A 114963-nucleotide genomic window follows, 5' to 3' on the forward strand; every position below is an offset into this window, starting at 1 on the left:
GGCGACCTCGTGGGTGACGCGTTCTGGGTCGGCAGGCACGAGATGCTGCTGGTCGAGCGGGACAACTGGGACGGCGCCGCGGCGGTCGTCAAGCGCGTCTACCGCGTCGACCTGCGCCGCACCGACCGGGAGGGGTTCCTGGAGAAGGAGCTCGTGCTCGACGCGCTCGCGATCGCGAACCCGCACGGCATCGGCGCGGGCGACGGCTACGGCACCGGCGACCCGTTCGCCCTGCCCGTGCAGTCGTTCGAGACGGTCGTGCGGCTCGCGGACGGCCGCCTGCTCATCGGCAACGACAACAACTACCCGGGCAACGCGGCGCGTGTGCCGGGGACGCCGGACGACACCGAGCTGGCCGTGGTCGAGCTGCGGCGCGAGCGGGTGACGCCCGGCGACGTCGACGTGATCGCGCACCGCGGCGCGAGCGGGTACCGGCCGGAGCACACGCTCGCCGCCTACGCGCTCGCCATCCGGCAGTGCGCCGACTGGATCGAGCCCGACGTCGTGTCGACCAAGGACGGCGTGCTGGTCGCGCGGCACGAGAACGAGATCAGCGGGACGACGGACGTCGCGACCCGCCCCGAGCTCGCGGACCGGCGCACGACGAAGACGGTGGACGGCCAGGAGGTCACGGGCTGGTTCACCGAGGACCTCACGCTCGCCGAGCTGCGCACCCTGCGCGCGAGGGAGCGCATCCCGGCGCTGCGGCCGGGGAACGTCGCCTTCGACGGCCTCTACGAGGTGCCGACGCTCGCCGAGGTGCTCGACCTCGCGCGGCACTCCGTGACGTGCGACGGCGCGCCCGTCGGCGTGTACCCGGAGACGAAGCACCCCTCGTACTTCGACTCGGTCGGGCTCTCGCTCGAGGAGCCGCTCGTCGCGGCGCTGCGTGCGGCCGGCCTGGACGACCGCCGGGCGCCCGTCGTGATCCAGAGCTTCGAGACCGGCAACCTGCGCGAGCTCGACCGGCTCACGCGCGTCCCGCTCGCGCAGCTCGTCAACTGCACGGGGGCGCCCTGGGACCTCGTCGCGGCGGGTGACCCGCGCACGTACGCCGACCTGGTGACGCGGCCCGGTCTCCGGGACGTCGCGCGCTACGCCGACGCCGTGGGGCTGTGCAAGGACGTCGTGATCCCGCGCGAGGCGGACGCGACACTGGGGTCGCCCACCCGCGTCGTGCGGGACGCGCACCGCGCCGGCCTCGAGGTCCACGCCTGGACGTTCCGCGCCGAGAACCAGTTCCTGCCCGCGGAGCTGCGCAGCGGTGCCGACCCCGCCGCGCACGGCGACCTGCCCGCCGAGATCCGCACGTTCGTCGACGCCGGGGTCGACGCGGTCTTCGCCGACCACCCGGACGTCGCGGTGGCGACGGTCGGCTGACGACTGCCGGCGGCGGCCCGCGCGGGGAGGGGCGGGGGCCGCCGCCGGTGCGGGCCACGGGGACGCGCCGGGGTCGGCGCGTCCCCGTACGAGCGGGTGAGGTGCGCCGCCGAGTGATCGGGTCGAACACATGTTCGATACGATGGGTGCCATGCCCGACCGTCCCGCCCCGCTCGCACCACCTCCGCCCGGCCGCCGGGAGGTGGCCAACAGCGAGGTGCCGGAGGGGATCCCGACCCGTCCGCAGGGTGACGTGCCCGTCATCGTGCGGGTCGTGTGGACGGACGGCACGGAGGAGTGGCGGCCGGCGCGGGCGGTGCGGTGGACCCGTGGGCACGTCATGGTCGCCTGGCGGGACGACCCGGGCGACCCGCGCTCCGAGCGGCACACCTGGCTGCGCGCGGGCGACGTGGCGCGGTCCGTCAGCTGGTTCGTGCCGCCCGAGCGCGGGCGGGGGGCCGGCGCGGGGGGAGCGGGGACCGGCCGCGTGGACCGCGCGGGGTAGCGCCCGGCCCCGGGCGCCCGGCGCGGCCCGGGCGGCCCGTGCGCCTCAGTGGCGCTCGCGCCGGTACAGCGCCCGCGCCCACGCGTACCCGAGCGCGCCGAGGAGCACGCACCAGCCGAGCGCGAGGGCCGTCGTCGTCCCGTCGAGGGGCGCGCCGTCCAGCAGGCCGCGGGCGGTCTCGATGATCGGCGTGAAGGGCTGGTACTCGGCGAACCAGCGCACGGCGGTGGGCATGGTCTCGACGGGCACGAAGCCGCTGCCGAGGAACGGCAGGAGCAGCAGGATCATCGGGGTGTTGCTGGCCGTCTCGACACTGCCGGCGTTGAGGCCCATGGCGACGCACACCCAGTTGAGCGCGCACGCGAGCAGGACGCACAGGCCGAGCAGCCCGAGCCACTCGAGCGGGCCGGCACCGGGTCGGTAGCCCATCGCCACCGCCGCCGCGAGCACGAGCGCGACGGCGGCGAGGGCCTGCACCGCGAAGCCGAGCACGTGGCCGGCCAGCACCGACCCCGACGCGATGGGCATGGTCCGGAAGCGCGCCATGATGCCGCCGGTGGCGTCCATCGCGGCGCTCACGGCGACCGACGTCGCGCCGCCGACGACGGTCATGACGAGCAGCGTCGGGGCGATGTAGTCGAGGTAGGCCGCGCGGCCCTCCGCACCCGGGGTCACGCCCGGTGCCACCCCGGCCCCGAACGCACCGCCGAAGACGTAGACGAACAGCAGCAGCACCACGAGCGGGCCGGCGACCAGGAAGACCGTGAGGCCGGGGTAGCGGACGGCGCGCAGCAGGCTGCGGCGCAGCATGGTGAGGGTGTCCGCCAGCGGGCGGGCGGCGGGCGCCGGGGCGATCGTCGCGGTGGTCATCAGGCCACCTCCTTCGAGGTCGGGTCGGTCGCGGGCTGCGTCGAGGACCGCGTCGAGGGCCCTGTCGCGGGCTCCGTCGACGGCTCGGTGAGGCGCAGGAAGACGTCGTCGAGCGACCCGGCGTCGTGCGCCGACTTGAGCTCGGCGGGCGTGCCCTCGGCGACGACGCGGCCGCCGTCGAGCACGGCGACGCGGTCCGCCAGCCGGTCCGCCTCCTCGAGGTACTGGGTCGTCAGCAGGATCGTGGTGCCGGCCGCCACGAGGGCGCGCACCTCGTCCCACAGCGTGCGGCGGCTGCGCGGGTCCAGGCCCGTGGTCGGCTCGTCGAGGAAGACGACGGCCGGCGAGCCGACCAGCGTCATCGCGAGGTCGAGCTTGCGGCGCATGCCGCCGGACCACGTCGAGACCGGCTTGCGCGCCGCGTCGACCAGGCCGAACTGCTCGAGCAGCGCGTCGACGCGCTCGCGTCCGGCCCGCCGGCCCAGGTGGTGCAGCGACGTCATCAGGCGCAGGTTCTCGGCGCCCGTGAGCAGGTCGTCGACGGCGGAGACCTGGCCCGTGACGCCGATGGCGGCGCGCACGGCCTGCGGCTCGGCCGCGACGTCGTGGCCGGCGACGCGCGCCGTCCCGCCGTCGGCCGTCAGGAGTGTCGACAGGATGCCCACGGTGGTGGTCTTGCCGGCGCCGTTGGGGCCCAGCAGGGCGGTGACGGTGCCCGCGCGGACGGCGAGGTCGATGCCGTCGAGCACGGTCTGGTCACCGAACGACTTGCGCAGTCCGCGCACGTCCACGGCGAGGTCGCTGGTCATGGCGGTTCTCCTTGCGTTCGGTGGGTGCGGGGTCGTGCGGGGCCGTGCGGAAGGTGGTGCGGTTCAGGGGCGGCGCAGGATCACGTCGCCCCACCCGGTGCTCGCGAAGACCTGTGCCGTGGACTGCTCCTCGACCGGACCGTGCGTGGGAGTCAGCTGGTTGCGCACCGACCCGTGCTCCGAGGCGACGTCGAGCCAGGCGGCCGTGCCCTCGGGCACGCCGACCTCGATCGAGCCGTAGGACGAGGTGAGCCGCACGTTGCCCGACTCGACGGGCCCGACCCGGATGCCGGCGTGGGCCGCCTTGGCGGTGAGGGTGCCGCGCACGCGGCCGACCACGATCTCGGCGTGCGCACCGACGATCTCGAGGACCCCCGTGACGGACCCGACCTGCGTGGGCCCGTTGCTCGCCCGGACGGTCCCCTCGCCGGCCATCTCGTCGAGGCGCACGCCGCCGGCGCTGGCCTTGACCTCCGTGGCGCCGGTGACCCGCCGCACGACCACCGCGCCCGCGGACACCTTGAGCCTCAGGCGGGCGGCCTCGTCGATGCGGGCGTCGCCGCCGTTCAGGGTGAGGTCGACCGTGCCGAGCCGGCCCTCCGCGTACAGCGAGCCGGCCTTGCCGCGCAGGTCCGACCCGGCGGGCAGCTCGATGGTGACGCGCGCGCCGCCCGCCGAGAACGGGTGGACGTACTGCTTCCACGCGGCGGGGTACACGATCGTCACGGCGTCGCCGTCGCGCGCGACCCGGGTCTCCTCGGCGGCGCGTACGGAGCCGGACTTGGCGGGCTCGGCCGGCAGGACCGTGACGACCACGTCGTCACGGTCGCCGGCGACGACGTGCAGGTTGCCGAACGGGACGTCGACGAGGACCGGGACGGGGCCGGGCGCGGGGAAGGTGGGCATGACGGCTCCAGGGCGTGGTCGGGGTGGAGGGCGTGGGGCGCGCGGTCAGCGCACCCAGCCGGTGACGCGGTCGCCGCTGCGCTGGCCGGGTGCCGCCTGGGGCGCGGACCGGCCGGGGGGCAGGTCGAGCGCGGCGGCGACGGTGCGGACGAGCCACGTGTTGACGGAGACCCCGTCGTGGGCGGCGGCCACCTCGACCTGCGACTTGAGGTGGTCGGGCAGGCGGAGCGTGGTCCGGGTGGTGGCGGCCGCGTCGGCGTCCGGCGCGGCCGCGGGGGACGTGCCCACGGGGGACGTGCCCGTGGGGACCGGCGCGGCGACCGGGGCGGGGACGGCGACGACGAACTCCGGCTCGCCGGCACGCAGCCGGACGTCCACGGCGCCGGGCGCGAGCTCGGCGGAGATCTCGGCGGCGGCCGCCGAGAGGGCGTCGAGCAGGACCAGTCGCACCGCGGCGTCGAGCGGCGCGGTTAGGCGCAGCGCGAGCTCGCGGGCGTCGTCGCCTCCGGCGCCGGCCGCCGTGGCGAGCCGGTGCTGGAGGTCGTCGACGTAGCGGGTCAGATCCATGACGTCATACTGACACCACGGGTGGTGTCAAAGCAATGCCAAATTTCTCGGAGTGGTGTCAACCGTCCGGCGCGGTGGTGCCGACGGGTCTTGACGTGGACGGGTCCGTCCACGGACTCGCGCCCCCGCCCCTCAGTCGGCGTAGCCGACCGAGGCCCACAGGTGGGTGGCCGCCCACGCCCGCCGGCCCTCCCACGCGAGACCCGCCGCGGCGACGTCCCGCGCGTGCGGGACCCGCAGGGCGCGGCGCAGCACGAGGTCGCCCGAGGGGTAGGCGTCCCGGTCGCCCAGCGCGCGCAGCGCCACGACGTCGGCCGTCCACGGGCCGACGCCGCGCAGCGCCAGCAGCGACCGGCGGACCTCGGCGGCGGGCACCCCCGGGGCCAGCCGGAGCCCGTCGGCGCACGCAGCGGCGATCGCGTGCACCGCCCCGGCGCGCGCGTGGGGCACCCGCAGGACCGCCTGCAGCGCCACCGGGTCCGCGGCCGCGACCGCCTCGGGCGTGGGGTAGGCGCGCAGGCCGCTCGGGTGGGGGCGCCCGTAGGCCTCCGCGAGGCGCCCGCCGAGCGTGCGGCCCGCGCGCAGCGAGACCTGCTGCGTGAGCACGGCCTGCACGGCCGCCTCGAACCCGTCGGGGTGGCCGAGCACGCGCAGGTGCGGGCGCGCGCGCAGGAGGGGGGCCAGCACGGGGTCGTCGCCGAGTGCCGCGTGCACCTCGTCGAGGTCGTCGTCGACGCCGAACCACCGGGCCAGCAGGCGCCGGAGCGCGGGCTGCGCGGCCGGGGACGCGTCGTCGTCGGCCGCGGACACCCCGGCGCCCGTCAGGGTGACCGTCACGGGCGTCGGTCCCGCACCGAGGTCCACGAGGCGACGCACCGTGCCGGCGAGCACGTCGACCTCCTCGACCCCCGGCACCGCCCGGGCCGCGAGGGAGGCGAGCGCGGGGGTGGCGGCGAGCTCGGCGGGGACGTGCACGCCGCCACGGTACGGGCCCGTCCCGACATGCGGACACGTGTGGCTGTGCGGCTCGCCACGTTCCAGGTCAAGGGCCGGTGCGCCACGGGTCGAGGGGACACCGCAACCTGGTCACCTGTACGAGATGCGCGGGCCGGCCGACGGTGCCATCCTGCTGGGGGTCGAACGGTCGGCGCACCGACCGCTCACCTGCGGGTCACGACCTCGTGTCCGTCCGCACGCGCAGAAGGCCCGGCGAGAGCCGGACCGCCCGCGAGGGTCAAGGAGCCTGCCACGCCTCGTGCCGGCGAGACGGCTCCCCACCGGGTCCCGCCCCCACTGCCGGGGGCGGGACCGGGTCGCGCTTCCTAACCTGGAAGCGTGCGCGACCACCTCCCCGACCCCGCTGCCCTGCCGCCCGACCCCGTCGCGGCCGCCACGCCGAGCCCCGCACCGGAGGTCGTGCAGGAGGTCGTGCGCGACGTCGGAGACGTCGTGGTGCCGCTCCTGGCGGTCGCCGCCGGTGCCGTCGTCGGCTACCTGCTCGCGACGCTCGTCGGACTGCTGGTGCGCCGGGTCGCCCCGCGCAGCGCGATCGCCGCCGAGCTGTCCCGCCGCGCGCGCCGGCCGCTGCGCGTCGCGCTGCTCGTCGTCTCCGTCTGGGTCGCCCTGCGGCTGAGCACCGACCGGTCCGACGCGTGGCGGCCCGGCGTCGAGCACGCCCTGCTCATCGCGCTCATCGTCGCGCTGACCTGGTTGATCGGGTCGCTCGCGTTCGTCTTCGAGGACGTCGCGCTGCAGCGGTACCGCGTCGACGTGAAGGACAACCGGCACGCCCGCCGCGTCCGCACGCAGGTGCAGGTGCTGCGCCGCCTCACGGTCGCGATCCTGGTCGTCATCGGCGTCGCCGCGGTGCTGCTGACGTTCCCCGGCGCGCGCACGGTGGGCGCCAGTCTGTTCGCGTCCGCGGGCCTCATCTCCATCGTCGCCGGTCTGGCCGCGCAGAGCTCCCTCGCCAACGTGTTCGCGGGCATGCAGCTCGCGTTCACCGACGCGATCCGCGTCGACGACGTGGTCGTGGTCGCCGACGAGTGGGGTCGGATCGAGGAGATCACGCTCACCTACGTCGTCGTGCACGTGTGGGACGACCGGCGCCTCATCCTGCCGTCCACGTACTTCACGACGACGCCCTTCGAGAACTGGACGCGCCGCGCCGCCGAGCTGCTCGGCACGGTCGAGCTCGACGTCGACTGGGCGGTGCCCGTCGAGGCGATGCGTGCGGAGCTCACGCGCCTGCTCTCGGTCACGGACCTGTGGGACGGGCGTGTCGGCATCCTGCAGGTCACGGACGCGGTCGGCGGCGTCGTGCGGCTGCGGGCGCTCGCGAGCGCGGTCGACGCCCCGACGCTGTTCGACCTGCGCTGCTACGTGCGCGAGGGCCTCGTCGCGTGGCTGCAGCGCGAGGCGCCGCAGGGTCTGCCGCGCACGCGCTGGGAGGACGGCGCCGGCGCGCCGGTCCGCCCGGCGGTGCCGCAGGGCACGGCCGGTACGGATGCCCCGGCGCCCGCCGGCCGCGGCTCCGCGGGCGGGCCGGGAGCGCCGTCCGCGCCGTCGGTGCGCCCGCCGGCCGAGGACCGCGGCGGGACGCCGTCCCGCCCGGCCCACGACTCGACCGTCGTGCTGCCGGGCCCCGGCACGTGGGCGTCCGACGACACGCAGCTCCTGGTCCCCACCGGCCGCGACGCGCGCCTGTTCACCGGCAGCATCGACGCGATCGCGCGCTCGCAGGCGTTCGCCGGACCCGGGCAGGAGGCGATCGACGAGCGGGAGCACGCGGCGAGCGGCAGCGTGCCGCGCGTGGACGAGCAGGGTCGCGCCCGTCCGGCCGCGCACGCGACGCCGCCGGGGGACGGCGCGGGGGACGGGGTCGTCGGCCCGCCGGTGCGCGAAGGGCGGGGAGGACCCGCGTCGGCGCCCGTGGTGGACCCCGGGGCGGGGACCGTCGCCGACCCGGGGACCGTCGGCGACACCGGGACGACCGACGTGCGCACGCGCCCGCAGCCGCGTGTCGACCCGGACGCCCGCCCCACCCTGCCGACGCGCCGCTCGACGCGCACCCGCGGCGAGAGCGACCCGGGCGGCGAGTGACCGGCCGGTCCGTGCTGCGCGGGCGGGTGCGCGACTCCGGTCGGCGACCCGGTGGGACCGTCAGCCCGCCGCCCGCACGAACCGGTCCGCCAGGGTCCGCACGGCCGCGCGCAGCTCGTCCGGGCCCACGACCTCGAACGGCACGCCGTACATGCCGAGCACGGACGCGAGCCCGTCCCACGACCACGCGCCGGTGACGAGCCGGGCCCGGTGCTCGCCGACGGGCTCGACCAGGGCGTCGCGCCCGGACCAGCGGGCGACCTGGTCGGCCGGCAGGTCGAGCACCGCCTCGCCGCGGCAGGGCCACGCGGGGCGCGCGCCGAGCCGGTCGGCCACGAACGCCGACACGTCGCCGCCCGGCACCGCGCGCTCCGCCACGCGGGGCCCGGTCGGCGTGCGCGGGGTCATTCGGTCGACCCGGAACGTGCGCCAGTCGGCACGGTCGAGGTCGTAGGCCACGAGGTACCAGCGCCCGCCCCACGTGACGAGGTGGTGCGGCTCGGCGCGCCGCGGCGGGCGGAAGGCGGCGTCGCCGGTGCCGAGCACGGGTCCGCTGCCTCCGTCGTAGTCGAAGCGCAGCACCTCGCGCACCCGTACGGCGGCCCCGACGGCGAGCAGCACCGCGGGCGGCACCGCCGACCGCTCGCGCCGTTCCGCACGCGGCACGACCGTGACGGCGAGCGCGTCGGCGGCCGCGCGCAGCCGCGCGGGCATGACCTGGCGCAGCGTCGCGAGGGCGCGCCCGGCGGCCTCGTCGACGCCGTCGACGCCGGTCGACGCCGTCTGCAGCGCGAGCGTCAGGGCGAGGACCTGCTCGTCGTCGAGCAGCAGCGGTGGCATCTGGCTGCCCGCCTCGAGCCGGTACCCGCCGTCCGGGCCCTTGGTGGCGTGCACGGGGTAGCCGAGCTCCCGCAGCCGGTCGACGTCCCGCCGGACGGTGCGCGGGCTGACCTGCAGCCGCTCGGCCAGCGCCACGCCCGGCCAGTCGCGCCGCGCCTGGAGCAGCGAGAGCAGCGAGAGCAGGCGTGCGGACGGTCCGGACATGGCACCAGCGTGCCAGCCGTGGCGGACAGAACCTGACCGCTACCTAGCCTGCGAGGCGCTGCCGGACGAGGGCGACGACGCGGCCGGCGTTGACCGACCACCCCACGCCGAACACGTGCGGGCCGATCACGTGTGCCGCGTCCGGGTCCCAGAGGCGGGCCCGGACGCGGGCCGGCGTGGGGATGCGGAAGTCGTACGGCACGACGCCCGCGACCGTGCCGTGCCACTGGCGCCGGTCCGCGGGCGTCCGCAGCTCCTTGACGACGGCCGCCACCGCCAGCCCGAGGGAGACCACCCGGAGCAGCCGCCCGAGGCCCCCTCTCCTGCCGCTCGTCGCGTCGTGGGACCCCATGTCGTCTCCTCGGTGTGCCGGGCGCCGGGCTCGGGTGCGCCGGTGCCTCCAGCCCGACTGTAGGCCGCGGACCGAGACGCGTCACCGGGCGTCGGGGAGGGACCGCGGTCCGCGCGGACGAGCCCGCGCGGCGGTCGCGGCGGTCGCGGCGGTGGCGGACACCGCCTGACCGCTACGGCGGCAAGCCTGGGTCTCGACCGACCGCCCCTTGCACGCAGGGAGACCCCATGATCCGCACCCGTGGGCTGACGAAGGACTTCGTCGTCAGCCGCACCGAGACCGTGCACGCCGTGCGCGGCGTCGACCTCGAGATCGCACCCGGCGAGCTCGTCGCGATGCTCGGCCCCAACGGGGCCGGCAAGTCCACGACGATGCGCATGCTGACGACGCTCGTCCGCCCCACGGCCGGCACCGCCACGGTCGCCGGTGCGGACGTCGTCGCCGAGCCGGCGCTCGTGCGCCGGCGCATCGGCTACGTCGGGCAGGGCAACGGCGCCGGACACGCGCAGCGTGTCGGCGACGAGCTCGTCGTGCAGGGCCGCGTCTACGGCCTCGACCGGCCCGCCGCCCGCCGGCGCGCGGGTGAGCTCCTGGACGCGCTCGACCTCGCCGACCTCGCCCGGCGCAAGGTCGCCGACCTGTCCGGCGGCCAGCGGCGGCGCCTCGACGTCGCGCTCGGGCTCGTGCACGCGCCGCGCCTGCTGTTCCTCGACGAGCCGAGCACGGGCCTCGACCCGCACACCCGAGCGAACCTGTGGGAGCACGTGCTCCGGCTGCGCCGCGAGCACGACATGACGATCGTCCTGACGACCCACTACCTCGACGAGGCCGACACGATGGCCGAGCGCGTGGTGGTCGTGGACCACGGCCGCGTGATCGCCGACGACACCGCCGACGGCCTCAAGCGCGACCTGGCGGGGGACAGGGTCGAGGTGACGGCAGCCACGCCGGACGACGCCACGCGCCTCGCCGCGCTCGTCGAGCGCCTGCCGGGTGGGCGCGAGGTCGTGCTCACCGGGACGCACGTCACCGGACGGGTGGCCGACGGTCCGGCGTCCGTGCCGGTCGTGGTGCGCGCCGCCGGCGACGCCGGCCTCGCCATCGTCGCGGTGCAGGCCGTGCGCCCCACGCTCGACGACGTCTTCCTCGCCCTGACCGGGCGCAGCCTCCGCGACGGCGGCCCCGCCGGCGCGGCACCCCACGAGGACCCCACGCAGGAGCGGGCGGCCGCGGCCGCCGGGAAGGACGCGGCATGACCACGACGACGACCCAGGAGCCGGCCGTGCGCGCGCCGGCGCGGCCCGAGGACGCCCGCCGCTCGTGGTGGGGCGACGTCGGGCTGGTCATGGCCCGCGAGCTGCGCCCGGTGGTGCGCGAGCCGTTCTCGGTGGTGTTCGGGCTGGTGCAGCCGCTCGTCTTCCTCGCGCTGTTCGGGCCGCTGCTCGCCGGGTCGGTGGGCACGGACCTGCCGGCCGGGAGCGTGTGGCAGTGGTTCGTGCCGGGGATCATCGTGATGACGACGCTGTTCGGCACGTCGACGACCGGCTCCAACCTGCAGTACGAGATGCAGTCGGGCGCCCACGAGCGGCTGCTGGTCACGCCGCTGTCGCGGTCCTCGCAGCTCGTCGGCCGGTCGCTGAAGGAGATGGCGCCGCTGGTCGCGCAGGCGCTGCTGGTCGTCGTGGTGATGCTGCCGTTCGGGTTCCGGCCGGACCCCGTGGGCACGGTGCTCGGGCTCGCGCTGCTGGCCGTGCTCGGCGTCGGGCTCGGCTCGCTCAGCTACGCGCTGGCGATCGCCGTCCGCCGGCAGGAGTGGATGTTCTGGGCCGTGCAGCAGACGGTGCTGTTCCCCGTCCTGATCCTCTCCGGCCTGCTGCTGCCGCTCGAGAGCGGGCCGCGGTGGATGCAGGTGGCCGCGCAGGTGAACCCGCTGCGGTGGGTGGTGGAGGCCGAGCGTGCGCTGTTCGCCGGCGACCTGACGGCGTCCGTGGTGCTGTGGGGGCTGGTGGCGGCGGCCGCGACGGCGGTGCTCGGCCTGCTCGTGGGGGTGCGGACGCTCCTGCGGTCGACCGACTGACGCACCTCACGCGGTGCCGGGCGGCGACGTCTGCACGAGACGGCGGCGCACTCGGGCGCCGCCGTGTCGGGGGCGAGGGGCAGGATGGTGCACATGGACGCGATGCAGCGGATCGGCACGGCCGGGGCGGCCCACGCGGTCGTTGTCGACGCGGTCGTCCACGCGGTCGTCGACTCACCGGTCGGGCCGGTGGTCGTGGCCGTCGAGGACGGCGCCGTGACGCACCTGCGCCTGCCGCGCACGGACGGCGGACCCGCGGCCGACGCCGTGGGGGAGCGGGTCGTGCCCGAGGACGACCCGGTGCTCGCCGAGGCCGTCCGCCAGCTCACCGCGTACTTCGCCGGGGACCTGCGCGAGTTCGACCTGCCGCTGCGCTACGCCGGCACCGCGTTCCAGCGGCGGGTGTGGGACGGGCTGCGGCAGGTCCCGTACGGCACGACGACGTCCTACGGCGCGCTCGCGGCCGCGGTCGGCCTGGACCCGCGGACCACGGCGCGCGCGGTCGGCGCCGCGAACGGCGCCAACCGGATGGCGATCGTGGTGCCGTGCCACCGGGTGATCGGCGCCGGCGGCAAGCTCGTCGGCTTCGCCGCGGGCCTGGACCGCAAGCGCACGCTGCTGGAGCTCGAGCGGCGGGCGACCGGCGGCCCGGCGCTGCTCTTCTGAGGCGCGCGATGACGGTCATGGTCGCGCTGCTGCGCGGCGTCAACGTGGGCCCGTCCACCAGGGTCCCGATGGCCGAGCTGCGCCGCGTCGTGGCAGCGTGCGGCTACGGCGAGGTCCGCACCTACGTGAACAGCGGCAACGTGGTGCTGACGTCCGACGACCCGGACCAGGACGCCGTCGCGGCCCGCTTGCGGGACGCGTGCGCCGGTGCGTTCCCCGTGCGCCCCGACGTCGTCGTCCGCACGCGGGACGAGCTGCACGCCGTGGTCGCCGCGAACCCGTTCCTCGACCGCGACGAGGACCCGACGCACCACCACGTCGTCTTCCTGCCGGGCCGGGACCGCGCCGCGCTGCCGGACCTCGACATCGCGTCGTTCCACCCCGAGGACCTGGCGGCGGGGGAGCGCGAGGTGTACCTCTACCTGCCGCACGGCATGGGGCGGTCGGCGCTGGCTGCCCGGCTGGCGGCCCTGAAGGGCCCGCGCGGCACGGCGCGCAACTGGCGCACGGTGACGACGCTGGCCGCGATGGCGGACGCCGTGGTCTGACGCTCGCGGTCAGTCCCGCGCCGGCGGCACCCGCCGCGCTCCACCGCGCGACCGCACGCGGTCATGGCGGTCCCCTCGAGGAGCGGCCGGGTCGGCACGACCGTACGGCGCAGGTGCGGCACACCCGGGGCGCGTCGCGGACTGCGAGGTTCCGGATGCAGGTCACACGCGCGGGTGCGACGGTGGACGCCCGAGCAGGGGACCACCCACGAGGAGGCGCAGCGTGCGCGCACTGACCTGGCAGGGCCGCGAGAAGGTCACCGTCGAGACCGTCCCGGACCCGCGGGTCCAGGAGCCGACCGACGCCGTGATCCGGGTGACGTCGACCGCGATCTGCGGCTCCGACCTGCACCTGTACGGCGTCCTCGGCCCGTACCTGCGCCCGGGGGACGTCCTGGGCCACGAGGCGATGGGCGTCGTCGAGGAGGTCGGGCCCGAGGCGGCGGGACGGCTCAAGGTCGGCGACCGCGTCGTCGTGCCGTTCGGCATCGCGTGCGGCACGTGCTTCTTCTGCACCCGCGGCCTGCAGTCCCAGTGCGAGACGACGCAGGTGCGTGCGCAGGGCAAGGGCGCGGCGCTGTTCGGATACACCGAGCTGTACGGCAGCGTGCCCGGCGGCCAGGCGGAGTACCTGCGCGTGCCCCAGGCGCAGTACGGACCCGTCGTCGTGCCGGACGACGGCCGCCCCGACGAGACGTACCTCTACCTCTCCGACGTGCTGCCCACCGCGTGGCAGGCCGTCGCGTACGCCGACGTCCCGCCGGGCGGCACGGTCGCCGTCGTCGGCCTCGGCCCGATCGGCCAGATGGCCGCGCGCATCGCGCTGCACCGCGGTGCGGGGCGGGTCATCGGCATCGACATGGTGCCCGAGCGCCTGGCCATGGCGGCCCGGCACGGCGTCGACGTCCTCGACTCCTCCGCCACGGGCGACGTGCCGGCCGTGGTCCGCGACCGCACGCAGGGCCGTGGTGCGGACGCGGTCATCGAGGCCGTCGGCATGGAGGCGCACGGCTCACCCGTCTTCCAGCTGGCCCAGCGGTCCGCCGGGCTCCTGCCCGACGCGCTCGCGAAGCCGTTCATCGAGAAGGCGGGTGTCGACCGCATGGCCGCGCTGCAGACGGCCCTCGGCGCCGCCCGGCGTGGCGCGACCGTGTCGGTCGTCGGCGTGTACGGCGGCGCGATCGACCCGTTCCCGATGATGGACGTGTTCGACCGGCAGCTCACGGTCCGGTTCGGCCAGGCCAACGTGCGCCGCTGGACCGACGAGATCCTGCCGCTGGTCACCGACGACGCGGACCCGCTCGGCGTGCTCGACCTGCGCACCCACCGGGTCCCGCTCGAGCGCGGGCCGGAGCTCTACGACACGTTCCAGCGCAAGACGGACGGCTGCATCAAGGTCGTGCTGGACCCCGCGGCCTGAGCGGACGGACTGGGACAGGCACGCGCGGACGAGGGCGGACGGAGGCACGATGCGGGTCGTGGTCGTGGGGGCCAGCGGGAACCTGGGGACGGCGGTCCTGCGCCGGCTGCGGCAGGACGCGACGATCACGTCGCTCGTCGGCGTGGCGCGCCGCGCGCCCCGGCAGACGCCCCCGCCCCCGTACGACGTCGAGTGGGTGCAGTGCCACATCGGCGCCGACGGCGACGACGAGCCCGTGGTCGCCGCGCTCGCGGCCGCGTTCGCCGGCGCGAACGCCGTCGTGCACCTCGCGTGGGCGATCCAGCCGAGCCACCACCGCCGCTACCAGCGGGCGGTCAACGTCCTCGGCACGCGTCGGGTCGTGGACGCCGCTCGCCGCGCCGGTGTCCCGCACCTCGTCGTGTCGTCGTCCGTCGGGGTGTACGGGCCCGCCCACGACGACGAGCCCAAGGACGAGCGCTTCCCGACCACCGGCGTCCCGACGTCCGACTACAGCGTGGACAAGGTCGAGCAGGAGCGCGTGCTCGACCGCGCCGAGGAGGAGGAGCCGGGGCTCGCGATCGCCCGCATGCGGCCCGCGCTGGTGTTCCAGCACGACGCCGGCCACGAGATCCACGGCATCTTCCTCGGCCCGTTCGTGCCGGGCAGGCTGCTGGACGGGCGCGTCCCGCTGCTGCCGTGGCCCCGGGGCGTCCGGGTGCAGGCCGTGCACGCGGACGACCTGGCGGAGGCGTTCCGGGAGGCGATCGTGCGGCAGGTGCGCGGGGCCTTCAACCTCGCGGGCCCGGGCATCCTGCGCGGCCCCGACGTCGCGGCCGTGGTGTCGCAGTCGAAGCTGCGCGAGGTCCCGCCGCAGCTCCTGCGCGCCGGTCTGCTCGTGGCCTGGCACGCGCGCGTCGCGCCCGTCGGCCCGGGCTGGCTGGACCTCGCCGCGTCGGTGCCGGTCCTCGACACCTCGCGGGCCGAGCGCGTGCTGGGCTGGCGGCCCCGGTACACCGCGGCGGAGGCCCTGCGCGAGCTCGTCGACGGCATCGCGTCGGGCGCCGGCACGGTCAGCCCGCCGCTCCTCGCGCGGCACCTGCGCGCGTGAGCGGCATGCTGGGCGCATGACCACCTCCGCACCGTCCGCGGGCGACGCCGAGCGGTTCGTCCTCGGGGACCCCGCGGCCCCCGTGACGGTCGTCGAGTTCGGCGACCTCGAGTGCCCGTACTGCCGCGCGGCGGCGCCCGTGCTGCGGCGGTTCGTCGAGGAGTCCGACGGGCGCGTGCGGCTGGTGTGGCGGCACTTCCCGCTGTTCGAGGTGCACCCGCACGCCCTGGCGGCCGCGCTCGCGGCCGAGGCCGCGGGCGCGCGCGGCCGGTTCTGGGAGCTGCACGACCGCCTGCTGGCGGACCAGGACCACCTCACCGACGACGACCTGCGGGCCCACGCGTCGGCCCTGGGGCTGGACCCCGAGGACCTCGTGGGGGAGCGCGCCGAGCGGTACGCCGACGCCGTGCGCGCGGACTACGCCGACGGCCTGGCGCTCGAGGTCACCGGCACGCCGACGGTGTTCGTGGACGGCGTCCGCCTCCGTGGCCGGATCACGCTCGAGGCGCTGCGGGCGGCCGTCGACGCGGTCTGACGAGGGTGCCCGTCCGACGCGCGGCGCTCCGTCCGACGTACCCGGCGCTCCGTCCGCCCGGGGCGCCGGCGTGCGTCACGATGGTGGGGTGACGACCGCCGACGACGCCGCCCTGCCCCGCACCACCGCCCCCACCACGCCCGACGGCCCGCCCGTGCCGCGCACCGCGCTCGTCACGGGCGCCGGCCGCGGCATCGGCCGCGAGCTCGCGCTCGGCCTCGCCCGCGCGGGGTACGCCGTCGGCCTCGTCGGCCGGACGCGCGCGCGCCTCGACGAGGTGGCGGACGAGGTCCGCGCCACGGGTGCCGCCGTGACGGTCGCGGCGGCCGACCTGGTCGACGCCGCGGCCGTCACGGACGCGGTCCTGCGCGTCGAGGGGGCGCTGCCCGGCGGCATCGGCCTGCTCGTGAACAACGCGGGCGTGATCGAGGAGAACGAGCTGCCGTTCGCCGAGGACGACGTCGAGGACGTGTGGCGCGTCGTCGAGACCAACGTGCGCGGCCCGCTGCTCGTCACGCACGCGGTGCTCCCGGGCATGCTCGCGCGCCGCGGCGGTCGCGTGCTCCAGATCAACTCGGGCGCGGGGCACCGCGGGCTGCCGACCTACACGGGCTACGCCGTCAGCAAGGGCGCCCTCGCGCGGTTCAGCACGCAGCTGGACCACCAGTACCGCGACCGCGGCCTGCGGGTGCTCGACCTCGCGCCGGGCGTCGTCGCGACCGACATGACCGCCGCGATGCCGGTGCACGCGACGCGCACCGACTGGACGTCGCCCGCGCAGGTGCTGGAGCTGGCCGTCGGCTTCGCGGACGGGGAGCTCGACGCCCTCGCGGGCCGCTTCGTGCGCGCGGGCGCCGACACGGTGGAGTCCCTGCGGGCGGCCACCCCGGCGATCCTCGACACCGACGCCCGGCGGCTGCGCCTGGCCGTGTGGGGCCCCGACGACCCGGCCGCCTGACCCCGCGGGGCTCAGTCCGCGCCGGCCGGCGCCCGCCACGGCAGCGGCGGCAGCTCCGCCGGCAGGTTCGGCGGCGAGCACAGGGGCAGCTGCTCACCGAGCCACCGCAGCAGCAGCGAGCCGGCGACGGCGGCCACGAGCGAGCCGGCCAGCACGCCGATCTTGGCGCGCTCGAGCTGCACGGGGTCGTCGAACGCCAGGCCGGCGATGAACAACGAGATCGTGAAGCCGATCCCCGCGAGCACCGCGCCGCCCACCAGGTGGCCCCAGCGCACGCGCCCGGGCAGCTCGCCGAGCCCGAGCCGCAGCGCCAGCGTCGCCGCGCCCGTGATGCCCACCGCGTTGCCGACGACGAGCGCGACCGCGATGCCGATCGTGAGCCGTGAGCGGAAGGCGTCGGCGAGCGTCTCCGGGTCGAGGCGCACACCGGCGTTGGCCAGCCCGAAGAGCGGCACGACGACGTACGCGCTCCACGGGTGCAGGACGCGCTGCAGGCGGTCGCCCGTGGGCACCGCTGCGCGGCCCGCCCGCTCGGCCGCGTGCTCCCGGACCGCGCCCCCCTCGTCCAGGAACCGGAAGGCGTGCACGGCGACGTCGTCGCGGCGGCCGTCCCGCGGCAGCGAGGTCGGCACGAGCAGGCCGACGAGCACGCCCGCGATGGTCGCGTGCACGCCGGACGCCAGCACCGAGCCCCAGAGCGCGAGGCCGACGACGACGTACGGCGTCAGCTGCCACACGCCGCGCGCCCGGAGCACGAGGAGCGCCACGACGAGCAGTCCGGCGACCGCCAGGGCCAGCAGGTCGACCTCGTCGGTGTAGAAGACGGCCATCGCGACGATGGCGCCGATGTCGTCGACGATCGCGAGCGTCAGCAGGAACAGCCGCAGGCGGTCCGGGCAGCGCGGCCCGAACAGCGCGAGCACCCCGACGAGGAACGCGGTGTCCGTCGACATGACGACGCCCCAGCCGTGCGCCCCCTCGCCGCCGCCCTCGACGAGCAGGAACACCGCGACGGGCACGAGCAGGCCGCCGAGCGCCCCGAGCGCCGGCACGGCGACGGTGCGCGGGTCCCGCAGCTCGCCGCGCGTCACCTCGCGGTTGATCTCGAGCCCGACGACCGCGAAGAACAGCGCCATCGCCGCGTCGTTCACCCAGTGCTGCAGGTCGAGCTCGAGGCCCGCGTCGCCGAGGAAGACGCCCGCGGGCGTGTGCCACAGCGCGGTGTACGCCTCGCGCCACGGTGAGTTCGCCCACGCCAGCGCGAGGACGGTGGCGGCGAGCAGCACCATCGCGCTGCCCGACTCCGTGGCGAGGAACGCGCGCACCCCGGGCGCGAGCGTGCCCATCCGCGCCCGCAGCGCCGGCCGGGCGGCGGCGGCGGTGGGGGCCGTCACAGCGCGGGTGAGCCCAACGCGGCGGGGACCCGGGCGCCGTCGCCCTGCGCGCGCAGCGCGTCGCGCAGGCGCTCGGCTGCGGCGTCGAGCTGCGCGGACGGCACGTCCTGGCGCGCGTTCGCGAACGCGAGGCTCGACTCGTCCCAGGCGGGCAGCACGTGCAGGTGCAGGTGGGGCACCTCGAACCCGGCGACGAGGAGCGCCGCTCGGGGTGCCTGCCACGCCGCCCGCTGCGCGCGCCCGACCGCCTTCGCGACGACCACGAGGTGCGCGAGCAGATCGTCGTCGGCCTCGGTGAGCTGGTCGACCTCGGCGCGCGGCACGACGAGCGCGTGCCCGTCGGTGATGGGGGCGATGGTCGTGAGGGCGACCGCACGGTCGTCGGCCCACACGAAGCGGCCGGGGATCTCGCCGTCGATGATGCGCGTGAACAGCGTGCTCATGGCCTCACGCTAGCGGCCCGCCGCGGCCCCGGGGGTGGCTGCGGTCTCGTGCCGCGGCGTGCGCGACCGCGGACCTCGAAACGTTTAGTGACGCGCCGGGGCGTTGTGGCGCACCCGGACGAACCCCTAGGAATCGGGTGTGCCTGCCCTCACCCCCTCCCGCCCCCGCCCCCGTCCTCGCTCCGGCTCTCGCGTCGCCGTCGCCCTCCTCGGTGCCGCCGGCCTCGCCCTCACGGCCGCGTGCTCGACCGGCACCCCGGACGAGCAGCCCGACGCAGCGGCCACCGCCGCAGCCGGCGAGCAGACCCCCACGATGCTCCCCAGCGCCCCCGTCACCATGACGTCCGCCGACGTGCCCGACTGCCTGCCCGAGGGCGTCGCCGCCGCCCAGGTGGGCGAGGGGCCCGCGGCCACGACGGTCGCCTGGGCGGGTGCCGGCGACCGCGGCGTCCTGCTCGCCCCGCAGGTCGACGGCGACGTCTGCCAGTGGGCCGACGAGCTCGTCCGGCTCGCCGGGCAGGGCTACCTCGTCGCCACCTACGCGTGGGGCGCGAGCGGCGAGGCGGGCTTCACGTCCGCGGTCGACCTGCTCCGGGCCACGGGTGCGACGCGGCTCGCCTTCGTCGGCGCGTCGGCGGGCGGCGCGCTGTCGGCCGGCCTCGCCGACGACCTCGGCGCCACCGCAGTGGTCGCGCTCAGCCCGCCCGCGGAGTACGGCGCGGTGGACGCGCGCGCGGCGGCGAGCACCTTCACCGGTCCGCTGCAGGTGTTCTCCTCGACCGAGGACCCGCAGGTGCCGGCCGCCGACAGCGCCCAGGTCGTGCGCAACGACAAGACGTCGGTGGCGACCGAGATCCCCGGCACCGCGCACGGCATCGAGTTCCTCGCGGGCGCCCACGCCGAGCACGTGCGCGGCGTCGTCGACGATGCGCTCACCCAGGGTTTCGGCGGCTGACGCCGGGCGCCACCGCCGCGCCGTCCCGGTGAGGCCTCCGGCGGACGCACGAGCGCCCGGCACCCACGGGTGCCGGGCGCTCGGCGCGCGTCAGAGGTAGCGCAGCGGGTCGAACTCCTCGAGCGGGATGATGCGCAGGCGCGGCAGCTGCACGTTGAAGGCGGCCACGTCGGACTCGAGGTCGAAGGTCCGCAGGCCGCGCGAGGTCAGGGTCGCCAGCTGCTGGCTCGTGAACTCGCGGAACGCGAGCAGACCCACGTTGCGTCCGGCGTCGACGAGATGCTCGACCTCGGGCGCGAAGTCCCCGTCGTGGCTCGCCAGCAGCACGTCGCCCTCGCGCTCGGCCAGCGCCAGCAGCGTGCGCTTGATGCCGATGTCGACGACCTTCTCGTACGACTCGCCGGCCAGCGGGATCGGCACGTACCCGATCGCGGTCAGGGCCTGGATGAAGGACATGGGCAGCGAGCCGTTGGAGGCGTTGAGGAAGAACAGCGCCTTGACCGGCTGACCCCACGTCTGCTGCGCGAACGTGAGCACGCGCTCCCAGCGGGGGCGCTGCTCCGGGGTCGGGCGTCCGCCGAGGATCGAGGAGCCGAGGGTGGCGTCGATGTTCTCGCCGTCCACCAGCAGGTAGGTCGTGCCCGTGGGGGCCGCGTCGCTCATCGCCCCAGGCTATCGACGCCCGTGGGCCGCGACGACACCACGGTGCGTCCGTGCCCGGCGCGGGCGGGTGACATGATTCCTCCTCGTCGAGGTGCGACGCCGACGAGGACGGGCGAGGCCGCACGGCGGCCGCGAGAGGTGAGCCGATCATGGTCGACGACGACGTCCCCGACGCCGCTGCGGTGCGGGCGTCCGCCGAGGCCTGGGAGGCACTCTTCCGCGCCCAGGTGACGCTGCTGCGACGGTTCGCGCGCGACGACGTGTGGGGCGGGCTGAGCATGCGCGAGTACGACGTCCTGTTCACCCTCGCGCGCGCGCCCGGCCGGGCGCTGCGCCTGCGGGACCTCGCCAGCGGCAGCCTGCTGTCGCAGCCGAGCCTGTCACGGCTCGTCGAGCGGCTCGAGGAGGACGGGCTGGTGCGGCGCGGTCCCGTCCCGGGGGACCGCCGCGGCACCGCCGTCCACCTGACGGACGCCGGCGCGGCCCGGCAGCGCGAGATCGGCCGCCGGCACGTGCGCTCCATCCACGACCTCGTCGGCGGCGCGCTGGACCCGGACGAGCTCGGCACGCTGCAGCGCCTGTGCGACAAGCTCCGCCTGGCGCAGCCGGGGCTGCCCGACCCCGGACCGCACCCCGACGCGACGTCGGCCGGCTGACCGCGCGGGGACCTCCGACCCAGGGATGGCGCCGCCCGGCACCCCACGATGGACGCGCCGGACGGACGTCCGGCGGGACGACGGCGGAGGAGGGGCGATGCGGATCCTGCTGGCGGTGGCCTCCCGGCACCACGGGACCTGGGAGATGGGCGAGGTGGCCGCCGACGTGCTGCGCACGCGCGGTCACGAGGTCGTCCAGCGCGCGCCCGAGGACGTCGAGGACCTCGACGGCTACGACGCCGTGCTCCTCGGCTCCGCCGTGTACACCGCGCACTGGCTGCCCGCCGCGCGGGAGCTCACCCATCGGTGCGGCGAGGAGCTCCTGGCACGCCCGGTGTGGCTGTTCTCGTCCGGCCTCGCCACGCAGCCCGCCAACGCGGCGAACTCCCCGCTCGAGATCCGGGCGCTGTGCGAGCGGATCGGCGCGCGCGGGCACCGCAGCTTCCGCGGACGGCTGGACCGTGCCGCGCTCTCGTTCGCCGAGCGGGCCATCATCGCGGGCGGCCGGGCCCGCGAGGGCGACCACCGGGACATGGCGGCCGTCGCGGCATGGGCGGGCGAGGTGGCCGATGCGCTCGCCCGGCCCGCGGGCGGCGCGGCACCGGCGAGCATCGCGAGCTGAGCGGGCCGGCGCGGGCGGTCAGGACGCGCGGAGCACGCCGCTGCGCATGGCGCGCAGCTCGGCCGCGACCGCGGCCATCGGCGGGCGCTGGTGCGGCGCGGACCGCGTCATGGCCTGCAGCAGCCGGCGCCAGTCGCCGTCCAGCCCCTCCGGGACCTCCGGGACCCGCAGCAGCCGGGCCAGTCCCGCCGTCAGCGGGTCGCCGGGGTAGGCGCGCTCGCCGGTGAGGCACTCGAGCAGCAGGAGACCGAGCGAGTACACGTCACTCGTCGGGCCCACCCGCTCGCCGAGGGCCTGCTCGGGGCTCTGGTAGCCCGCCGTCGCCCGGGCGTCCGTGCCGATGCGGCCGGCCTCGGTGCTGCCCGGGTCCGCGTCCGTGGCCGCGATGCCGAAGTCCGCGAGGACGACCGGCAGCGTCGGCGCGTCCCGGCGGCCGCTCGAGGCGCGCTCGGCCGAGACCAGCACGTTGGACGGCTTCACGTCCCGGTGCACGACGCCGGCCGCGTGCGCGTGCGTGAGCGCGTGCGCGAGCTGGCGGCCCACGTCCGCGGTGGTGGCGGGGTCGAGCGGGCCGTCGGCCTCCAGCAGCTGGCGCAGCGTGCGTCCCTCGACGAGCTCCATGACCAGGAACGCGACGGGCCCGACGCCGGGCAGCACGTCGGCGCCCACGTCGAGCAGCGCGACCAGCGAGGGGTGGGAGAGCTCCGCGAGCACGCGTGCCTCGTGCGCGTACCGGCGCACCTGGGTCGGGCTGGCGCCGTCGAGCCGGAAGATCTTCACGGCCACCGACCGGTCCAGCCGGCTGTCCGTCGCGCGGAACACCTGCGCCGACCCGCCCTGCCCCAGGGGGTCGCCGAGAACGTAGCGGTGCGCGAGCTCGGGCACCGCGTGCCGTCCTGTCCTGCTCACGGCTGGTCGACCGTCATCGATGCGCTCCGGTCCGTCGGTTCGTCGGTCCGGCGGCGCGGAGTGCCGCCGCCCCGCGAGCCGACGCTAGGCGCCCGGAGGCCCCGGCGCATGTCGAGCCACCCGGACGGGTGTCTCCCGGCGGTCCGGCGGCCCGTCCCGGCCCCGTGTGCCGAGGTCACCGCGTCGGGTGCCCGGGAGGTGACGTGACGTCGCGACAACGTCACGCCGGCCCGGTCGGGCTGGGCAGGAGAGCCCCCGGCGGCGGTGCGATGATCGAGAGGTGGACCCCGTGACGCCTCCCGTGACCGACCCGACCGCGCTGCCCGCCGTCGACGCGCTGGCCCCGTACGACGCGGTGCTCCTCTACTCCTTCGGCGGCCCGAACGCGCCCGAGGACGTGCTGCCGTTCCTGCGCAACGTCACCGCCGGCAAGAACATCCCGGACGAGCGCCTGGCGGAGGTCGCCGAGCACTACCACCACTTCGGCGGCCGCAGCCCGATCAACGACCAGAACCTCGCGCTGCAGGCGGCGCTGCGCGCGGAGCTGGACCGCCGCGGCCTCACCACGCCCGTCGTGTGGGGGAACCGCAACTGGGAGCCGTACACGACGCAGGCGCTGGCCGAGGCGCGCGCCCTGGGCGCCGAGCGGGTGCTCGCGGTGGTCACGTCCGCGTACTCGTCCTACTCGGGCTGCCGCCAGTACCGCGAGAACCTCTGGGCGTCGCTCGAGGAGCTCGGGTCGCAGGACGCGGCGACCGACGGCGGGGCGCCGCTCGTCGTCGACAAGGTGCGCTCCTACTTCAACCACCCCGGCTTCGTGGCCGCCAACGTCGACGCGGTCGTCGAGGCGTACGGGCGCCTGCAGGCCGAGCACCCCGACGCCGCGTGGCCCCGCCTGCTGTTCGTGACCCACTCGATCCCGGACACGATGGAGGAGGCGTCCGTGGTCGCGGGCGCGTCGTACCGCGAGCAGCACCTGGACGTCGGCCGCAGCGTCGCCGCCGCCGCCGCGGAGCGGCTCGGTCGCCCCCTCGAGTGGGACCTCGTCTACTGCTCGCGCTCGGGCCCGCCCAGCCAGCCGTGGCTCGAGCCCGACGTCAACGACCACCTCCGGGCGCTGCACGCCGCCGGGACGACCTCCGTGGTGCTGTCGCCGATCGGGTTCGTCTCCGACCACATGGAGGTCGCGTTCGACCTCGACACCGAGGCGCTGGAGACCGCGCAGGAGCTCGGCATGGTCGCCGTGCGCGCCGCCTCCGTCGGCACGCGGGAGCCGTTCGTCCGGGGCCTGGTCGACCTGCTGCTCGAGCGCGCGGCCGTGCAGCGTGCGCTCGACGCGGGCGCCGAGCCGCCGGCCGAGGCCACGGTCGGCGCGCTGCCGCCGTTCCGGTCCGTCTGCGTGCCCGGCTGCTGCCGGCAGCGCGCCGGCGTCGACTCGGGCATCCCGGCGGCCTGCTCCACCGACCCCTGGTCCTGACGACCGCTGGTCCTGACGACCGCACCGACCACCCCGCACCGACGGACGAGGACGACCCCGTGACCACGCAGGCCCCCACCGACCACGACGCGCTCAACTCCACCATCCGCTACACCATGTGGTCCGTCTTCGCGCTGGACCGCCCCCTGCCCGCGGACGGCGCGCAGCGTGCCGCGCTCGTCGCCGACGCGCAGGCGGCGGTGGGGCAGGACGCCGGGCTGGTCGTCCGCGGCTGGTACGACGTGGGCGGCCTGCGGGCCGACGCGGACCTCATGGTGTGGTGGCACGCCGAGACGGTCGAGCAGGTCCAGGGGGCCTACCAGCGGCTGCGCGCGAGCGGCCTCGGGGCGCACCTGCGCCCGGTGTGGTCGGTCGTCGGCCTGCACCGGCCCGCCGAGTTCAACCGCGCGCACGTGCCGGCGTTCCTCGCCGGCGAGCCCGCGGGCAGCTACCTGTGCATCTACCCGTTCGTGCGGTCGTACGACTGGTACGTGCTGCCCGAGACGGACCGCCGGCGCATGCTCGTCGAGCACGGGCAGGCGGCACGCGACTACCCGGACGTGCGCGCCAACACGGTCTCGTCCTTCGCGCTCGGGGACTACGAGTGGCTCCTGGCGTTCGAGGCGGGGGAGCTGCACCGCATCGTCGACCTCATGCGCGAGCTGCGGGCCACCGAGGCGCGCCTGCACGTGCGCGAGGAGGTGCCGTTCTACACCGGCCCCCGCGTCGCGCTGGAGGACTGGGCGGAGCGCACGCCGCGCGCCTGACCGCCCTTGCGACGGCCGCCCGGCCGCACCGCCGGGCACGGGCGGCGCCGTCGGCCCGGTGCGATCATCGACGCATGCGCGACGACCAGCCGACCGACGACGTCCCCACCACCGTGCCCGCGGGCGCACCGGACCCGACGGCGGGCGACGCGCCCCCGGACGCCGTCGCCGACGGCGACGCCCCGTGGCTGCACGGGACGTGGCACGTCGCCGAGGTCGATGGCGCGGCACTGGCAGACGGCCTCGAGGGCCCTGCGTGGCTGACGTTCGAGGGGGACGGGCAGGTCTACGGCTACGCCGGGGTGAACCACGTGCGGGCGACCTGGCGCGTGCGGGGCGACCGGCTGGAGGTGGGCCCGGTGGTCCAGACGATGATGGCGGGCCCGCCCGCACCGACGGCGACGGAGCAGGCGGTGACCGCCGTGCTCGGCGACGGCGGCACGCTCGAGGCGGCCGGCGACGAGGTCCGGCTCCGTACGCCGGCGGGGCGCCTCGCCCGGCTCGTGCGGACTGCCCCGTCCACCGTGCGGCCGGAGCCGGACGCCGGCCCGCACGTGCTCGCCTGACGGGGCGGCGCCCCGGCCCCCGGCGTCGGGGACCGGCCGCCGGGACGGGGTCGGGCACCGCTCAGGGGTACAGGCCGCGGATCTGGTGCGCCTCGGCCACGCGCCGCACGCCGATCGTCAGCGCCGCGTCCCGGAGGGTGACGCCCTCGGCCTGCGCGAGCGTCGCGACGGCGTCGTGGCTCGCGAGCATCCGGTGCTCGAGCCGCTGCGCGATCTCCTGCTCGGTCCACCAGTACGCCTGGTTCGCCTGCACCCACTCGAAGTAGCTCACGACGACGCCCCCGGCGTTGGCGAGGATGTCCGGCACGACGACGACGCCCCGCTCGGTCAGCACCCGGTCACCCGCGTCCGTCGTGGGGCCGTTGGCGCCCTCGACGACCCACCGGGCCTTGACCTGCTGGGCCGTCTCGCCGTCGAGCACGCCCTCCACGGCGGCGGGCACGAGCAGGTCGACGTCCAGCGTCAGCAGCCCGCGGTTGTCGATCGGGTCCGCGTCCGCGAAGCCGGCCACCGTGCCGGTGCGTGCGACGTGCGCCAGGAGTGCCGGCACGTCGAGACCGTCGCCGCGGTGGACGCCCCCGTGGGCGTCGCTGACGGCGAGCACCCGGGTGCCCTCCTCGTGCAGCAGCCGCGCGGTGTGCGAGCCCACCTTGCCGAACCCCTGGACGGCCGCGGTCACCTCCGACAGGCCCACGCCGTCGCGCGCGAGCGCGGCGCGCGCGGTGTGGACGACGCCCTGGGACGTCGCGGTGGCGCGCCCCAGCGACCCGCCGACCGCCAGCGGCTTGCCCGTGGTCACGGCGGGGATGGTGAAGCCCCGGTTCACGGAGTAGGTGTCCATGACCCATGCCATGGTCTGCTCGTCGGTGCCGATGTCGGGCGCCATGATGTCCCGCTCGGGGCCGATGATCGGCATGATCTCGCTGGTGTAGCGGCGCGTGACGCGCTCGAGCTCGGCGCGGGAGTGCTCGTCCGGGTCGATCGTGACGCCGCCCTTCGCGCCGCCGTAGGGCACGTCCACGAGGGCGCACTTCCACGTCATCCACATCGCGAGGGCGCGGACCTCGTCGAGGTCGACGCCCGGCGCGTACCGCAGCCCGCCCTTGCCGGGGCCGCGGGAGATGTTGTGCTGCACGCGGTAGCCCGTGAAGACCTCGGTGCGCCCGTCGTCGCGGCGCAGCGGGACGGCGACGCGCATCTCGCGGCGCGGCGTGGCGAGCATCGCGTGCAGGCCCGTGTCGTACCCGAGGATGTCGACCGCGCGCGCGAGCTGGCTCTGGGCGGTGGCGAGCGGGCTGGTGTCCGGGGCGGCGGTCGGTGCGGGCTCGCGGTCCGTCGTGCGGCGCGCGGCCGGCGTGGGGACCGGGTCGGGTCGGTCCGCGGCGGGTCGCGTCGCGGTGTCCCGGGGCAGGGGTGTGCCGGTGCGGGAGGAGTGATCCATGTCACCTACCCTGGCACGCGCCCGCCGACGCGGCGGGTCAGCACACGCGTGCGCCGGGCGTGGAGCGGCGCCGCACGTCATCGGGCGGCGCCGGCACGACCTTCGCAAATCGGGCACGTCGCTGTCAAGACAGGCCCCGACCGCGGTCATGGCATCCACCCACCGTGCGCGCCGGCACCCCCGTCCACCGGGCCGTCATGCGGACGCGCGGATCACCAGCTCGGGGTCGAAGATCAGCGGCTCGCCGTGCGGCGCACCGTGCAGCTGGTCGAGGAGCCGGGCACCCGCGGCACGCGCCATCGCGACGACCGGCTGGATCACGCTCGTGAGCGGGGGGTTGGTCGAGGCGGCCACGCCGAGGTTGTCGTACCCGACGACCGCGACGTCGCCGGGCACCTCCCGGCCGTACTCGGCGAGGACGCCCATCGCGCCGGCGGCCATGAGGTCGGACGCGATGAAGATGCCGTCCACGTCGGGGTGCTCCTCCAGCAGCTCCCGCGCGGCGCGGGCGCCGGAGGTGATCGTGAAGTCCCCGTGCACCACGGCCGACTGGTCGAGGCCCGACGCCTCCATGGCGATGCGCCAGCCGGCGAGCCGGTCGATGCCCGCCGACATGTCCTGCGGGCCCGCGATCGTGCCGATGCGCACGCAGCCGCGGTCGATGAGGTGCTGGGTCGCGATGCGGCCACCCTCGGTGTTGTCGGTGTCGACGTACTGGACGTCCTCGTCCGGCGCCGAGAGCGGGCGGCCGACGAAGACGTTCGGCACCCGGGAGTTGAGCAGCGCGCGGTCGAGCTCGTCGTCCCGGTGGTGCGAGACGACGATGGCGCCGTCGACGTGCCCGTTGCGCAGGTAGCGGATCGTGCGCTCGCTCTCGCCGGGCCGGGCGATGACGAGCACGACCTGGATGTCGGAGTCGGCGAGCGAGGTGCTCAAGCCGTTCAGCGTGCCGGCGAAGAACGGGTCCGACAGGACGCGCTCGTCGGGCTCGGGGACCACCAGGGCAATGGAGTCCGTGCGCCGGGTCACGAGGGAGCGGGCCGCGCGGTTCGGGGTGTAGCCGAGGTCCGCGACGGCGGCCTCGACGGCGGAGAGCGCCTCGGGGGACACCCGCAGGCCGCCGTTGATCGCGCGGGACGCGGTGGATCGCGACACTCCGGCCCGCTCGGCCACCTGCTCCAGCGTCGGCGCGGCGGGGCGCGCGTGCTCCACGCGCGTCGGGACGTTCTCGACCACCGTTGGTCATCCCCTCCTGTGGCTGCTGGTGCAGCGTGGACGTGCTGTCACCCCGGGGCGTCGCCCCCGCACTCGCGAGGTTACCGTCGGCCGGGGCAGGCACCGGGTCGGGCGCCCGCGTGGCGGGGCCCGACCCGGTGTGGGGTGCGACTCAGCCCTTGACCGCGCCCGCCATGATGCCCGCCACCAGCTGGCGGCCGGCGACGAAGAACAGCAGGAGCAGAGGGATCGTGGAGAGCACGACGCCCGCCATGATCAGCGACATGTCCTTGAAGTACGACGACTGCAGCAGCTGCAGCGCGACCGGCAGCGTCGGGTTCGGCGAGCCGAGGACGATGAACGGCCAGAAGAAGTTCGTCCACGACGCGACGAACGTGAACAGCGCCAGCATCACGGCCGCGGGACGCGCCGCCGGGAGCGCGATGCTCCAGAAGGTGCGGATCATGCTCGCGCCGTCGACGCGCGCCGCCTCGACGAGCTCGTAGGGCAGTGCGCCCTCGAGGTACTGCGTCATCCAGAACACGCCGAACGCCGTGACGAGGCCCGGCACGATGACGGCGACGAGCTTGCCGATCCAGCCGAGCTCCGACATGACGATGAACAGCGGGATCACGCCCAGCTGCGTCGGCACGGCGGTCGTCGCGACGACGAACAGCAGCAGGCCGTTGCGGCCCTTGAAGCGCAGCTTCGAGAACGCGAACCCGGCCAGCGTCGAGAACAGCACGACCGACACCGAGGTCACCACGGCCACGATGACCGAGTTCGACAGCGCCTTCCAGAAGTCGATGTCCGAGTTCAGGACGCGGTTGACGTTCTCGAAGAACAGGCCCTGCGGGACCAGCGAGGGGATCGGGTTCTGCGCGATGGTCTGCGCGTCGGAGCTCGCCAGGAGGAACGCGTAGTACAGCGGCAGCACCGAGACCACGATCGCGAGCGTCAGCAGGGTGTAGGTGACCCACCCCGGCCGGCGGTCCGAGCCGTGCCCGCGGGTCCGCTTGGCGAACCGGGCGGCGCTCGCGCCGGCGGTCTGCCGGACGTAGGGGGCGCTGGGCGCGCTCATCGCGTGACCTTCTTTCGTGCGCGGGGGGCCGAGTCGGACGCGATGCGGCGGGTCAGCCAGAAGTTCAGGAGGCCGAACACCAGGATGATGAGGAACAGCACCCACGCCACCGCGGCCGCACGGCCGAAGCTCTTCTGGTTGCCGAAGGCGAGCTCGTAGATGTACATCGTCACGGTCATCCACTGCCGGCCCGCGCCGCCCTGACCCAGCTGGTCGAACATCCGCGCCTCGTCGAAGATCTGCAGGCCGCCGATCGTCGACGTGATGACGACGAAGATGATGGTCGGCCGGATCGAGGGGATCGTGATCGAGAAGAACTGGCGGGCGCGCGTGGCACCGTCGATGACGGCCGCCTCGTAGAGGTCGCGCGGGACGGCCTGCATCGCCGCGAGGAGGATCAGCGTGTTGTAGCCGATCCAGCGGAAGTTGACCATCGACGCGATGGCGAGGTGGCTCGGGAGGACGTCACCGTGCCACCGGATCGGCTCGATGCCGACCATGCCGAGGACGGCGTTCGCCAGGCCCGACTGGTCCGCGAAGATCTTGCCGAAGAGGAGCGAGACGGCCACGGGAGCCACCACGTAGGGCACCAGGACCCCCATGCGCCAGAACGTGCGCGCCCGCAGGTTCGCGTCGAGCAGGGCCGCGAGCACCACTGCGACGAGCAGCTGGGGCACGGTCGACAGCACGAAGATGCTGAAGGTGTTGCGCAGGCCCTTCCAGAAGTTGGGCTCCTGGAAGACGAACGCGAAGTTCTCGAAGCCGACGAACTCGCCCTGGCCGCCGAGCAGGTGCCAGTCGTAGACCGACACGTACGCCGTGTACAGCAGCGGGAACAGACCCGTCAGGGCGAACAGCAGGAAGAACGGCGAGATGTACAGGTAGGGCGAGACCTTGACGTCCCAGCGGCTGAGCTTCTGGCTGAAGCCGAGGCGGCGCGGTTCGCGCGGGGCGTCGGGCAGTCGGCGCTGGGTGCGCGGCTGCGTGGTGGTGGCCATGGCGGGGTCCTCCAGGAGATGGGGCAGACGCGTGCGGGGCCGGGCCGGTGGCGGTCGCCACCGACCCGGCCCCGAGCTCAGGTCGACGTCAGCCGAGGCCGTTGACGACCTGCTGGAAGGACTCCCAGCCGGCCTGCGGGTCCTCGCCGTTCACGTCCACCTGGACGAGCGCGTTGCTCATGGCCGTCTGGACCGTGAAGTAGTTCGGGCCCTTGAAGGGGGCCTCGATGCCCTGCGAGCGGTTGACCAGGATCTGGCCGACCGGCGCGTTGTTGAAGAACTCGTTCGTGGCGGTCAGGACCGCCTCGGACTCCTGCGCCTCGATCTGGCTCGGGAACGTGCCCTTGCTCTGGAACGCCTCGATCTGCTGCTCCGGCGCGGTCAGCCACGCGGCCAGCTTCTTGGCCTCGTCGACGTTCTCACCCTGGGACGGGACGGTCAGGTACGAGCCGCCCCAGTTCCCGGCACCGCCGGGGTAGACGTCCGCGAAGTCCCAGCCGGTGACGCCGGCGGCGTTGCCCTCGATGACGCCGAGCATCCAGCCCGGGGCGAGCATGACGGCGAAGCCGTCGTTCTGGAACGAGTTCGTCCAGTCGTCGCTCCACTGCTCGAAGTGGGCCGACAGGTTGTCGGTCACCGAGGCCTGCACGACCTGGTCGAACATCTCCTTCACGCGGGGGTTGTCCCCCGCGATGATCTCGCCCGACTCCGGGTCCTCGTACGCCGCCTCCTCCTGGTTGACCATGCCCTGGTAGATGGCGGTCGCGGAGTCGAAGAACGGCTTGCCCGTGGCAGCGGTGTAGGTCTTGCCGACCTCGAAGAACTGCTCCCACGTGGCGGCGTCGCCACCGAGGAGCTCGGCGACGGCCTCGCGGTCCGCGGGGAGGCCGGCGGCCTGGAACAGGTCGCTGCGGTAGGCGATGCCCTGCGGGCCGACGTCCGTGCCGTAGCCGATGAGCTTGCCGTCCGCGGTCGTCGCGGCCTCGGTCTTCCACTCGAGCCAACGGCCCTCGACGTCCGGGGAGGTGAGGTCCTCGAACTTGTCGGGGAACTGCATGAGCTCCGGGAGCCAGTCGACCTCGACGGCCTCGACGTCGGACGTGCCGGAACCGGCTGCCAGACGGCTGTTGAGGTTCTCGCGGGCCTCGTCCGCCGTGGCGGCGCGCTTCTGCTCGATCGTGACGCCGGGGTTCTCCGCCTCGTAGCGGTCGAACATCTCGTCGGTGTAGCCGAACTCGTTGAACGTGGCGACCGTGAGCGTGACGTTGCCGCCGTCGCCCGAGTCCTCGCCCTCGCCCGCGTCGTTGCTGCCGGAGCAGGCGGAGGCGATGAGGGCGATGCCCGTCACACCGGCCGCGAGCGCCCACCCCTTGCGTGTGGTCTTGCGCACTGTGACTCCCTTGTCAGTCGGACGGCGACGTCGCCGTACCTCTGGTGTCCACCCGTCACCCGTACGCCGCAGGGGCCGCGACGGGCGTCGCGCGTGGGGCCGTCGGGCCCCGACGTGGGACGCCCACCTGTGTTCGCGGGAGCGTTCCCACGCGCTGGGTGACACCTTCGTCGGCATCATGGTCGAGTGTCAAGGAGTGGCGTGTGGGCCAACTGGGTGGTAGCGGTTCCACCGGAGCATCGCCGCAGGTCACAGCGATTTCCCACGCCTCCCACGTTACCCAATCGTTACGGCATGTGGTCCGTTGCGTGACCTGGCGCAGGCCGTGGGCGTGCGGGACGGCGAGTCGTGGTGTAGTGCGGGCCGCCGGACATGCCGGACTTGCCGCAGCCGGGCCTCGCGGCGTCGCGTGCTCAGGCGGGCGGGGCTCCTGCGGCCGGCCCGTCACCGAGCGGCTCGGCCTGCTCGACGCGGCCGGGGGAGAGCCACGACCGTGCGGCGGCGGCCTCCGCGTCGAGCGCCGCACGCACCGCCTGGGCCGTCGCCTCCTCGACCGGCGCGGCGAAGAGGGGGAGCGCGGCACGGACGTCGCCCTCGTACGTGAGGGTGCTGGCCCCGGCGCCCGCGACCGTCAGCGCCGTGCGGCCCGTGACGCGGACGGGCGCACCGACGATCTCGACCACGACGGTCCCGGTGCGCCCCCCGTCCGCGTCGGCGGCCTCCCAGGCCTCGACCTGGCGCACCTCGATGCGGGCGCCCACGACGCCGGCCAGGTTCGCGGGGATCTGCTGCGTCGGCAGCGCGCGGCGTGTCGTGACGGTGAAGGCGCCCGGGGGCGTCCCGGTGACGTGGACCTGGCGCTCCTCCGCGCCAGACGCGCGCATCTTGGCGTCGACGTAGGCCGGGTCCGCCAGCATCCGCCCGACGTCGGCGGCATCCGCCGGCAGCTCGTGCGTCACGTGCAGCCGCACTCCGAGCACCCCCTGCTGTCGTCGTCGCGGGCTCTCCCTGTCCCCGGGGCTGTCCCGCGGAGTGTCCCGCGGAGCGGGCACCGGGGCGTGCCGCGGACCCACGTGCGTCGCCCCGCGGGCGCAGGACCCGGACCCGAGCGTAACGGGCCGTGCGTACCCTGGGGCCGTGTCCACGCTGAGCGACCTCGTCGCACGTCACGGGCCGCTCGTCGCCGCCGACCTGGAGTGGCTCCACCTGCTCGTCGGCGACTGGCAGGTGGTGTCCGACCTGGCCTTCGCCGACCTCGTCCTGTGGCTGCCGACCACGGACGGCGACTTCGTCGCCGTGGCCCAGTGCCGGCCCTCGACGGGAGCGACCGTCCACTACGACGACGTCGTCGGCTCGCACCCGCCCGACGGGCAGCGCCCGCAGCTGCGGCGCGCCCTCGTCGAGCAGGCGGCCCAGCGCTCGCGCGAGCCGCGGTGGTTCGGCTCCTACGCCGTCCGGGAGGAGGCCGTGCCCGTGGTGCGGGACGGGCGCGCGATCGCCGTCCTCGCCCGGCAGACGAACCTCGGTGGCGCCCGCACCCCCAGCCGGCTCGAGCTCAACTACGTCGAGGCGGCCGACGACCTCATGGGCATGGTCTCGCGCGGCGAGTTCCCCGCGCCGGACGCCCCGACGGGCCCCCGCCGGGGTGCGCCGCGCGTCGGGGACGGCCTGGTGCGCATGAACGGCGAGGGCGAGGTGCTGTACGCGAGCCCCAACGCGCTCTCGTGCTTCCACCGGCTCGGGGTCCTGGGCGACCTGGTCGGGCGGTCGCTCGTCGAGGTGACGTCCGACCTCATCGAGCAGAACGCGACCGTCGACGAGTCGATGCCGCTCGTGCTCATGGGGAGGGCGCCGTGGCGTGCGGACGTGGAGGCGCGCGGCGTGGCGCTGTCGCTGCGCGCGGTGCCGCTCACCGAGTACGGCGAGCGGGTGGGCGCCGTGATCCTGTGCCGCGACGTGTCCGAGCTGCGCCGGCGCGAGCGTGAGCTCATCACCAAGGACGCGACGATCCGCGAGATCCACCACCGGGTGAAGAACAACCTGCAGACCGTGGCGGCGCTGCTGCGCCTGCAGTCACGGCGGATGAGCTCGCCGGAGGCCCGCGACGCGCTGGGCGAGGCGATGCGGCGGGTGGCGACCATCGCGCTCGTCCACGAGACCCTCTCGCAGACGCTCGACGAGAGCGTGCCGTTCGACGATCTCGTGGGCCGCAGCCTGCGCCTGGCCGCGGACGTCGCGACGGCCGGCGCGCACGTGCGCACGACGGTGCGGGGGTCGTTCGGCGCCGTGCCGGCGGACGACGCGACGGCCCTGGCCCTCGTGCTCACCGAGCTCGTGACGAACGCGGTCGAGCACGGGCTCGCCGGGCGCGAGAGCGGCTCCGTCGAGATCGTCGTGGCCCGTGAGGGCGAGGACCTGCAGGTCGAGGTCGCCGACGACGGTGCGGGGCTGCCCGCGGAGCGCGGCGCCGGCACCGGCCTGGGCACGCAGATCGTCTCCACGCTCGTGCGCAACGAGCTCGGCGGGTCGATCGTGTGGCAGCCGCGCGAGGGCGGCGGGACGTCGGTCGTCATCCACGCCCGGCTCCGGCTGGGACGGGACACCGCCACCGTGGCATGACGCCCGGGACGCGCCGCAGGGCCGCCCGCGCGTCGCGGACGGCCCTGCGGGCACGGTCGGGTGCTCCCGGCCGTGCGGTTCCCGCCGGGTGCGGCGGGAGGGAGAGGTGCGGGCCTCAGCCCGCGCGGCGCTGCCGGGCGGTGCGGCGCTTGAGCGCGCGGCGCTCGTCCTCGGAGAGGCCGCCCCAGACGCCGGCGTCCTGACCGGTCTCGATGGCCCACTTGAGGCAGGTGTCGACGACCTCGCAGCGACGGCAGACCGCCTTGGCCTCCTCGATCTGCTGCAGGGCCGGGCCCGTGTTGCCGATGGGGAAGAACAGCTCGGGGTCCTCGTCGAGGCAGGCTGCCCGGTGGCGCCAGTCCATGGGATATCTCCTTGGCACGCGTCGGCCCGGCGCCCCTGGTCGAGGGCGCGGCCGTACGTCGTGGAGTCAGTGGTGGGGTGACGTGCTGTCCTCAAGACTCACACCGCCCACCCGCCGAGACAAGAGTTACGACAGGGTTTCGTCGCGGTGACGCTGAGGCGTTGATCACATCGCCCGGCGCCCGGCGCACAGCGGCGGTCGCGGCCGTCCGGGCGGCGCGCGTCCAGTGGGGCGAATGTCCAGGTCAGCGCGGCGGCCCTCGGGACGGGCGGCTGACCTGCGGTGTCACCGCCGTGCCCGCGAGGTGCCGGTCCGGGGTCGCGCGTCCCGACCGGCCGACGCGTCGTCGGCGTGACCACCGTCACGACGAGGGGCGGCGGCGTGCCGGACGTCACGTCGTGTCCGGCGTGGTACGCGACCGGTGCGGGATCTGGTATGGGCCCACGCAGGCGGCGTGTCGCGGTCCGCCGCCGGCTGAGCGGGCCGGGGGAGGGGGCGGGCGCCGTGGGCGTCCAGTGCGTCCCGGCCGCCCGCGCGGCGCGCGGCCCGTCCTAGGGTCGGGGCATGCCGACGCCCCGTCCCGCCCTGCTCGTCGCCGCCTGCGGCCTGGTGGTGCTCGAGGCGCTCGCCCTCGCGGCGGCCGCCGTCGCGGGCGTGGTCACGCTGGTGCGCGGCGCGCAGGCGCCCGCCGTGGCCGCGTTCCTGGTGGCCCTCGCGCTGGGCGCGGCGCTGCTCCTGGCCTCCGCGGCGCGCGGGCTGTGGTCCGGCCGCCGCTGGGGGCGCGGACCGGTGCTCACGGCGCAGGTCCTGCTCGTGGTCGTCTCCGCCACGGCGTGGTCGAGCGGGGCTCGCGTCCCGGGTGCCGTCGGGCTCGTGCTGGGCCTCGTCGTGGCCGCGACCGTCCTCGCGCCGCCGGTCGTCGCCGTGACGTCGCGCACAGGGCGCGACGAGCCCGACCGCCCGGCCTGACCCGCCCTGCCGACCCCGCGCGCGTCGGCGAGGCCGGCAGGCGAGGACCCTCCGGGACGCGGGGCGTCAGGGCGCGGCGACGTCCGCGTGCACCTGGACGCGCCGCAGCGCGCGATCGAGGCGGAGCACGCCGCGTCCCGGCACGCGTCGCGCGGGGTCGGCGTGCAGCGCCGCCTCGGGTCCGAGCAGCGCCGTCGCGTCGGGGTCGTGCGGGTCGAGGACGAGCACGTGCCGCGACCGCAGCGCGGCGGCGACCGGTCCTCGGAACGCCCCGGCCGCGTGGGCCGTCGTCGTCGCGAGGGCGACCACACGCGGGCCGTCGGGACCGAGCAGCCGGCCGACCGCCTCCGCGGCGCCCGGGGACGTGCGCTCGAGCTCGTCCGCGTCGTCGACCACGATCACGGTCGGGGACGCGGGAGCGGTGACGTGTCGGTCGTCCGCGAGCAGGTCGGCGGCACCGACGGACGTCCACGGTGCCTCCGGGAGGTCCTGGCCGCCCGAGCCGGTCGGCGCGACGCGCAGCACCCGGTACCCGGCGGCGGACCAGCAGCGCGCGGCGACGCGCAGGGCGGTCGTCCGGCCCGTGCCCGGCGGACCGGCCACGACCAGCGGGCGGCTCGCGTCCGTCCGTACCGGCGCGCCGTCGTCCCCGCCGACGCCCAGCACGACCGCGGCCGCGCCGGGGGCGGCGGCCGCGGCGCCGTCCCTCGGCGCCGGGAGCGGCACCCGTGGGGGCAGCGCGACGATCCGCAGCGGCGCCGGGCCCGCCGCGTCCGGTGCGCCGGCGAGCCGCCGGTCCTCGGCGTCACCGCCGGGCGCGGGCGGGAGCGCGACCTGGCACAGCCGGGCCGGGCCGGCACCGCAGACGACGCCGCGGCCCGGCGTCGAGCGCGCCGCGGCGAGACCGGGCGGGACGCCCGCCAGCGCGTCGGCGGACGGGTCCACGACCGGCAGCACGAGGCGCGTCGGCACGTCCCCGAGCAGCCGCGTGACCGCGGGGACGACCGCGGCGGAGGCGGCGAGCGCCAGCCCCGGCACCGGGTCGCGCCACGTGGTCGCGAGCATGTCGGCGGCGACGCCGCGGGCGTGACGGCCGAGGGTCTCGAGCAGCACGTCGAGCCGGTCCACGACGAGCACGTCGGGTCGGCGCCCCTCGGCACGGGTGAGCAGCCGGTGCAGCAGGAGCCCGGTGCGGTGGGCGTCGTCGAGGGACAGCACGGTGCCCAGGTGGGAGGGGTAGGTCACCTGGCGCAGCGCCGCCTCGGGCAGGCCCAGGGCGTGGACGTGGCTGCCGCCGCGGGTCGCCTCCGCCGCGACGGTGAGCAGGGCCGTCGACCGCCCGGACCCCGGCCCGCCGAGCACGAGGAGGGGCCCCGTGGCGGGGCGCCAGCGCACGGGGGCGCGGCGCTGCTCCTCCGGGACGTCGGCGAGCGCGAGCGCCAGCCCCTCGCCCGCGGGGACGTCGGCGACGGCGACGCGGTCGGGCAGCGCGGGGCACCAGGGGACCGCGGGGCCGGGCCGCCCGTCCGCCGCACCACGGGCCGCGGACACCCAGGCCGCGACGTGGTCCTCGGCGCGGCCCGCGGCGGGCGGCCGCCAGTGCGCCCCCGAACCCGCCCCGCCGGCGACGAGCCGGACGCCGGGGCGCGCACCACCGTGCCGCGCGCGCGCCACCTGGACCGTGCGCGGCTCGCGCGACCCGACCCGCACGACGGCGCGGCCCGGGTGGGCGGGGTCCAGCCGGGCCGCGTCGGGCACGTCGACGACGTCGCGCGAGTCGGCGTCGTCGGTCACGCGCAGCGCCACGCGCTGCGTCACGTTCGCCCGGAGGTCGGCCGTGACGACACCGGCGGGCCGCTGCGTCGCCAGCAGGAGGTGCACGCCGAGAGCGCGTCCCTGGGCCGCGACGCGGGTGAGCACCTCGACCGCCTCCGGCACGTCGTCGACGAGCGCGCGCAGCTCGTCGACGACGAGGACGAGGCGCGGCGGCGTCGCGGCCGCGTCGGGGTCGAGCCGCCGCAGGTCGGCCACGCCGGCCGCGGCGAGCACCTGCTCCCGGCGGCGCAGCTCGGCGCGCAGGCCCGTGAGCGTCCGCCGGGCGGCGCCGGCGTCGAGGTCGTCGACGTGGTCGACGACGTGGGGCAGGCCGGCGAGCGGACCCAGCCCGGCGCCCCCCTTGAAGTCCGCCAGCAGGAGCGCGAGCCGGTGCGGCGGGTGCTGCAGCGCGAGGCCCAGCACGAGGGTCGTCAGGAGCTCGGACTTGCCGGCCCCGGTCGTGCCGCCCACGAGCACGTGCGGGCCGTCGGCGTCGAGGTCGAGGACCACGTGGGTCCCGTCCGCCGCCGCGCCGAGGGGCGCGCGCAGCGGCGCGTGCCCGGCGCCCGCCCAGCGACGGGCGACGGCGGCCGGGTCGGCGGACGGCACCCCCGGCAGCGTGCCGAGGACCGCGGGCGCCGCCCAGGCCACGGCCGCGGCCGGCCGGGACGGCCCCGTCGACGCGCCACCGCGAGCGCTCGCGGGGCTCGGAGTCCTCCAGGCGACCGCCGCCAGCCGGCGTGCCGCGTCCTCCGCGACGGCCACGCAGACCATCTCCGCGGGGGCGGTGGTGCGCGATCCGTCCGCCTCGGTGCGGATCGCGCGCCCGGCCCCTACGTGCACGACGGTCCGCACCCACGCGGGCGGGCGGGCGGCCGACGGGACCACCACGACGAGCAGGGGCGGCGGCTCGGACGCGGTGCCGCGCCACGTGCCCGGCACCGCGTCGGCGCCGTCCGCGACCACCACGGCCGGAGGACCGCCCCCGGGTGCGACCGCGGCGGGGAGCGCGGTGGCGGGCGCGAGCCAGCGCGCCCACGCCCAGTCGGCAGGCGCGCCGGACCGGACGACGAGCGACGCGCCCGGTGCCCCCGCCAGGGCGCGCAGCACGATCCCGCGCGCCACGGCCAGCGTCTGCGCGCGTTCGCCCACGAGCGCGAGCGCCCTGTCGGCCGGCCACGCGGCCCCCGGGGCGCACGGCGGGACGCGCACACCCGTGCGGCACCACCGCGCCGTGTCGGCGCGCACGGCCGCGACGTCCGGGGGCGGCGCTCCCTGGTCGTCGTCGGCCGGGTCGTCGGCCGTGCTCCGCGTGGGGCCCGGTGCCTGGCGGCCGCCCGCGAGCAGACCGACCACCCCGACGGCCGCGCCGACGAGCAGGAGCGGCTGGCGCAGCGCGACGGCGAGAGCGACGCCGCCGGCGGTCGAGGCGAGGGCCGACCAGACCCACGGCGACGGCGCGGCCGGCCACCGCCGGGCGGGGCCCGACCAGGTCGCGCGCAGGCGCAGGACGCTCCCGCCGACGTGGAGGGCGTCCCCCGGCTGCCACCGGCGGGGGCGTCGGCCCACGCGGGCCCTGCGCACGTCCGCCCGGGGCGCGGCGGCGGGTGCACCCTCGGGGCCGGCCCGCCCGCGGCGCCGGGGGCGCTCGAGCACCGCGACCGCACCGCGCACGCGCACCCGCACGTGGCGGCCCGAGCGGCGCAGCTCGACGCGCACCCGGTGGAGCGCGGGGTCGTCCACGAGCAGTGCGTGCGCCGGCTCGCCCCCGCCGTACCCCTCACCCGCGCCGTGCCGCTCACCCGTGCCGGGCCGCGCACCCCTGCCGGGCGCCGTGGCCGTGACGGTCAGCCGGCCGCCGACGGGGAGTGCCCGCACGTGCCCCGCGTCCGGCCCCGCGACCACCGCGACGTGGGTGTCGGCGAGCGCGGCGGCGAGCACGTCGCGCCCGGCGGACCCCGTGCCGTGCAGGGTCGCGCGGGCGCCGGGCACGAGGGGTGGCACGCCCGCGGGGTGGCCGTCGTCGAGCTCGACGTCGTCCACGGCCAGCCGCGCGGCGCCGGCGGCCCACGCGGCGTCGCCGGTGAGCAGCGCGAGGTGCCGGCGCAGGACGCCCGCCGGCAGGCCGGGGTCGACCTCGGCGTCGAGGCCGTCGGCTCGGCCGTGGGGAGAGGTGGTGCCGTGGACGGAGATGCGCACGTCGGCACCGTGCCGCACGCGCCACCGCGCCGGCGGCCCGGCCGCCGGCGGCGGGGAGCGGGCGGCACGCCCCGCGGGCTGTGGTCGGCCGGACACGGCACGCCCCGCGGGGTGTGGTCGGCCGGCGTCCGGACCCGCCGGTCCCGCCCGGGCCGCGGACCGCCCCGCGGGGCGCCCGCGGCCGGCCGTGAGCGCCCCGTGCGGACCGGCCGCGGCGTGCACGGCGTCAGTCGACCGCGAGCGCCGCCACGGGCGGCGTGCGGGCCGCCGACCGGGCCGGCAGCACCGACGCGGCCAGACCCGCGAGGAGCGCGACGGCCAGCACGATCGCCAGCTCCGTCCACGGCACGGCGAGGCGGAGGTCGCCCGCGGTGCCGAACACGGTGGCGGCGCCGGCCCAGCCGTACAGGAGCCCCAGACCGACGCCGAGCGCGGCGCCGACGCCCGCGATGAGCATCCCCTCGACCGCGAGCATGAGGCGCAGCCCGCGCCGGGACAGGCCGATCGCCCGCAGGGTCGCCGACTCCCGGCGCCGCTCGATGACGGACAGCGACAGGGTGTTCGCCACGCCCACGAGGGCGATGACCACCGCGACGGCGAGCAGGCCGACGACGACCGCGAGCAGCGTGTCGATCATCCGCTCGTCGGACTCGCGCGACGCGGCCGGGCTCGTGACGTGCACCTCCGCGTCGCTGATCCCGTTCTGGACCGACGTGAGGACCTGCCCCGCGGGGGCACCGGCGGCGATGCGCGCGAACAGCAGGGTCCGCTCGCCGTCGATCGCCAGCCGGTCGCCCGCGGCGGCGGGCAGGTAGGCCTCGTCCGCCCCGCCGGAGCGGACCCGCAGCTGTGCGCCCGGCCCGCTCGTGGCGCCGGTGTCGTCGGCGGGGTGCGCCGTCACCGTCCCGTCGAGCCCGGTCCACGAGGGCACGACCGCGACGCCGTCGGCGAGCGACGCGACCACGGTGTCGTCCTCGAGCACGGCCGGTGCGTCGTCCGGGTCGAGGACGTAGGCCCCCACGAGGTGCCCGTCGAGGGCGACGCGAGCCGTCGCCACCTCGAGGACCTGCTCGACGCCCGGCGTGCCGGCGACCAGGTCCACCACGTCCGCCGGGACGGCCGAGGCGCCGTCGGCGGGGACGACGAGCAGGTCCACGGGGTACCGCTCGTCCATCACGCGCGCGAGCGACGTGCGGGCCGACGCGGCCCCCGTGCTCATCATCGCGACCAGGGTCACCCCGATGAGCAGCGCCGTGCTGGTGGCGGCCGTCCGGCGCGGGTTGCGCAGGGTGTTCGCGGCGGCGAGCCGTGCGCTCGGCCCGGCGCGGCGCAGGAGCGCCCCGACGGCCGACACGACGCGGGGCAGCCACAGCACCGCACCGAGCAGGATGCCGACGAAGGACGTCGCCCCACCGAGCACCCCGACGAGCAGGGGCAGCATCTCGTCCACGCCGGTCCCGGCGACGGCGAGCGCCACGGCGCCCAGCAGCGCGGCGACGCCGCCCGTCGTCAGGAGCAGGGACAGCGCGAGGCGGAGGCGGCCGGCCCCTGCTCCGAGCGAGGGGGCGTCGACGGGACGCAGGGCGGCGACCGGGGACACCCGTGTCGCGACGCGCGCGGGCACGAGCGCCGCGAGCACGGTCACGACGGTCCCGACGACGACGGGGAGCAGGAGCACCGCGGGGGTGACGGCGACCGTGGCGGGCAGCGGCACGCCCAGGTCCATGCGGGCCAGGACGCTGAGCGCGGCCTGCGCCAGGCCGACGCCCAGGAGCAGGCCGACGACCGACGAACCGACCCCGAGCAGGGCCGCCTCGGTCAGCACCGAGGCGCGCAGCTGCCCGCGCCGCGCACCGACGCAGCGCAGCAGGGCGAGCGTCCGGGCCCGTTGCGCGACGAGCACCTGGAACGTGTTGGCGATGACGAGCGCGGCGACGAGCAGCGCGATCGCGGCGAAGCCGAGGGCCACCGTGACGAGGACGTTCCCGGCGCCGGTGATCCGCCCGACCGCCTCCGCGGCCGCCTCGTCGCGGGTCTGCACGGTGGCGCCGGCGGGCAGCACGTCGGGCAGGCCGGCGCGGACCTCGTCGGCACGGCCGGGGTCGGCCGCGACGAGCACGCGCACGGGGTCGGCCTCCTCGACCGAGGGCAGGCCGCTCCAGCGCAGCGCCGACGCGGGCGTCGCGAGACCGGCACCGCCGTACTCGCTCCACGCGCCGGCGGGGTCCTCGACGATGCCCACGAGGCGCACCTCGGCCGTCTCCTCCGCGGGTGCCGCGGTGCTGCCGCCCTCCTGCAGCGGGTACCAGGAGACCTCGACCAGGTCCCCGACCCGGGCGCCGAGCCGCTCGGCGGTCGTGGCCGACAGCGCGATCTCGTCGTCGGCGGAGGGCGCGGCGCCGTCGACGACCTCGAGGGTGCCGAGCCGCGGGTCGGACGGCGTGCCGAGCAGCCGCTCGCTCGTCTCCCGCGGACCGACCCCCACCTGGGTCCAGCCGAGGATCACGGGGTCGGCGCCGGCGACGCCCGGCACGGCGCGCAGGTCGGCCAGCTGGTCGTCGGTCGTGCCGTCGGGCACGCCGACGACGAGGTCGGCCCGGCCGTAGCCGGCCGTCACGGCGTCGTAGCCGGTGCGCGTGATGACGTCGCCCGCGATGAGCGTCGCCGCGACGAACGCGGCGCCGAGCGCGATGGCGACGCCGGCCGCGGCGAGGCGGCCGAGGCTGCGGCGCATCTGGGACAGCGTGAGTCGCAGCATCAGGCCTGCCCGTCCGTCCCGAGGGGTGCCTCGAGCATGCGCAGGCCGTCGAGCGCGGCGAGCACGGACTCGGGCGACGGGTCGGCGACGTCGCCGGCGATGCGCCCGTCGGCCAGCAGGACGACGCGGTCGGCGTACGCGGCGGCAGTCGGATCGTGCGTCACCATGACGACGGTCCGTCCCAGCTCGCGCACCGAGCGGCGCAGGAAGCTCAGCACCTCGGCGCCGGCGCGGGAGTCGAGGTTGCCGGTCGGCTCGTCCGCGAAGACGACCTCCGGCTGGGCGATCAGTGCCCGGGCGATCGCGACACGCTGCTGCTGCCCGCCGGACAGCTCGCTCGGCCGGTGGCCGAGGCGGGCGCCCAGGCCGAGCGTGCCGACGAGCGTGTCGAACCACGCCCGGTCGACGCTCGTACCGGCGAGGTCGAGCGGCAGGAGGACGTTCTGCTCGGCCGTGAGCATCGGCAGCAGGTTGAACGACTGGAACACGAAGCCGACGCGGTCGCGGCGCAGCCGCGTCAGGTCGTCGTCGCCGAGCCGGGTGATGTCGGTCGTCCCCAGGTGGACCGTGCCGGACGACGCCTGGTCGAGACCCGCCAGCAGGTGCATGAGGGTCGACTTGCCGGACCCCGACGGGCCCATGATCGCGGTGAACGCGCCGGCGGCGAAGTCGACGTCGACCCCGTCGAGGGCGCGGACGGCCGCCGCTCCCGACCCGTACACCTTCGTCAGGCCGCGCGCGCAGGACGCGGCCGGGCGGTGGGGTGGGGCGTCGGTCGGGGGCTGGGCGGGGCCGTGCACGGTGGTGTCCACGAGGGGGCGCTCCTGTTCCGGTGAGGATGCCCCCAGCCTCGCCCGCGGCGGTCCGGCGCCGCGTCCGGCCGGCGGTGGGTCGTCCGGCCCCGGCCGTCATACCTGGGCCGCACGTCACGCGCGACGCGCGGGGGAGCGGCGCGCCCGCGCGCGTCAGGCGCCCGGCCGCACCAGCCCGGTCTCGTACGCGACGACGACCGCCTGCACGCGGTCGCGCGCGCCGAGCTTGGCGAGGATGCGGCCGACGTGCGTCTTGACCGTCGCCTCGGCGACGAACAGGTCCTGGCCGATCTCCGTGTTGGAGCGCCCGCGAGCCATGAGCAGGAGCACCTCGCGCTCGCGCTCGGTGAGCAGCGCGACGGCGCGGTGCGCGGGGTCGTCGGCGGCGGGCGCGTCGGACGGCAGCGCGGTCACGAGGTGCTCGAGCAGTCGGCGGGTGCTGGAGGGCGCGATGACGGCGTCCCCGCGGTGCACGGTGCGGATCGCCGCGAGCATCTCCTCGGGCGGGGCGTCCTTGAGCAGGAAGCCGCTCGCTCCCGCGCGGATGGCGCTGAGCACGTACTCGTCGAGGTCGAACGTGGTGAGCACGATCACCCGCGGTGCCGGTCGGTCCGCGGTGCCGCGCGCGACGATCTGCTCGGTCGCCTGCAGCCCGTCCATCGTCGGCATGCGCACGTCCATGAGGACGACGTCGACCGGGCCGGTGGCAGTGCGGGCCGCGGGGTCGAGCGCGCGCACGGCCTGCACGCCGTCACCTGCCTCGAGGACCACCTCGAGGTCCGGCTGGGAGTCGATCACCATGCGGAACCCGGCGCGCACGAGCTGCTGGTCGTCGACGAGGGCGACGCGCACGGGGCCGTCGAGATCGGGGCCGTCGAGGTCGGTTCCGTCGAGGTCCGTGGTGCTCACGCGGGGGTTCCTTCCGTGGGGACCGGGGCGCTGGTGGCCCGGGGGGCGGGCGCCGCGGGCGGTGCCGGGGCGGGCCGGCGCGGCGCGGCGCGCCGGGGCACGTCGCGCCCGGGCGTCGCGGGCACCGCGCGTCCGGACGAGGGCGTGGGCAGCTGCGCGCGCACACGGTAGCCGCCGCCGGGCCGGGGCCCGGCGCTGACGGTGCCGCCGAACATCGCGGCGCGCTCGCGCATGCCGACGAGCCCCTGGCCGAGCCCGTCGCTGTCGGCGGCGGCCCCGCGCCCGTCGTCGCTGACCTCGAGCGTGACCGCGTCCGGCAGCCACTGCAGCATCACGGTCACGGACGGGTCGGGCCCGGCGTGCTTGAGCACGTTCGTGAGGGACTCCTGCGCGATCCGGTACACGGTGAGCCCCGCGCCGGGCGGCAGGTGCCGAGCGGCGCCGAGGCGGACGAGGGAGGCGCGCATGCCGCTGGCGCGCATCTGCGCGACGAGCGTCTCCAGGTCGTCCACCGCGGGCTGCGGCGTGGTCACGAGCGCGGCCGCGCCGCCCGGGTCCGGCTCGCGCGCCCCGGTCCCGGACGCGTCCGGCACGGCCGAGCCCGGGCGCACCGTCCCCGCGTCCGTGCGCAGCACGCCGAGCAGCCGGCGCATGTCGGTGAGCGCCGCGCGCCCCGTCTCGGCGATCGTGCCGAGCGCCCGGGTCGCCGCCGCGGGGTCCGCGGCGGCCGCGTACCGGCCGCCGTCGGCCTGGGCGATCATCACCGAGAGGCTGTGCGCGACGATGTCGTGCATCTCGCGCGCGATGCGCGCACGTTCCGCGGCCGCACCGATCACCGCCTGCTGGTCGCGCTCGACCTCCAGCCGGTGCGCCCGGTCGACGAGCGCCTCGAGGTGCTCCCGGCGGCTGCGGCGCACGAGCCCGAACGCGAACACGGCGAGGAACATCGAGCCGACGACGACGCAGACGACCAACGCGGCGGGCCAGTAGAACGCGCCGTCGACGGCGAGCAGCACCGCGAGCAGCAGGGTGCCCACCGCGGCGCCGGCCACGCCCACGCGGTACGACCACCGCGGACCGTGCACCGTCAGCGAGTACAGCGCCACCAGCACGACGAGGTCGGACGGGAGGAGCAGCGGCAGTCCCAGCAGCATGTGGACGAGGGCCGCGGCGTAGACGGCGGCCGCGCTCATCACGGGTCGCACGCGGCGCCACGCCAGCGGGGCGATCATCGCGGCCGCCGCGAGGCGGGTCCCGGCGTCGATGCTCGCGGCGGCGGTGGACAGGTCCATCGCCACGGTGCCCAGGAGCAGCCACAGCAGGGCCGCGCCCGTCGCGTCGACGGCGAAGCGGTGGGAGTCCTCCCACCGCAGCAGGCGGTCCCACCACGTCACGCCCCGAGCGTAGGCGGGCCGCGCGGGGCCGGTCGTGCGCCCCGGGGCGGACGGCCGGCGGCGCACCGTCCTCCCGCGGGCCCACGCCGCGGTCGTGGGTCCGGGCGCGCGCGGTCCCGACGTGACCCGCGGCACGTGCGCGAGGGGACCTGGGTCTGGCGGACGTGGGGAGTCCGTGACCTAGCATGGCCCGATGACCCAGGTGCTGCTGGCGGAGGACGACCCCGCGATTGCCGAGCCTTTGGCACGCGCGCTCGGTCGTGAAGGTTATGACGTGCGTGTGCAAGGCACGGGTCAAGGAGCGATCGACGGTGCCGCGACCGCGGACCTCGTCGTCCTCGACCTCGGGCTGCCCGACATGGACGGTCTGGACGTGGCCCGTGCGATCCGGAGCCAGGGCCTGACGACGCCCGTCCTCGTCCTCACCGCCCGCGCCGACGAGGTGGACCTCGTCGTCGGCCTCGACGCGGGCGCCGACGACTACGTCACCAAGCCGTTCCGCCTCGCCGAGCTGCTGGCGCGCGTGCGCGCGCTGCTGCGCCGCACCGTCGGCGACCCGCAGGACGAGGACGAGCTGCACGCCCAGGACGTCCGCGTCGACGTCGCGGCGCACCGCGCCTTCCAGGGCGAGCGCGAGCTGCACCTGACCGCCAAGGAGTTCGACCTCCTGCGCGTGCTCGTCGGCGCCGCCGGCACGGTGGTGTCCCGTGACGCCCTCATGCGCGAGGTGTGGGGCTCCGACCCCACCGGGTCGACCAAGACGCTCGACATGCACGTGTCGTGGCTGCGCCGCAAGCTCGGTGACGACGCGAACGCCCCCCGCTACGTCACGACCGTGCGGGGCATGGGGTTCCGGTTCGAGACGGGTGCCGCGTCCGACACCTCCGCCTCGCCGGGCGCGGAGCGGCTCGACCGGGCCTGACCCGTGCGCCGCCGCGTCCTGCAGGCGACGATCGCCGCCGTCACGGTGGCCGTCGTCCTCCTGGGCTTCCCCCTGGCCTTCCTCGGCGCGCACCTGGTGCGCGAGAACGAGGTGCGCGGGCTCGAGGTGCGCGCCGAGTCGGTCGCGCGGACCGTCGACTTCCGCATCGAGCAGGACATCGCGCTGAGCGACCGCATGCTCGAGCCCTACACCGGCGGTGAGGGAGAGATCCCCGCCTCGGTGTCGGTGCGCACGGCCGACGGCGACACCTACCGCGCCGGACCCGTCATCGAGGACCGCGCGGTGTCCGTGTCGGTCACGTCCGACACCGTGGCCACGGTCGTGCTGCAGGTCTCGTGGTGGGAGGTGTTCTGGCTGTCGGTGCGCGTCATCGCGCTGGTGGTCGTGGCGGCGTTCGTCGCGTTCGGCGCCGGGATCGCCATGGCGATCTGGCAGGCCAACCGGCTGGCGGCGCCGCTCGTCTACCTCGCGGCCTCGGCCGAGCAGCTGGGGTCGGGGCAGGTGCGCCCGCAGCTGGAGCCGTCGGGCGTCGAGGAGATCGACCTGGTGGCGGCCGAGCTCGCACGCAGCGCCGACCGCATGGCGGGGCGCCTCGCGGCCGAGCGGCAGTTCGCGTCCGACGCGTCGCACCAGCTGCGGACCCCGCTGACGGCGCTGTCGATGCGGCTCGAGGAGATCATGCTCGCCTCCGGTGAGCCGGAGGTCCGCGAGGAGGCACGGATCTCCCTCGAGCAGGTCGAGCGGCTCGTGCTGGTGGTCGACGACCTGCTGACCCGCTCGAGGCGCGCGCAGGGAGGGACGACCGAGGCCGTCCACCTGCTCGAGGTCGTGCACCAGCAGGAGGAGGAGTGGGCGCCGACGTTCGCCGCGGCCGGGCGGCGGCTCGTGGTCGACGTCGACCCCGCCCTCCAGGTGCTCGCCACGCCCGGCGCGCTGGCCCAGGTGCTCGCGACCCTCATCGAGAACTCGCTGAAGCACGGCGCGGGGACCACCACGGTGCGTTCCCGCCCCGGCGGTCCGGCCCGGACGGTCGTCGTCGAGGTGGGGGACGAGGGTGCCGGCGTGCCGGACGACATCGCGCCCCGGATCTTCGAGCGCGAGGTCACCTCGGGTGCCGGCACCGGCCTCGGCCTGTCGCTCGCGCGCGACCTCGCGAACGCCGACGGCGGGCGCCTGGAGCTCGCGCAGCGGCGGCCCGCCGTGTTCGCCCTGTTCTTGTCGGGCGTCCCCGCGTCGCTGCGCCCCGAGGTCGTGCTGCCGCGCGGCGCGATGGTCTCCGTGCGCCGCGACCGGCGCAGGTAGGCGCGCGCGGGACGCAGCCGCTGGTGCGGGACCCCGTGCCCTAGGCTCGTCGCCCGTGACACCACCGACCGTGGCCGTGGTGGGCGGCGGCCAGCTCGCCCGCATGATGGCCGGACCCGCCACCGCGCTGGGGCTGCACCTGCGCGTCCTCGTCGAGGAGCCCGCGTCGTCCGCCGCGCAGGCCGTCGCGGACGCACCCGTGGGGGCGGCCGCCGACGCGGCGGCCGTGACCGCGCTCGTCGCGGGCGCCGACGTCCTCACCTTCGAGCACGAGCACGTGCCGGCCGAGGTGCTCGCCGCCGTCGCCGCCGCCGGCGTGCCCGTGCAGCCCGGCCCGGACGCGCTCCTGCACGCGCAGGACAAGGTGGTCATGCGTGAGCGCCTCACGGCGCTCGGGGTGCCGTGCCCGCGCTGGGCGCCGGTCGTGTCGGCCGAGGACCTGGCGGGCTTCCTGGCCGCCGTGGGCGGGCGCGCGGTCGTCAAGACAGCGCGGGGCGGCTACGACGGCAAGGGCGTGCGCGTCGTGCGCCACGCCGACGACGTCGCGGACTGGCTCGCCGCGGCGGCCGACGGCAGCGGCCCACGTCTGCTCGTCGAGGAGCTGGTGCCGTTCCGGCGGGAGCTGGCGGCGCTCGTCGCACGTACCCCGTCGGGCGCGTCGGCCACGTGGCCGGTCGTCGAGTCCGTGCAGCGCGACGGTGTGTGCGCCGAGGTCGTGGCGCCCGCGCCCGACCTCGACCCGGTCACCGCGGCGGCCGCCGAGGACGTCGCGCGACGCGTGGCGGAGGGGCTCGGCGTCACCGGCGTGCTGGCCGTCGAGCTGTTCGAGGTGGCGGACCCGGACGGCGGCGCGCCGCGGGTGCTGGTGAACGAGCTCGCGATGCGACCGCACAACTCGGGGCACTGGACGATCGACGGCGCCGTGACCAGCCAGTTCGAGCAGCACCTGCGTGCCGTGCTGGACCTGCCGCTCGGTGCGACCGGCACCCGCGCCCCCTGGACCGTGATGGTCAACCTCCTCGGCAGCGCCCTCGACGACCCGACCGACGCGCTGCCCGCCGTGCTGGCCGCGGACCCGGACGCGAAGGTCCACCTCTACGGCAAGGCGGTGCGGCCCGGGCGCAAGCTCGGCCACGTCAACATCAGCGGCCACGACCTCGAGGACGTCCGCGCCCGTGCGCGGGCCGCCGTCGCGCTCCTGCGCGGCGAGACGTCCGCCCGGCGCGACGGAGGAACGGCATGAGCGGCTCGCCCCTGGTCGGCATCGTGATGGGGTCGGACTCCGACTGGCCGGTGATGCAGGCGGCCGCCGACGCGCTGGGCGAGTTCGGCGTGCCGGTCGAGGTCGACGTCGTCTCGGCGCACCGCCAGCCCGACAAGATGGTCGCGTACGGCCGGTCCGCCGCCGAGCGGGGCCTGCGGGTCGTGGTCGCCGGCGCGGGGGGCGCCGCCCACCTGCCCGGGATGCTGGCCGCCGTGACGCCGCTGCCGGTGATCGGCGTGCCGGTGCCGTTGGCGCACCTCGACGGCATGGACTCGTTGCTGTCGATCGTCCAGATGCCCGCAGGGGTACCGGTCGCGACGGTCTCGGTGGGCGGCGCGCGCAACGCGGGGCTGCTGGCGGTGCGGGTCCTGGCGTCCGGCACCGACGCCGAGGCGCAGCGCCTGCGGAACGCGATGACGACCTTCCAGGAGGGCCTGCGGGCGCAGGCGGACGCCAAGGGGGAGCGTCTGCGCGGCCTCGCGCAGCGCCCGCCGACGGGGTTCAGCGCCTGACCCCCGGCCGCGCCCCCGGGCGGCGCGGACGGGGCCGCGGACCGGGGGTGGGGGCACGCCTCGCGCTGCGGCACCGAGGCGGCATGCCTACCGTCGTGCGGTGAGCCCCGCCCCGCCCCGCTCGACGGAGGTGGCACCCGCCGCGCCCTCCCGTGCGGCGGCGACGCCGCCCCGCGCCCCGCGTCTCGTCGCGCTCGACGGCCTGCGCCTGCTCGCCGCCCTCGCCGTCGTGGGGTACCACTTCACGGCGCGCGAGGCGTCCGTGTGGGGCCCGGACCAGGACCGGCTCGTCGGGCCGGTGGCCGCCTGGACGTCGTACGGCTCGCTCGGGCCCGAGCTCTTCTTCGTGATCTCGGGGTTCGTCATCCTCATGAGCGCCTGGGGGCGCACCACGGTCGCGGTCGTGGCCTCGCGGATCGGGCGGCTGTACCCCTCGTACTGGGTGGCGGTGCTGCTGACGGGCCTCCTGCTGCTCGTCGTCTGGCCCGAGGGCAAGCACGTCACGCCCGGTCAGGTCGCCGTGAACCTCACGATGCTCCAGGCGGTGGCGGGGGTGCCGCACGTCGACGGCGTCTACTGGACCCTCTGGACCGAGCTGCGGTTCTACCTGCTCGTGGGGGTCCTCGTGCTCGTCGGCGTCACCCGGCGCCGCGTGCTCGCGGTCGCGCTGCTGTGGCCGCCCGTCGCGCTCGGCGCGGCACGCCTCGGTCTCGACGACCTCGCGACGCTGCTCGTCGCCGACTACGCCCCGCTCTTCGCGGCCGGCATGGCGCTGTTCGTCGTGCACCGCGAGGGGCACCGGCTGCTCCCGTGGGTGGCGGTCGCGACGAACACCGCCCTGGCGGTCCACCTCGTGCCACCGTCCCGCGCGGCGGTGCTCGAGCGGGTCACCGGCATCGCGCCGTCGACGACCGGCCTGGCGCTCGCCGTGGCCCTGTGCGTGGCGCTCGTCGCGCTGGTCGCCCTCACCCCGGTCGCGCGCCTGGACCGGCCCTGGGTCGTCGCGGCGGGCGCCCTCACGTACCCGCTGTACCTCGTGCACCAGTACTGGGGGCTGTGGACGATCGGGCTGGTGGTCGACCACGTGCCGGCGTGGGCGGCGGTGGGGGCGGCCGTGGGGGTCTCGCTCGCGCTGGCGTGGGCCGTGCACCGGCTGGTGGAGGCGCCGTACGCGCCCGCCCTGCGCCGGCGTGCCGAGCAGGGACTCGTCCACGTGCGCGACGCGGTGCTCACGCGGGTGAACCACGGGCCCCGCGCGCTCGACGAGGCGGACCGGCTGGGGATCGTCCGGGGTCAGGTGCCGGGCGCGCCGCCGACGGCGCCGGCGGGGAGCGTGCCGTCGCGCACGGCGACGAAGAACGGGGGCGCGGCGGCCTCGTCGAGCAGGACCGCGGACCCGATGCCGCCCGGCCGGTAGTCCAGGTCGGCGATGGGCGGGGTGCCGGTGACGCCGCCCGGGCCGTTCGCGGCGCGGAAGGCGAGCGCGAGGCGCGCGACGTCGAGCACGCCGCTCCGCTCGTCGAACGTCAGGGCACCCGTGCCGGCGTCGACCAGCGCGACCTGCGCACCCGGACGCGTCACGAGCGCCTTCGGGTCCACCTTCCCGACGACGGCGGCGATGAGCTGGCGCTGGCGCAGCGCGCGCCCCACGTCACCGAGCGGGTCCGCCTTGCGCATGCGGGCGAACGCGAGGGCCTGCGTGCCGCCGACGTCGTGGCAGCCGGGGGTCCACACCATCCCGGAGTCCGGGTCGTCCACGGCGGCGTCGTAGCAGAGGTTGACGCCACCGACGGCGTCGACGACGTGCGCGACCCCGCCCATCCCGATCTCGGCGTAGTGGTCGACCGTGAGGCCGGTCAGGCCCTCGACGGTCTGCACGAGCAGGGGCGCCCCGCCCAGGGCGAACGCGGAGTTGAGCTTCGCGCCCCCGTGCCCGGGCACCTCGACGTACGTGTCCCGCGGCAGCGAGATCAGCGCGGTGGGCCCGCTCTCGGGCACGTGCAGCAGCAGGATGGTGTCGGTCCGCCGGCCCTCGGTGCCGTCCTCGGCGATGCCGCCCTCGTCGCCGCGCGCGTCCGAGCCGGCGAGCAGGTACGTCGTGCCCGCGGTGTCCGCCGCGCCCGACAGCGCGGGCGTGTGCTGGAGCTTGCCGCCGGCCCAGAGCAGGAGACCGACGGGCCAGGCCACGAGCGCCACGAGCGCCAGGACCGCCACGACGCCCGCCAGGCGCCGGGGGCGCAGGCCGCGCCGCGTCGCCGCACCCGCGGGTGGGGCGGCCACGGGCGGGCCGGCAGGCCGCGCCGGGGGACGCGACGGAGCGGGCCGTACGGCAGCGGGGGCGGTCGGCGACGGAGTGCGGCGGGCCGGGGCCGCGGCCCCGGCGGCGCGCGGCGGGGCGGGTCGCCCGGGACGGGCCGCCGTCGGCGGGGTGCGGCGGGCGCCGGTGCCCTCGACCGCGGCGGACCCGGCGGCGCCCTTGCCCGGCACGGCGACCGGCTCGGCGGATCCGTCGGGGCGGACCCGGCCGGCGGGCCGGAACGAGGCGGGCGATCCCTCCGGCGGTGTGGTCGCCCGGTCGGCCGGCCTGCGGACGGGCGCAGGTGCCGGCCGCGGCGTCGTCGCGCCCCCGGGCGGGGCCGGACGTGCCGCCGGCGGGCGTGCGGACGACCGGGGTGCGCGCCGCGGGGCGGGCGGTGGTGCGCCGTCGGCGCCGACGGGGCGCGCGTCCGGCGCGTCCGGCCGGGCGCGCCCCCCGGTGGGGCTGAAGCTCGGCGGCGCGTCCTCCGGCCGGTTCTGGTGGGCCATGGCGCGTCAGCAGGTCGAGGAGACGTCGGCCGCGGTGAACGGCTCCTGGCCCGGCGTCTTCGTCGGCGCGGGCACCGGGGGGTCGACGGCCGGGGGGACGCCCCCGCCGCCGGCCGGCGCGGTGGCCGCGGGCTCGTCCGCCGCCCCGGCCTGCGGCGCCGCGGTGGGGTCCGGGGTCGGCGCGCCGAGCATCGGGCGGTCCGCCGCGATGTTCGCCCACAGCTCGTCCGCCTCGGGCGTCCACTCGACGCGGTTCGCGTCGCTGCGTGCGGGCGCCCACGGCACCGTGGTCAGCGCGATGTTCTCGCGGTCGATGCCGCGCAGGCTGAACGCGAGACCCGTGAGGTCGCTGACGGAGATGTTCGTCGTCAGCGACTGCGTGGCCGCGCTGAGGAACTGGAGGAGCTGCGGCGCGTCGGTGAGCAGGTTCTTCGAGAGCACCTCGTTGGCGAGGTTCGCGATGAGCCGCTGCTGGCGGCCGGCTCGCTTGATGTCCGACCCGTCGAGGCCCGTGCCGTGCCGGGCGCGCGCGTACTGCAGGGCGGTGACGCCGTCGAGCCGGTGCACCCCGGCGGTGATGTCGAGGCCGGTGTAGCGGTCCTTGATGTCGTTCTCGATGCACATCTCGACGCCGCCGACGGCGTTGATCATGCTCTGGAACCCGGCGAAGTCCACGACCACGACGTGCGTGAGCGGCACGCCGGTGTTGTGGACGACCGTGCTCATGGCGCAGGCGGCGGCCGAGTCGACGTCCTGACCCGTCTTCCAGCCGGTCGCGAACGCCTCGTTGAACATGCCGTCGAACGGCTTCGTCGTCGAGCCGTCGGTCATCGTGCAGGACGGGATCTCGACGAGGGAGTCCCGCGGGATGGACACCATCTCGACGCGGGTGCGGTCGGCGGACACGTGCAGGAGGATCGTCGTGTCGGACCGCATGCCGCCCTCGTCACCGCCGATCACGCCGTTCTCGCCGTCGCGCTGGTCGGAGCCGAGGACGAGGACGTTGACGGGCTCCCCGGCGCGGGCGTCGGCCGGGTCGGCCGGCTCCGTCGGGCTCGGCGCCGCGGCGACCAGGTCGGCGACATCGATCTGGTCGACGTTCCCGGTCAGGCGCGCTGCCATCGCCACGCCGCCCGCCGCACCGAACACGAGCACCGTCGTGGCCGCCAGCGCGACGCCGCGCATGACCCCGTGCGAGCGCAGGTCGCGGGCGTGCCGGGGCGCTCGACGGCGCCGGGCTGCGGCGTGGCGGGAGGTCACGAGTCAGATGGTAGGAGCGTGCCCGCGCCCCGCGGGGGAGCCGGCGCAGCCGGGCCGTGAATGATGTGTGCAGATGCCCGGCGCGCCCGCGGTCTGCCGGGCCGGCACGGTCAGCGTCCGAGGACGGCGTAGCGGGCCTCGGTGGCGTCCTTCTGCGGCCGCCACCACGACTCGTGCGTGCGGTACCACTCGATGGTCGCCGCGAGGCCGTCCCGGAAGTCGCGGTACCGCGGCTCCCAGCCGAGCTCCGTGCGCAGCTTGGTCGCGTCGATCGCGTAGCGCAGGTCGTGGCCGGGCCGGTCGTTCACGCGGTCGTACGCGTCGGCACCCTGCCCCATGAGCTCGAGGATCGTCTCGACGACCGTCGTGTTGTCGACCTCCCCGTCGGCGCCGATGAGGTACGTCTCGCCCAGGCGGCCCTTCTCGATGATCGACCAGACCGCGCTGTTGTGGTCCTCGACGTGGATCCAGTCCCGCACGTTCTCGCCCGTGCCGTAGAGCTTGGGTCGCACGCCGTCGATGACGTTCGTGATCTGCCGCGGGATGAACTTCTCGACGTGCTGGAACGGCCCGTAGTTGTTCGAGCAGTTCGAGATCGTCGCGCGCACACCGAAGCTCCGTGCCCACGCGCGCACGAGCAGGTCCGACGACGCCTTGGTCGAGGAGTACGGGCTCGACGGGTTGTAGGGCGTGTCCGGCGTGAACCTCGCCGGGTCGTCCAGCTCGAGGTCCCCGTAGACCTCGTCGGTCGAGATGTGGTGGAACCGCACGTCGTGGCGGCGGACCGCCTCGAGCAGCTGGTACGTGCCGATGACGTTCGTCCGCACGAACGGCCACGGGTCGTGCAGCGAGTTGTCGTTGTGCGACTCCGCGGCGAAGTGGACGACGAGGTCGACGTCCTTGACCAGCGTGTCCACCAGGTCCGGGTCCGCGATGTCGCCCTTGGCGAGGACGACCTTGCCGTCGACGGGATCCAGGCTCCGCTCGTCACCCGCGTAGGTCAGTGCGTCGAGGACCGTGACGTGCACGTCCGGTCGCTCACGGACCGTCTGGTGGACGAAGTTCGAGCCGATGAAGCCCGCGCCTCCCGTGACGAGCAGCCGCATCTGTACTTCCCTCCAGGTCAGGGCACCGTGAGCATGTCGAGGGGCGTGCTGTCGAGCTCGACGGTCGCCGCGGTGATCGCCACCGGGGACCCCTCGGCACCGCGGACGGAGATCGCGTGGCGCCCGGGCTCCGCATCATAGGTCAGCGCCACCTCCTCGCCGGCGGGGACCATGCGCTCGCCGGCGGGGCCGGTGACGCGGACGTCACTGTTGAGGGCCGTGAAGCGCACGGTCAGGCGTCGCGGCGTGTCGGCCGCGTTGTCGACGAGGACGTCCACCCCGTCGATCCCCGTCCACACCGCCCGCCCCTCGGCGTCGACGGACCACTCGACGCCCGCGCCGGCGTAGGCGGTCGCAGGCCGGGTCACGGCCTCGCCGGCTTCCTCCGTGACGTCAGACGGTGCTTGCGCCTCGAGGTCGTCGCGGAGGCCGCGCAGGTCGTGCACGACGTACCGCCCACCGGCGCCGACGACCACCGGGTCGCCCGTGACCGCGCGCCACTCGTCCGCCGCCCGCGGGCCCTCGGTCGCGTCGAACGCGCGCAGGTCGAGCACGACCCCGTCGAATCCCGCGACCGCGAGCTGGCGGGCTGCCTGGTCGGTCGGGAGCGTCGCGACGAGCGCCGGCCAGTCCGAGGTCGCGCGGCCCTTGATGCCGCCCCCCGACCAGCGCAGCGTGTTCGAGTGCAAGAAGCCCTTGAGCTGATCGGCGTCGAACACGCCGTTGCGCGCGGGGGACTCGGGGAACGGCATGTACGGCAGCTGGAAGAGCGCCGCGTCCGCACCCAGGGTGCGTTCGACGTCGGTCACCCAGGCGGCATCGGCGTCGTACTCGGCGGCGACCGCGGTCCGGTCCGGTCGCAGAGACGGGCTGACCTGGTCGATCGTGCCGCCCGCGACGAGCACGGCGCCGCCGACGACGGCGGCGGCGAGGGCGCTCCGTGCGGAGGTCCGGCGGCGCAGGCGTTCCAGCACGTCGTCCAGCAGCAGGGCGACCGCCGCGAGTGCGAGCAGCGCGATGATGATCGACATCCGGCTCCAGCCGCGGATGTTCGGCGTGACCAACGAGATGAGGCTGCCGACACCCCCGACCGTGCTGAGCAGCAGTGCGACGAGCGTCGTACCCCCGAGCGTCAGCAGCATCGACCAGCGGGAGTCGTCGGACCACGGGCGCTCGCCGCGCCGGGCCAGGTGCACGACCACGACCACGAGGAGCGCCACCAGCCCGACGGCGCCCACCGCGCCGAGGGCCGGTCGCTCGGAGGGCAGCGGGTACGTGGTGTCGTACATGTCGCGCAGCGCCGCCAGCTGGGGCACGACGTGGCCCGGGATCGGCAGGAGCAGAGACGTCAGCTTGAGCGCGTACACCTCCGCCTGCTCGGCGTCCCGGGCGAGCGCGGCGACGTTCTCGCCGTGGAGCCGCGCATGCAGCATGTCGGGGAGCATGACGGCGACGGCGGAGAGAAGGATGAGCACCGCCGCGGCTGCGGCCCCGAGCAACCGTCGCCAGTCCCGCCCCTGCGCCCAGGCAGCGGCGCCGGCGACGGCGAGCAGCAGCACGGTGAAGACGGCGTAGTAGGCGCTCGCCGTACCGACTAGGACGCACGCGAGCAGCGTCGCCACCGTGCGGACGTCCGCGAACGCGCGCGGGTCGAGTCGCGAGCGGCGGGCCGGACGTCGACGGCCGTCCGCGGCCGGATCCGGGTCTGCATCCGAGACCACGTCGGGGTCGGCGTCCGCGGGCGCACCGTCCGCCGCCGCGACGCGCGGTCTGCGCCACAGCGGCTCGCCGCGGAACGCCCGCACGACGAGCAGCACGACGGGGGGCAGCACCCAGTACGAGGCCAGGTACAGGTGCGCCTCACCCCGGACGAAGTGGTACGGCGCGAGCGCGAACAAGCTCGCCGTGACCACGGTCGTCACGGTTCCGGCCCCCACGCGGCGCAGGAAGTAGGTGGCGGTGACGGCGGCGAGCGGGAAGCCGAGGAGGAAGTACAGGTTCAGGACGGTTCCCCAGTCGTCCGACAGCACCCCGAGCAGCCGCATGACGACGAGGTGCAGGTCGTCCGAGGTCGGGAAGTCGTGGAACGTCTGGCCGTGCGGCACGCCGAGCAGAGGCTGGCGTTCGTACCAGCCCGTCAGGAGCGTCGTCCGCACGTGCGCGGCCACCGCGACCGCGTCGCCCCAGTAGGTGAACGGCACGTCGAGCCGGCCCTGCCACACCCGCAGGGCCCAGGTCGCCCCGACGGTCGCGAGCAGGGCGGACACCACGTAGGGAAGTGCCCGCAGCACGGTGCCGCGCAGTGCGGGTGGGTGACGGCGGGCCTCGACGGTGCGGTGTCCGCCCCGGTCGGTGGCCACGGTGGTCGCGCTCACGCTGGTCCTGTCGTCGTCCTCGTCCCGCCCGACGGGCGTCCGTCGTCGCGCTGTGGTGCGCCGTCCTCTGCGGTGCCGGCGGCGCGTCAGGCGACGGTCGCGGGCACCGGCGTCGCCGTCTCCGTCGCAGGACGATACCCGACCGTCAGGGTGCGGCCTCCACGAGCAGTCGACGCAGGTCCTCGGCCGTCGCATGGATCCCGTGGGGCAGCGTCGTAAGCGACCGCCGATCGAGCTCAGGCCAGACGAGGGAGCGGAAACGCAGGTCACGCGCCTGGCGGCCCGCCAGGGCCGACGTGCCGAGGGTGACCGGGATGCGCGGGCCGAAGACCTGCCGGCACGCGCCGAGCAGCGCGCCGATCGTCGCGGACTGCTGCGCGGCCAGGATCTTGACCACGGGCGCCCCGCCGGTGCCGGGCGGATGTGCGCGCAGCACGTCCATGCCGTCGAGGAGCAGCGCCGCGCAGTCGTCGACGAACAGGTAGTCGCGGATCGTGTCGAGCGACACGTAGATGCTCGCGGGGTCGCGCATCAGGTGCGCGCGGCACAGCCGGGAGATGAGGCCCTGCTCCTTGTGCAGGTTCTGCCCCGGCCCGTAGAGGTTGGAGATCCGACCGACGAGGACGTCGGTGCCGGCCTCGGCGAGCCGCTCGGACTGGGCCTCGAGCCGGAGCTTCGCGTGGCCGTAGGGGGCGAGCGGGCGCGGTGGCGTGTGCTCGGTGAAGGGGGCGTCGTCGACCCCCGCGTACACGGCGCCCGCCGACGAGGCGAGGAACATCCGTGCGGGTCGTGCGGCTCCCTCGACCACGAGCCCGTCGACGAACGAGGTGAAGGTCGCGACCTCGACGTCGGTCTGCTCTGCCGTGGCACCGGTGACGGCCGACCCCGCGCACCACAGGAGGTCCCAGTCCGTCCCGTGCTCGTGCGCGGTCCCGGCCACGGCGTCCAGCAGCGCCGCCACGGCGTCGGGGGGCTCGCTCCACGGGACGCGGGCAGTGACCGCCGGCCGGCCCTGTGCCGCGAGAGCGCGTACGACGGCCTTGCCGAGCAACCCTCGCGCCCCGACGACGAGGGCGGCGCGGGTCACCGGGTGCGGGGGACGCGGCCCTGCGGACCAGACGCCGGGTCGCTCACGAGCAGGTACGTCGGCTTGCCCATGGCCATGTTCACGGCCACGCCGATGTACTCCGCGATGATGCCGAGCGCGAAGAGGACGGCGCCGGACGTCACGAGCACGACGACGATCGTGGACGTCCATCCCTCCGGCACGGCGTCACCGGTGATGCGCAGCACGACCAGCCACGCCGCCATGACGAACCCCAGCAGGGCGAAGGCCACTCCCATGAAGCTGACGGCGCGCAGCCCGCGCGTGCCGGAGGAGAGCACCATGCGCCAGAAGTGCGACAGGAGGCGGCGCGTCGAGTAGCCCGACGCGCGTCCGGCCTCGCCCCGCAGGGCGACGGGCGTCGTCGCCGGCGTCCCTGCGATCCACCCGAGCGCGACGTCGAGGTAGACGCCGGAGCCCGCGAAGGCGGCGGTGCTCCGGCCGATCTCGCCGAGCACGAGCCGGAAGCTCTGGTACTTGGACGTGTCCGTGCCGCCGAGGCCGATCTCGATCACGCGCTTCGCGCCGCGGGAGGCCACGTTGCGCAGCACGCCGTGCGGCGCCTCGTTCGTCGGCTCGGCGTAGACCACGGCACGCCCGGTGCGCATCGCGGTGTCGAGCAGGTCGCCCATGGCCGCGGGGTCGTGCTGCCCGTCCTCGTCCATCGTGACGATCCAGTCGCCGCCGCTCGAGGCCATCCCCGCGAGAGTCGCCGGGTGCTGACCGTAGTTGCGGCTGAGCCACAGCAGCCGGACCCACGGGAACTTCTCGGCGAGGGCGCGCATGGTGGCGGGGGAGTCGTCGGGACCCTGGTCGTGGACCAGCAGGACCTCGGTGACGACGGCGTCGTGGCCTTCCGGCGTCCGGAACGTCTCCGTCAGCGGCTGGAGCTCCGCCACCACGTCGGGCAGCGAGTGCTCGCCCTGGTAGACCGGTATGACGACCGAGAGCCGGTGGGGCTTCGCATCGACGGACACGGGGGAGGGGGGCACGGCACCGACTATAGTCGGTGGGTCGAACGCGGCCGGTGCGTCGCTCCCCGACCGCGACAGACAGGACGAGGCGGCGTGAGCCAGACGAAGGACGGGCCCGACCGGTCCGCGCAGCTCCGTGCCGATGGCACGCCGCGCCCCGGGGGCACGTCCCCCGGCGACACCGGCCCCACTGCTGGTGGCGGCACCGCTGCCGCCCGCGAGGTGGGCCGTCCGCCCGCCGGCATGGAGGGCGACCCCGGCCTGCTGTTCCGCCTCGTGCGGGACCAGCGGACCGCTTTCCTGGTGGTCGGCGCTCTCAACACGGCCATCGGCATGGGGTGGTTCGTGCTCTTCCAGCAGCTGATCGGCGTGCGCGCGGGCTACATGGTCGCGCTCGTCGCGGCGCACGTCGCCTCGGTGCTGTGCGCGTTCGTGCTGTACCGCCGGTTCGTCTTCCGCGTCCGCGGTCACGTCCTGCGCGACCTTGCGCGGTTCGAGGTCGTCAACCTGACATCTCTCGGCGTGAACCTGGTCACGCTGCCGTTCGCCGTCGAGGTGCTGGGCGTGCCGCCCATCCCGGCGCAGCTGCTCGTCACGGTGGTCACGATGGTGATCTCCTTCCTGGGCCACAAGGGCTTCTCCTTCCACCGGCCCGCGCAGGCGGGGGTCCGGTGAGCGTCGTGCGGCCGTGCGCCGTCGAGGGTGCCTGGGTCGTGGAGCCGGACGTGCACGAGGACGACCGCGGGTCGTTCGTGGAGGCGTTCTCGTACGCGCGCGTCGAGGAGGCCACGGGGCGCCCGTTCGATGTGCGGCAGGTCAACTCCTCGGTCTCCCGCCCGGGCGTGCTGCGCGGGATCCACTTCGCGCAGATGCCGCCGTCCCAGGCCAAGTACGTGACGTGCACCAGCGGGTCGGTCTTCGACGTCGTGGTCGACCTGCGCGTCGGGTCGCCGACGTTCGGCGCGTGGGACGGGGTCGTCCTGGACGCGTCGTCGCGCCGGTCGATCCTCGTCAGCGAGGGCCTGGGCCACGGCTTCCTCGCGCTCGACGAGGGCGCCACCGTGGTGTACCTGTGCACCGCGCCCTACGCTCCGGGGCGTGAGCACGGGATCGACCCGTTCGACCCCGCCATAGCGATCGCGTGGCCGTCGGTGCGGGGCGTGGCGCGGCCGCTGCTGTCCGACAAGGACCGCGACGCGCCGTCGCTCGCGGAGGTGCGGGCGGCCGGTCTGCTCCCCACGGCCGCCGAGGTCCAGGGTTTCCTCGAGTCCCTCGTCGGCGCGCCACTGTCCTGAGGCGCGAGCACCGCTCTACCGTGTGCGGGCCGTCGTGTCTACCGGAGGACCTGACATGCCCCGCACCGCCCGCTGGATCGCGCGCGCGACCGCGCTCGCCGTCGTACTGACCGGTGTGGTCCTGCAGCCGGCGGCCGTCGCGCCCGCGGAGGCCGCGGACCCGGCGGCCTTCCGGTCCGGCAGCATCATCAGCGACGCCCTGTTCTTCGACGGCGGCGCGATGACCCCGGCAGACGTGCAGCAGTTCCTCGAGCTCAAGCGGCCGACGTGCACGGCCGGCTACGTGTGCCTCAAGGACTACGTCGCGCCGACGACGGCACAGCCTGCCGAGCCCGGCATGTGCGCGGGCTACGCCGCGTCCCCCGGGGAGTCGGCGGCGACGATCATCGCGAAAGTCGGCGCCAGCTGCGGGATCAGCCAGAAGGCGCTCCTGGTCACGCTGCAGAAGGAGCAGGGACTCGTGACGGCGACGGCGCCGGGGGAGACCCGCTACCGCACCGCCATGGGGTTCGGATGCCCTGACACCGCACCATGCGAGGCGCAGTACTACGGCTTCTTCAACCAGGTCTACCGCGCCGCCCGGCAGTTCAAGCGCTATGCCGCCAACCCGACGGCCTACAGCTACCGCGCGGGTCGCACCAACACGATCCTCTTCCACCCGTCGGGCGCCGCGGCGTGCGGCAGCAGCTCTGTGTACATCGAGAACCAGGCGACGGCCGGTCTCTACATCTACACGCCGTACCAGCCGAACAGCAGCGCGCTGACGAACCTGTACGGCACCGGGGACGGCTGCGCCGCGTACGGCAACCGGAACTTCTGGCGCGACTACACCGACTGGTTCGGCTCCACCCAGGTCGGCGCGAACCTCGTCCGGACCGTCGGCGACCCGCAGGTCTACCTCGTCACGCTGGACCGCAAGCACCCGGTCGACGACGTCGAGACGCTCGACTCGCTCAGCTCCCTCGGCCCCGTCGGCTACGTGAGCCAGGCGTTCCTCGACAGCCGTCCCACGGGCACCCGGCTGGGCCGGTTCCTCCGGGACCGCGCCGGGCTGGTGTATCTCGTCGACCGCGGGTGGCTCTTCCAGGTGCGCGACTGCGCGCAGCTGTCGGCCTGGGGCGCCCGCTGCGAGGACTACGCGGCGATGCAGCTCTCCGACGCGCAGATGGCCGGCTTCGTCAAGGGCGGGGCCCTCAGCGACTCGGTGGTGACGCACGAGGGCAAGCGGTTCGTCGTCTACGGCGGGCAGCGGCACGAGGCGGCGGACGAGGCGTCCCTCGCGCTCGCGCCCGTGGCGCCGGGGCCCCCGATCGCCGTGCGCGAGGCCGCGCTGGCCGCCCTGCCCCACGGCGCGCCGCTGGTGCGGCCGGGGCTCGTGGTCCGGGACCGGTCCACGGGCGTCGACGCGCTCGTCGACGAGGGGGCGACGTACGCCGTCGCCGCCGGGCTGACCGACGCCACCCGTCTCGGCGCGGCGCTCGGGGTGCGTCTGCTCGACACGCAGAGCTTCGCGCGACTGCCGGCGCGGGCGGGCACCGTCGGCGGCGTCCTGCGCGCGCCCGAAGGGAGCCTGCTCGCGCTCACGCCTGCCGCGCCCGTGCGCCTGACCGCCGGCCAGCTGCCTCAGGCGGCGGCCGGGGCCCCGGCGGTGTCGGCACGTGTCGTCGCGGCGCTCGGCACGCCCACGGAGGGTCCGGTGTTCGCGCGGACCCCGCAGGCGCCCGAGCTCTTCCTGGCCGCGGACGCCGCACGCCGTCCGGTCGCGGCGATGGAGACGGTGAGCGCCCTGCTCGGGTCGCAGCCGCTGCGGGTGGTCATGCTGTCTGCCGAGGTGCTGGCCGCCGTGCCCGTGGGGGCACCGCTGCTCACCCCTGGCATCGTCGTCAAGGCGGCGGGTGCACCGGAGCTCTACCTCGTCGACGGGACGAGCACGAAGGTCTTCGTGCCGTCGTTCGCCGTGCTCGACCGGCTCGGCGTCACCGGGTGGCGCGAGGTGCCTGCGACGTCGCTCGCCGGGTACGTGAGGGGCGCGCACCCGCTCGGCACGGCACTGGCGTGCGGCGACCTGCGCTTGGTCGGCGTCGGCGGCGGCGTGGCGACGGCGACGCGGGCGACGTTCGACGCCGCGGGCGTCCCGACGACGGTGCTCGATCCGTCGACCTGCGGCGCTCTGCCGCGTCGGGGCGACGTCGGTGCCGCGCCCTTCTTCGTGCGCTCGACGTCGTCCACGGACCTCGCCCTCGTGGCGGACGGCCGGCGTCGCCCCGTCGACGCGATGAGCACCGTCTACGCCGTCGCGGGGGACGCGCCGCTCGTCGTCGTGGAGGTGGACGCCCCGCGCCTGGCGGCGCTCCCGGCCGGGGCCCCGGTCCTCGCGCCCGGGCGTCTCGTCAAGGCTCAGGGTGCACCCGAGCTGTACCTCGTCGACGGCGCGTCCCGCGTGGTGTTCCTCCCCAGCTTCGAGGTCTCAGCCGCACTGGGCGTGTCCGGCTGGACCGAGGTGCCGGCCTCCACGCTCGCCGCGTACGAGCGCGCGGTGGACCCGCTCAGCAGCGCCGTGTCCTGCGGTGCGCAGCGCTACGTCGGTAGCGGCGGCACCCTGCAACGGATTGGCGCCGACGTCGTCGACTCCTCCGGCGTGCCCGTGACCCGGCTGCAGACCGGCACGTGCGGGACGTTCCGCACGGTCGCCGGAGCCGGCCCCGTCTTCGTGAAGTCGTACGACGCGCCGACCGTGTACCTCGCCGCGGGTGGCCAGCGGCGGCCCGTCGCGAACATGACGCGGCTGTACGAGCTGACCCAGGGGAGGGCGCCCGCGATAGCCGTCGTGGCCCCCGCAGCCCTGGCTGCGATGCCGATCGGCGGCGCCGCGTGACCTCCGGCGGTGTCGTCACGCCGGCACGCGCTCGCCTATGCTGAGGCGCCCCCCGCCCCCCGATCTGAGGAGTCCTGCGCTGTGAACGAAGCGCTCCACGCCCGCCGCGAGTCCATCCTCGAGAGCGTCCGCGCCTACGCCGAGGAGTCGCTCGCCCCGGGGGGCTTCCGTCCCGGGGAGTCGACCGTGCCGGTGTCGGGGAAGGTGCTCGACGCGGACGACATGGTCGCCCTCGTCGACTCGTCGCTCGACGGGTGGCTGACGGCGGGCCGCTGGACCACGGAGTTCCAGGCTGCGCTCGCGGAGTACGTCGGCGCGCGGTCCGCGTCGTTCGTGAACAGCGGCTCGTCCGCGAACCTCGCTGCGTTGTCCGCCCTGACGAGCCCGAAGCTGGGCAAGCGGCGCCTGCAGCCGGGCGACGAGGTCGTCACCGTCGCGGCCGGGTTCCCGACGACGGTCAACCCGATCATCCAGAACGGCCTCAAGCCCGTGTTCGTCGACGTCGAGATCGGCACGTACGACGCGATCGGCGACCAGCTGCGGGAGGCCATCGGGCCCCGTACACGCGCGATCATGATGGCCCACACGCTGGGCAACCCGTTCGACCTCGACCTCGTGCAGGAGCTCTGCAAGGAGAACGACCTGTGGCTCGTCGAGGACTCCTGCGACGCCCTCGGCTCGACGTACCGCGGCCAGCGGACCGGGTCGTTCGGCGACACGGCGACCGTGTCGTTCTACCCCGCGCACCACATCACCACGGGTGAGGGCGGCGCAGTCTTCTCGAAGAACCCGCTCGTGACCCGGCAGGTGGAGTCGTTCCGCGACTGGGGCCGCGACTGCTACTGCGAGACCGGGCAGGACAACACCTGCGGCAAGCGTTTCGGCTGGTCGCTCGGCGAGCTGCCGTTCGGGTACGACCACAAGTACACGTACAGCCACATCGGCTACAACCTCAAGGGCACGGACATGCAGTGCGCCCTGGGGCTCAGCCAGCTGCGGAAGGTCGACCACTTCGTCGCGCGCCGCAAGGAGAACTTCGCGTACCTGTATGAGCGGCTGCGGGACGTCGAGGGCCTGATCCTGCCGCAGGCGACGCCGAACTCGGACCCCGCATGGTTCGGGTTCCCGATCACCCTCGCGGACGACCTCGACGTCGACCGTGAGGAGCTGATGCGCTACCTCGAGTCGAAGAAGGTCGGCACGCGCCTGATCTTCGCCGGCAACCTCCTCCGCCAGCCGGCGTACCGCGGCCTCGACTGCCGCGTCGTGGGCGACCTGCGCAACTCCGACACCGTCATGACCCGCTCCTTCTGGCTCGGTGTGTACCCGGGCCTGACGCCGTCGATGCTCGACTATGCCGCCGACTGCGTCATCGAGTTCATCGAGGAGCAGGGCGAGGGCATCTGATGCACTACCTCGTCACCGGGCACACGGGGTTCAAGGGGGCGTGGCTCACCGTGCTGCTGCGGCAGCTCGGGCACGAGGTGTCGGGCCTGGCGCTCGACCCCGCGCCGGGCTCCCTCTTCGAGCGCGCCGGCCTGGCGGCGCAGCTGGACCACGACCTGCGCGTCGACGTGCGCGACGCCGAGGCGACGGCCGATGCCGTCTCCGCCGTCGCGCCCGACGTAGTGGTGCACCTCGCGGCCCAGCCCCTCGTGCGCGAGTCGTACCGCGACCCGCGCGGCACGTGGGAGTCGAACGTGAACGGCACGTTCAACGTGCTCGAGGGCGTGCGTGCCACCCCGTCGGTGCGGGCGCAGGTCGTCATCACGACCGACAAGGTGTACCGCAACGTCGACCAGATCTGGGGCTACCGCGAGACCGACGCGCTCGGTGGAGTCGACCCGTACTCCGCGTCGAAGGCGGCGGCGGACCTGCTCACGCAGTCGTGGATCGCCACCTCGGCCAGCACGGTGCCGACCGCGATCGCCCGGGCGGGCAACGTCGTCGGCGGCGGCGACGTGTGCCCCGAGCGCCTCATGGTGGACCTCGTCGCCGCCTTCGCTGCAGGCGACCCGGTCCGCCTTCGCTTCCCGGACGCGGTTCGTCCGTGGCAGCACGTCCTCGACTGCGTCCAGGGCTACGTCGCGCTGGCGGACGCGCTGGTGGCGGGCCGTCACGCGGGCGAGGCCTTCAACTTCGGCCCGGGGACCGGGTCGTTCGTGCGGGTGGGGGACGTCGCGCAGCAGGTGGCCGACCTGTGGGGTGGCGGGGCGCGCATCGAGCTCGACGAGCAGCCGGCCGTGCACGAGGCAGGACTCCTGGCGCTCGACTCCCGGAAGGCGGAGCTGCTGCTCGGCTGGCGTGACCGCCTGAGCTTCCGTGACGCGCTGCGCTGGACGGTCGACTGGTCGCGCGCCGTGCACGACGGCGCGGACGCGCGCGAGCGGACCATGGCCCAGGTCGACGAGTACCTGGCTCTCGGAAGGACGACGGCATGACCCACCACCACGACTTCACCCACCGTACGGCGTGCGACGTCGCCATCGTGGGGGCCGGCCCGACGGGCCTCTTCGCGGCCTACTACGCCGGTTTCCGTGGGCTGTCCGTGGTGGTGGTCGACTCGCAGTCGGCTCCCGGGGGCCAGGTCTCCGCGCTCTACCCGACCAAGATCATCCACGATGTCGCCGGCTTCGCCGGCGTCTCCGGCGCCGACCTGGTGGCCGGGCTGGCCGAGCAGGCGCGGCAGTACGAGCCGCGCATGGTGTTCGACGCGAACGTCGTCGACGTGATCCGGGAGGACGAGGACGGTGGCTTCGCCGTGTCCCTCGGGGACGGCCGGGCCATCGACGCGCGAGCGGTCATCCTCGCGACGGGCGTCGGCGGTACCCGTCCGCGCATGCTCCCCGCTGCCCACGGCTGGGCGGGCCGCGGCGTGACGTACGTGGTCGACGACCCGTCGCAGCACGCGAACCAGGACGTCGTGATCGTCGGCGGCGGTGACACCGCGCTCGACTGGGCGATCCAGCTCCGCCCGATCGCGCGCTCCGTCACGGTCGTCCACCGTCGGCGCGCGTTCCGCGCGCACGGGTCGCAGATCGCCCGTGCGGAGTCGGTCGGCGTGCACCTGCTCACCGACAGCGAGATCCAGTCCATCCACGGCGACGACGTCGTGCGGTCGGTGGTCGTGCGCGACGGAGCCGGGGGCGAGCGGGAGATCCCTGCGGAGACCGTCATCGGCGCCCTCGGGCTGGTGCAGGCGCCGCCGCCCTTCGCTGCGTGGGGCCTGGAGATGCACGACCGCAAGCTGCTGGTCGACCGTACGATGCAGACGAACGTGCCGGGGATCTACGGTGCAGGTGACGGCACCACGTACCCCGGCAAGGTGACCCTCATGGTCACCGGCTTCGGCGAGGCGGCCAGCGCGGTCAACAACGCGGCCGTCTTCATCGACCCGGAGCTGTCCCTCACCCCGGGCCACTCGACCGACTTCGACTGAGCGGCTCCCCGCAGGACGACGGCCCGGTCCCGCGCGAGCGGGCCGGGCCGTCGTGGTGCGGCAGGACGCTGGGACGCCCGTCAGGCGTCCGTCGTCGCCGGCGCGGACGTGCCGCGACGGGTCCAGGCTGTCACGACGTACGCGGTCTTGCGCAGCAGGTCCTGGACCCGCACGCCGACCCGCGACACCGCGAGGTCGACGCGGGAGAGGTCGGCGAGCCCGGCCGTGCGGACGCGGTCGACCCAGCCGTCGATGTGGCGCGCCTGGACGTCGGAGAGGGACGACGACCAGGAGCCGTGCGCCATCCGGAAGCGGGCGAGAGGGGCGCGCGTGACGACGAGCGTCCCCTCCTGCAGGACCTTGGAGTACATGTCGACGTCGATGACGTAGCCGAGGGAACCGTCCCAGGGCAGGTGCGCGACAAGAGCGTCGCGACGGAACATGACCGCCGACGGCTCGCCCAGGAGGTTGCTGCCCACGAGCACGCACCGACGGACGGCTGTCCGGCCGTCGATCTCCCCGCGCAGCGTGGTCAGCCCTCGGCGCGCGACCACGACACGGCCGTCGTCGTCCACCACCTTCCGCATCGCCGCGGCCATGACGGCGCGGGGGTGGGACTCCAGCTGGGCGCCCTGGACCTCGAGGGCGTTGGGCTCGAGCACGTCGTCCGCGCAGACGAGCTTGACCAGGTCGCCCGTCGTGTGCCGGATCGCGTCGGACCAGTTCGTCGCAGCGTCGACCAGCCGGTCCTGGGTGACGACGCGGACGCCGGCGGGCGCGTGCGCCACGAGCCACTCGGCCGTGCCGTCCGTCGAGCCGTTCTCGAGGACGATCACCTCGTCAGCCGGACGGGTCTGCCCCAGCACGCTCGCCAGTGTCGCCGGCAGGTGCGGCATCCCATCGTGCACCGGGATGACGACACTGAGCCTGCTCCTCGTGCTCATCGGTCCTCTCCTCCGTCGCGGGCGGCCCAGACGTCGGCCAGGCCGGCTTCCAGGGACAGCTCCGGCGACCAGTCCCACGGCTCGGACGTCACGCGCCAGTCCTCGCGCATCTCGCGCGGCCGGTCGGGACGGGTCCCCCAGCGCACGTCGAGCGGTCGCCCGGTCACGTCGCGCACGACGTCGGTGAGCGCGCGCACCGTGACGGGCGCACCCGAGCGGAGCACGAACCGTCCCCGGACGGGTCCCGGGTGCTCGGCCGCCACGCGCAGGCCCGCGACGACGTCGCTCACGTGCGTGAGGTCGACGAGCTGGGTGCCCGACGACATGTCGAGCGTGGCGCCGGTCACCGCGCCGTCGAGCAGCACGTCGACGAGCTTGTGCCGGTCGTCGTCCGGCCCGTAGGTGTCGAACAGGCAGACCTCGCGCGCGTCGAGCCCGTCGACCTCGGCGAAGTAGCGGACGACGTCCACGAATGCCTGCTTCATCGCCGCGTACAGCGACACCGGGTCGTACTCGGCGCCGCCGTGGTGCTGCCAGGCGGACGTCGTGTGCACGAGCCGTGCGCCCGCGGCAACGGCCGCCTCGGCGACGACCGTGCCCAGCGTGACGTTCGAGTCGACCATGTCGGCCAGCTCCGCCGGCCGGTGCCGGGCGACGAAGTGGGTCGCGAGGTGGAACACCGTGTCGGGTTCGACGCGCGCGATCAGCTCCGCCACGTCGACGCTCGGCCGCTCCAGCGGGTGCAGCAGCGTCGCCGCGGGCAGGGCCGGCCGGCGGGCCGACGTGGCGCGCGTGGGCACGTGGACCTCGATCCCGTCGGCGGCGAGCGAGCGCACGAGGTGCCGGCCGACGAAGCCGGTCCCGCCCGTGACGAGCACGCGCTTCATGCCGCGTCCCACACGAACGGCGAGGCGAACTCCTCCAGACGCGGGAGGCCCGCGTCACGGTCGGAGGTGATCGGCTCGGTGGTCTCCCACGCGATGCCCGCGGAGTCCCAGCGCACACCGGCGTCGGTGGCGGGGTCGAACGGCACGTCCTGGAGGTAGCACAGGACGGCGTCGTCGTCGCCCACCACCTCGAAGCCGTGGGCGCACCCCACCGGGACCACGACGGAGCCCGCGCCCGGCGTGAGGTCGAAGCGGGCGTGCTGCCCGTACGTCGGGGAACCGACGCGGAGGTCGACGACGACGTCCGTCACGCGTCCGGTGACCGCGAACACGATCTTCGCGACCGCGGTGGGGGGCGTCTGGAAGTGCAGGCCTCGCACCGTGCCGGGGTGCGAGCTGCTCCAGTACACCTCAGCGACACCCATGTCGATGCCGGCAGCCGCCAGCGCGTCGGGGGCGTACGGCTTCGTGAAGGAGCCGCGGCGGTCGCTGTGGAAGGGCGTGACCAGGAGGCCGACGCCCGGCAGGGCGGAGGACTCGAACCGGGGTGCGACCACCCGCTTCACCACAGCTTCCACGGCGCGGTGCCGTCGGCCCACATCTGGTTGAGCATCGTCGACTCGCGCAGCGTGTCCATCGGCTGGAAGAAGCCCTCGTGCTTGTACGCCATCAGCTGGCCGTCGGCGGCGAGGCGCTGCAAGGGCTCCTGCTCGAGGACGCACTCGTCGTCGAGGTAGTCGATGACGCCGGGCTCGAAGACGAAGTAGCCGGCGTTCACCCAGCCGTCCGCCTGCGGCTTCTCGCGGAAGCGGTCGACGCTGCCGTCGTCGTTCAGGTCCATGACGCCGAAGCGGCTCGGTGGGCGCACCGTGGTGACCGTCGCCATGCGCCCGTGCGACTCGTGGAACGCAAGCAGGGCGCTGACGTCGACGTCGGCGAGCCCGTCGCCGTACGTGCAGAGGAACCGCTCGCCGGTGAAGTACTTCGACGCCTTGAAGACGCGGCCGCCCGTCATGGTGAGCTCACCGGTGTAGGCGACCGTCACGGTCCAGTCCGTGTCCTCGTGCGCGCCGTGGTACGTGAGCGACTCCCGCTGACCAAGGTGCACGGTCACGTCGTTGTTCCGGGCCTCGTAGTTGAGGAAGTAGTCCTTGATCGTGTCGCTCTTGTACCCGGTGCACACGACGAAGTCGTCCTGCCCGTGGTGCGCATAGAGCTTCATGATGTGCCAGAGGATCGGGCGTCCCCCGACCTCGACCATCGGCTTCGGACGGTACTCGGTCTCCTCGCGCAGACGCGTGCCGAGACCTCCGGCCAGCAGGACGGTCTTCATCGTCTCCTCATTCGTCGGGGGTCTCCGCCGCGGCGGGCGGGCGAACGCGCGCCAGGCTATCCCAGAAGGAATGGCGCCCTGCCGTGGCCGTGGCGCCGGCCCACCGGATCGGGAGCGCGCCGGCGCGGCCCCCCTCGGGCGGTGGGCGCGAGGCCGGCGGTGCCTCCCACCCCGAGCCGGGGCGGGGAGGGACCCCCGTGCGGCTCACCGCAGCGGCGCGCCCGTGGGCAGGCGATCGAGCGCCGGCTGCGGCACCACCGCGACGACGAGTGCGCCCCCGGCCGCTGCCCGGTACGCCGCGTCCATCGTCGTGACCGGCCGCCGTGTGCCGCCCTCGAGCAGGTACAGCGTCGGGTCGCCGGCCGAGCGCACGAACACCGGGCCCGTCAGCGGGGTGCCCTGGCGCAGGGCGCCGCACGTGACGGTGTCGACGGTGGTCGCGGGCGTGCCGTCGGCTGCCACGGTGCCGGCAGGCAGCGGCCGCAGGACGCCGCCGACGCCGACGAGCGAGGTGCCCCCGCAGCGCAGCAGCTGCGACAGCGGATTCGCCGCCCGCGGGTAGGCGGTCGTCCACGCCGTCGGCACCTCGGTGAAGGTCGTCGGGACACCTAGTGCCTCGGCGACCGCGAACGACGGCAGGAACACCGAGCGCCCGAGCCCGTCGACGAGGAGCACGTCCGGCCGGTCGGGGGTCTTCACGAGCCGCCCCGGGGGCAGCACCGTCGGGCCGGTCGGCACCGCCGCCAGGGCGGCCGCCGGGACGGTGGCGACGCCGAGGGGGCGGCCGCCGAGCAGTGCGGTCACGGTGTCCATCGTCGGTACCGGACGGCGCACAGCGTCCGTGAGCAGGTACAGCGTCGGATCGTCCGCGGTGCGCGCGAAGACCGGTGCCTGCCACGTGGCGGCCGCCCGCGGGGCTGCCGCGCACGTCAGGTCGTGCAGCGCCTGCGCGGGCGCACCGGACGCCGGGAGAACGCCCGACGGCAGCGGGTGGAGCCGGCCCTCCCGTGCGAGGTGGTCCGTGCCACCGCACCGCCACAGCATGCCGAGTGGCTGCGGTGCGCGGCGGTAGGCCGCGACGGTCGCGGCCGGCGCCTCCGACCACGAGGTCGGCACCCCCGCAGCGAGGGCCTGGTCGAACGAGGGCAGCGGGACAAGGCGGTCCAGACCGTCGACGAGGTAGACCGTCACGGCGTCGGGAGCCTTGACGAGCCGGCCCGGACCGAGGGCCGCGGGACCGGTCGCGAGCTGACCGAGGCCGGCCGCCGACACGAAGGCGGCGACCACGCCGCGGCCCCCCGTGAGCGCGTTCGCCGCGTCCATCGTCAGCACCTCGCGGCGCACCGAGCCGTCGATGAGGAACAGGGTCGGGTCGGCCCCCGTCCGTGCGAACAGCGTCGAGGCGGGTGCCGCGGGCGAGAGTGCGGACACGACCGCGTCCTCCACCGGGACGCCCGGGTCGCCCGGCACCTGGCTGCTCGTCAGACGAACCGCGCCGCCCGCGGTGAGGGCGACGCGACCGCCGTCGGACGTCCGCAGGGCCCCGTCCAGCACGCCCCGCGGCGTGACTAGCGCCGCCATGCTGCCTGGGTCCAGGGGGCGCAGCGGCAGCCGGTCGGTGATGCGCGACGCCGAGACGAGCGACGCGGACAGGCGCAGGCCCGCCGGCCGGTCGAGCAGCACGGCGTCGCCCGAGGCGCGGTCCTGCACGACCACCCCGGTCCGCACCACCGGAGCCCCGTACGGCAGGTGGAGGCCGACCGAGGCGTCGAGCTCGACGGCTGGCCCGTTCGACTGCACGGGCCAGGCGGCGAGCGCCTCGGCGTCCGTGATCTCGTGCCGGCGTCCCTGGTGCACGAGGAAGTACTGCCACTGGGGCGTCACGTAGGCGGTCGTGAGGTCCGGGCCGGGTTGCAGGAGAGACATCACGGGATCGGGCACCGCCATGGCGCCGTAGTCCCCGCAGCTGCGTCCCCAGGCCTCGAGCTCGGCGCAGCTGTCGACGCGGTGCAGGCGCCCGCGCTCGACGAGCGCGACGACGCCGTCACGGTCTCGCAGGAAGCGCCCCACGGGCACCCCGTCCCCGAGCTGGTCGACCTGCACCTGCTGAACCACGGTGATCGCCCCGAGCGGGCGCAGTGCGTCGAGCATCGTCGCGTCCGTCAGACGGTGCTTCGTCGTAGCGGTCGTGAGGTAGACGTCGGGAGCTCCGGAGGCGCGCACCAGGGTGCCTCCGAGCCGGGACGTGCCGTACCCGTCGACGATCTGCTGCGCGCGGGCCCGGATCGCACCCATGGCGGCGTAGCCCGCGTTGCCCGGGCAGGTCGTGTACGCGACGTCACGGTGGGCGAAGACCACGGGCAGGCGCACCGTGCTGTTGGGCCCGTAGCGGGAGTTCTCCCCGCCGTTGGTGTGGATGACGACCTCTCCGCCGGGTGAGCGTCCGTACGCGGCGAGCCGCCACGCGACGATGCGGGCGATCGCGTCGGTCGTCGCGGGCGTGAAGCCGACGTCCGTGTACGTCCCCAGCACGGAGACGCCGAGTGTGCCGGTGTTGAAGCCACCGGCGTGCACACCGACGACGGGGGAGGTGAGCGACCCCACGCGGCCCTCGTAGAGCGTGCCCCACTTGTCGACCACGATGTTGTAGCCCAGGTCGCACCACCCGCGGGAGTCCATGTGGTACCGCTGGTCGTTGCGCAGCTGGGCCATCGCCTCGGCGGGCGACGCGTAGTCCGGGCCGGCGGTGTGGTGCACGACGGCACCGACGAGCGTGGACGCGGTGTCGGGAGTGCACGAGGGAGCGCGGGCCCCCCACTGCGCGCGGGTGACGACGCCCGGCGCGGAGGCCGCCGTCGCTGTGACCGCGGCCGCCGGCGCGGGGACCGCCGCCCCGCGGACGGCACCGGCCCCACCCGCGGGGGCGACGGCAGCACCCGTGATCTCGGTCGACAGGAGCGCGACCTCGACGTCCTGCGGTGCCTCGGCGCCCGGTGCCACCGTGAAGGCGACCTGGACCCCGTCCGCGTCCCCGACCCACAGCGACGACGTGCCGTCGCGGCGCTGCCGGGCGGCGTCCGGCGTGCCGGGGTCCGGCCCGCCCGCGTCGGTCTCGAGCGCGAGCCACGGGGACCACGTGCCGTCCGACAGGTACCGGACCTGTGCGTCCAGGGCGCCGTCCCCGGTGCCTTCGGCCCACGTGATGCCGACCGTCTGCACGGTGTCGTCGCTCTCCACCACGGGCCCCTCGAGGCGTGTCGCACCCGGCGGGAGCGGCAGCGCGTCCGGGTCACGGCCCTCCGCGAGCACGGGCGCGTCGGCGGGTGCGGGCGCGTCCCGGAGCGGGACGGCCACCTCGTCGAGCGCGACGTCGGGGGTCGCGGCCGTGCGGACCGCGGCCGCCGGCGCGCGCGCACCCGCCGCCGACGCCGCGGCCGTCGGAGCTGCCCACGCCACGTGCGTCGTGCCGACGGGGGCGACGAGCGCGAGCGTGAGGACTACGCACGAACGGGTGATCCGCATGCCTACAGGATGGCCCGACCTCGTCGCCTGTGGGGGCGACGCGCCGGGACCTTCACATCCGAGGGGGCCCTCCCCGTCGGCATCGCTCGGATGGCCGTCAGCCCGTGGTCACCGGCACGTCGACCGAGGAGGAGCCCGACGGCACCCAGACGAGCCGCGCCCGCCACGACGAGGGGTCACCGGCAGGGGCGGGCACAGTCACGGCCGGGCACACCGTGACCGTCGCGTCGGCGAGCGACGTGCTCTCGGCGTGCACCGTCGTGCCGCCGCCGTCGAGCTCGAACCGGCAGACGCCGCCCTCGGTGACGACGCCCGCCACGAAGCCGACCATCTCGACCTCGTCACCGACGAGGGTCGCGGCGCTCACCGTGGGCAGTGCCCCTGGGGCGACGAAGCCGTCGTCGCCCGCGCCGTCCCCCGGGCCGTCCGTGCCCGTCGTCGGCAGGGACGTCGGGCGGTCGGTGGCCGGATCGGTCGACTCCGCCGGGCTGGACGTCCCCCGTGTCGCTCCGCCTGCCCCTGTGCAGCCGGCGACCAGGACGAGGAGGACGGTGGCACAGGTGGTGGCCGCCCTGGGGTGCACCGGGGGGTGGATCGGCACGGGTCCTCCTGGGCTCGACGACGGCGGTGCCATGCTAGGCGGGGCGAGCACCGCCCCGCGGGAGGCGCTTCGGGGCGCGTCGCGCGGCGACTACCCTGTCCCGGTGACTCGAGCCGATGCCCCCGACTCGGAGCCGCTCGCGGCGCCCGTGCCCGGCGCGCCCGCGAGCGCGCGCGCCGACGCCGCCCGCGGGCGCCCGGCCCGGCCTGCCCGCGAGCGGGTAGCGAGTCCCGCCGCCGTTCCCGGCGTACCTGCGCAGACGCGTACCACCGCGAGCGCGGGCCGTTTCGACTTCCTCGACGCGCTGCGTGGCATCGCCGCCATGGCGGTCGTCCTGCAGCACGCGGCCGAGTTCCTGTGGCCGGGGTACCTGCGCTTCTCGATCGACACGTTCCGGTTGGGCGAGTACGGCGTCGTGCTGTTCTTCCTGGTCAGCGGGTTCATCATCCCCGCGTCGCTCGAGAAGTACGGCTCGGTCGGCCGGTTCTGGGTGGGCCGCTTCTTCCGGCTCTTCCCGCTCTACTGGTTCTGCCTGCTCGCTGCCCTCGTGCTGGCGTGGTGGGGCCGGTTCCACCTGTCCGAGGACTTCCTGGCCTCGCCCGTGGCGTGGGGCGTCGTGAACGCGACGATGGTGCAGCAGTTCATCGACGGGCCGCTCGTCATCGGGGCGAGCTGGAGCCTCGCGTACGAGCTGGTGTTCTACCTCGGGATGTCCATCCTCCTGCTCGTCGGTCTCAATCGCCGGTCCGTCCCGATCGCGGTGACGCTCCTCGGGGCGGCCGGTGTGGTCGGCGCCTGGGTGCCGGGACGGCTCGTCACGGGAGACCACGGCGCGGCAGGGCTCCTGACCGTGGCGAGCGCGACCGCTGCCGTCGTCGTGTTCATCGCGTTCCGCGCCGGGGGGCCGAGGTCGGCGATCGTCGGCGCCGGCCTGGCGGTCCTCGCGGTGCCCCTGGCGCTCAACCAACCCGAGCGTGCGTGGTTCTCGCTCCTGCTGTTCGGCACGATGGCGGTCGGGACCGTGATGTATCGGATGATGACCGCCGACCTGCGGCCGTGGATCGGCTGGACCGTGCTGGGCGGCGCGGTGCTCGTCGCCGCCGTCCTGCACCGGGTCTACGTCACGCCGCACGTCGAGCCGATCGCCGGGGCCTTCGTCACGTGGAAGCCCGAGGCCCTGACGTTCGCGGCCGCGTACGGGACGTTCGCGCTCGGCTACCTCCTGCGGGGCCGGCGCTGGCCGGGCGTCCTCGCGTACCTGGGCCGGATCAGCTACTCGCTGTACCTCGTCCACACCCTGGTGCTCTACGCCACGCCGTGGTGGTCGCCCGCCGTCGCGGAGCGCGTCGGCGTGGACCAGAGGGTGCTCACCTTCCTCACGTGGGTGGGAGTCACGGTCGCGGTGTCGGCCGTCACCTACCGTTTCGTCGAGGCGCCCTTCCACAACCTCGGCCGGCGACTCACGCGCCGCCCGCCCATCGTCGTAGCGGCTCCCGTGTCCGGTGCGGCGACGGTCACGACACTCGCGGAACCGCGTCCCACGATGTCCCAGGCACCGACGGAGCCGGCCGTGGAGGCAGTGGTGGTCGAGGCTCCGACGCCCGTCGAAATCGACCCTGCGACCGGGCTCACGGCGCACCGTGCGGGTGGCGACGTGCCGGGTCCGGGACCCGTCGACCGCTAGAGCCGCGGCAGCCGAGCTCGTCGACGCGCTCGTCCGCCAGGAGGCGTTCGCCGTCGTGGTGGTGATCAGGTGGCCCTGCTCGCTCCTCGTCGGCGACGACGGCGTCGAACCGATCCTTCCGCACGACGGACGCGTGCATCGGCCGTCCGCGGGTGCGCTCCTCGCGATGCGGTCCCCACCTCCGGTGGGTCGACTCCGTCAGCCCACCGCCCGGCCTCCAGGCGGCGAGGCCACCGCAGGCCGACGCTGCGGAGGTGGACGACGCCGTGTCCCCGGCTGTCCGTGCGGCGTCGTCTCGGCGATCGTCCGGTCGACGGGTCAGCCGCCGCGCACCGCCGCGCCGGCTCAGTCGTCCGGGTCCTCCCCGACGCGTGCGACCACCGTGTACTCCTGCGCGCCGAAGAGCACGTCGTTGAGGCGGCGGAAGCCCGTGTCCACCGCGGTGGCCACCTCGCCCAGCGCGGGATCGACGGTCGGCAGGTGGTAGGCCTCGGCGGGGGAGTAGAAGTTCAGCCGCACGTCGCGGAAGCCGGCGTTCTCGCACAGGAACGCCATGAGCGACGGGTGCAACGGCCGCACGTGAGTCGGGTCGAGGATGTAGCTGTTGCCGAGCACGACGAGGGACGCAGGGTTGGGCGTCTCGGCGACGAAGAGGCCCCCGGGCCGCAGGCGTGAGTAGGCCAGGTGGATGAACTCGAGCAGGTAGTCGAGCTCGACGTGCTCCACGACGTGGGCCGAGAAGATCGCGCCGAGCGAGCCCGGCTCGCAGCTGCGCAGGAAGGTCGTGGCGTCCGTCTCCTCGACCCGCATGCCGCGGGCACGGGCCTCGGCGGCCATGCCGGGCTCGGGCTCGACCCCGATGCCCTCGGTGCCGACCTCGGCGAGCGCGCTGAGCAGCTCCCCACGACCGCACCCGATGTCGACGACCGGGCCTTGCCCGGCCAGCAACGGCACGTAGCGCTCGCGCTGGATGCGCAACACCTCGGCGGGGTCCCCGCGGAAGCGGCGCTCGAAGCCGACGTAGTCGAAGCCCGGGACGTCCTCCGACCGCTTCGGTGCGGGCGCCGCCGCAACGGCGACGTCGCCGGTCGCGGGGGCCTGCAGCCGGCTGACCCGTTCGTCCAGCAGCCGGAGGCGGCGGTCGAGCGACGCGAGGTGCTCGCGCTGCTCCGCGAGGCGCGGCGCGGCGCCCTCGATTCCGCTGGCGGGGGCGATCGCCATCCCGAGGTCGTCCATGCGGGTCAGGACGTCGCCGAACTCGGCCTTGAGCAGCGTCTGGTTGATCGTGTTCGTGCGGACGTGCTCGAGCAGGAGCGCCGTGTCGACCCGGGACGGTGCGCTGCCCGCGTCGCGGGCCTCGAGGCGGTCGAGCCGGCGTTGCACGTCGTCGAGGCGGCGCGCGAGGGTGTCGACGGACCGGGCGACCGGCGCGAGCACGCGCTGGTAGACGGGCTTGAGCACGACCTTGGCCGCTCGCTTGGCACGGGTGCGCACGCCGCCGGACGGTGCGTGCGGCGGGTCTACCGGGCCGGGCGTGGCTGCCGACACCTGCGGGAGCCGATTGGTCGCCTCCTGGCTCACCTCTGCGGGCAGCGTCATCGTCGACTCCTCAGTGCGTCGCTCGCGGCATGCGCGCGGTCCCGGATCCGGGCGTCCGGTGGCGTGCCGAGCCGGTCCAGTACCGCAGCGTAGCCCCCGTCCCAGGGTCGAGCTGGACGCAGGACCAGGAGGTCGGTCAACTGCGCCAAGGCGCTGTCCGGGTCGTGGTCGAGCTCGAAGGTGCGGCGGCAGGTGCGGGCCAGCCGGGCGGCCCGTGCGTCGTCCGCGAGCACGGCGTCGGCCGCCGCCTCGAGATCGTCACCGGCCGACGGCAGTCCGGTCCGCGACGCGACGTCGGCGGGCACGACGACCGGCGCGGACCACGCGGCGGCCAGCACGGCGGCGTCGTCGTCGTCGGTCACGACGACCGACGCGAGCGCGGCGGCCGTCGACGACGCCTCGTCGTCGAGGTGCCGACCGTCCCACGTCCAGGCGCCGTCGAGGTACCGCGCCACGGCTGGTCCCTGCAGGTGCCGGGCGCGACGGATCCGGGCCCGCGTGAAGGGCAGCACGGGCCGGGCCGTGACGTGCACCGCGGGCGGGCCGAGCGCGACCACCGGCCTGCCCGCCGTGCCGCGCAGCCGGCGCGCCACGGGGGGTGGTGCGAGCAGCGCGACGGCGTGGTTCGCGGCCGGGGGCGGCGCGTCCGCGGCCTCCACCCACAGCAGCGTGCGCTCGCCGTACGCCGAGGGGATCTGCGGCGTGCGGACGACGGCGTCGAAGTGGCCGCCGTCGGACAGCGCCGCGACCTGGCACCGCTCGGCCAGGCGGGAGAGGGCGGCGTGGAGGTCGTGGGAGGCGGGAGCCCGCACGGCCACCGCGATGCGTGCGTCGATCATGCCGACAGCAGCCGCTCGACGACCTTCGACCACGACAGCTCGGCGGCGCGGCGGCGGCCCTCCTCGCCCATGGCGCGGGCGTTATCGCGGTCGGCCGCGAGTCGCTCGACGGCGTCGGCGAGCCCTTCGGGTGTCCCGTCCGTGACGTAGCCCGTGACGCCGTCCTCGACCCACTCCAGGACGCCACCGGCGTCGTGGGCCGTGATCACCGGCTTGCCGGCGAGGAACGCCTGCAGGGTCACGTAGCCGTAGTCCTCGTCGAAGGGCGCGTAGATGACGCCGAGGGCACCGGCGTAGCGGTCCACGAGCTCCGCGTCCGGCACGAACCCGGCGAGCTCGACCCGGTCGCCCAGGTTCTGCCGCTCCACCCCGGCCGCCAGGTCCGCCGCCATCGAGCCACGCCCCGCCACGACGGCGCGCACCCCGGATCGCACGTGCGCCATGGCGTCGACGATGCGGTCGGGACGCTTGTTCGTCTCGAGCCGCGTGGGCGTGAAGACGTAGTCCCCCATCTCGCCGGTGCGCAGCCGGTCCGCGAGGGGCGGCGGGTGGTACAGGGCCTCACCGTCGAGTCCGTTGAAACGGGCCAGCCGGTCGGCGACGACGTGCGAGGTCGTGAAGACGTGCCGTGCCTCCTCGAGCGCACGGGTGTCCCACTCGGTCAGCTGGCGCTGCACCTCGAGCGCGTCGTCGTCGAGCCCGAGGTCCGACCACGGCGCGTCGATCGCGTCGTACGCGCCCCGGTGCTGGTGGAACAACCAGACGACCTTGTGGTCGTGCCGGGCGAAGTAGGACGGGAAGTTCGTGGCCACCACGACGTCCGCGTCGAGGGGCAGCATGCGCCACGCGAGCGGGGCGTCGAAGAGCCGGTCCTTCTCCCACGCGGTCGGCAGGTGCACCAGCTCGCTGCGGTGCCCCGCCTCCTGCATCGCGCGGACGATGTTCTGCATGTGCAGCTCGGCGCCGCCGCTGACGAACGGGACCTGCGCTCCGCAGACGATGACGTCCACGCGGGATCTCACCTCGTTCTTGGCTCGGGGGTCCGGGGGGCCGGACGGACGGCCGCGGGGCCCGGGCGAGGGCGCGGGCCCGGACCTGCGCGGCGCGCCCATGGTAGCCGCGCGGGTGCGGAGCGGGATGCACCGGACGTCCCAGGACGAGCCTGCCGCCGAGGTAGGCTCTGGTTTTCGTGCGTGGAAACAGGAGCAGGGGATGAGGGCGGCTGACGTGAGCGGCACGCGCGCCGCGGTGCCGTCGGCCGAGGGGTCGATGCAGCGGGTCTTCACCCGGCCCCGCTGGTTCCGAGGGAGCCTGCGGGACTGGGCGGACGTGTGGCGCTACCGCGAGCTCCTGAGCAACCTCGTCCGCAAGGAGCTCAAGGTCAAGTACAAGGACTCCGTCCTGGGGTTCTTCTGGACGCTCGTGCGTCCGCTGCTGCAGCTGCTCGTGTACTCGGTCGCCATCGGCATCTTCCTGGGCAGCGGCCGGGTGATCCCGCAGTTCGGTGTCTACCTCTTCACCGGTCTGCTCGCCTGGAGCCTGTTCACGGACATCATCGGGGGCTCCACCGGTTCCATCGTGGGAAACGCCGGCCTGGTGAAGAAGGTGTACCTGCCGCGCGAGCTGTTCCCGTTCTCGGTGGTCGGCGCGAGTGCCGTCAACTTCGTCCTCCAGCTCGTGGTGCTGATCGGCGCCTACGTCGTGACCCGGTCCTGGCCGCAGCCGGGCGACCTGCTCCTCGTGCCGCTCGCGCTCGCGGTGCTGCTGGTGTTCGCCACCGCCCTCGGCCTCGTCCTCGCCGCCGCGAACGTCTACCTGCGCGACGTGCAGTACCTCGTGGAGGTGGGGCTGCTGCTGTGGTTCTGGATGACGCCGATCGTCTACGACTGGACGAAGGTGCGCGAGAACCTCTCGGGCGCGCAGGAGTGGCTGTTCCACCTGTACATGGCCAACCCGATGACCAACGTCGTCCTCGCCTTCCAGCGCGCGCTCTGGCCGGGCGGCCGCACCGAGGAGGGTGCGGCGTTCTACTACGACGGCGACCTCGTCACCCGGCTGCTGGTCGTCGGCGGCGTCAGCCTCGTCCTCCTGTGGTTCGCGCAGCGGGTCTTCGCGCGCGCCCAGGGCAACTTCGCGCAGGAGCTGTGAGCATGTCGAGCGACGTCATCCGGGTGCACGACGTGTCCAAGCAGTTCCGGCTGCGCAACGACAAGAGCCTCAAGGAGCGCCTCGTCAACCGGCGCGCCTCCCGCGAGCACGAGAACTCCTTCTGGGCGCTGCGCGACATCGACCTCAGCGTGCCCGCCGGCTCGACGGTCGGCTTCGTCGGGCACAACGGGTCGGGCAAGAGCACCCTGCTCAAGGTCATCGGCGGGATCCTCGCGCCGACGTCGGGGTACGTCGAGCGGCGGGGGCGGCTGGCGGCCCTGCTCGAGCTCGGCGCCGGCTTCCACGGCGACCTCACCGGGCGCGAGAACGTGTTCCTCAACGCGTCGCTGCTCGGCATGAGCCAGAAGCAGACGGAGCGGTACTTCGACGCCATCGTCGACTTCTCGGGCATCGGCGAGTTCATCGACACGCAGGTGAAGTTCTACTCGTCGGGCATGTACGTCCGCCTGGCGTTCTCCGTGGCCGTGCACGTCGACCCCGAGATCCTGCTCGTCGACGAGGTGCTGGCGGTCGGCGACGAGCCGTTCCAGCGCAAGTGCCTCGAGCGGATCCGGCGTTTCCAGGCGGAAGGGCGCACGATCGTGCTCGTCACGCACGCGCTCGACCAGGTGCGCGAGCTGTGCGACCGCGCGGTCATGCTCGACCACGGCCGCATGGTCGAGGAGGGCACGCCCGCCCAGGTCATCCGCGCCTTCCGCGAGGCCAACGAGGAGGTCGTCGCCGCCGACGCCGACGCCGAGGTCGCGTCCGGCGAGCGTCCCGTGACCATCTCATCCGTGCGCGTCACGGGGGCCGACGGCACCCCGCTGATCACCGCGGGGCCGGACGAGCCGCTCGAGATCCGCATCGCGCTCGAGACCGCCCGCCCGGTCGAGGACTACGTGGTGGGCGTCGCCCTGACGGACCACATGGAGCGCCTCGTCTACGGCACCAACACGCACCTCCTCGGCATCGCGACTCCGCGGGTCGACGGGCACGCCGAGGTGCGCTTCTCCGTCGACCGCCTGCCGGTGGTCGAGGGCCAGTACTTCGTCACTGCGGCCGTGCACCCCGTGCGCGGCCCCGAGTGGCACCGTGTGGACCGTGCCGCCGTCGTGCGGGTACGGACGACGATCCAGGAGGACGGTGTGGTGCATCTGGCACCCCGTATCGAGGTGACGACGTGAGCGGGCGGCGCGGGAAGCTGGGCTTCGTGCCGGCCCGGTACGGCGACAAGATCGTCGGTGGGGCCGAGATCGTGCTGCGGCAGATGGCCTTCGGCCTGCAGGAGCGCGGCTGGGACGTCGAGATCCTCACCACGACGGCGCTCGACCACCACGGGTGGGCGAACGAGCTCCCGGCGGGCCTGCAGGACGAGGGGGGCATGGCCGTGCGTCGCTTCGAGGTCGACCCCGGGGGCAGCCCGGAGCGAGGAGACCTGGAACGCCGGATCCTGCACGGCGAGCGGCTCACCATCACGGAGCAGCAGCGGTGGATGAACGGCGGGATGCGCTCGCCGCAGTTGTACCACCACCTCCTCGACCACGCCGACGACTACCGGGCGCTCGTCTTCACCCCGTACCCGTTCTGGGTCACCTACGCCTGCTCGCAGGTGGCGCCGTCGAAGAGCGTCCTGTGGACGTGCCTGCACGACGAGCCGTACGCGTACCTGGACCTGTTCCAGCCCGTCTTCAGCGGCGTCGCGGGCCACCTGTTCCAGTCGGCCCCGGAGCAGGACCTCGCGGAGCGGATCGCGCCCTCGCTGGCGCCGCACGCGGTCGTGGGCTGCGGCGTGGAGGTGCCGGAGCGCTACGACGCCGAGGGATTCCGCGAGCGGTACGGCATCGAGGGGCCCTTCCTGCTCTATGCCGGTCGGCGGGAGGGCGCCAAGGGGTGGGACGACCTGCTCACGTCCCTGGCCGACATCGACGAGCGCCGCGGGCTGCCGTTCTCGGTGGTCACGATGGGTGCCGGTGAGGTCCGTCCGCCGGAGCGGCTGCGCGGTCGGGTCGTCGACGTCGGCTTCCTGCCCGACGACGAGCGCGACAACGCGTTCGCCGCGGCGACCGCGTACATCCAGCCGAGCCGGTTCGAGGCCTTCTCGCGCACGATCATGGAGGCGTGGCTCGCCGGCACGCCGGTGATCGGCAACGCGGGCAGCGAAGTCGTCGCCTGGCACTGCGAGCGGTCCGGCGCCGGTCTCACCTACGACGACGCGTACGAGCTCGAGCAGTGCCTGGCCTTCCTGGCCGACGCGCCCGACGAGGCGGCCGCGATGGCGGCGTCCGGTCGTGCGTACGTCCTCGACAACTACCGGTGGGACCTCGTGCTCGACCGTGTCGAGGAGCGCATCGAGGAGTGGACGGTGGCGCCGTGAGGATCTTGATGGTCAGCCCGTACCCGCCGCTGCGGGACGGCATCGCGGCGTACGCGCAGCAGTCCGTGATCGCGCTGCGCTCGGCGGGGCACGACGTAGAGGTGCTTTCTCCTGGCCCTTCCGCGGCGCACCACCACCTGGACCTGGTCGGGCCGCGCGGCGCGCTGGCGCTCGCGAAGCGGGTGCGCGCGTACGACTCCGTGGTGGTCCAGTTCCACCCGGACTTCTTCTACCCGGTCGGCGCGTCGCCGACGGAGCGCGCGGCCGTCAGCGCGGCGCTGACCGTCGCGTTCCGCCTGGCCGCGCGGGTCGAGGTGGTCGTGCACGAGATCGACTACCGGCACGGCCGGGGCGGGTCGCCGACGGCGCTGGCCGCGCGCGCGCTGTGGCAGCAGGTCGACCGCGTGACCGTCCACTCGGAGTCCGAGGCGCAGGCGTTCGTCGAAGCGTTCGGCGTGCCGCGCGACCGCGTGCACGTCACCGAGCACGGCGCGGCGTTCGTGCCCCGCTCCCGCGCTGACCGGCCCACCGCGCGGCGCAGCCTTGGCATCGACGACGAGGCGTTCGTCTTCCTGTCCATCGGCTTCGTCCAGCCGCACAAGGGGTATGACCGCGCGGTGCGCGCGTTCCGCGGCCTGCCCGCGCCTGCGCGCCTCGACGTGGTCGGCTCCGTGCGCGTCGAGGAGCCGCAGTTCGTCGCCTACGCGGAGGAGCTCGGCGAGCTGGCGGACTCCGTGCCGGGTGCCTCGCTGCACCTCGGCTACGTGAGCGACGAGCTGTTCGACCGGTGGCTGACCGCGTGCGACGTGGTCGTCCTCCCGTACCGCGAGATCTGGTCGTCCGGCGTGGTCGAGCGCGCCCGGCTGCTGAACCGGCCCGTCATCGCCACCCGTGTCGGGGCGCTCGCGGAGCAGACGGCCGGGATGGCCGACGTCCGGCTCGTCTCGTCCGACGCGGAGCTCCGCGAGGCGATGTGGGAGGCCGCCGGGCATGCGCGGCGCGACCGCGACGCCCTCTCGTGGCCCTCGGCGCAGGAGGGGCGCGACGCGATCCAGGCCGCCATCGTGGAGCGCGCTGCCGTCGCTCGCGGCGGTCCGGCCGTGACCCCCGCGACCGGTGCGCCCGTCGCGGGCCGTCACCGGGCGCGGGTCACCGCGCCGCTGCGGCGAGTCGGCGAGGTGCACCTGCCCGACCCGGGACCGGGTCGCGGCGCGCGGCCGCTGGCCCGCCGCGTGGTGCGGCGCCTGACGGCGTGGCAGCTGCAGCCTCTGGTCGACCAGCTCAATGCGCTCGGCCGCGCGGCGACGGAGTCGGTCGACCGCGCGGCGGTCCGGGACGAGGACGACGCGTCCTCGACCGGCACGCGGGCCTGAGCAGTGGGGGACCGGCTGCGCGTGGCCCTCGACGCCACGCCGATGCTCGGCGCCCGTACCGGCATCGGGACGTACGTCGAGCGGCTCGTGCACGAGCTGGCCGACGACGCATCGGTCGAGCTGACCGTCACGGCCTTCTCCGGGCGGGCACGCCGACCGGCGGACCTCCCGGCGGCGGTGGCGTTCCGCGCCTCGCGGGTCCCCGCGCGCGTGCTGCGGGCCGCGTGGCTACGTGGTGACGTGCCGCCCGTGGAGCTCCTCGCAGGCCGGGGTGACGTGTTCCACGGGACCAACTTCGTGCTGCCCCCGGGTTCCGGCGCCGGCGTCCTCACGGTCCACGACCTCACGTACCTGCGCTACCCGGAGCTCGTCGCGCCGGCGTCCCGCGCGTACGCGACGCTCGTGCCGCGAGGGCTACGCCGCGCGCGTCTGGTCCTCACGCCGTCGCAGGCGGTGGCCGCCGAGGTGGTGGAGGCCTACGGCATCGCGGCCGAGCGCGTCCGTGTGACGCCCCTCGGGGTGGCGGCCGACTGGCACCACGCGGTGCCACTGCCCCTCACCCGGCGGCGCGAGCTCGGCGTCGACGAGCGCAACGTCGTGTTCCTCGGGACGCGCGAGCCGCGCAAGAACCTCGCGACGCTCCTGGCGGCCCACGCGGCGCACCGCGCCGGCGGTGGGTCCCTGCAGCTCGTGCTGGTCGGCGCCGCGGGGTGGGGTGCAGAACTCGGCGCCCGGGACGGCGTGCGGGTCCTGGGCCACCTGTCGTCGACGGACGTCCGGGGTCTGGTCGCGGGGGCCCGCGCGCTCGCCATGCCGTCGGTCTACGAGGGGTTCGGTCTGCCGGTGCTCGAGGCGGCCGCCGCCGGCACCGAGGTGCTGTGCTCCGACCTGCCGGTGCTGCGCGAGGTCGGCGGCACGTCCCCCACCTACCTGCCGGTCCGCGACGTCGATGCGTGGCGTGCCGCGCTCGACACGTGCGAGACGGCACGGCCGGACGCGGAGCTGGTGGCCGCGGCGCGCGCGCGTGCGGCCGGGTTCACGTGGGGCCGGTGCGCCGGTCTGACGGCGGCGGCCTACCGCGACGCGACCGCTGCGTAGACGGCGGTGGTGGCGCGGGCCGCCTCCCCCCACGAGAACGCGGTGGCTCGCTCGAGGGACGCGGCGGCCAGGGCGTGGTGCCGGCCGCCGGTGGCGGTTGCCAGGCCCTCCGCGACCGCGTCGGGGTCGAGCGGGTCGACGAGGACCCCGGCCGTGCCGGCGACCTCGGCGCACGCCGTCCCCGCGGAGGTCACCACGGGCACCCCGGCGGCCATCGCCTCCAGCACGGGGAGGCCGAAGCCTTCGCGCAGGGACGGGAAGCAGAACGCGCGCGCACCGGTGTACAGCGCGGGAAGGTCGGTGCGCGGCACGGCGCCGAGCACGCGGACGCCGGGGGCGCCGGTGGGGGCGGCGTCCTCGCCCCAGCCCTGCGGGCCCACGAGCACCAGCTCCGCACCGTCGAGCCGGTCGCGCGCGCGCTCGTAGGCGCGCAGCACGACGTCGAGGTTCTTCCGCGGCTCGCGCGTCCCGACCCACAGCACGTACGTGCCTGTCAGCGCGTACCGGGCGCGGACCCGCGCGACGTCGTCGGCGGCGGCGGGTCGGACGTCGGTGCCGTGCGGCACCACGTGGAGCCGGCTCGACTCGATGCCGGCACGCCGGCACGCCGCGGCGGTGTCCTGGGAGGGGACGACGACGGCGTCAGCCCGCTCGACCACGGCGGTGAGTGCGCGGCGGAAGAACGCGACGCCGTGCGCCGTGAAGTGCGACGGGTCGTCGAGGAAGGCGACGTCGTGCACCGTGACGACGAGCGGCCGCCGCGTCGGCGGCACCGCCCATGTCGTCGCGTGGACCACGTCGGCGTGCGGCACGAGGTGCTCGGCGCGCGGGGCTCCGACGCGCTGCCACGCCTCGTACAGGGCCCGCCGGGGGAGCGGCGCGCGCCGCACCGGCACCCGAGGGTCCAGCTCGGAGGGGCGTCGAGCGCGGTGCCAGGCGCTGAGCCCGGTGACGGGGAGCCGGTCGGCGAGCGCTGCCGCCAGTGCGGTGACGTACGTCCCGGAGCCACCGGGCACGCGCTGCCACAGCTGCTCGACGGTCAGTGCGACGGCCGGGGTCGGTGCGGTCGCGGACATGGTGAGAGACTACGGCGTGCCCGCGACGACCCCGTCCCGTCCCACAGCCCGTGCGACCGAGGGGGCGGTGGGCTGACATGCGGGTGCTCGTCGACGCGACGGCCGTGCCGGACGACCGCGGCGGGGTGGGGCGCTACGTCGACGACCTCGTCCCGGCGCTGGTCCGGGCCGGCGCCGACGTCGTCGTGGCGTGCCGGCCGTCGGGTGTCGGTGCGCTCGCCGCGTCGGGCGCGCGCGTGCACGAGGTCCCGGACGCGTTGGACCGGCGGCCCGTGCGGCTGGCGTGGGAGCAGGCGGGGCTGCCCGGGCTCGTGCGGCGCGTCCGCCCCGACGTCCTGCACAGCCCGCACTACACGGTCCCGGTCGCCGCGGGCGTGCCTGCCGTCGTCACGCTGCACGACGCGACGTTCTTCTCGCACCCGCAGTGGCACCTGCCGGTGAAGGCGCGCTTCTTCCGTGCGGCGACGCGGGTCGCGGTCGGCCGCGCCGACGCGCTCGTCGTGCCCTCGGCGGCGACGCGCGACGCCGTGCTCGACGCCGTCCCCGCCGCCCAGCGCCGCGCCGACCGCTTCCACGTCGCGTGGCACGGCGTCGACCGGGACGTCTTCCGACCGGTCGACGCGGCCGCGCGGGCACGCGCCGCGGCGGCTGTGGGTGCGGACCGACCCGCCGTGGTGTTCCTCGGGACGCTCGAGCCGCGCAAGAACGTCGTCGCGCTGGTCGACGGCTGGGTCGCGGCCTGCGCCGGGCTGCCCGACCCGCCACCCCTCGTGCTGGCTGGTGCGCGAGGCTGGGACCAGGGCGTCGATGCCGCGCTCGCGCGGGTGCCCGACGGCCTGCGGGTGCTGGTGCCGGGCTACGTCCCCCTGGACGACCTCGCGGGCCTGCTCGGCGGTGCGCTGGTGGTCGCGTACCCCAGCCTCGGGGAGGGCTTCGGCCTGCCCGTGCTGGAGGCGATGGCGTGCGGGGCAGCCGTGCTCACCACGCGCCGGCTGTCGCTGCCCGAGGTGGGCGGGGACGCCGTGGCGTACACCGAGACGGACGCGGCGTCGATCGGCCGAGCGCTCGCCGCCCTGCTGGCGGACCCCGCGCGGCGCGAGCGGCTGGGCCGGGCCGCGCTCGAGCGCGCCGCCGGCTTCACCTGGGACGCGTCCGCCGCGGTGCACCTCGAGGCGTTCGCGGCCGCAGCCGGCCGCCGCTCCGGCCGCGACCGTCAGCCGCGCTCGAGCAGACCCAGCAGGTAGCTGCCGTACCCGGACTTCACGAGGGCCTCGCCCCGCGCCCGCAGCTCGTCGTCGGAGAGGAACCCCCGACGCCACGCCACCTCCTCGGGGGCGCCGACCTTCAGGCCCTGGCGTGCCTCGACGGTCCGCACGAACTCCGACGCCTCGAGCAGCGAGTCGAACGTGCCGGTGTCCAGCCACGCCGTGCCGCGGGGGAGCAGCTCCACCTGGAGCCGGCCCGCCTCGAGGTACGTGCGGTTGACGTCGGTGATCTCGTACTCGCCCCGCGCCGACGGGCGCAGGTCGCGGGCGATCGCGACGACGTCGTTGTCGTAGAAGTACAGCCCCGGAACCGCGTAGGGGGAGCGCGGCCGGCTCGGCTTCTCCTCGAGCGACAGCGCCTGGCCCGCCCCGTCGAACTCGATGACGCCGTAGGCCGTCGGGTCGGACACCCGGTAGGCGAACACGGCGGCGCCGTCGACGTCCGCGAAACGCTGCAGACGAGTGCCTAGCCCGGGGCCGTAGAAGATGTTGTCGCCGAGGACCAGCGCGGCGGACTCCTGGCCGAGGAAGTCGGCGCCCAGCACGAACGCCTGGGCGAGGCCGTTCGGCTCTGCCTGGACGGTGTAGGAGATGTCGATGCCGAACTGCGACCCGTCGCCGAGCAGGCGCCGGAACTGGTCCGCGTCGTGCGGGGTCGTGATGACCAGCACGTCCCTGATCCCGGCCAGGATCAGCGTCGACAGCGGGTAGTAGATCATCGGCTTGTCGTAGACGGGCACGAGCTGCTTGCTGACGCCGAGCGTGATGGGGTGCAGCCGTGTGCCGGACCCGCCGGCCAGGATGATTCCTCGCATGGTCGGCCATTCTGGCGCATCGGTGCCGGTGTGGGATCCTGCACGGCGGCGCGGCGGCGAGCTCGCGCCACGCCACGCCCCGTCGTCGACGTCCCGGGAGGGTTCGTGCAGAGGATCCAGCACGCGGTCCAGGAGTACGCCTGGGGGTCGCCCCACGCGATCCCGGAGCTGCTGGGCACGCGCCCGACCGGCCGGCCTCAGGCCGAGGCGTGGTTCGGCGCGCACGCCGGCGCACCGTCCCGCACGGAGGACGACCGCCCGCTGACGGGCGTCGTGGCGGAGGACCCCGAGCGGGTGCTCGGTGTGGACGTCGTCGCGCGGTTCGGCCCTGCCCTGCCCTACCTGCTCAAGGTGATCGCCGCCGAGCGGCCGTTGTCGCTGCAGGTCCACCCGCACGTGGCCCGCGCGCGCGAGGCGTTCGAGGCGGAGGAGGCGGCCGGAGTCCCGCGGGACGCACCGCACCGCAACTACCGGGATCGCAACCACAAGCCCGAGCTGGTCTACGCACTGACCCCCTTCGAGGCCGTGTCGGGCTTCCGGGCGCCCCGTCGGGCGGCGGAGCTGCTCGTGACGCTCGACGCACCGCTCGCCTCGGCGCTGCACGCCCTCCTGATCGCCCAGCCGTCCGCGGACGGCATCCGCGCCGCGTTCACGCGCCTGCTCGACCCGGCGACGCGGCCGGGCCCCGACGCCGTCGCCGAGGTGGCGGCGGCAGCGGAGCGACGCCTCGCCACCGGCTCGCCCTCTCCCCGTGCCGACCGGACGGTCGTGCAGCTGCAGACGGAGCACCCGGGGGACCCCGGTGTGGTGACGTCGCTGCTGCTCAACCCCGTGACGCTGCAGCCGGGGGAGGCCATGTTCGTCCCCGCGGGCGGCGTGCACGCGTACCTGCACGGCGTGGGCGTGGAGATCATGGCGAACTCGGACAACGTGCTGCGTGCCGGGCTGACCCCCAAGCACGTGGACGTCGAGGAGCTGCTCCGCAACGTGGACTACGTCGCGGCCCCGCCGATCCGCATCGCACCCGAGATCTTCCACGGCGCCACCAAGGTGTTCTACGCGCCCGTCGACGACTTCGAGCTCTCGGTGACGGAGATCGATGACGAGTACCTTCACCCGCTGCCCGGGAGGGGACCACGGATCCTCCTGTGCCTCGACGGCGAGCTCGAGATCTCCACCGCGCACGGCGAGATGCTCACGCTCACGCGCGGTCGGTCCGCGTTCGTGCCGGCCGGCGACGGCCCGCTGCGGGTCCAGGGGCACGGCCGGGTCGTCCAGGCCGACGTGCCCTGACGCGCAGCTCGCGTCAGCGCGCCGTGTCGACGTCCACGCGCTCGCCCCGCACCGCGCGCTCGCGCTCCGCGGGGTCGTGCGCAGCGGCGTCGAGGAGGACGAGCGAGCCGTCCCGCGCCCACGCGGCGAGCGCGGTCGTCAGCGTCGCCTCGAGCGCTGCCGCGCGCGACGCGGCGCGCGGGACGTCCAGCGCCACGCGCGGTCGCGTCGGGGCCCACGTGTGCTGGGCGAGCGCAGCGGCGACGAGCTCCGCGTGCGCGGTCGCACCCGTCGCCGTGACGAGGGCCGGCGCGTCCACGTCCGTCGGCGGCACCCACCCGAGCGCGTCGGCGTAGGTCATCACGGAGGACGCCGCGTCGAGGGCCCCGGCCGGCAGAGCGCCCGGCCAGCTGCGTGCGAGCGCGGCCGGCGCGACCGCGACGAGGGGCGAGCGGGGGTCGTGCGCGTCCGGCCGGTCGGTGACCACGACGTCAACGGGGCGTGCGTCGACGGAGCCGCCGTCGTCGCCCGGGAGCACGACGGTCGCGCCGCACCGCCACACCGCGGGGGCCCAGGTCAGCGTGCGCCAGTACGCCGGCAGGTCGAGCAGCACGCGGGTACCCGGTGCTGCGTCGAGCTCCTCGACGAGCAGGTTCGTGGTCTTCGTGACCCAGTTCAGGAGGACCGTGCCCGACAGCTCGACCCGCTCGCCGTCGCCGTACCAGGTCACCCGCGGGCGGCCGGGGTCGCGCGCGAGGCCGTCGAGGAGCTGCGGGAGCATGGTCGTCACGCGGTCATCCTCGCAGGCGTGCGGCCCGTCGGCGGTCGCACCGCCGCCCTGCCGGTCGACGTACGAGAGCGGGGTCATGGGTCCGGGGTCGTCGGGTTCGTGGCGGAGGCGATCGTGTCGTGCCACGTGAGCCGCACCAGCAGAGCGGGCGCCCGCCCCTGCGGGCCAGGGCGCCCGACGCCATCCGGTCCCGGTGGCCGAGGCGGCCGGTCTCGCGCCGCCGTGGAGGGCGTGCACCGCGTCCGACCAGTCCGCCGTCACGTCCTGGCTGCCCGGTACGTGCCCGCGCACCGGCCGGGGTAGCCCCCGGGTGCCCCCGTGGACCATGTCGAGCAGCCGGGTCGTCGTGGTGCCGCCCAGGTCCACGACCTCGAGCAGGTGCGGGCGCCACGACGGCTGCTGCACGCAGGACGGAGGCGGGTCGGGGGCCACCGAGCCCACGCGCGCCCGAGAGTGGGGCGACGTGGAGCGCGGCGACGACGCGTGCCGGCTCGGCGGGAGACGGGGGCCTCCGGCGTGGAGGCACCGGCACCGACGCCTCGGCGCGCGGCGCATGCCCACCCCCGGGTCTGCCTCCGTGGGACGCCACGCCGAGCACACACAACTTTCACCCGGACAACTCGGGCATCTAGCACGCCTGCGGTTGACTGCAGCGAACGACACGCGTGTAATTCCTGAGAACTGATTCATCGAACGCGTTCGTCGCGGCCTCCGCGCCGCACGGCCGGCTTCGACGGAGCCAGCCAGGCCGAGGACACCGAGCAACACTCCCGCGGAGGCACGCATGTGGCACCTGCTCGACGACGAGGGACTGCCCGACGACGTCGCCACCCCCGTCACCGCACCGACCGGCAACGTGCTGTCCCTGTTCGGGGCGCCCGACGACGACGGCCCCATGGGATGGCAGGAGCGCGCGCTGTGCGCGCAGACCGACCCGGAGGCGTTCTTCCCCGAGAAGGGCGGCTCCACCCGCGAGGCCAAGAAGGTCTGCACGTCCTGCGACGTGCGTGCCGAGTGCCTCGAGTACGCGCTCGCCAACGACGAGCGCTTCGGGATCTGGGGCGGGCTCTCCGAGCGCGAGCGCCGCAAGCTGAAGCGGCGCGTGGTCTGAACGTCCTGACCGGCGGGTCACGCCACGCCGGGTGCGGCTGCGCCCCGGGGAGCGGGCCCGACGGCATGATGGCGCGAGCATGACAGACACGCTGTCCCCCGTGGACCTCCCCACCACCGCAGCCGTCCCGCTGACGACGCCCGTGACGGCGGTCGTGGTGACCCACGGGCGCACCGGCTACCTCGCGACGACGCTGCGCGCGATCGCCGCACAGACCCGCCGCCCGTTCCGGGTGCTCGTCGTCGACGTCGCGGAGCGCGCGGCGGGGGAGCCCGACCCGCACCTCGGCGCGGTCCTCGACGACGCCTTCGCCGCCGCGCCCGCGCCGGTGCCCCGGCTCTCGACCGCCGCCGCGCCCGGTGCGCGCTCGTTCGGCGAGGCCGTGTCCGTCGGGCTCGCAACCCTCGCCGGTGCGCTGGACGAGCGCCCGACACCCTGGCTCTGGCTCCTGCACGACGACAGCGCGCCCGCCCCCGGCGCCCTGGCCCAGCTCGTGAAGACCGTGGGGCACGCGCCGTCCGTCGCGGTGGCCGGCTGCAAGCAGCGGACGTGGACCGAGCCCGAGCGCCTGCTCGAGGTGGGCCTGCGCACCACCCGCTCCGGCCGCCGCATGACCGACGTCGACCCGGGCGAGCTCGACCAGGGCCAGCACGACGGGCGCACGGACGTCCTCGGCGTCGGCCTCGCCGGCGCCCTCGTGCGGCGCGACGTGTGGGACGCCCTCGGCGGCACCGACGCCGCGCTCGGTCCCTTCGGCGACGGCCTCGACCTGTCCCGCCGCGCACGGCTCGCGGGTCACCGCGTCGTCGTGGTGCCCACCGCCGTCGTCCGGCACGCCCAGGCCGCCTACCACGGGCTGCGTCCCGTGCGCGGGCCCGCGCCGGCGCCCCGCGGCGCCCTCCTCGACGGCGCGCGCGACGTCGACCTCGACGGCGACGGCGAGCCGGACACCGCGGACCCCCGTCGCTCGTTCGCCGCTCGGCGGGCCGCCCTCCTGCACAGCAGGCTGGTCGGCTGCCCGGTGGCGCTCCTGCCGCTCGTGGTGCTCATGACGCTCGCCGCGGGCACCGTGCGCGCGCTCGGGCAGCTCGCGGTCAAGCAGCCGCGGCTCGCCGTCGCCGAGGTGCGCGTGGCCCTGCAGGTGCTGCTGCGCCCGGCGGTGGTCGTGCGCGCCCGGCAGCGCGCCCGGGCGTCCCGCGTGGTGCCGCGCCGCACGCTGCGCCCCCTCCAGGCGACGTGGCGCGACGTCTGGCGCCAGGCGCAGGACCGCCGTCTCGCACGCCGGGAGGCCCGCCGCGTCGTGCAGGCACCCAGCGAGCTCGAGCTGCGCGAGCTCGCCGCGCTGGCCACGCGGCGGCGCGTGACGCTCGCGGTCGTCACGGCTGCGCTGCTGGCCGTCACCGCCCTGGCCGTGGGTGGGCTCGTCAGCCCGGTGCTCGGCGGGGCACAGCTCGTGGGGCCCGCGCTGGCCCGGGCGACGACCGACCTCGGCGAGCTGTGGTGGGCCGCGACGTCGGGGTGGGTCGCCGGCGGCCTCGGTGCGCCCGGGCCCGCCGACCCGCTGCTGCTCGTCCTGCTGCCGCTCGCCGCGGTCCTCGACGGCGAGCTCGGCGCCGCCGTGGGACTCGTCGTGCTGGGCGGCGTCCTGCTCTCCGGCATCGGTGCGTGGGCGGCCGCGGGTGCCGCGACGCGGTCCGTCGCCGTGCGCGCGTGGGCGGCCGTCGTCTGGGCAGCCGCACCGGCGCTCCTGCTCGCGGTGGGCCACGGTCGCATCGGGGCCGTGCTCGCGCACGCCGCCCTGCCGTGGGTCGTGCTCGGGCTCGTGCGCGCCGTGGGCGTGCAGCGGGTCGACCAGGTGCTGTCGGGTCTGGTGACCCTGCGCCGCGACCTCGACGAGCCGGTCGTCCGGCACGTCGACGACGCCGCGGACGGCGGGCTGGTCCCGCCCACGACGGCCGGCGCCGGCCCGACGTCGCCCGACGAGGGCGACGTCACGACGCCCGTGCGGGGCGTCGCGGCCGTGCCCCACCCGCGTGGCGCGCCGTCGGGCGCCGTGCCGGCTGTCACGCCGGGTGCCGCGGTGGCGTCGGCCGCCGCAGCCGGGGCGTCCGGCGACGGCGCCGGGGACGCCGGGCACGACCTGGCGCCCGCGCGGGTGCTCGTCGGGGCGCCCGACCCGACCGGCTCGCTGGCGGCGGCGGCCGGCGCCGCCCTGGCTCTCGCGGTCGTCGCCGCGGGGGCGCCCGTGCTGCTCGCGCCCGGGCTGCTCGTCCTGCTCGTCGTCGCGGTCCTCGTGCCGCGCGGCCGGGCTCGCGTGCTGCTCGCCGCCGTGCCCGCGCTCGTGCTCACGCTGCCGCTGCTGCTGGAGGCCGTCCGGCGCGGACCGCAGGGCGTGCGGCTGCTGCTCGCGGAGCCCGGTCCCGTCGCCGCGGTGCCGCCGGCCGGCGCGGTCGCACGCCTCCTCGGCGTCCCGGCCGACGCGTCCGCGCTCGTCCCGGCGGGACTGCCCGGCGTCGTGACCGCGGCGTGGCCGTACCTCTCCGGCGGGGTGCTCCTGGCCCTCGCACTGCTCGCGCTGTGGCGCGGCGAGGCCGTGGCGCGCGGTGTGCGCGCGTGCTGGGTCGTGGCCGCGTCCGGCGTGGCCACGGCGGGCGCCCTCGCGATGCTGCCCGCGGCGGTCGGCGTCGAGGCCGTCGCGCCGGCGTGGACCGGCGCGGCCGTCTCGCTCACCACGCTGGGACTGCTCGGCGCCGCCGTGCTGGGCGCCGACCGCCTGCCGGAGCGCCTCGCGCAGCACACCTTCGGCTGGCGGCAGCCGGTCGTCGGCCTGGTGACGGCGGTCGTCGCGGCCGTCGCGATCGTCGGCCCGGTGTCGTGGGCGTGGACGGCGCGCACGGGCGAGGCGGTCGCGCTGCGGGCCTCGACTGCGCCCGTCGTCCCCGTCGTCGGCCAGCAGGGGGGCAGCGCGCCGGCCGCGTCGCGCGTGCTGGCGCTGACGCTCGCACCCGAGGACGACGCGTCGGGCGCCGTCGGCTGGTCCCTGCTGCGTGCCGACGGCGACCAGCTCGTCGACGCGGCCGCCGCGGTGTCGACCGCACGCGTGACCGGTGCGCTGGACGCCCCGGCCGCGGTGGTCGACGACGCCTCCGCCGAGGTCGCGGCCGTCGCGGCACGCCTCGCGGGTGGCGCGGCGGACGACGTCGCACCCGCCCTGGCGGCGCTGGGGGTCGCCGACGTGCTGGCCCCGCCCGCGGCGGACGACGACGCCGGCACGCGCGCGGCGCGCGCACGCCTGGTGGGCACGCTCGACGCGACCCCGGGGCTCGAGCGCGTGACCCACGACGGCGGGGGAACGCTGTGGCGGGTCCGTCCTGCGGGCGACGGCACGACCGCAGCGTGGGCGCGGCTGGTGCCGTCCGCCGCCGCGGCGAGCGCGCCGGCCGAGGCGCCCGGCGCCGAGCCGGTCGCGGCCGCGGGGCGCTCCGTGGACTCCGACGTGCCGCCCGCCGCTGCCGGCCGCGTGCTCGTGCTGGCGGAGCGCGCCGACCCGCGGTGGCACGCGTGGTTGGACGGCGAGCGCCTCGACCCCGTCGACGCGGGCTGGCGGCAGGCCTTCACGGTCGGCGCCGACGCCGGGCGGCTGGAGGTGCGCTACGACGCGCCCGGCCGCACCGCGTGGCTCACCGGCCTCGGCGTGACGATGCTCGTGACGGTGCTGCTGGCGCTGCCGCTGCGCCGGCGACGGGGGGTGCGGACATGACCGCGGACGGCGACGCCTCGACCGGGCGGGAGGCCGCGGCCACGCCCGACGCCCACGCCGCCACCACGATCGACGGCACCACGACCGACGGCACCACGACCGCCGGCACCACGACCGGCACCACGACCGCCGGCACCACGACCGCCCCCGCCCGTACCGGCCGCCGCGGTCGCGCGGCGCGCGTGGCGGGCGGGCTCGCCGTGCTCGCGCTGACCGCCGGTGCTGTCGGCGCGGGCGCGCGGATGGGCGCTGCCGACGCCGTGCCGCTCGCTGCGACCGCCGTCGAGGCGCCCCCGACCCCGACGACGCTCGCGTGCGTCGGCACGCTGCAGCCACCCGCCGAGCGCGAGCGTGAGGACGCGGCCTTCGACCCGACGCCGGTCGAGCCGAGCACCGCGGTCGACGCGGTCGTCGCGGCCGGCCCCGGCGCGGGCGCCGTCCAGGTGCTGGGGCCCGGCACGGACGGGACCGACCGGCTGACGCCCGGCGGGGGTGCCCTGCGCGTCGACGGCCTGGGCGCCCCGGTCGTCGTGCGGGGCGAGCCCGCCGGCACGGCCCCCGTCCTCGCTGCCGCGACCACCTCCCTCGTGACGGCCGGAGACCAGCGCGGCCTCGCCGCGGCGTCGTGCGTGCAGCCGGGCGTCGACGTATGGCTCGTCGGCGGCGCGACCACCGTCGGCGCGACGGCCACGCTCGTCCTGACCAACCCGGGCCTGACCACCGCCGAGGTCACGCTCGCCGTCTGGGGTCGCAACGGCCCCGTCGAGCCGACGACGGACCGGCACGTCGTCGCGCCGGGAGCGACGGAGGTCGTCGACCTCGGCGGCGCGGCGGCGGAGCAGCGTGGTCTCGTCCTCCAGGTGAGCGCCGCGGGCGGTCAGGTCGCCGCACACGTGCAGGACACCGCGGTCGAGGGCTTCACGCCCGCGGGCACCGACCTGGTCGTGCCCGGCGCCGCCCCGGCCACGCGCCAGCTGGTCCCGGGGGTCGTCGTCGAGGAGTCCCAGGTCGGTGCGGCGGTCGGTCCCGAGCTGCGCCTGCTCGCGCCGGGCGACGCGGGCACGAGCGCCCGCGTGACGCTGCTCGGCAGCGACGGACCGGTCGCGCTGCCGGGCGTCGACGAGGTCGAGCTGGCCGCCGGCACCGTCGTCGACGTGCCCCTCGGAGGGCTGCCGGCGGGCGCGTGGACCGTCGTCGTCGACGCCGACGAGCCGGTGGTCGCGGCCGCGGTGACGACCCGCACGGGCACGGCCGGCGAGCTGGACGACCGACCGCGGGTCGAGCGCGCGTGGTCCGCCGCCACGGCGGCCGACGCGCACGGTGCCGTCGCACTGCCCTCGGGGGTCGGCGCGACGCTCGTCGTGGGTGCGGTGGCGGACGGTCCCGACCCGACCGCGACCGGGGAGGGGCGCGCCCGTCTGCGCGTGCTGGACGAGGACGGGCGGGAGCTGTCCGCGCACGACGTCACGGTGGACGCGGGCACGACCGGCTCGTGGCCCGTCGCCGACCTCGTCGACGGCGCACGCGCCGCGGCCGGCCTCGAGCTCGAGGTGCTCGGCGGGGCGCACGTCGTGTGGGCCGTGGGCCTGCAGCTCGACCAGGAGGACGGCCCGCTCGTGTCCGTGCTCGAGCCGGTGCCCGTGCGCGACGCGGCCGCCACGCTCCGGGTCCGCGAGGACGGACGCCCCGCGCGGGGCTGACGCGACGGGCGCCTGCCGCAGCCGCGGGCCGCTGCGCCGGCAGGTGGCGCTACGCCGCCCCGGTCGAGCGCAGCTGGGCGCGCTCGCGCATCGCCAGACCGGCGTCGATCGCCACGCGCAGGGGCGCCTGCCACCAGTGGCGGTAGCGCCGGTGCAGGTACTGACGGGCGCTCGCGTGGTGCGCACGGATCATCGGCGCCGGCTTGTCCCGCCAGGACGTGCCCCCGACGTGCGTGATCCGGACGTCGGGCACGTAGAGGTTCTCCCAGCCGGCGCGGCCGAGCCGCTCGCCCAGGTCCACGTCCTCGAAGAACATGAAGTAGGACTCGTCGAAGCCGCCGACCTCCTCGAAGGCCTCGCGGCGCAGCACCAGGCACGCGCCCGACAGCCACCCGGCCTCGCGCAGGTACCCGCCCACCGACTCCTGGCGCGCGTGGTACCCCTGCGTCCACGGGTTGCCGGGCCAGACGCGCGCGAAGAGGGCGTGCCCGGCGCCCTGGCGCAGCGACGGCAGCGCACGGGCGGAGGGGTACATCGTGCCGTCGGTGTTGAGCAGCATCGGGCCGAGCGAGCCGGCGCGGGGCTGCTCCTCGCCCGCGTCGAGCAGCTCGTCGAGGGAGCCCGGCGTCCACTCGAGGTCGGAGTTGGCCACGACGAGCCACGGCGTGGTGGCACCGCGCGCGCCCGCGTTCGCCCCGGCGCCGTAGCCGAGGTTCCTGCCGGGGACGACCAGGCGTCCGCCCGCCTCCGCGACGACGGCCTGCGCGAGCGCGTGGTCGGTGCCGTTGTCGACGACGACCAGCTCGACCGGGCGCGCCGAGGCTGCTGCGAGCGTGGCGACGAAGCGGCGCAGCTCGTCACCGGGGTGGTAGACGACGCAGACGACACGGACGCGGGGGCTCGCCGGGGCGCCGGCAGGGGGTGACGTGCTCATCGACGACCCACCCTAGTGGCCGTCGTCGTAACCCGGGTCCACCTCCTCGGGCGCCCGCCCGAGGAGGTGGGCGACCTGCTCGACGACGACGTCGCGCACGAGGTCGGGGAGGTCCGCGGCGTCGTGCGCCCGGGCCTCGACGGGGCGGCGGTAGACCACGACGCGGTGCGGCAGGCCCGTGTCGGCCGGGAAGTACCGGCCGAGCGGCACGCCCCCGCTCTCCCAGGGGGCGGGGTCGGACGGCGGCACGTCCTCCACCGCGAACTCGACGCCCTCGAGCTGACGCGCCCAGCGGCGCTCGAGGTCCTCGACCGCGTCCAGCACGAGGTCGTCGAACCGCTCGGCGCGCGTGCGGTACGCGGGGGTCGTCATGGGCAGGACCGGTCCGCGCAGGCCGCGGCCCCGGCGGTCGCGACGGCGGACGGACCCGGTGCGCGGGGCGGGGGCGTGCGTGTCGGCGTCGCGACGGGCCGACAGCGAGCGGTCCGAGGGGCCGGGGACGGGCCCCGGGGCGGGGCGGGGCGGGCCGGCGTGGCTCATCCGGTCACTGTACGGCGGGGTGCCGGGCCGGGGCGCCGTCGCACGACGGGCGCGCGCGGGGGGCGCGTCCGGTCCGGGCCGCGACACGGCCGCGCACGACGGGCGCGCACACGCCCGCGCAGAGGGCCACGGGGTACCGTCTGCACGTGAGATCCGTCCGGCAGTGCTCGCGCACCGCGTGCCCGCACGCTGCGGTCGCCACGCTCACCTACGTCTACGCGGACTCGACGGCCGTCCTGGGCCCCCTCGCGCAGCTCGCGGAGCCGCACTCGTACGACCTGTGCGTCGAGCACGCGGAGCGGCTGACCGCCCCGCGCGGCTGGGAGGTCGTCCGGCTGCTGCCCGACCTCGAGGCGGCGGCACCCAGCCACGACGACCTGCTGGCCCTCGCGGACGCCGTGCGCGAGGCCGGCCGCCGCCGGGCGCCCGAGCCGGCCCCGGCGCTGACGCCGGTGCCCCCGCCGACGTCGCCCACCGACGGCCGCCGCCGCGGCCACCTGCGGGTCGTCCCCGGCGAGGCGCCGTGACGGGACGCGGCCGGGCGCGGCGCACGCCGGACGACGAGCCGCTCGGCTCGGTCACGCGGCCCGTGGTCGACGACTCGGCCGTCGTGGCCGGCTGCCACCGCTGCGCGTCCTCGACGCTGACGCGCGTGCGGCTCGCGCTGCCCGACGGGCGGCCGGCGGTCTTCGCGTCGTGCGGGGCGTGCGAGGCCGCGGCCTGGTACGCCGTGGGCGGGGACGGCACGCCGCTCGGGCCCGACGGCTCGCGGCGCCTCTGACGCGTCGCGGCGTCGCTAAGGTAGAGCGACCCCTGCTGCTCGACGAAGGACCAGACGTGCCGACACCCGTGGACCTCTCCGCGCTCATCAAGGCCTACGACGTCCGGGGCACCTACCCGGACCAGCTCGACGCCGGCGTCGCCCGCGCCATCGGCGCGGCGTTCGCGGACGTGGTCGTGCTGCCGGAGGTCGCCGAGGGCGCGCGTCCGCGGGTCGTGATCGGCAACGACATGCGACCGTCCGGCCCCGAGCTGGTCGGCGCGTTCGCCGACGGCCTCACCGCCCGCGGCGTCGACGTGGTCCTCATCGGGCTGTGCTCGACCGACGGGCTCTACCACGCGTCCGGTGCGCTGGGCGTGCCCGGCGCGATGTTCACGGCCAGCCACAACCCCGCGCAGTACAACGGCATCAAGCTGTGCCGGGCGGGTGCGCGACCCGTCGGGCAGGACTCCGGGCTGACCGAGGTCCGCGAGCTCGCCGGTCGCTACGCGGCCGAGGGCGTCACGGCGGTCGCCGAGCGCGGCGTCGTCACCGAGCGCGACATGCTCACCGAGTACGCGCAGTTCCTGCGCTCGCTCGTCGACCTGTCGGGCATCCGTCCGCTCAAGGTCGTCGTCGACGCGGGCAACGGCATGGGCGGGCACACGGTCCCGGCCGTCCTCGGCACGGGCGCGGGCCTGCCGGCGCTGCCGCTCGACATCGTCCCGCTGTACTTCGAGCTCGACGGCACGTTCCCGAACCACGAGGCGAACCCGCTGGAGCCGGAGAACCTGCGCGACCTGCAGGCCGCCGTCGTCGAGCACGGCGCCGACCTGGGCCTGGCGTTCGACGGCGACGCGGACCGCTGCTTCGTCGTCGACGAGAACGGCGACGCCGTCAGCCCCTCGGCCATCACGGCGCTCGTGGGCCTGCGCGAGGTCGAGCGCGAGCGGGCCGCGGGCCGCACGCCGACGGTGATCCACAACCTCATCACGTCCCAGGTCGTGCCGGACCTGCTGCAGGCGGCCGGCGCCCGTACCGTGCGCACCCGCGTGGGGCACTCGTTCATCAAGGCGCAGATGGCCGAGCACGAGGCCGTGTTCGGCGGCGAGCACAGCGCGCACTACTACTTCCGCGAGTTCTTCTTCGCGGACACCGGCATGCTGGCCGCGATGCACGTCCTCGCGGCCCTCGGCGAGCAGCCGCACCCCCTGTCGGCGCTCGCCGACCAGTACCAGCCGTACGTGTCCAGCGGCGAGATCAACTCGCGCGTCGAGGACGTCGCCGCCGCCCGCGCCCGGGTCATCGAGGCGTACGTGACGGAGCAGGGCGGCGGCGTGGTGGAGGTCGACGAGCTCGACGGCCTCACGGTGTCGCACTGGGGCGGCCACCCGCAGTGGTGGTTCAACCTGCGCGCGTCGAACACCGAGCCGCTCCTTCGCCTGAACGTCGAGGCGGCGGACGCGGACATCATGGAGAAGGTGCGCGACGACGTGCTGGCGCTCGTGCGGCAGGACGCCCCGTGACCGCGGGGGAGGGCACGGCGCGCCCCGCGGAGGCGGCCACGCCGCTCGAGCCGTGGGCGCGGGCGCTGCTGCGCTGCCCGGTGACCGGTGCCGAGCTCGTCGACGCGACGGACGCCGACGGCGAGCCGGTGCTCGTCGGGCAGGACCCCGAGCGACCGCTGGTGTACCCGGTCCGCGACGGCATCCCGGTGCTGCTGGCCGACGAGGCCCGTCCCGCCTGACGAGGCTTGTCCCGGCCGACCGGCGCGAGTCCGCCGTCGGGCGGGCGTCAGCCCGCGACGGCGCCCTGCCGCCGGGGTCCTGCGCGCGTCAGGCCGCCGGGTCGGGCACGCCGTGCGGCAGCCGCCGCAGCAGCCGGGCCTCCTCCTCGCCGCGGCGCACGCGCTCGAGCTCCACGTCGGTCTCCCGGCGGCGGCGCTCGGCGAGCACGGCCGCGAGGAACGCCTCGGGAGGCGTCCCGGCGGGGGGCGGCGGGCTCACGAACGCCCCGAGCTCGGCGCAGAGCCGCGTGCCGAGCTCGACGCGCGATGCCGGGTGCAGCTTGTCGGCGCGCGCGAGGAACTGGCGCACGGCGAGCGCGAGGCCGTCCGGGAGGCGGGCGACGTCGGCGTGCGCGGCCCAGCCGGCCAGCGCGGGCGGCATGGGCGTGGGGCGCCGGACCGGTGCGGCGCCGCGCACGCGCGCGGCGTAGGTGCCCGCGAGGACGTCCCCGATGCGCTTGCCGCGGGGGTGCACGACCGAGCACATCAACGCCACCGAGCCGAGGGTCGCCCACAGCTCGAGCACACCCGTCAGGGCGCGGACGAACGCCTGCCGGAACGTGATCGGCCCACCGTCGTCCCGCACGATCCGCACGCCGGCCACGAGCTTGCCCAGCGAGCGGCCGCGGCTGAGCGTCTCGACCGTCGCCGGCAGCACCACCGCCACGGTGACGAGCGAGACGACGCCGAGGACCCGCCCCCACTGCGCGTCGAGCTGCACGTCCAGCCGGCCGAGGACGACCGCCACGACGACCGCCCCCACCAGCAGCGCGAGCACGTCGACGATGCCCCCGCACAGCCGCGACGCCACCGAGGCGGGGCGCGTGTCGAGCAGCACGCCCTCGCCGATGACGACACCGTCGGCCGGCCCGTCCGGTCGCCACCCCGTACCCACGCTCACCTGCGCAGACTAGCCGCCCGGCGCCACCGCGCGGCCGCCTGCGGATGGCAGGCTGTGCGCGTGGACCTCGACGCCTGGACCCGCGCCCGGACGCCCCGGTGGACGCGCCTCGACGCGCTGGTGCGCGCCCGCCGGCTCGACGGCGCGCAGGCCGACGAGCTCGTGCGCCTGTACCAGGCCACGGCGACGGACCTGTCGGCCGTGCGCTCGGCGGCGCCGGACCCCGAGACCGTCACGCGGCTGTCGCAGCTGCTGGCTCGCGCACGGGGGCGCCTCGCCGGCGCGCACGCGCCCGCCTGGTCCGACGTCGCCCGCTTCGTCGCCGTGAGCGTCCCGGCGGCGCTCTACCGGATCCGCTGGTGGACGGTCGCCGTCATGGTGGTGTTCCTGGTGGTGGGCGTCGCGACCGGCCTGCTCGTCGCCCTCGACCCCGACGCCCGCGCCCTCATGGGGTCGCCCTCGTCGCAGCGCGAGTACGTCGACGAGCAGTTCGCCGCGTACTACGAGCCCGGCGCCGGCTTCGCGACGATGGTGTGGACCAACAACGCGTGGATCGCCGCGGTGTGCATCGGCACGGGCATCACGGGGGTGCTGCCCGTCTACATGCTCCTCACCAACGCGGTGAACGTGGGCGCGGCCGGCGGGCTCATGGCCGCGTACGGCCGGCTCGACGTGTTCCTGCAGCTGATCTCGCCCCACGGGCTGCTCGAGCTGACCGCCATCTTCGTCGCGGGCGCCGCCGGGCTGCGCCTGTTCTGGACGATGGTCGACCCCGGGCCCCGCCCGCGGGGTCGAGCGCTCGCGCAGGAGGGGCGCGCGCTGTTCACGGTCGCCCTCGGGCTCGTCGGCGTGCTCGCCGTCTCGGGGCTCGTGGAGGGGTACGTGACCGGTTCGTCGCTGCCGTGGCCGGTGAAGGTGGCCGTCGGCGCCCTCGTGCTGGCCCTGTTCTGGGCGTACACGCTCGTGCTCGGGCGGCGTGCCGTCGCGGCGGGGGAGACCGGCGACCTCACGGCGGACCGTGCCGGCTACGTCGTCGCGACCGCCGGCTGACGGCAGCGTCCCGGCCCTGCGCCGGCTGCGGGCGGCGCGTCACCCGGTGGCCAGGCGCACCGCGTGCTCGGCCGCGTCGTCGGCGACGAAGCGCACGAACGCCTCACCCTCCTCGAGCACGCCGCGCCGCTCCCGCGTCGTCAGTGGCTCCAGCGGCGTGACGTCGAGCGTCGCGCGGGCACGGTCGCCGGTCCTCGCGCGGTCGACGGCCCACGTGGCGCGCACGCGCCCGTCGACGAGGACGGCGGCCGGGCTGCGCCCGTTCGGGGTCTGCAGCCGGCGGCGGTGCACGTCGTCGATGATGCGCTCCCGCCGCGCGTGCGCGAGCCACACGTCGTCGTAGTCCGCGAGGTAGCGCACCGGCGCGGGGTGCTCGGGGTCGGGCCGCGGGGCACCGGGCAGGTCCAGCAGGGTGCGGGCGCGCCCCGACGCGGCCGACGGGGCGACGGGCAGCTCGACCAGCCGGTCACGGACGCGGTCGACGACCGCTCGGAGCCCTCGCAGCCCCGACCACGTCTGCACGTCGGCGACCGACGCCGGCCCGTAGGCGCCCAGGTACCTCAGCACCACGTCCTCCTCCGCCCGCCGGCGGACGGCCGGGTCCGCGAGGTCCCCGGCGGCGGCGACCGCGCCCGGGGCCCAGACGTCGAGCGTCGTCAGCGTCGGAGCGGCGGACCCCCGCCAGAGCCCGCGCGGCGGCACCTGGACGAGCGGCAGGAGCGCGCGCGCGAACGCCGCGAGGTCCTTCGGGTCGACGTCCGGCCACGTCGTGGCGAGGTGCGCCCCGAGGCGCGTCGTCGGCTGCGGCCGGGCGCCGACGTGCGCGGCGGCCGACCGGGCGAGCAGGTCCAGGTCGACCGCGTCGGCAGCCGTACGGCGCTGCGGGTTGCTCCGCAGCTCGCGGTGCAGCACGGGCCGCAGCAGGTTCGCGAGCACCGCCGCGTCCGCCGCGGTCACGAGGTGGACGGTCGAGCGCATGACGGCGATGCGGACCACCCGGCGGTCGAGCAGCAGCGCGTCGAGCGCGTCGGTGCGGAATCCCGCGACCCGGCTCCACAGCCCCACGAACGGCGACCACGGGTTCTGCGCCTGCAGCCCGACGACGTCGCGGACCACCTGCTCGACGCCCGCGGTCGCGCGTGTCAGGAGGTGCTGGCGCGCGAGCAGCGCGCGGTTGAGCGCGCGGTCGTCGAGCGGGGCGTCCACGGCGCGACGCTAGCGCGGCCCACCGACACCGGCCGGGGTGCGGGCGCGGACGGGGTCAGAGCCGGCCGGCGGCCTTGAGCGCCAGGTAGGTGTCCGCGAGGCGGGGCGCCAGGTCGTCGGGCAGCGCCTCGACGACCTCGACACCGCGCTGACGCAGCCGCAGCGCCGCGGCACCGCGCTCGAGCGCGGTGCGCTCCGCGGCGGCCGCGTCGAAGACCTCCTCGACCGTGCGCCGCGCGGTGCGCAGCTCCTCCAGCTCCGGGTCGGCCACCGAGGCGAGCACGACCTGGTGCCGGCGCGTGAGCTGACCGACGACCTCGAGCAGCCCCTGCTCGACCGCGGCCGGGTCGAGCGACGTGAGCAGCACGACGAGCGCGCGGCGGCTGAGCCTCGAGCGCACCTGCGTCACGAGGCCCGCCCAGTCGGTCTCGACGAGCTCGGGCTGGACGCCCGCCAGCGCCTCCGCGAGGCCCGGCAGCACGCGGCTCTGGTGGCTGTCGGCGACCCGGGCCCGCACGCGTCGGTCGTAGGCCAGCAGCTCGACGCGGTCGCCCGCGTGCGCGGCGAGCACACCGAGCAGCAGCGCCGCCTCGACCGACGCCTCGAGGCGGGTCGCGTCGAGCACGCGCGCCGCGCTCGTGCGGGACGTGTCGAGCACGAGCAGCACGTGCCGGTCCCGCTCGGGCCGCCACGTCCGGACGACGACCTCCTGGCGGCGGGCCGTCGCGCGCCAGTCGATCGAGCGGACGTCGTCGCCGTCGACGTACTCACGCAGGGAGTCGAACTCGGTGCCGGCACCGCGCACCTGCACGGCGGCGCGCCCGTCGAGCTCGCGCAGCCGCGCGAGGCGTGAGGGCAGGTGCCGGCGCGAGACGAACTCGGGCAGCACCCGCAGCCGAGCGGGCACGAGGAGCGAGACCTGCCGGCCCGCGAGGCCGAGCGGGCCGACGGTGCGCACCGTGACGCGGTCGGCGAGCAGGTCGCCCCGCCGCGTCGGCTGCAGCGGCGTCGTGACGGTCCGCGCCTCGCCCGGCGGCACGTCGACGCGGTGGCGCGGTGTGCGTGCCCCCGTGGGCGCGTCGCCGTCGGGCAGCGCGGACGGCGGCCACGCGTCCCGGACGAGCGCGCGCACGTGCCGTCGGCCGACGGCACGCAGCGTGAGCGCCGAGCGCGTCGCCTGCCCGAGCCGCACCGCACGCGGCACGTCGCGGGACACCGCGACCTCGCGCGGTGACGCCGCGAGGGCGACGTCCACGGCGCACAGCACCGCCACGACGACCGCCCAGGCGAGCACCGTGACGGGGGCGGGCAGCACCGCGACCGGCACGATGCCGAGGAGCGCGACGAGGACCGCGCGGGACGTGAGCGCCACGGGTCAGCGGGGGACGGGGACGGAGGCGAGCACGGTGTCGAGCACCGACTCCGTCGTGACGCCCTCGATCTCGGCCTCGGGCCGCAGCTGCACGCGGTGCCGCAGCGTCGGGTGGGCGAGCGCCTGCACGTCGTCCGGGGTCACGTAGCCGCGGCCGGAGAGCCACGCCCACGCGCGGGACGTCGCGAGCAGGGCGGTGGCACCGCGCGGGGACGCGCCGAGGGCGAGGGACGGCGAGGTGCGCGTCGCCCGGCACACGTCGACGACGTACCCGAGCACCTCCGGCGCGACCTGCACCTGCGCGACCTCCGCACGCGCGCGGGCCAGCTCGCCGGCACCGGCCACGGCGCGCACGCCGGCCGCAGCGAGGTCGCGCGGGTCGAACCCGGCGGCGTGCCGCGCGAGCACCTCGACCTCGTCGGCCCGCTCGGGCAGGGGGAGCGTGAGCTTGAGCAGGAACCGGTCCAGCTGCGCCTCGGGCAGCGGGTAGGTGCCCTCGTACTCGACCGGGTTCTGCGTGGCGACGACGACGAACGGGTCGGGCAGCGGGCGCGGCACGCCGTCGACCGAGACCTGCCGCTCCTCCATCGCCTCGAGCAGCGAGGCCTGGGTCTTCGGGGGCGTGCGGTTGATCTCGTCCGCGAGCAGCAGGTGCGTGAACACCGGTCCCTCCCGGAACGAGAACTCCGCCGTGCGGGCGTCGTACACGAGCGAGCCCGTGACGTCGCCGGGCATGAGGTCCGGGGTGAACTGCACGCGCTTGGTGCCGAGCGACAGGGCGCCGGACAGGCTGCGGACGAGCAGGGTCTTCGCGACTCCGGGCACGCCCTCGAGCAGGACGTGGCCGCGGCACAGCAGGGCGATGATCAGGCCCGTGACCGCGGCGTCCTGGCCGACCACGGCCTTGCCGACCTCCCGGCGGACCGCGGCCAGCGCCGCCCGCAGGTCCTCGGTCGGGGTGAGCAGGGTCGGCTCGGGGGCGGCGGACCGCGTGGCGGGTCCGGCCGGTGCGGGCGCCTGTGCCTGCACCGGCGCCTGTGCCGGTACCGGCGCCGGGGCCGGGGCCGGCGTCACCGGCGCGGTCGACGGCGCCGGCGTGTGGGCGGTGCCGCCCGGTGCGGCGGCCGGCGGGTAGGACGTCTCGTCGGTCACGGTCGGTGAACCTCGCTCTCCAGGTGGTGCAGGTCGTCGGCGAGCCGCTGGAGGCCCGCGTCGTCGGTGGGGGGCGGTCCGTACAGCAGCTGCTCCACGTCGCGGGAGGGGCGCCCGGACGCACGCGCCACGGCGTCCACGAGCGCCGGCGCCGGCGTGGACCGGGCCAGGCCCAGACGCTGCGCGCTCCGGGTCGCGGTACCGGCGCGCAGGGCCGCCGCGGCGTGCCCGTGCGCCCGCCCCCTCCGGTACAGCCGCCCGCGCCCGCGCGTGGCCTCCGCGGAGCGGACCACGACGGGCAGCGGCTCGGAGACGACCGGCCCGAGCCGGCGGGCGCGCCACACGACGACGACGGCGAGCACGAGCAGGAGCCAGAGCGCGACGGGCCGCACCCACGGCACGAGGTCGGTCAGCGACGCGCCGGCGTCGTCCGTCCCGCCCGTGCCGACGTCGTCGAGGCTGGGCAGGTACCAGACCAGGTGGTCGTGCCGGCCGAGGGTGCGCAGCGCGAGCGCGGCGTTGCCCTCCTGCGCGATCGCGTCGTTCGTGAGCGGTGTCAGGTCGGACAGCGCGGTGACGCGACGCCCCTCCTGCTCGAGCACCACGTACGCGCCCTCGGCGGCGCCGGCCGCGGGCGGGAAGCAGACGGTCGCCTCACCGGCGAGGTCCTCCACGGACCCGCCCGCGACGACGGCACCGGCGGCGCGGGCGTCGGGGTCGTCGCACGCCGCCTGCCGGACGCCGCGGGGGGACACGTCGCCCCCCGCCGTCAGCTCCGGCGCCACGAGGGACAGCGCCCACCCGGCGTCCACGAGCACGAGGTCGTTCTCGAGCGCGGCGATGCGGTCCACCTGCTCGGCGAGCAGCCACACGTCACCGACGACGAGGACGGTGCCGCCGCGCGCGGCAGCGGCCTCGGCCTCGGCGGTGGTGCGGACGTACTCGACCTCCACCCCGCGGCGCTCGAGCACCTGTGCGAGCGCCCGGGTGCCGGCGCCGCCGGCGTTGTCCGGTGCCCCGGGCGTGGTGCTGGACGGGGGCGCGGGCAGCAGCAGGACGAGCACGCCGACCAGCAGCACCGCGGCGACGGCGAGCCACGGGCGGGCGCGTCGCCACGTGCCGGCGGCCCGGGTGCGGCCCGTCGTGCCGTCCCCGAGGACCTCGCCCGGGCGCAGCGGCACGGTCGTGGGCCCCGTGGTGGGTGCGCTCATCCGGCGTCCCCGCCCGCACGTCCGCCGGCCCGCACGCCGGCCGTCGCGCCGGCCGCGGCGCCGCCCGCGCCGGCCGCTGCGCCGCCCGCGCGGGCGGCGCGGACCGCGTCGTCCAGGTCCCGCATGAGGCGGTCGTCGTCGGGCGTGGCGCTGCGGTGGCCGTAGACGACGTCGTCGAACCGGTCGCCACCGCGGGCCAGCACGTCGGCAGCCCCGGGGAGCCTGCGCGCCGCGAGGCCGGCCGCCTCGTGCGCGGTCCGGCCCGGCCGCTCGTCGAGCACCCCGCGCTCCTCCAGCGACCGCACGACGGCACGGAACCGCTCCGCGACGGCCGTGGGCCAGTCCCCGGCGGCCGCGGCGGCATCGGCGGCAGCACGCAGGTCGTCGGCCGAGCGGCGGTCGTCCGCCGCGAGGACGGCGCGCGCACGCCGACGCGTCGTCAGGCCACCGCGGACGGGACCGGCGATCCACAGCGCGAGGAGCACGACCACCACGGCCACCCCGACGACGACGGCGAGCGCACCCGCCGGCGGCAGTCCGACGCCCTGCAGGCCCTCGAGCTGCTCGGCGACCCACGCCAGGAAGCGGTCGAGCAGGGACTCCTCCCGGCTGTAGGCGGGGTCGGCGAGCTCCTCGAGCACCCATCGGCGGGCTGTCGGCGCATCGGGCCGGACCGGTACCTCCAGCGGCCTCACGGCTCGCTCGCGGCGCGCGCCAGCTCGAGGTCGAGGCCCTCGCGGCGCATGCGGACGTCGACGTAGAGCAGCGCGACGACGGCCGCGAGGAACGACGTGGAGATGGTGAGCCCGACGATGGTCGCGACGGCGGTGACGACGACGGTCACGGCCGTGGACCCCGTCGTGCCGACGAGCACGCCCGCGAGCAGGGAGGCGGGCACGAGGAACAGGTACGTGACCACGGCGACGAGGATCGTGGCCAGCAGGTACGTGCCGAGCAGGCGCCAGAAGCTGCCGCGCGTCAGGCGCCACGCCCGCGCGACGGTGGCCCAGAACGGCTTGCCCTCGAGCATGAGCGCCGGCGGCACCAGCAGCGTGCGGACGGTGACCCAGACGAACGCGACGAGGACGAGCAGACCGCCCAGCAGCAGGACCACGAGCGCGGCCGCCTCCTGCTCCTGCGCGAACAGCAGCAGCGACAGCCCCACCCACGCGGCGACGACGACGAGCTCGACGAGCAGCACCAGCACCGCGAAGCCGAGCACCCACCACACGCGGGGCGAGCGCAGCACCTCGCGCAGGGCGACGTGCCGTCCCAGCACCGACCGGCTCACGGACACGATGAGCAGACCGGTGAGGACGCTCGTCGCCGGCAGCAGGAGGGGCTGCGTCGCCGACTGCGCGAGGGAGACGGAGAAGAGCTCGCTGATCGCGCCCACGTCGGTGCCGGTGACGTCCGCACCGACGAGCGCGTCGCCGATGGCGGCCGCGACCAGCCCGGCGAGGTAGAGCTGCACGAGCGTCTGGAGCGCGACCGCCACGGTCACGACGAGCGCCGCGAGACCGAACATGACCGCCGGGTTGGCGCGCACGGCGCGCACCGAGCCGTCGAGGATCTCGCCGAGCCCCAGCGGGCGCAGCGGGACGATCCCGGGCTGCAGGGCGGCCGGACGCCACGCGGGGACGGGTCCGCCAGGGCCGCGCCCGGCCGGTGCGCCCGGTTGCCCCCACGGCGCGCCCGGTGCCGTGCCGGGCCCACCCCAGCCCGCGGGCGACGCCGGCGCCCCCCAGCCGGACGGGGGCGGCGGTCCCGCCGGCCTCGCGCCCGGGGGCGGGGGCGGAGCGGGGTCCGCCCCGGCAGGCCCGGCCGCGCCGGGGGCAGAGGGGGCGGGGGCTGCGGCACCGGGAGCCGGGGGAGGAGGCGGCACGGAGTCGCCGGCCGGGGGACGCGCCGCGGGGCTGACCCAGGGCGCCGGGGACGTGCCGTCGTCCTGCGGTGCGGTCATGCTCTCCACGGCTCCTCGGTGCGTCGTGCGGGTCGGGGCCCATCGTGCCACGCGGCCGCCCGGCGACCGGGCAGGTCACAGGCGTCCGTGGACGAGCCGCGCGCACGGCGGGGTCGTGGTGGGGCCGTGGCCGGGCCGCCGCCGGGGGACGTCACCCGCACGCCTGCCCGCAGGTGCCCCCGGACGTGCGTCCGACGGTGAGATGATCACGCCCATGAGGGGACGCGTGCTGGTGGTCGACGACGACACAGCCCTGGCGGAGATGATCGGCATCGTGCTGCGCTCGGAGGGCTTCGAGCCGGTGTTCTGCGAGGACGGCGACCAGGCGCTCGGCGTGTTCCGCCAGACGCAGCCGGACCTGGTCCTGCTCGACCTCATGCTCCCCGGGCGGGACGGCAACGAGGTGTGCCGGCTCATCCGGGCCGAGTCCGGCGTGCCGATCGTCATGCTCACCGCGAAGAGCGACACCGTCGACGTCGTGCTCGGCCTCGAGTCGGGTGCCGACGACTACATCTCCAAGCCGTTCAAGCCCAAGGAGCTCGTGGCCCGCGTCCGGGCGCGCCTGCGCCGCAGCGACGAGCCGGCACCGGAGCACCTGGCGATCGGCGACCTCACCATCGACGTCCCGGGGCACCGCGTGGACCGCGCCGGCCGGCCGATCTCCCTGACCCCGCTCGAGTTCGACCTCCTCGTCGCGCTCGCGCGCAAGCCGTGGCAGGTGTTCACGCGCGAGGTGCTCCTGGAGAAGGTCTGGGGCTACCGCCACGCCGCCGACACCCGGCTCGTCAACGTCCACGTGCAGCGGCTGCGGTCCAAGATCGAGACGGACCCCGAGCGTCCCGAGATCGTCGTGACCGTGCGTGGCGTCGGCTACAAGGCGGGCGTGCAGGGGACGTGAGGTGCGTGCCGTGGTCCGCGTGAGCGCCTGGCGGCGGCTCGGCCGCGTCCGCGCCGCGCGGCGCGTGCGCACGGTGGCGCGCTGGTGGCGCTCGTCGCTGCAGGTGCGCGTCCTGACGTCGACGCTCGCGATCGGGCTCGTCGCGCTGGCGCTGCTCGGCGTGTACGTCGGCGCGCGCATCAGCTCGGGCCTGTTCGACGCCCGTCGCGACCAGGTCCTCGAGGAGGGCGCGCGCAGCACGCAGCAGGCGCAGGACGTGTTCTCGTCCGCGACGGCGACCACGCGCGCCGACGTCCAGCAGCTGCTGCGCGACGTGACGCTCGCGCAGCGCAGCGGCGGGTCGGGCGAGCGCGAGGTGTTCCTGCTGCGCGCGCCGGGGCAGCAGTCGACGGTCGAGGTGGGCGCGACCGCCACGGACCGCTCCCTCGTGGACCTCGTCAGCCGCGAGCTCAAGGCGGCCACGGCCGGCGGCGGGCAGCAGTGGCAGTCGGTGACGGTGCCGAGCGCGGACGGCCGCGCGCAGCCGGGGATCGTCGTCGGGCAGGACGTGACGGTCCCGGTCGTCGGCACGTACCAGATGTTCTTCCTCTACAGCCTCGAGGCCGAGCAGGAGCGCCTCGACTTCCTGCTGCGCACGCTCGCCCTCGCCGCGGCGGCGCTCGTCGTGCTGCTCGGCGCGATGACCTGGCTCGTCACGCGCCGCACGGTGCACCCCGTGCAGCAGGCCGCGCAGGTCGCGGAGCGGCTCGCCGACGGGCACCTGTCGGAGCGCATGACCGTCCGCGGCGGCGACGAGATGGCGCGGCTCGCGCGCTCGTTCAACGAGATGGCGGAGGGCCTGCAGGACCAGATCCGTCGCATGGAGGAGCTCTCGACCTTGCAGCGCCGGTTCGTCTCCGACGTGTCGCACGAGCTGCGGACGCCGCTGACGACGATCCGGATGGCCGGCGAGGTCATCCACGCCTCCCGGGGCGACTTCGACCCGGCGGTCAAGCGGTCCGCGGAGCTGCTGCAGACCCAGCTCGACCGCTTCGAGGACCTGCTCGCCGACCTGCTGGAGATCAGCCGCTTCGACGCGGGTGCCGCCGTGCTCGACGCCGAGCGCCGCGACGTGCGCGACGTGGTGCTGCAGGCGGTCGAGCACACCACCGCGCTCGCCCAGCGGCGCGGCTCGTGGCTCAGCGTGCGGCTGACCGAGGAGCCGGCGACCGCCGACATCGACCCGCGGCGGGTCGAGCGCGTGCTGCGCAACCTGCTCGTGAACGCGGTCGAGCACGCGGACGGCAGCGACGTGGAGGTCGTCCTCGCGGTCGACTCCCAGGCGGTCGCGGTGACCGTGCGGGACCACGGCGTCGGCATGACGGAGCAGGAGGCGGCGCACGTGTTCGACCGGTTCTGGCGCGCCGACCCGGCGCGCGCCCGCACCACGGGCGGCACCGGCCTGGGCCTGGCGATCTCGCTCGAGGACGCCCACCTGCACGGTGGCCGGCTGGAGGTGTGGGGGCGCCCCGGACGCGGTGCGTCCTTCCGCCTGACCCTTCCGCGCCGCGCCGGCATCCGCCTCACGGGCTCCCCGCTGCCGCTCGTGCCGGACGAGGCCCCGGGGCCGGCCGGTGCCGCCCCGCTGTCCCGGACCGACCCCGCGGCGCTGCCGGAGCTGCTCGCCATGACCGGGGAGATCGCGGTCGTCGCGGACCTGCGCGACCCCGCCCGCGCGGACGTGCTCGGCGAGACCGGGCGCGCCCGCGCGGCAGCCGGCGGCGGCGCGTGAGCGCGCCCCGCCGCGTGCGGGCCGGGCTCGTCGCCGCGGCGTGCGCGGCCGCGCTCGCGGGGTGCGTCGCGCTCCCCACGTCCGGCCCCGTGGTGGCCGGGGACGGCCAGGTGAACGAGCCCGAGGGCATCGTCGTGCTCGCGCAGGGCCCCCAGGCCGACGCCGGCCCCGCCGACATCGTCGAGGGGTTCCTGCTCGCGGGCGCGGCCGAGGTCACCGGCGACTTCGTCGTGGCCCGGGAGTTCCTGGCCGGTGACGCGCGCTCCGAGTGGGACCCGACGGCGGGTGCGACGGTCGCCCGGTCGGTCGAGTTCGAGGCGACGAGCGAGACCCAGGTCACGGTGGAGCTCGACGTCGTGGGCAAGGTCGACGACGGCGGCCGGTTCGCCGAGACGTCGGCGGCCGCGCGCGAGTCCGCGCGGTTCGAGCTCGTGCAGGACGGCGACGGCGACTGGCGCATCACGCACGCGCCCGACGGCGTCATCATCACGCCCGCCACCATGGACCAGCAGTACCGCGCGGTGACGCTCTGGTTCCTCACGCCGGACGCCGACATGCTCGTCCCCGAGGTCCGCTGGTTCCCGCAGCGCGACCGGAACCTGCCCACGGCCGTGGTCAAGGCCCTGCTCGCCGGCCCGTCCCCGTGGCTGCGTGACGCCGTGTCGAGCGCGGTGCCCGCCGGCGTCGAGCTCAAGCCGGAGGCCGTGCTCGTCGAGGGCGGCGTGGCGGAGGTCTCCCTGCAGCCGGTCGGCGTGGTGCAGGAGGCCGACCGCGGGCTCCTGCTCGCCCAGCTCGAGGAGTCCTTGCGTCCGCTGGGGATCGCGTCCGTGCAGGTCCGCGCCGGCGGCGTGGTGCTGGACGGCGGTGCGGCCGACGTGCCCACGGCCACCGGCGGCGAGCTCGAGGTGCTGGCGGGCGGCCGCGTCGTCTCGCTCACCGGTTCCGAGCCGGCACCCGTGGACGACGTGGCGGCCGTCGAGGGCGCCGCGCCGCAGGGGCTGGCGCGCGGACGCGGCGACCTGAGGGTGGCGCTCGCGGACCCGGGCACGCTCGTCACCGTGCCCGCCGCCGGGCAGCCGGGCGAGGTGCTCGCGGCGGGCGCGGCTCTCGCGGCGCCGTCGGTGGACCGGCACGGCTGGGTGTGGACGGCGCGCACCTCGACCGCGGGCCCGCTCGTCGCGACACGCCCCGGCGCCGCGCCGGTCGACGTGACGGGCGACTGGCTCGCCGGCCGGACCGTCGACGCGCTGCGCGTCTCGGCGGACGGCACGCGCATCGCGGTGGTCTCCAGCGGTCCCGACGGGGTGAGCCTCGACGTCGCGGGTGTCGTGCGGGACGAGTCCGCCGCACCGCTGCGGCTCGGCGCACCGGTCCGCGCCGGTGCGCGTCTCGCCCCGACCGGGGCGGTCGTGTGGGTCGACGACGTGACGCTCGCGGTGCTGGCGGAGGACGAGGCGGGGACGGTCCCGCACCTGGTGCCCGTCTCGGGGCGGAGCACGCCGCTGCCGGTCGTCGCCGGCGCGGCCGCGCTCGCGGCCGGGCGCGGCGAGCGGACCCTGCACGTCGTCACCGCCGACGGTGAGCTGCTGCGCTACGACGGGCGCACGTGGGTGACGGTGCCGGGCGCGACGGACGTGTCGGGCGCGGCCTTCCCCGGCTGACGCCCGCGGCCGACCTGCCGTCGGCAGACCCCAGCCCCGGCGGCACCCGCGGCGTCCCCCGGACCGCCGGTGCGTGACCCGCGTCGGCACGCGCGGTGCGCACGCTGTGCCGATGACCGACCACCGCACGACCCCGTCGAGGAGTGCCCTGCGCACCGCCCGTGCCGCGCTCCGCGACCTGCTCGGGCTCGTCGTGCCCGTCGCGTGCGCCGGGTGCGGCCGCGAGGACGTGCCGTGGTGCCCGGTGTGCGCCGGGCTCCTCGCCGGACCGGCCCGGCGGTGCGAGCAGGACGCGCCGCGGCTCGACCTGGTCGACCGCACCCTCGTCCCGGTGTGGGCGGTGGCACCGTACGCCGGACCGGTCCGGGCGGCGGTCGGTGCGTGGAAGGACGGCGGGCGGGCGGACCTCGACGCGGCGTTCGCCGCCGCGGTCGCCGCAGCCGGCCGGCAGGTCGCGCACGCGGGGCTGCCGCGGCCGCCCGGCGGGGAGGCGGTGCTCGTCGTCCCCGTGCCGTCGACCGCGGCCGCGCGCCGACGGCGCGGCCGGGCGCCGGTCGGCGCGCTCGCGGCCGGTGTGGCGGCGGGCCTGCGCTCGGGCGGCCGGTCCGCGACCGCGCGGCCCGCGCTGGCCCGCCGCGGTGGTGCGGACCTCGCCGGTCTCGGCGCGCGCGACCGGGTGCGCGCCGTCGCCGGGCGGGTGCACGTCCGCGCCCACCACGACGTGCGAGGCGTGGTCGTGGTCCTCGTCGACGACGTCCTGACGACCGGCGCGACCCTCGCGGCGTGCGTGCGCACCCTGCGCGACGCGGGTGCCGACGTGGCCGGCTGCTGCGTGCTCGCGGCGACACCGTCGCCCTCCGCTCGCTCGCCCGCCGGCACCGCGACGCCGGTGGGTGTGCCGGCCGCCGACGGCGCGCGCCGGTCGCGTTGACCGGGCGCGGGTCGCTGCCGCGCGCACGCGAGCGCCGGCCTTGACCTGGCCCCCCCGGCGGCGTGCGGCCGAGGCCCTCCGCGCGTTAGCGTGGTGCCCTGGGAACGACGCCCAGCGCGCCGTCCTCGCAGGT

At 76.0% G+C, this 114963-nt stretch carries 99 protein-coding genes and 1 pseudogene (1 of these 100 only partly in view); 50 read left to right on the forward strand and 50 right to left on the reverse strand.

Annotated elements, in window-relative coordinates; all coding sequences use genetic code 11:
* Together E5225_RS05475 and E5225_RS05480 are read left to right on the forward strand one after the other, a co-directional pair.
* Positions 1–1380, forward strand: the 3' portion of a protein-coding gene (locus E5225_RS05475; protein WP_135973509.1) for an esterase-like activity of phytase family protein. The gene continues 960 nt to the left of window position 1, outside the view; only the last 1380 of its 2340 coding nucleotides appear in the window; its start codon lies beyond the left edge, outside the window; the stop codon is at positions 1378–1380.
* Between the two features lie 151 nt (positions 1381–1531).
* Complete coding sequence (locus E5225_RS05480) at positions 1532–1885, forward strand: hypothetical protein (protein WP_135973508.1); 354 nt, start codon at positions 1532–1534, stop codon at positions 1883–1885.
* Between the two features lie 45 nt (positions 1886–1930).
* On the opposite strand, the gene E5225_RS05485 is transcribed toward E5225_RS05480, so the two are convergent.
* From E5225_RS05485 to E5225_RS05505, 5 genes are all read right to left on the reverse strand, one after another.
* Positions 1931–2755 carry an ABC transporter permease gene (locus tag E5225_RS05485; RefSeq protein ID WP_135973507.1) on the reverse strand — a complete coding sequence of 275 codons (825 nt, stop codon included), beginning with the start codon at positions 2753–2755 and terminating at the stop codon, positions 1931–1933.
* Entirely contained in the window at positions 2755–3564 is an 810-nt protein-coding gene (locus E5225_RS05490) for an ABC transporter ATP-binding protein (RefSeq protein WP_135973506.1), read from the reverse strand. Before E5225_RS05490 ends, E5225_RS05485 begins: the two co-directional genes overlap by 1 nt.
* Positions 3565–3627: 63 nt before the next feature.
* Positions 3628–4470 carry a DUF4097 family beta strand repeat-containing protein gene (locus E5225_RS05495; protein WP_135973505.1) on the reverse strand — a complete coding sequence of 281 codons (843 nt, stop codon included), beginning with the start codon at positions 4468–4470 and terminating at the stop codon, positions 3628–3630.
* A 45-nt stretch (positions 4471–4515) separates the two neighbouring features.
* Complete coding sequence (locus tag E5225_RS05500) at positions 4516–5037, reverse strand: toxin-antitoxin system HicB family antitoxin (protein ID WP_135973504.1); 522 nt, start codon at positions 5035–5037, stop codon at positions 4516–4518.
* A gap of 132 nt (positions 5038–5169) precedes the next feature.
* Entirely contained in the window at positions 5170–6012 is an 843-nt protein-coding gene (locus E5225_RS05505) for a DNA-3-methyladenine glycosylase family protein (protein ID WP_135973503.1), read from the reverse strand.
* Between the two features lie 360 nt (positions 6013–6372).
* On the opposite strand from E5225_RS05505, the gene E5225_RS18200 reads away from it, so the two are divergent.
* Complete coding sequence (locus tag E5225_RS18200) at positions 6373–8139, forward strand: mechanosensitive ion channel domain-containing protein (protein WP_341765646.1); 1767 nt, start codon at positions 6373–6375, stop codon at positions 8137–8139.
* A gap of 60 nt (positions 8140–8199) precedes the next feature.
* On the opposite strand, the gene E5225_RS05515 is transcribed toward E5225_RS18200, so the two are convergent.
* Together E5225_RS05515 and E5225_RS05520 are read right to left on the reverse strand one after the other, a co-directional pair.
* Positions 8200–9183, reverse strand: coding sequence for a helix-turn-helix transcriptional regulator (locus E5225_RS05515; protein ID WP_135973502.1), 984 nt, complete (start codon positions 9181–9183; stop codon positions 8200–8202).
* Between the two features lie 43 nt (positions 9184–9226).
* The gene (locus tag E5225_RS05520; protein ID WP_135973501.1) at positions 9227–9535 is read right to left on the reverse strand and encodes a hypothetical protein; all 309 of its coding nucleotides are present in this window, start codon (positions 9533–9535) and stop codon (positions 9227–9229) included.
* Between the two features lie 227 nt (positions 9536–9762).
* Here E5225_RS05520 and E5225_RS05525 point away from each other — a divergent pair, with 227 nt between their 5' ends.
* From E5225_RS05525 to E5225_RS05560, 8 genes are all read left to right on the forward strand, one after another.
* Positions 9763–10791, forward strand: coding sequence for an ATP-binding cassette domain-containing protein (locus E5225_RS05525; protein ID WP_135973500.1), 1029 nt, complete (start codon positions 9763–9765; stop codon positions 10789–10791).
* Complete coding sequence (locus E5225_RS05530; protein ID WP_135973499.1) at positions 10788–11612, forward strand: ABC transporter permease; 825 nt, start codon at positions 10788–10790, stop codon at positions 11610–11612. The genes E5225_RS05525 and E5225_RS05530 overlap by 4 nt, the downstream gene beginning before the upstream one ends.
* 93 nt (positions 11613–11705) lie before the next feature.
* Positions 11706–12278 carry a methylated-DNA--[protein]-cysteine S-methyltransferase gene (locus E5225_RS05535; RefSeq protein ID WP_341765645.1) on the forward strand — a complete coding sequence of 191 codons (573 nt, stop codon included), beginning with the start codon at positions 11706–11708 and terminating at the stop codon, positions 12276–12278.
* 8 nt (positions 12279–12286) lie between these two features.
* Positions 12287–12826 (forward strand): DUF1697 domain-containing protein, encoded by a 540-nt coding sequence (locus E5225_RS05540; RefSeq protein ID WP_135973497.1) that lies wholly within the window; start codon positions 12287–12289, stop codon positions 12824–12826.
* Between the two features lie 223 nt (positions 12827–13049).
* Entirely contained in the window at positions 13050–14246 is a 1197-nt protein-coding gene (locus E5225_RS05545; RefSeq protein ID WP_135973496.1) for a zinc-dependent alcohol dehydrogenase, read from the forward strand.
* 49 nt (positions 14247–14295) lie between these two features.
* A complete protein-coding gene (locus tag E5225_RS05550) occupies positions 14296–15336 on the forward strand; it encodes an NAD-dependent epimerase/dehydratase family protein (RefSeq protein WP_135973495.1) in 1041 nt (346 codons plus the stop codon).
* 16 nt (positions 15337–15352) lie between these two features.
* Entirely contained in the window at positions 15353–15871 is a 519-nt protein-coding gene (locus tag E5225_RS05555) for a DsbA family protein (protein WP_135973494.1), read from the forward strand.
* 88 nt (positions 15872–15959) lie between these two features.
* Complete coding sequence (locus E5225_RS05560; RefSeq protein ID WP_243738221.1) at positions 15960–16829, forward strand: SDR family NAD(P)-dependent oxidoreductase; 870 nt, start codon at positions 15960–15962, stop codon at positions 16827–16829.
* Between the two features lie 11 nt (positions 16830–16840).
* Here E5225_RS05560 and nhaA read toward each other — a convergent pair whose 3' ends face one another.
* Both nhaA and E5225_RS05570 read right to left on the reverse strand, forming a co-directional pair.
* Entirely contained in the window at positions 16841–18223 is a 1383-nt protein-coding gene (gene nhaA, locus E5225_RS05565) for a Na+/H+ antiporter NhaA (RefSeq protein ID WP_243738220.1), read from the reverse strand.
* Positions 18220–18666 carry an HIT family protein gene (locus E5225_RS05570; protein WP_135973493.1) on the reverse strand — a complete coding sequence of 149 codons (447 nt, stop codon included), beginning with the start codon at positions 18664–18666 and terminating at the stop codon, positions 18220–18222. The genes nhaA and E5225_RS05570 overlap by 4 nt, the downstream gene beginning before the upstream one ends.
* 139 nt (positions 18667–18805) lie before the next feature.
* Here E5225_RS05570 and E5225_RS05575 point away from each other — a divergent pair, with 139 nt between their 5' ends.
* A complete protein-coding gene (locus E5225_RS05575) occupies positions 18806–19621 on the forward strand; it encodes an alpha/beta hydrolase family protein (RefSeq protein WP_135973492.1) in 816 nt (271 codons plus the stop codon).
* Between the two features lie 90 nt (positions 19622–19711).
* Here E5225_RS05575 and E5225_RS05580 read toward each other — a convergent pair whose 3' ends face one another.
* Positions 19712–20284 carry an NYN domain-containing protein gene (locus tag E5225_RS05580; RefSeq protein WP_135973491.1) on the reverse strand — a complete coding sequence of 191 codons (573 nt, stop codon included), beginning with the start codon at positions 20282–20284 and terminating at the stop codon, positions 19712–19714.
* A 149-nt stretch (positions 20285–20433) separates the two neighbouring features.
* On the opposite strand from E5225_RS05580, the gene E5225_RS05585 reads away from it, so the two are divergent.
* Positions 20434–20940, forward strand: coding sequence for a MarR family winged helix-turn-helix transcriptional regulator (locus tag E5225_RS05585; protein WP_135973490.1), 507 nt, complete (start codon positions 20434–20436; stop codon positions 20938–20940).
* Between the two features lie 97 nt (positions 20941–21037).
* A complete protein-coding gene (locus E5225_RS05590; RefSeq protein ID WP_135973489.1) occupies positions 21038–21562 on the forward strand; it encodes a flavodoxin domain-containing protein in 525 nt (174 codons plus the stop codon).
* 18 nt (positions 21563–21580) lie between these two features.
* Here the strand turns inward: E5225_RS05590 and E5225_RS05595 are convergent, their stop codons facing one another.
* Positions 21581–22471 (reverse strand): serine/threonine-protein kinase, encoded by an 891-nt coding sequence (locus tag E5225_RS05595; RefSeq protein ID WP_135973488.1) that lies wholly within the window; start codon positions 22469–22471, stop codon positions 21581–21583.
* A 289-nt stretch (positions 22472–22760) separates the two neighbouring features.
* Here E5225_RS05595 and E5225_RS05600 point away from each other — a divergent pair, with 289 nt between their 5' ends.
* The 3 genes from E5225_RS05600 (at position 22761) to E5225_RS05610 (ending at position 25281) form a co-directional block, all read left to right on the forward strand.
* Complete coding sequence (locus E5225_RS05600; RefSeq protein ID WP_166435952.1) at positions 22761–23948, forward strand: ferrochelatase; 1188 nt, start codon at positions 22761–22763, stop codon at positions 23946–23948.
* 59 nt (positions 23949–24007) lie between these two features.
* Positions 24008–24715: a hydrogen peroxide-dependent heme synthase gene (gene hemQ, locus E5225_RS05605; protein ID WP_341765644.1), complete on the forward strand. Its 708-nt coding sequence runs from the start codon at positions 24008–24010 to the stop codon at positions 24713–24715.
* Positions 24716–24789: 74 nt separating this feature from the next.
* The gene (locus tag E5225_RS05610) at positions 24790–25281 is read left to right on the forward strand and encodes an META domain-containing protein (protein ID WP_135973486.1); all 492 of its coding nucleotides are present in this window, start codon (positions 24790–24792) and stop codon (positions 25279–25281) included.
* 61 nt (positions 25282–25342) lie between these two features.
* Here E5225_RS05610 and E5225_RS05615 read toward each other — a convergent pair whose 3' ends face one another.
* The 6 genes from E5225_RS05615 to E5225_RS05640 form a co-directional block, all read right to left on the reverse strand.
* Positions 25343–26722 carry a Glu/Leu/Phe/Val family dehydrogenase gene (locus E5225_RS05615; RefSeq protein ID WP_135973485.1) on the reverse strand — a complete coding sequence of 460 codons (1380 nt, stop codon included), beginning with the start codon at positions 26720–26722 and terminating at the stop codon, positions 25343–25345.
* 195 nt (positions 26723–26917) lie between these two features.
* The gene (locus E5225_RS05620) at positions 26918–27958 is read right to left on the reverse strand and encodes a LacI family DNA-binding transcriptional regulator (protein ID WP_135973484.1); all 1041 of its coding nucleotides are present in this window, start codon (positions 27956–27958) and stop codon (positions 26918–26920) included.
* A 151-nt stretch (positions 27959–28109) separates the two neighbouring features.
* The gene (locus tag E5225_RS05625) at positions 28110–29018 is read right to left on the reverse strand and encodes a carbohydrate ABC transporter permease (protein WP_135973483.1); all 909 of its coding nucleotides are present in this window, start codon (positions 29016–29018) and stop codon (positions 28110–28112) included.
* On the reverse strand, positions 29015–30016 hold the full coding sequence (locus tag E5225_RS05630) for a carbohydrate ABC transporter permease (protein WP_135973482.1): 1002 nt from the start codon (positions 30014–30016) through the stop codon (positions 29015–29017). The genes E5225_RS05625 and E5225_RS05630 overlap by 4 nt, the downstream gene beginning before the upstream one ends.
* Positions 30017–30104: 88 nt before the next feature.
* Positions 30105–31406 (reverse strand): ABC transporter substrate-binding protein, encoded by a 1302-nt coding sequence (locus E5225_RS05635; protein ID WP_243738219.1) that lies wholly within the window; start codon positions 31404–31406, stop codon positions 30105–30107.
* Positions 31407–31819: 413 nt separating this feature from the next.
* Entirely contained in the window at positions 31820–32377 is a 558-nt protein-coding gene (locus tag E5225_RS05640; RefSeq protein ID WP_135973480.1) for a DUF2505 domain-containing protein, read from the reverse strand.
* Between the two features lie 166 nt (positions 32378–32543).
* Between E5225_RS05640 and E5225_RS05645 the strand changes: the two genes are divergently transcribed.
* Positions 32544–34025, forward strand: coding sequence for a sensor histidine kinase (locus E5225_RS05645; protein WP_135973479.1), 1482 nt, complete (start codon positions 32544–32546; stop codon positions 34023–34025).
* A gap of 115 nt (positions 34026–34140) precedes the next feature.
* On the opposite strand, the gene E5225_RS05650 is transcribed toward E5225_RS05645, so the two are convergent.
* A complete protein-coding gene (locus E5225_RS05650; protein WP_135973478.1) occupies positions 34141–34389 on the reverse strand; it encodes a WhiB family transcriptional regulator in 249 nt (82 codons plus the stop codon).
* 564 nt (positions 34390–34953) lie between these two features.
* Between E5225_RS05650 and E5225_RS05655 the strand changes: the two genes are divergently transcribed.
* Complete coding sequence (locus tag E5225_RS05655; RefSeq protein WP_135973477.1) at positions 34954–35358, forward strand: hypothetical protein; 405 nt, start codon at positions 34954–34956, stop codon at positions 35356–35358.
* 66 nt (positions 35359–35424) lie between these two features.
* Here E5225_RS05655 and E5225_RS05660 read toward each other — a convergent pair whose 3' ends face one another.
* From E5225_RS05660 to E5225_RS05680, 5 genes are all read right to left on the reverse strand, one after another.
* Entirely contained in the window at positions 35425–39372 is a 3948-nt protein-coding gene (locus E5225_RS05660; protein ID WP_136225332.1) for an FtsK/SpoIIIE domain-containing protein, read from the reverse strand.
* A 226-nt stretch (positions 39373–39598) separates the two neighbouring features.
* A complete protein-coding gene (locus E5225_RS05665; protein WP_135975524.1) occupies positions 39599–42130 on the reverse strand; it encodes an FtsX-like permease family protein in 2532 nt (843 codons plus the stop codon).
* A complete protein-coding gene (locus E5225_RS05670) occupies positions 42130–42942 on the reverse strand; it encodes an ABC transporter ATP-binding protein (RefSeq protein ID WP_135975526.1) in 813 nt (270 codons plus the stop codon). The genes E5225_RS05665 and E5225_RS05670 overlap by 1 nt, the downstream gene beginning before the upstream one ends.
* A 153-nt stretch (positions 42943–43095) precedes the next feature.
* Complete coding sequence (locus tag E5225_RS05675) at positions 43096–43851, reverse strand: response regulator (protein ID WP_135975528.1); 756 nt, start codon at positions 43849–43851, stop codon at positions 43096–43098.
* Positions 43848–45245: a sensor histidine kinase gene (locus E5225_RS05680; protein WP_136225334.1), complete on the reverse strand. Its 1398-nt coding sequence runs from the start codon at positions 45243–45245 to the stop codon at positions 43848–43850. Before E5225_RS05680 ends, E5225_RS05675 begins: the two co-directional genes overlap by 4 nt.
* Before the next feature lie 193 nt (positions 45246–45438).
* Between E5225_RS05680 and E5225_RS05685 the strand changes: the two genes are divergently transcribed.
* The 5 genes and pseudogenes from E5225_RS05685 to E5225_RS17875 all read left to right on the forward strand — a co-directional run.
* Positions 45439–46167, forward strand: a complete 729-nt coding sequence (locus E5225_RS05685) for a response regulator transcription factor (RefSeq protein ID WP_135975335.1) — start codon at positions 45439–45441, stop codon at positions 46165–46167.
* Between the two features lie 3 nt (positions 46168–46170).
* The gene (locus tag E5225_RS05690; protein WP_135975333.1) at positions 46171–47490 is read left to right on the forward strand and encodes an ATP-binding protein; all 1320 of its coding nucleotides are present in this window, start codon (positions 46171–46173) and stop codon (positions 47488–47490) included.
* Positions 47491–47545: 55 nt separating this feature from the next.
* Entirely contained in the window at positions 47546–48733 is a 1188-nt protein-coding gene (locus E5225_RS05695) for a 5-(carboxyamino)imidazole ribonucleotide synthase (protein WP_135975331.1), read from the forward strand.
* Positions 48730–49266 (forward strand): 5-(carboxyamino)imidazole ribonucleotide mutase, encoded by a 537-nt coding sequence (purE, locus tag E5225_RS05700; RefSeq protein WP_135975329.1) that lies wholly within the window; start codon positions 48730–48732, stop codon positions 49264–49266. The genes E5225_RS05695 and purE overlap by 4 nt, the downstream gene beginning before the upstream one ends.
* Positions 49267–49396: 130 nt before the next feature.
* A pseudogene (locus E5225_RS17875) lies at positions 49397–50404 on the forward strand (acyltransferase family protein); the annotation flags it as partial.
* Positions 50405–50559: 155 nt separating this feature from the next.
* Here E5225_RS17875 and E5225_RS17705 read toward each other — a convergent pair.
* The 6 genes from E5225_RS17705 to E5225_RS05735 all read right to left on the reverse strand — a co-directional run bounded on the left by E5225_RS17705 (position 50560) and on the right by E5225_RS05735 (position 58909).
* Positions 50560–51546 carry an LCP family protein gene (locus tag E5225_RS17705; RefSeq protein ID WP_166436060.1) on the reverse strand — a complete coding sequence of 329 codons (987 nt, stop codon included), beginning with the start codon at positions 51544–51546 and terminating at the stop codon, positions 50560–50562.
* Positions 51547–52077: 531 nt separating this feature from the next.
* Positions 52078–53331, reverse strand: a complete 1254-nt coding sequence (locus E5225_RS05715; protein WP_243738230.1) for an LCP family protein — start codon at positions 53329–53331, stop codon at positions 52078–52080.
* Positions 53332–53441: 110 nt separating this feature from the next.
* Positions 53442–54437 (reverse strand): dTDP-glucose 4,6-dehydratase, encoded by a 996-nt coding sequence (gene rfbB / locus E5225_RS05720; RefSeq protein WP_135973547.1) that lies wholly within the window; start codon positions 54435–54437, stop codon positions 53442–53444.
* Positions 54438–54454: 17 nt separating this feature from the next.
* Entirely contained in the window at positions 54455–56812 is a 2358-nt protein-coding gene (locus tag E5225_RS05725; RefSeq protein WP_135973548.1) for a hypothetical protein, read from the reverse strand.
* Between the two features lie 145 nt (positions 56813–56957).
* On the reverse strand, positions 56958–57899 hold the full coding sequence (locus tag E5225_RS05730) for an NAD-dependent epimerase/dehydratase family protein (RefSeq protein WP_135973549.1): 942 nt from the start codon (positions 57897–57899) through the stop codon (positions 56958–56960).
* The gene (locus E5225_RS05735) at positions 57896–58909 is read right to left on the reverse strand and encodes a glycosyltransferase (protein WP_243738231.1); all 1014 of its coding nucleotides are present in this window, start codon (positions 58907–58909) and stop codon (positions 57896–57898) included. The genes E5225_RS05730 and E5225_RS05735 overlap by 4 nt, the downstream gene beginning before the upstream one ends.
* A 75-nt stretch (positions 58910–58984) precedes the next feature.
* On the opposite strand from E5225_RS05735, the gene E5225_RS05740 reads away from it, so the two are divergent.
* The 6 genes from E5225_RS05740 to E5225_RS05765 all read left to right on the forward strand — a co-directional run bounded on the left by E5225_RS05740 (position 58985) and on the right by E5225_RS05765 (position 66500).
* Positions 58985–59566 (forward strand): GtrA family protein, encoded by a 582-nt coding sequence (locus tag E5225_RS05740; RefSeq protein WP_243738232.1) that lies wholly within the window; start codon positions 58985–58987, stop codon positions 59564–59566.
* Positions 59563–60186, forward strand: a complete 624-nt coding sequence (gene rfbC / locus E5225_RS05745) for a dTDP-4-dehydrorhamnose 3,5-epimerase (RefSeq protein WP_341765647.1) — start codon at positions 59563–59565, stop codon at positions 60184–60186. The genes E5225_RS05740 and rfbC overlap by 4 nt, the downstream gene beginning before the upstream one ends.
* A gap of 55 nt (positions 60187–60241) precedes the next feature.
* Positions 60242–63061, forward strand: coding sequence for a hypothetical protein (locus E5225_RS05750; protein WP_135973550.1), 2820 nt, complete (start codon positions 60242–60244; stop codon positions 63059–63061).
* A gap of 81 nt (positions 63062–63142) precedes the next feature.
* A complete protein-coding gene (rfbH, locus tag E5225_RS05755) occupies positions 63143–64468 on the forward strand; it encodes a lipopolysaccharide biosynthesis protein RfbH (RefSeq protein WP_135973551.1) in 1326 nt (441 codons plus the stop codon).
* On the forward strand, positions 64468–65502 hold the full coding sequence (rfbG, locus tag E5225_RS05760) for a CDP-glucose 4,6-dehydratase (RefSeq protein ID WP_135973552.1): 1035 nt from the start codon (positions 64468–64470) through the stop codon (positions 65500–65502). Before rfbH ends, rfbG begins: the two co-directional genes overlap by 1 nt.
* Positions 65499–66500 (forward strand): NAD(P)/FAD-dependent oxidoreductase, encoded by a 1002-nt coding sequence (locus E5225_RS05765; RefSeq protein ID WP_135973553.1) that lies wholly within the window; start codon positions 65499–65501, stop codon positions 66498–66500. Before rfbG ends, E5225_RS05765 begins: the two co-directional genes overlap by 4 nt.
* Before the next feature lie 80 nt (positions 66501–66580).
* Here the strand turns inward: E5225_RS05765 and E5225_RS05770 are convergent, their stop codons facing one another.
* The 6 genes from E5225_RS05770 to E5225_RS05795 all read right to left on the reverse strand — a co-directional run bounded on the left by E5225_RS05770 (position 66581) and on the right by E5225_RS05795 (position 73553).
* A complete protein-coding gene (locus tag E5225_RS05770) occupies positions 66581–67444 on the reverse strand; it encodes a glycosyltransferase family 2 protein (protein ID WP_135973554.1) in 864 nt (287 codons plus the stop codon).
* Positions 67441–68331: an NAD-dependent epimerase/dehydratase family protein gene (locus tag E5225_RS05775; RefSeq protein WP_135973555.1), complete on the reverse strand. Its 891-nt coding sequence runs from the start codon at positions 68329–68331 to the stop codon at positions 67441–67443. The genes E5225_RS05770 and E5225_RS05775 overlap by 4 nt, the downstream gene beginning before the upstream one ends.
* The gene (locus E5225_RS05780) at positions 68328–68888 is read right to left on the reverse strand and encodes a dTDP-4-dehydrorhamnose 3,5-epimerase family protein (protein WP_208012539.1); all 561 of its coding nucleotides are present in this window, start codon (positions 68886–68888) and stop codon (positions 68328–68330) included. The genes E5225_RS05775 and E5225_RS05780 overlap by 4 nt, the downstream gene beginning before the upstream one ends.
* 5 nt (positions 68889–68893) lie before the next feature.
* Positions 68894–69664: a glucose-1-phosphate cytidylyltransferase gene (rfbF, locus tag E5225_RS05785; protein WP_135973556.1), complete on the reverse strand. Its 771-nt coding sequence runs from the start codon at positions 69662–69664 to the stop codon at positions 68894–68896.
* A 204-nt stretch (positions 69665–69868) separates the two neighbouring features.
* Positions 69869–73186 carry a peptidoglycan recognition protein family protein gene (locus tag E5225_RS05790; RefSeq protein ID WP_135973557.1) on the reverse strand — a complete coding sequence of 1106 codons (3318 nt, stop codon included), beginning with the start codon at positions 73184–73186 and terminating at the stop codon, positions 69869–69871.
* Between the two features lie 97 nt (positions 73187–73283).
* Positions 73284–73553 (reverse strand): hypothetical protein, encoded by a 270-nt coding sequence (locus E5225_RS05795; RefSeq protein ID WP_135973558.1) that lies wholly within the window; start codon positions 73551–73553, stop codon positions 73284–73286.
* Between the two features lie 337 nt (positions 73554–73890).
* Between E5225_RS05795 and E5225_RS05800 the strand changes: the two genes are divergently transcribed.
* On the forward strand, positions 73891–75471 hold the full coding sequence (locus E5225_RS05800) for an acyltransferase family protein (protein WP_135973559.1): 1581 nt from the start codon (positions 73891–73893) through the stop codon (positions 75469–75471).
* Positions 75472–75816: 345 nt separating this feature from the next.
* Here E5225_RS05800 and E5225_RS05805 read toward each other — a convergent pair whose 3' ends face one another.
* Genes E5225_RS05805 through E5225_RS05815 form a run of 3 tightly spaced genes read right to left on the reverse strand, consistent with a single transcriptional unit; the run spans position 75817 to position 78919 of the window.
* On the reverse strand, positions 75817–77070 hold the full coding sequence (locus E5225_RS05805; protein WP_135973560.1) for a class I SAM-dependent methyltransferase: 1254 nt from the start codon (positions 77068–77070) through the stop codon (positions 75817–75819).
* Positions 77067–77909 carry a hypothetical protein gene (locus E5225_RS05810; protein WP_135973561.1) on the reverse strand — a complete coding sequence of 281 codons (843 nt, stop codon included), beginning with the start codon at positions 77907–77909 and terminating at the stop codon, positions 77067–77069. The genes E5225_RS05805 and E5225_RS05810 overlap by 4 nt, the downstream gene beginning before the upstream one ends.
* Entirely contained in the window at positions 77906–78919 is a 1014-nt protein-coding gene (locus tag E5225_RS05815) for a glycosyltransferase family 4 protein (protein WP_166435957.1), read from the reverse strand. Before E5225_RS05815 ends, E5225_RS05810 begins: the two co-directional genes overlap by 4 nt.
* A 202-nt stretch (positions 78920–79121) precedes the next feature.
* Between E5225_RS05815 and E5225_RS05820 the strand changes: the two genes are divergently transcribed.
* From E5225_RS05820 to E5225_RS05840, 5 genes are read left to right on the forward strand one after another with little or no spacing between them, the layout of a single operon-like run.
* The gene (locus E5225_RS05820) at positions 79122–80057 is read left to right on the forward strand and encodes an ABC transporter permease (RefSeq protein WP_135973563.1); all 936 of its coding nucleotides are present in this window, start codon (positions 79122–79124) and stop codon (positions 80055–80057) included.
* 2 nt (positions 80058–80059) lie between these two features.
* Positions 80060–81244 (forward strand): ABC transporter ATP-binding protein, encoded by a 1185-nt coding sequence (locus tag E5225_RS05825; RefSeq protein WP_135973564.1) that lies wholly within the window; start codon positions 80060–80062, stop codon positions 81242–81244.
* Positions 81241–82434 (forward strand): glycosyltransferase family 4 protein, encoded by a 1194-nt coding sequence (locus E5225_RS05830; RefSeq protein ID WP_135973565.1) that lies wholly within the window; start codon positions 81241–81243, stop codon positions 82432–82434. The genes E5225_RS05825 and E5225_RS05830 overlap by 4 nt, the downstream gene beginning before the upstream one ends.
* On the forward strand, positions 82431–83807 hold the full coding sequence (locus tag E5225_RS05835; protein ID WP_135973566.1) for a glycosyltransferase family 4 protein: 1377 nt from the start codon (positions 82431–82433) through the stop codon (positions 83805–83807). The genes E5225_RS05830 and E5225_RS05835 overlap by 4 nt, the downstream gene beginning before the upstream one ends.
* Positions 83808–83828: 21 nt before the next feature.
* The gene (locus tag E5225_RS05840; protein ID WP_208012540.1) at positions 83829–84905 is read left to right on the forward strand and encodes a glycosyltransferase family 4 protein; all 1077 of its coding nucleotides are present in this window, start codon (positions 83829–83831) and stop codon (positions 84903–84905) included.
* On the opposite strand, the gene E5225_RS05845 is transcribed toward E5225_RS05840, so the two are convergent.
* Positions 84881–85981, reverse strand: a complete 1101-nt coding sequence (locus E5225_RS05845) for a glycosyltransferase family 4 protein (protein ID WP_135973567.1) — start codon at positions 85979–85981, stop codon at positions 84881–84883. The two genes, E5225_RS05840 and E5225_RS05845, sit on opposite strands and share 25 nt — an antisense overlap.
* Positions 85982–86058: 77 nt before the next feature.
* On the opposite strand from E5225_RS05845, the gene E5225_RS05850 reads away from it, so the two are divergent.
* On the forward strand, positions 86059–87225 hold the full coding sequence (locus tag E5225_RS05850) for a glycosyltransferase family 4 protein (protein WP_135973568.1): 1167 nt from the start codon (positions 86059–86061) through the stop codon (positions 87223–87225).
* On the opposite strand, the gene rfbA is transcribed toward E5225_RS05850, so the two are convergent.
* Positions 87195–88061 carry a glucose-1-phosphate thymidylyltransferase RfbA gene (gene rfbA, locus E5225_RS05855; protein ID WP_135973569.1) on the reverse strand — a complete coding sequence of 289 codons (867 nt, stop codon included), beginning with the start codon at positions 88059–88061 and terminating at the stop codon, positions 87195–87197. The genes E5225_RS05850 and rfbA overlap by 31 nt on opposite strands.
* A 105-nt stretch (positions 88062–88166) precedes the next feature.
* On the opposite strand from rfbA, the gene manA reads away from it, so the two are divergent.
* Positions 88167–89354, forward strand: a complete 1188-nt coding sequence (manA, locus tag E5225_RS05860) for a mannose-6-phosphate isomerase, class I (protein ID WP_135973570.1) — start codon at positions 88167–88169, stop codon at positions 89352–89354.
* Between the two features lie 13 nt (positions 89355–89367).
* Here manA and E5225_RS05865 read toward each other — a convergent pair whose 3' ends face one another.
* Positions 89368–90201, reverse strand: a complete 834-nt coding sequence (locus E5225_RS05865; RefSeq protein WP_243738233.1) for a TIGR03089 family protein — start codon at positions 90199–90201, stop codon at positions 89368–89370.
* Positions 90202–90907: 706 nt separating this feature from the next.
* Between E5225_RS05865 and E5225_RS05870 the strand changes: the two genes are divergently transcribed.
* The 3 genes from E5225_RS05870 (at position 90908) to E5225_RS17440 (ending at position 96694) form a co-directional block, all read left to right on the forward strand.
* Entirely contained in the window at positions 90908–91234 is a 327-nt protein-coding gene (locus E5225_RS05870) for a WhiB family transcriptional regulator (RefSeq protein ID WP_135973571.1), read from the forward strand.
* A 79-nt stretch (positions 91235–91313) separates the two neighbouring features.
* Positions 91314–94994, forward strand: a complete 3681-nt coding sequence (locus E5225_RS05875) for a glycosyltransferase (RefSeq protein ID WP_136225340.1) — start codon at positions 91314–91316, stop codon at positions 94992–94994.
* On the forward strand, positions 94991–96694 hold the full coding sequence (locus E5225_RS17440; RefSeq protein WP_166436034.1) for a DUF5719 family protein: 1704 nt from the start codon (positions 94991–94993) through the stop codon (positions 96692–96694). The genes E5225_RS05875 and E5225_RS17440 overlap by 4 nt, the downstream gene beginning before the upstream one ends.
* A 49-nt stretch (positions 96695–96743) precedes the next feature.
* Here E5225_RS17440 and E5225_RS05885 read toward each other — a convergent pair whose 3' ends face one another.
* Positions 96744–97628 carry a glycosyltransferase family 2 protein gene (locus tag E5225_RS05885; protein ID WP_135974872.1) on the reverse strand — a complete coding sequence of 295 codons (885 nt, stop codon included), beginning with the start codon at positions 97626–97628 and terminating at the stop codon, positions 96744–96746.
* Between the two features lie 12 nt (positions 97629–97640).
* Complete coding sequence (locus E5225_RS05890; RefSeq protein WP_135974870.1) at positions 97641–98168, reverse strand: metallopeptidase family protein; 528 nt, start codon at positions 98166–98168, stop codon at positions 97641–97643.
* 146 nt (positions 98169–98314) lie between these two features.
* Here E5225_RS05890 and E5225_RS05895 point away from each other — a divergent pair, with 146 nt between their 5' ends.
* From E5225_RS05895 to E5225_RS05910, 4 genes are read left to right on the forward strand one after another with little or no spacing between them, the layout of a single operon-like run.
* Entirely contained in the window at positions 98315–98695 is a 381-nt protein-coding gene (locus E5225_RS05895; RefSeq protein ID WP_135974868.1) for a DUF3499 domain-containing protein, read from the forward strand.
* Positions 98692–98949 carry a hypothetical protein gene (locus E5225_RS05900; RefSeq protein ID WP_135974866.1) on the forward strand — a complete coding sequence of 86 codons (258 nt, stop codon included), beginning with the start codon at positions 98692–98694 and terminating at the stop codon, positions 98947–98949. Before E5225_RS05895 ends, E5225_RS05900 begins: the two co-directional genes overlap by 4 nt.
* Positions 98950–99005: 56 nt before the next feature.
* Positions 99006–100454, forward strand: a complete 1449-nt coding sequence (locus E5225_RS05905) for a phosphomannomutase/phosphoglucomutase (protein ID WP_135974865.1) — start codon at positions 99006–99008, stop codon at positions 100452–100454.
* A complete protein-coding gene (locus E5225_RS05910) occupies positions 100451–100675 on the forward strand; it encodes a Trm112 family protein (protein WP_135974863.1) in 225 nt (74 codons plus the stop codon). The genes E5225_RS05905 and E5225_RS05910 overlap by 4 nt, the downstream gene beginning before the upstream one ends.
* A gap of 88 nt (positions 100676–100763) precedes the next feature.
* Here E5225_RS05910 and E5225_RS05915 read toward each other — a convergent pair whose 3' ends face one another.
* Positions 100764–101615 carry an RDD family protein gene (locus E5225_RS05915; protein WP_243738374.1) on the reverse strand — a complete coding sequence of 284 codons (852 nt, stop codon included), beginning with the start codon at positions 101613–101615 and terminating at the stop codon, positions 100764–100766.
* Positions 101616–101675: 60 nt separating this feature from the next.
* Here E5225_RS05915 and E5225_RS05920 point away from each other — a divergent pair, with 60 nt between their 5' ends.
* Positions 101676–102665: a stage II sporulation protein M gene (locus tag E5225_RS05920; RefSeq protein WP_135974861.1), complete on the forward strand. Its 990-nt coding sequence runs from the start codon at positions 101676–101678 to the stop codon at positions 102663–102665.
* 39 nt (positions 102666–102704) lie between these two features.
* On the opposite strand, the gene E5225_RS05925 is transcribed toward E5225_RS05920, so the two are convergent.
* From E5225_RS05925 to E5225_RS05950, 6 genes are read right to left on the reverse strand one after another with little or no spacing between them, the layout of a single operon-like run.
* Positions 102705–103871, reverse strand: a complete 1167-nt coding sequence (locus tag E5225_RS05925) for a winged helix DNA-binding domain-containing protein (protein ID WP_135974860.1) — start codon at positions 103869–103871, stop codon at positions 102705–102707.
* 55 nt (positions 103872–103926) lie between these two features.
* Positions 103927–105243 carry a DUF58 domain-containing protein gene (locus E5225_RS05930; RefSeq protein ID WP_135974858.1) on the reverse strand — a complete coding sequence of 439 codons (1317 nt, stop codon included), beginning with the start codon at positions 105241–105243 and terminating at the stop codon, positions 103927–103929.
* Between the two features lie 3 nt (positions 105244–105246).
* Entirely contained in the window at positions 105247–106395 is a 1149-nt protein-coding gene (locus tag E5225_RS05935; protein WP_135974856.1) for an AAA family ATPase, read from the reverse strand.
* Complete coding sequence (locus tag E5225_RS05940) at positions 106392–107606, reverse strand: DUF4350 domain-containing protein (protein WP_135974854.1); 1215 nt, start codon at positions 107604–107606, stop codon at positions 106392–106394. Before E5225_RS05940 ends, E5225_RS05935 begins: the two co-directional genes overlap by 4 nt.
* Complete coding sequence (locus E5225_RS05945; protein ID WP_244243683.1) at positions 107603–108301, reverse strand: DUF4129 domain-containing protein; 699 nt, start codon at positions 108299–108301, stop codon at positions 107603–107605. Before E5225_RS05945 ends, E5225_RS05940 begins: the two co-directional genes overlap by 4 nt.
* Complete coding sequence (locus tag E5225_RS05950; protein ID WP_136225342.1) at positions 108298–109569, reverse strand: glycerophosphoryl diester phosphodiesterase membrane domain-containing protein; 1272 nt, start codon at positions 109567–109569, stop codon at positions 108298–108300. Before E5225_RS05950 ends, E5225_RS05945 begins: the two co-directional genes overlap by 4 nt.
* A gap of 202 nt (positions 109570–109771) precedes the next feature.
* On the opposite strand from E5225_RS05950, the gene mtrA reads away from it, so the two are divergent.
* From mtrA to E5225_RS05970, 4 genes are all read left to right on the forward strand, one after another.
* Complete coding sequence (gene mtrA / locus E5225_RS05955) at positions 109772–110467, forward strand: MtrAB system response regulator MtrA (RefSeq protein ID WP_135975597.1); 696 nt, start codon at positions 109772–109774, stop codon at positions 110465–110467.
* Positions 110468–110486: 19 nt separating this feature from the next.
* Positions 110487–112238 (forward strand): MtrAB system histidine kinase MtrB, encoded by a 1752-nt coding sequence (mtrB, locus tag E5225_RS05960; RefSeq protein WP_424945158.1) that lies wholly within the window; start codon positions 110487–110489, stop codon positions 112236–112238.
* Positions 112235–113899, forward strand: a complete 1665-nt coding sequence (locus E5225_RS05965; RefSeq protein ID WP_135975636.1) for an LpqB family beta-propeller domain-containing protein — start codon at positions 112235–112237, stop codon at positions 113897–113899. Before mtrB ends, E5225_RS05965 begins: the two co-directional genes overlap by 4 nt.
* A gap of 112 nt (positions 113900–114011) precedes the next feature.
* A complete protein-coding gene (locus E5225_RS05970) occupies positions 114012–114830 on the forward strand; it encodes a ComF family protein (RefSeq protein WP_136225344.1) in 819 nt (272 codons plus the stop codon).
* The last annotated feature ends 133 nt before the right edge of the window (positions 114831–114963 follow it).

It is taken from the genome of Cellulomonas shaoxiangyii (assembly GCF_004798685.1).
GTDB lineage: Bacteria > Actinomycetota > Actinomycetes > Actinomycetales > Cellulomonadaceae > Cellulomonas > Cellulomonas shaoxiangyii.

What these genes read in the sequence shown, in the direction of transcription:
- E5225_RS05480 (WP_135973508.1), top strand. Translation starts at nt 1,532, where the DNA reads ATGCCCGACCGTCCCGCCCCGCTCGCACCACCTCCGCCCGGCCGCCGG.
- E5225_RS05485 (WP_135973507.1), bottom strand. Translation starts at nt 2,755, where the DNA reads ATGACCACCGCGACGATCGCCCCGGCGCCCGCCGCCCGCCCGCTGGCG.
- E5225_RS05490 (WP_135973506.1), bottom strand. Translation starts at nt 3,564, where the DNA reads ATGACCAGCGACCTCGCCGTGGACGTGCGCGGACTGCGCAAGTCGTTC.
- E5225_RS05495 (WP_135973505.1), bottom strand. Translation starts at nt 4,470, where the DNA reads ATGCCCACCTTCCCCGCGCCCGGCCCCGTCCCGGTCCTCGTCGACGTC.
- E5225_RS05500 (WP_135973504.1), bottom strand. Translation starts at nt 5,037, where the DNA reads ATGGATCTGACCCGCTACGTCGACGACCTCCAGCACCGGCTCGCCACG.
- E5225_RS05515 (WP_135973502.1), bottom strand. Translation starts at nt 9,183, where the DNA reads ATGTCCGGACCGTCCGCACGCCTGCTCTCGCTGCTCTCGCTGCTCCAG.
- E5225_RS05520 (WP_135973501.1), bottom strand. Translation starts at nt 9,535, where the DNA reads ATGGGGTCCCACGACGCGACGAGCGGCAGGAGAGGGGGCCTCGGGCGG.
- E5225_RS05525 (WP_135973500.1), top strand. Translation starts at nt 9,763, where the DNA reads ATGATCCGCACCCGTGGGCTGACGAAGGACTTCGTCGTCAGCCGCACC.
- E5225_RS05530 (WP_135973499.1), top strand. Translation starts at nt 10,788, where the DNA reads ATGACCACGACGACGACCCAGGAGCCGGCCGTGCGCGCGCCGGCGCGG.
- E5225_RS05535 (WP_341765645.1), top strand. Translation starts at nt 11,706, where the DNA reads ATGGACGCGATGCAGCGGATCGGCACGGCCGGGGCGGCCCACGCGGTC.
- E5225_RS05540 (WP_135973497.1), top strand. Translation starts at nt 12,287, where the DNA reads ATGACGGTCATGGTCGCGCTGCTGCGCGGCGTCAACGTGGGCCCGTCC.
- E5225_RS05550 (WP_135973495.1), top strand. Translation starts at nt 14,296, where the DNA reads ATGCGGGTCGTGGTCGTGGGGGCCAGCGGGAACCTGGGGACGGCGGTC.
- E5225_RS05555 (WP_135973494.1), top strand. Translation starts at nt 15,353, where the DNA reads ATGACCACCTCCGCACCGTCCGCGGGCGACGCCGAGCGGTTCGTCCTC.
- E5225_RS05570 (WP_135973493.1), bottom strand. Translation starts at nt 18,666, where the DNA reads ATGAGCACGCTGTTCACGCGCATCATCGACGGCGAGATCCCCGGCCGC.
- E5225_RS05580 (WP_135973491.1), bottom strand. Translation starts at nt 20,284, where the DNA reads ATGAGCGACGCGGCCCCCACGGGCACGACCTACCTGCTGGTGGACGGC.
- E5225_RS05585 (WP_135973490.1), top strand. Translation starts at nt 20,434, where the DNA reads ATGGTCGACGACGACGTCCCCGACGCCGCTGCGGTGCGGGCGTCCGCC.
- E5225_RS05590 (WP_135973489.1), top strand. Translation starts at nt 21,038, where the DNA reads ATGCGGATCCTGCTGGCGGTGGCCTCCCGGCACCACGGGACCTGGGAG.
- E5225_RS05610 (WP_135973486.1), top strand. Translation starts at nt 24,790, where the DNA reads ATGCGCGACGACCAGCCGACCGACGACGTCCCCACCACCGTGCCCGCG.
- E5225_RS05615 (WP_135973485.1), bottom strand. Translation starts at nt 26,722, where the DNA reads ATGGATCACTCCTCCCGCACCGGCACACCCCTGCCCCGGGACACCGCG.
- E5225_RS05625 (WP_135973483.1), bottom strand. Translation starts at nt 29,018, where the DNA reads ATGAGCGCGCCCAGCGCCCCCTACGTCCGGCAGACCGCCGGCGCGAGC.
- E5225_RS05630 (WP_135973482.1), bottom strand. Translation starts at nt 30,016, where the DNA reads ATGGCCACCACCACGCAGCCGCGCACCCAGCGCCGACTGCCCGACGCC.
- E5225_RS05650 (WP_135973478.1), bottom strand. Translation starts at nt 34,389, where the DNA reads ATGGACTGGCGCCACCGGGCAGCCTGCCTCGACGAGGACCCCGAGCTG.
- E5225_RS05655 (WP_135973477.1), top strand. Translation starts at nt 34,954, where the DNA reads ATGCCGACGCCCCGTCCCGCCCTGCTCGTCGCCGCCTGCGGCCTGGTG.
- E5225_RS05665 (WP_135975524.1), bottom strand. Translation starts at nt 42,130, where the DNA reads ATGCTGCGACTCACGCTGTCCCAGATGCGCCGCAGCCTCGGCCGCCTC.
- E5225_RS05685 (WP_135975335.1), top strand. Translation starts at nt 45,439, where the DNA reads ATGACCCAGGTGCTGCTGGCGGAGGACGACCCCGCGATTGCCGAGCCT.
- purE (WP_135975329.1), top strand. Translation starts at nt 48,730, where the DNA reads ATGAGCGGCTCGCCCCTGGTCGGCATCGTGATGGGGTCGGACTCCGAC.
- rfbB (WP_135973547.1), bottom strand. Translation starts at nt 54,437, where the DNA reads ATGCGGCTGCTCGTCACGGGAGGCGCGGGCTTCATCGGCTCGAACTTC.
- E5225_RS05750 (WP_135973550.1), top strand. Translation starts at nt 60,242, where the DNA reads ATGCCCCGCACCGCCCGCTGGATCGCGCGCGCGACCGCGCTCGCCGTC.
- rfbG (WP_135973552.1), top strand. Translation starts at nt 64,468, where the DNA reads ATGCACTACCTCGTCACCGGGCACACGGGGTTCAAGGGGGCGTGGCTC.
- E5225_RS05765 (WP_135973553.1), top strand. Translation starts at nt 65,499, where the DNA reads ATGACCCACCACCACGACTTCACCCACCGTACGGCGTGCGACGTCGCC.
- E5225_RS05770 (WP_135973554.1), bottom strand. Translation starts at nt 67,444, where the DNA reads ATGAGCACGAGGAGCAGGCTCAGTGTCGTCATCCCGGTGCACGATGGG.
- E5225_RS05775 (WP_135973555.1), bottom strand. Translation starts at nt 68,331, where the DNA reads ATGAAGCGCGTGCTCGTCACGGGCGGGACCGGCTTCGTCGGCCGGCAC.
- rfbF (WP_135973556.1), bottom strand. Translation starts at nt 69,664, where the DNA reads ATGAAGACCGTCCTGCTGGCCGGAGGTCTCGGCACGCGTCTGCGCGAG.
- E5225_RS05790 (WP_135973557.1), bottom strand. Translation starts at nt 73,186, where the DNA reads ATGCGGATCACCCGTTCGTGCGTAGTCCTCACGCTCGCGCTCGTCGCC.
- E5225_RS05805 (WP_135973560.1), bottom strand. Translation starts at nt 77,070, where the DNA reads ATGACGCTGCCCGCAGAGGTGAGCCAGGAGGCGACCAATCGGCTCCCG.
- E5225_RS05810 (WP_135973561.1), bottom strand. Translation starts at nt 77,909, where the DNA reads ATGATCGACGCACGCATCGCGGTGGCCGTGCGGGCTCCCGCCTCCCAC.
- E5225_RS05820 (WP_135973563.1), top strand. Translation starts at nt 79,122, where the DNA reads ATGAGGGCGGCTGACGTGAGCGGCACGCGCGCCGCGGTGCCGTCGGCC.
- E5225_RS05825 (WP_135973564.1), top strand. Translation starts at nt 80,060, where the DNA reads ATGTCGAGCGACGTCATCCGGGTGCACGACGTGTCCAAGCAGTTCCGG.
- E5225_RS05845 (WP_135973567.1), bottom strand. Translation starts at nt 85,981, where the DNA reads ATGTCCGCGACCGCACCGACCCCGGCCGTCGCACTGACCGTCGAGCAG.
- E5225_RS05850 (WP_135973568.1), top strand. Translation starts at nt 86,059, where the DNA reads ATGCGGGTGCTCGTCGACGCGACGGCCGTGCCGGACGACCGCGGCGGG.
- rfbA (WP_135973569.1), bottom strand. Translation starts at nt 88,061, where the DNA reads ATGCGAGGAATCATCCTGGCCGGCGGGTCCGGCACACGGCTGCACCCC.
- E5225_RS05865 (WP_243738233.1), bottom strand. Translation starts at nt 90,201, where the DNA reads ATGACCCCGCTCTCGTACGTCGACCGGCAGGGCGGCGGTGCGACCGCC.
- E5225_RS05870 (WP_135973571.1), top strand. Translation starts at nt 90,908, where the DNA reads ATGTGGCACCTGCTCGACGACGAGGGACTGCCCGACGACGTCGCCACC.
- E5225_RS05875 (WP_136225340.1), top strand. Translation starts at nt 91,314, where the DNA reads ATGACAGACACGCTGTCCCCCGTGGACCTCCCCACCACCGCAGCCGTC.
- E5225_RS17440 (WP_166436034.1), top strand. Translation starts at nt 94,991, where the DNA reads ATGACCGCGGACGGCGACGCCTCGACCGGGCGGGAGGCCGCGGCCACG.
- E5225_RS05885 (WP_135974872.1), bottom strand. Translation starts at nt 97,628, where the DNA reads ATGAGCACGTCACCCCCTGCCGGCGCCCCGGCGAGCCCCCGCGTCCGT.
- E5225_RS05890 (WP_135974870.1), bottom strand. Translation starts at nt 98,168, where the DNA reads ATGAGCCACGCCGGCCCGCCCCGCCCCGCCCCGGGGCCCGTCCCCGGC.
- E5225_RS05940 (WP_135974854.1), bottom strand. Translation starts at nt 107,606, where the DNA reads ATGAGCGCACCCACCACGGGGCCCACGACCGTGCCGCTGCGCCCGGGC.
- E5225_RS05950 (WP_136225342.1), bottom strand. Translation starts at nt 109,569, where the DNA reads ATGACCGCACCGCAGGACGACGGCACGTCCCCGGCGCCCTGGGTCAGC.
- mtrA (WP_135975597.1), top strand. Translation starts at nt 109,772, where the DNA reads ATGATCACGCCCATGAGGGGACGCGTGCTGGTGGTCGACGACGACACA.
- E5225_RS05970 (WP_136225344.1), top strand. Translation starts at nt 114,012, where the DNA reads ATGACCGACCACCGCACGACCCCGTCGAGGAGTGCCCTGCGCACCGCC.